Source organism: Sphingobacterium suaedae (assembly GCF_042684625.1).
In the GTDB taxonomy this organism is placed as follows: Bacteria; Bacteroidota; Bacteroidia; order Sphingobacteriales; family Sphingobacteriaceae; genus Sphingobacterium; species Sphingobacterium suaedae.
This window is the reverse complement of record NZ_JBHULR010000004.1, coordinates 484,152-599,494: the sequence shown is the minus strand read 5'-3', so window position 1 is coordinate 599,494 and position 115,343 is coordinate 484,152. Positions and strand designations below refer to the sequence as shown.

General features: G+C 44.7%; 89 protein-coding genes (1 of these 89 only partly in view). 41 read left to right on the top strand and 48 right to left on the bottom strand.

The window, feature by feature from the left end:
- The 13 genes from ftsZ to mraZ all read right to left on the bottom strand — a co-directional run.
- Window positions 1-680: the 5' portion of a cell division protein FtsZ gene (ftsZ, locus tag ACFSR5_RS12070; RefSeq protein ID WP_380904077.1), read on the bottom strand. 1,039 nt of this gene lie to the left of the window's left edge; only the first 680 of its 1,719 coding nucleotides appear in the window; its start codon is at window positions 678-680; the stop codon falls past the left edge of the window.
- A 140-nt stretch (window positions 681-820) separates the two neighbouring features.
- Window positions 821-2,185: a cell division protein FtsA gene (gene ftsA / locus ACFSR5_RS12065; RefSeq protein ID WP_380904075.1), complete on the bottom strand. Its 1,365-nt coding sequence runs from the start codon at window positions 2,183-2,185 to the stop codon at window positions 821-823.
- Window positions 2,186-2,239: 54 nt separating this feature from the next.
- Entirely contained in the window at window positions 2,240-3,067 is an 828-nt protein-coding gene (locus ACFSR5_RS12060; protein ID WP_380904073.1) for a cell division protein FtsQ/DivIB, read from the bottom strand.
- Complete coding sequence (gene murC, locus ACFSR5_RS12055; RefSeq protein WP_380904363.1) at window positions 3,060-4,415, bottom strand: UDP-N-acetylmuramate--L-alanine ligase; 1,356 nt, start codon at window positions 4,413-4,415, stop codon at window positions 3,060-3,062. The genes ACFSR5_RS12060 and murC overlap by 8 nt, the downstream gene beginning before the upstream one ends.
- Window positions 4,415-5,515 (bottom strand): undecaprenyldiphospho-muramoylpentapeptide beta-N-acetylglucosaminyltransferase, encoded by a 1,101-nt coding sequence (gene murG / locus ACFSR5_RS12050; protein WP_380904071.1) that lies wholly within the window; start codon window positions 5,513-5,515, stop codon window positions 4,415-4,417. Before murG ends, murC begins: the two co-directional genes overlap by 1 nt.
- A 6-nt stretch (window positions 5,516-5,521) precedes the next feature.
- A complete protein-coding gene (locus tag ACFSR5_RS12045; protein ID WP_380904361.1) occupies window positions 5,522-6,718 on the bottom strand; it encodes an FtsW/RodA/SpoVE family cell cycle protein in 1,197 nt (398 codons plus the stop codon).
- A 13-nt stretch (window positions 6,719-6,731) separates the two neighbouring features.
- Window positions 6,732-8,105 carry a UDP-N-acetylmuramoyl-L-alanine--D-glutamate ligase gene (gene murD, locus ACFSR5_RS12040; protein WP_380904069.1) on the bottom strand — a complete coding sequence of 458 codons (1,374 nt, stop codon included), beginning with the start codon at window positions 8,103-8,105 and terminating at the stop codon, window positions 6,732-6,734.
- A 1-nt stretch (window position 8,106) separates the two neighbouring features.
- Window positions 8,107-9,351 carry a phospho-N-acetylmuramoyl-pentapeptide-transferase gene (mraY, locus tag ACFSR5_RS12035; protein ID WP_380904067.1) on the bottom strand — a complete coding sequence of 415 codons (1,245 nt, stop codon included), beginning with the start codon at window positions 9,349-9,351 and terminating at the stop codon, window positions 8,107-8,109.
- Between the two features lie 10 nt (window positions 9,352-9,361).
- Window positions 9,362-10,816 carry a UDP-N-acetylmuramoyl-L-alanyl-D-glutamate--2,6-diaminopimelate ligase gene (locus ACFSR5_RS12030; RefSeq protein WP_380904065.1) on the bottom strand — a complete coding sequence of 485 codons (1,455 nt, stop codon included), beginning with the start codon at window positions 10,814-10,816 and terminating at the stop codon, window positions 9,362-9,364.
- Window positions 10,817-10,820: 4 nt separating this feature from the next.
- Window positions 10,821-12,941 carry a penicillin-binding protein gene (locus tag ACFSR5_RS12025; protein ID WP_380904063.1) on the bottom strand — a complete coding sequence of 707 codons (2,121 nt, stop codon included), beginning with the start codon at window positions 12,939-12,941 and terminating at the stop codon, window positions 10,821-10,823.
- Window positions 12,942-12,960: 19 nt separating this feature from the next.
- Window positions 12,961-13,368: an FtsL-like putative cell division protein gene (locus tag ACFSR5_RS12020; RefSeq protein ID WP_380904061.1), complete on the bottom strand. Its 408-nt coding sequence runs from the start codon at window positions 13,366-13,368 to the stop codon at window positions 12,961-12,963.
- Between the two features lie 10 nt (window positions 13,369-13,378).
- Window positions 13,379-14,293, bottom strand: coding sequence for a 16S rRNA (cytosine(1402)-N(4))-methyltransferase RsmH (gene rsmH / locus ACFSR5_RS12015; protein ID WP_380904059.1), 915 nt, complete (start codon window positions 14,291-14,293; stop codon window positions 13,379-13,381).
- The gene (mraZ, locus tag ACFSR5_RS12010; protein ID WP_380904057.1) at window positions 14,286-14,759 is read right to left on the bottom strand and encodes a division/cell wall cluster transcriptional repressor MraZ; all 474 of its coding nucleotides are present in this window, start codon (window positions 14,757-14,759) and stop codon (window positions 14,286-14,288) included. Before mraZ ends, rsmH begins: the two co-directional genes overlap by 8 nt.
- A gap of 573 nt (window positions 14,760-15,332) precedes the next feature.
- Here mraZ and aspS point away from each other — a divergent pair.
- Both aspS and ACFSR5_RS12000 read left to right on the top strand, forming a co-directional pair.
- Window positions 15,333-17,087: an aspartate--tRNA ligase gene (gene aspS, locus ACFSR5_RS12005; protein WP_380904055.1), complete on the top strand. Its 1,755-nt coding sequence runs from the start codon at window positions 15,333-15,335 to the stop codon at window positions 17,085-17,087.
- 318 nt (window positions 17,088-17,405) lie between these two features.
- Window positions 17,406-18,788 (top strand): LutB/LldF family L-lactate oxidation iron-sulfur protein, encoded by a 1,383-nt coding sequence (locus ACFSR5_RS12000; protein ID WP_380904053.1) that lies wholly within the window; start codon window positions 17,406-17,408, stop codon window positions 18,786-18,788.
- A 41-nt stretch (window positions 18,789-18,829) separates the two neighbouring features.
- On the opposite strand, the gene priA is transcribed toward ACFSR5_RS12000, so the two are convergent.
- Entirely contained in the window at window positions 18,830-21,310 is a 2,481-nt protein-coding gene (priA, locus tag ACFSR5_RS11995; RefSeq protein WP_380904051.1) for a replication restart helicase PriA, read from the bottom strand.
- A gap of 110 nt (window positions 21,311-21,420) precedes the next feature.
- Window positions 21,421-21,810, bottom strand: coding sequence for a DUF423 domain-containing protein (locus ACFSR5_RS11990; protein ID WP_380904049.1), 390 nt, complete (start codon window positions 21,808-21,810; stop codon window positions 21,421-21,423).
- Between the two features lie 217 nt (window positions 21,811-22,027).
- Between ACFSR5_RS11990 and ACFSR5_RS11985 the strand changes: the two genes are divergently transcribed.
- From ACFSR5_RS11985 to ACFSR5_RS11960, 6 genes are all read left to right on the top strand, one after another.
- The gene (locus ACFSR5_RS11985) at window positions 22,028-24,649 is read left to right on the top strand and encodes a hypothetical protein (RefSeq protein WP_380904047.1); all 2,622 of its coding nucleotides are present in this window, start codon (window positions 22,028-22,030) and stop codon (window positions 24,647-24,649) included.
- A 159-nt stretch (window positions 24,650-24,808) separates the two neighbouring features.
- Window positions 24,809-25,819, top strand: a complete 1,011-nt coding sequence (locus ACFSR5_RS11980; RefSeq protein WP_380904045.1) for a DHH family phosphoesterase — start codon at window positions 24,809-24,811, stop codon at window positions 25,817-25,819.
- Between the two features lie 21 nt (window positions 25,820-25,840).
- Window positions 25,841-26,812 (top strand): FKBP-type peptidyl-prolyl cis-trans isomerase, encoded by a 972-nt coding sequence (locus ACFSR5_RS11975; protein WP_380904043.1) that lies wholly within the window; start codon window positions 25,841-25,843, stop codon window positions 26,810-26,812.
- Window positions 26,813-26,928: 116 nt separating this feature from the next.
- Window positions 26,929-27,711, top strand: a complete 783-nt coding sequence (locus tag ACFSR5_RS11970; protein ID WP_380904041.1) for a TatD family hydrolase — start codon at window positions 26,929-26,931, stop codon at window positions 27,709-27,711.
- A gap of 9 nt (window positions 27,712-27,720) precedes the next feature.
- Complete coding sequence (locus ACFSR5_RS11965) at window positions 27,721-28,743, top strand: asparaginase (protein WP_380904039.1); 1,023 nt, start codon at window positions 27,721-27,723, stop codon at window positions 28,741-28,743.
- On the top strand, window positions 28,736-29,881 hold the full coding sequence (locus ACFSR5_RS11960) for an SH3 domain-containing protein (protein WP_380904037.1): 1,146 nt from the start codon (window positions 28,736-28,738) through the stop codon (window positions 29,879-29,881). Before ACFSR5_RS11965 ends, ACFSR5_RS11960 begins: the two co-directional genes overlap by 8 nt.
- A 26-nt stretch (window positions 29,882-29,907) precedes the next feature.
- Here ACFSR5_RS11960 and ACFSR5_RS11955 read toward each other — a convergent pair whose 3' ends face one another.
- From ACFSR5_RS11955 to ACFSR5_RS11915, 9 genes are all read right to left on the bottom strand, one after another.
- A complete protein-coding gene (locus ACFSR5_RS11955; RefSeq protein ID WP_380904035.1) occupies window positions 29,908-30,657 on the bottom strand; it encodes a YoaK family protein in 750 nt (249 codons plus the stop codon).
- Complete coding sequence (locus ACFSR5_RS11950) at window positions 30,641-31,138, bottom strand: hypothetical protein (protein WP_380904033.1); 498 nt, start codon at window positions 31,136-31,138, stop codon at window positions 30,641-30,643. The genes ACFSR5_RS11955 and ACFSR5_RS11950 overlap by 17 nt, the downstream gene beginning before the upstream one ends.
- Complete coding sequence (locus ACFSR5_RS11945) at window positions 31,131-31,652, bottom strand: hypothetical protein (RefSeq protein WP_380904031.1); 522 nt, start codon at window positions 31,650-31,652, stop codon at window positions 31,131-31,133. Before ACFSR5_RS11945 ends, ACFSR5_RS11950 begins: the two co-directional genes overlap by 8 nt.
- A 127-nt stretch (window positions 31,653-31,779) precedes the next feature.
- Window positions 31,780-33,132, bottom strand: coding sequence for a HAMP domain-containing sensor histidine kinase (locus ACFSR5_RS11940; protein WP_380904029.1), 1,353 nt, complete (start codon window positions 33,130-33,132; stop codon window positions 31,780-31,782).
- A gap of 1 nt (window position 33,133) precedes the next feature.
- On the bottom strand, window positions 33,134-33,841 hold the full coding sequence (locus tag ACFSR5_RS11935; protein ID WP_380904027.1) for a response regulator transcription factor: 708 nt from the start codon (window positions 33,839-33,841) through the stop codon (window positions 33,134-33,136).
- Between the two features lie 196 nt (window positions 33,842-34,037).
- Window positions 34,038-34,334, bottom strand: coding sequence for a hypothetical protein (locus tag ACFSR5_RS11930; RefSeq protein ID WP_380904025.1), 297 nt, complete (start codon window positions 34,332-34,334; stop codon window positions 34,038-34,040).
- Window positions 34,335-34,579: 245 nt separating this feature from the next.
- Window positions 34,580-35,131: an NADPH-dependent FMN reductase gene (locus ACFSR5_RS11925; RefSeq protein WP_380904023.1), complete on the bottom strand. Its 552-nt coding sequence runs from the start codon at window positions 35,129-35,131 to the stop codon at window positions 34,580-34,582.
- A 67-nt stretch (window positions 35,132-35,198) separates the two neighbouring features.
- Window positions 35,199-35,543, bottom strand: coding sequence for a DUF2480 family protein (locus ACFSR5_RS11920; RefSeq protein ID WP_380904021.1), 345 nt, complete (start codon window positions 35,541-35,543; stop codon window positions 35,199-35,201).
- Window positions 35,533-35,694, bottom strand: coding sequence for a DUF2480 family protein (locus ACFSR5_RS11915; RefSeq protein WP_380904019.1), 162 nt, complete (start codon window positions 35,692-35,694; stop codon window positions 35,533-35,535). The genes ACFSR5_RS11920 and ACFSR5_RS11915 overlap by 11 nt, the downstream gene beginning before the upstream one ends.
- Window positions 35,695-35,884: 190 nt before the next feature.
- Between ACFSR5_RS11915 and ACFSR5_RS11910 the strand changes: the two genes are divergently transcribed.
- Window positions 35,885-36,538 (top strand): helix-turn-helix transcriptional regulator, encoded by a 654-nt coding sequence (locus ACFSR5_RS11910; protein WP_380904017.1) that lies wholly within the window; start codon window positions 35,885-35,887, stop codon window positions 36,536-36,538.
- Window positions 36,539-36,559: 21 nt separating this feature from the next.
- Here the strand turns inward: ACFSR5_RS11910 and ACFSR5_RS11905 are convergent, their stop codons facing one another.
- Together ACFSR5_RS11905 and ACFSR5_RS11900 are read right to left on the bottom strand one after the other, a co-directional pair.
- A complete protein-coding gene (locus ACFSR5_RS11905; RefSeq protein WP_380904015.1) occupies window positions 36,560-38,923 on the bottom strand; it encodes a M1 family metallopeptidase in 2,364 nt (787 codons plus the stop codon).
- Window positions 38,920-39,498 carry a HupE/UreJ family protein gene (locus ACFSR5_RS11900; protein ID WP_380904013.1) on the bottom strand — a complete coding sequence of 193 codons (579 nt, stop codon included), beginning with the start codon at window positions 39,496-39,498 and terminating at the stop codon, window positions 38,920-38,922. The genes ACFSR5_RS11905 and ACFSR5_RS11900 overlap by 4 nt, the downstream gene beginning before the upstream one ends.
- 135 nt (window positions 39,499-39,633) lie before the next feature.
- On the opposite strand from ACFSR5_RS11900, the gene ACFSR5_RS11895 reads away from it, so the two are divergent.
- Together ACFSR5_RS11895 and ACFSR5_RS11890 are read left to right on the top strand one after the other, a co-directional pair.
- Window positions 39,634-40,143: a DUF6702 family protein gene (locus ACFSR5_RS11895; protein ID WP_380904011.1), complete on the top strand. Its 510-nt coding sequence runs from the start codon at window positions 39,634-39,636 to the stop codon at window positions 40,141-40,143.
- A 25-nt stretch (window positions 40,144-40,168) separates the two neighbouring features.
- A complete protein-coding gene (locus tag ACFSR5_RS11890; protein ID WP_380904009.1) occupies window positions 40,169-40,543 on the top strand; it encodes a bleomycin resistance protein in 375 nt (124 codons plus the stop codon).
- On the opposite strand, the gene ACFSR5_RS11885 is transcribed toward ACFSR5_RS11890, so the two are convergent.
- Window positions 40,528-41,538 (bottom strand): alpha/beta fold hydrolase, encoded by a 1,011-nt coding sequence (locus ACFSR5_RS11885; RefSeq protein WP_380904007.1) that lies wholly within the window; start codon window positions 41,536-41,538, stop codon window positions 40,528-40,530. The genes ACFSR5_RS11890 and ACFSR5_RS11885 overlap by 16 nt on opposite strands.
- 416 nt (window positions 41,539-41,954) lie before the next feature.
- Between ACFSR5_RS11885 and ACFSR5_RS11880 the strand changes: the two genes are divergently transcribed.
- Window positions 41,955-42,623, top strand: coding sequence for a DinB family protein (locus ACFSR5_RS11880; RefSeq protein ID WP_380904005.1), 669 nt, complete (start codon window positions 41,955-41,957; stop codon window positions 42,621-42,623).
- Window positions 42,624-42,627: 4 nt separating this feature from the next.
- Window positions 42,628-43,083 carry an SRPBCC family protein gene (locus ACFSR5_RS11875; RefSeq protein ID WP_380904003.1) on the top strand — a complete coding sequence of 152 codons (456 nt, stop codon included), beginning with the start codon at window positions 42,628-42,630 and terminating at the stop codon, window positions 43,081-43,083.
- A 50-nt stretch (window positions 43,084-43,133) separates the two neighbouring features.
- On the opposite strand, the gene ACFSR5_RS11870 is transcribed toward ACFSR5_RS11875, so the two are convergent.
- Both ACFSR5_RS11870 and ACFSR5_RS11865 read right to left on the bottom strand, forming a co-directional pair.
- On the bottom strand, window positions 43,134-44,687 hold the full coding sequence (locus ACFSR5_RS11870) for a SusD/RagB family nutrient-binding outer membrane lipoprotein (protein ID WP_380904001.1): 1,554 nt from the start codon (window positions 44,685-44,687) through the stop codon (window positions 43,134-43,136).
- 6 nt (window positions 44,688-44,693) lie between these two features.
- Window positions 44,694-47,876 (bottom strand): SusC/RagA family TonB-linked outer membrane protein, encoded by a 3,183-nt coding sequence (locus tag ACFSR5_RS11865; protein ID WP_380903999.1) that lies wholly within the window; start codon window positions 47,874-47,876, stop codon window positions 44,694-44,696.
- A 284-nt stretch (window positions 47,877-48,160) separates the two neighbouring features.
- Between ACFSR5_RS11865 and ACFSR5_RS11860 the strand changes: the two genes are divergently transcribed.
- The 5 genes from ACFSR5_RS11860 (at window position 48,161) to ACFSR5_RS11840 (ending at window position 52,248) form a co-directional block, all read left to right on the top strand.
- On the top strand, window positions 48,161-48,763 hold the full coding sequence (locus tag ACFSR5_RS11860; protein WP_380903997.1) for a hypothetical protein: 603 nt from the start codon (window positions 48,161-48,163) through the stop codon (window positions 48,761-48,763).
- A gap of 70 nt (window positions 48,764-48,833) precedes the next feature.
- Window positions 48,834-49,907, top strand: a complete 1,074-nt coding sequence (locus ACFSR5_RS11855) for an AI-2E family transporter (RefSeq protein WP_380903995.1) — start codon at window positions 48,834-48,836, stop codon at window positions 49,905-49,907.
- A gap of 94 nt (window positions 49,908-50,001) precedes the next feature.
- Window positions 50,002-51,045 (top strand): sensor histidine kinase, encoded by a 1,044-nt coding sequence (locus ACFSR5_RS11850; RefSeq protein ID WP_380903993.1) that lies wholly within the window; start codon window positions 50,002-50,004, stop codon window positions 51,043-51,045.
- Window positions 51,042-51,800, top strand: coding sequence for a LytR/AlgR family response regulator transcription factor (locus tag ACFSR5_RS11845; RefSeq protein WP_380903991.1), 759 nt, complete (start codon window positions 51,042-51,044; stop codon window positions 51,798-51,800). The genes ACFSR5_RS11850 and ACFSR5_RS11845 overlap by 4 nt, the downstream gene beginning before the upstream one ends.
- 175 nt (window positions 51,801-51,975) lie before the next feature.
- A complete protein-coding gene (locus ACFSR5_RS11840) occupies window positions 51,976-52,248 on the top strand; it encodes a hypothetical protein (RefSeq protein WP_380903989.1) in 273 nt (90 codons plus the stop codon).
- A gap of 67 nt (window positions 52,249-52,315) precedes the next feature.
- Here the strand turns inward: ACFSR5_RS11840 and ACFSR5_RS11835 are convergent, their stop codons facing one another.
- Complete coding sequence (locus ACFSR5_RS11835; protein WP_380903987.1) at window positions 52,316-53,662, bottom strand: PQQ-dependent sugar dehydrogenase; 1,347 nt, start codon at window positions 53,660-53,662, stop codon at window positions 52,316-52,318.
- A 731-nt stretch (window positions 53,663-54,393) separates the two neighbouring features.
- Here ACFSR5_RS11835 and ACFSR5_RS11830 point away from each other — a divergent pair.
- Window positions 54,394-54,726, top strand: coding sequence for a cupin domain-containing protein (locus ACFSR5_RS11830; protein WP_380903985.1), 333 nt, complete (start codon window positions 54,394-54,396; stop codon window positions 54,724-54,726).
- Here the strand turns inward: ACFSR5_RS11830 and ACFSR5_RS11825 are convergent.
- A complete protein-coding gene (locus ACFSR5_RS11825) occupies window positions 54,723-55,013 on the bottom strand; it encodes a hypothetical protein (protein ID WP_380903983.1) in 291 nt (96 codons plus the stop codon). The genes ACFSR5_RS11830 and ACFSR5_RS11825 overlap by 4 nt on opposite strands.
- 37 nt (window positions 55,014-55,050) lie before the next feature.
- Complete coding sequence (locus tag ACFSR5_RS11820; RefSeq protein WP_380903981.1) at window positions 55,051-55,251, bottom strand: hypothetical protein; 201 nt, start codon at window positions 55,249-55,251, stop codon at window positions 55,051-55,053.
- Window positions 55,252-55,541: 290 nt separating this feature from the next.
- On the opposite strand from ACFSR5_RS11820, the gene ACFSR5_RS11815 reads away from it, so the two are divergent.
- The 5 genes from ACFSR5_RS11815 to ACFSR5_RS11795 all read left to right on the top strand — a co-directional run bounded on the left by ACFSR5_RS11815 (window position 55,542) and on the right by ACFSR5_RS11795 (window position 61,644).
- Window positions 55,542-56,876 (top strand): cytochrome ubiquinol oxidase subunit I, encoded by a 1,335-nt coding sequence (locus ACFSR5_RS11815; protein WP_380903979.1) that lies wholly within the window; start codon window positions 55,542-55,544, stop codon window positions 56,874-56,876.
- Window positions 56,877-56,888: 12 nt separating this feature from the next.
- Window positions 56,889-57,965: a cytochrome d ubiquinol oxidase subunit II gene (gene cydB / locus ACFSR5_RS11810; RefSeq protein WP_380903977.1), complete on the top strand. Its 1,077-nt coding sequence runs from the start codon at window positions 56,889-56,891 to the stop codon at window positions 57,963-57,965.
- Between the two features lie 43 nt (window positions 57,966-58,008).
- A complete protein-coding gene (locus ACFSR5_RS11805; RefSeq protein WP_380903975.1) occupies window positions 58,009-59,160 on the top strand; it encodes a DmpA family aminopeptidase in 1,152 nt (383 codons plus the stop codon).
- 8 nt (window positions 59,161-59,168) lie between these two features.
- Window positions 59,169-60,026 (top strand): aminotransferase class IV, encoded by an 858-nt coding sequence (locus tag ACFSR5_RS11800; protein WP_380903973.1) that lies wholly within the window; start codon window positions 59,169-59,171, stop codon window positions 60,024-60,026.
- A gap of 160 nt (window positions 60,027-60,186) precedes the next feature.
- Window positions 60,187-61,644: a sulfatase-like hydrolase/transferase gene (locus ACFSR5_RS11795; RefSeq protein WP_380903971.1), complete on the top strand. Its 1,458-nt coding sequence runs from the start codon at window positions 60,187-60,189 to the stop codon at window positions 61,642-61,644.
- Between the two features lie 600 nt (window positions 61,645-62,244).
- Here ACFSR5_RS11795 and ACFSR5_RS11790 read toward each other — a convergent pair.
- Window positions 62,245-62,616: a DoxX family protein gene (locus ACFSR5_RS11790; RefSeq protein WP_380903969.1), complete on the bottom strand. Its 372-nt coding sequence runs from the start codon at window positions 62,614-62,616 to the stop codon at window positions 62,245-62,247.
- A gap of 94 nt (window positions 62,617-62,710) precedes the next feature.
- Here ACFSR5_RS11790 and ACFSR5_RS11785 point away from each other — a divergent pair, with 94 nt between their 5' ends.
- Window positions 62,711-63,076: a winged helix-turn-helix transcriptional regulator gene (locus ACFSR5_RS11785; RefSeq protein ID WP_380903967.1), complete on the top strand. Its 366-nt coding sequence runs from the start codon at window positions 62,711-62,713 to the stop codon at window positions 63,074-63,076.
- A gap of 20 nt (window positions 63,077-63,096) precedes the next feature.
- On the opposite strand, the gene ACFSR5_RS11780 is transcribed toward ACFSR5_RS11785, so the two are convergent.
- Complete coding sequence (locus tag ACFSR5_RS11780; protein ID WP_380903965.1) at window positions 63,097-63,816, bottom strand: DNA alkylation repair protein; 720 nt, start codon at window positions 63,814-63,816, stop codon at window positions 63,097-63,099.
- Window positions 63,817-63,853: 37 nt separating this feature from the next.
- Window positions 63,854-64,309: a MepB family protein gene (locus ACFSR5_RS11775; RefSeq protein ID WP_380903963.1), complete on the bottom strand. Its 456-nt coding sequence runs from the start codon at window positions 64,307-64,309 to the stop codon at window positions 63,854-63,856.
- Between the two features lie 292 nt (window positions 64,310-64,601).
- Between ACFSR5_RS11775 and ACFSR5_RS11770 the strand changes: the two genes are divergently transcribed.
- From ACFSR5_RS11770 to ACFSR5_RS11745, 6 genes are all read left to right on the top strand, one after another.
- Window positions 64,602-65,144 carry an RNA polymerase sigma factor gene (locus tag ACFSR5_RS11770; RefSeq protein WP_380903961.1) on the top strand — a complete coding sequence of 181 codons (543 nt, stop codon included), beginning with the start codon at window positions 64,602-64,604 and terminating at the stop codon, window positions 65,142-65,144.
- 72 nt (window positions 65,145-65,216) lie between these two features.
- Window positions 65,217-66,329: a FecR domain-containing protein gene (locus ACFSR5_RS11765; protein ID WP_380903959.1), complete on the top strand. Its 1,113-nt coding sequence runs from the start codon at window positions 65,217-65,219 to the stop codon at window positions 66,327-66,329.
- 246 nt (window positions 66,330-66,575) lie between these two features.
- Window positions 66,576-69,938: a TonB-dependent receptor gene (locus tag ACFSR5_RS11760; protein WP_380903957.1), complete on the top strand. Its 3,363-nt coding sequence runs from the start codon at window positions 66,576-66,578 to the stop codon at window positions 69,936-69,938.
- A gap of 12 nt (window positions 69,939-69,950) precedes the next feature.
- Window positions 69,951-71,762 (top strand): RagB/SusD family nutrient uptake outer membrane protein, encoded by a 1,812-nt coding sequence (locus tag ACFSR5_RS11755; RefSeq protein WP_380903955.1) that lies wholly within the window; start codon window positions 69,951-69,953, stop codon window positions 71,760-71,762.
- A 78-nt stretch (window positions 71,763-71,840) separates the two neighbouring features.
- Window positions 71,841-74,210 (top strand): outer membrane protein assembly factor BamB family protein, encoded by a 2,370-nt coding sequence (locus ACFSR5_RS11750; RefSeq protein ID WP_380903953.1) that lies wholly within the window; start codon window positions 71,841-71,843, stop codon window positions 74,208-74,210.
- A gap of 163 nt (window positions 74,211-74,373) precedes the next feature.
- Complete coding sequence (locus ACFSR5_RS11745) at window positions 74,374-74,940, top strand: pentapeptide repeat-containing protein (RefSeq protein WP_380903951.1); 567 nt, start codon at window positions 74,374-74,376, stop codon at window positions 74,938-74,940.
- 8 nt (window positions 74,941-74,948) lie between these two features.
- On the opposite strand, the gene ACFSR5_RS11740 is transcribed toward ACFSR5_RS11745, so the two are convergent.
- Entirely contained in the window at window positions 74,949-75,524 is a 576-nt protein-coding gene (locus tag ACFSR5_RS11740) for a helix-turn-helix domain-containing protein (RefSeq protein WP_380903949.1), read from the bottom strand.
- 181 nt (window positions 75,525-75,705) lie between these two features.
- Between ACFSR5_RS11740 and ACFSR5_RS11735 the strand changes: the two genes are divergently transcribed.
- Genes ACFSR5_RS11735 through ACFSR5_RS11725 form a run of 3 tightly spaced genes read left to right on the top strand, consistent with a single transcriptional unit; the run spans window position 75,706 to window position 79,064 of the window.
- Entirely contained in the window at window positions 75,706-76,794 is a 1,089-nt protein-coding gene (locus ACFSR5_RS11735) for a zinc-binding dehydrogenase (protein ID WP_380903947.1), read from the top strand.
- On the top strand, window positions 76,788-78,050 hold the full coding sequence (locus tag ACFSR5_RS11730) for an MFS transporter (protein ID WP_380903945.1): 1,263 nt from the start codon (window positions 76,788-76,790) through the stop codon (window positions 78,048-78,050). The genes ACFSR5_RS11735 and ACFSR5_RS11730 overlap by 7 nt, the downstream gene beginning before the upstream one ends.
- Window positions 78,051-78,071: 21 nt before the next feature.
- Window positions 78,072-79,064 (top strand): metallophosphoesterase family protein, encoded by a 993-nt coding sequence (locus ACFSR5_RS11725; RefSeq protein WP_380903943.1) that lies wholly within the window; start codon window positions 78,072-78,074, stop codon window positions 79,062-79,064.
- 137 nt (window positions 79,065-79,201) lie between these two features.
- On the opposite strand, the gene ACFSR5_RS11720 is transcribed toward ACFSR5_RS11725, so the two are convergent.
- A complete protein-coding gene (locus tag ACFSR5_RS11720) occupies window positions 79,202-80,722 on the bottom strand; it encodes an arylsulfatase (protein WP_380903941.1) in 1,521 nt (506 codons plus the stop codon).
- A gap of 275 nt (window positions 80,723-80,997) precedes the next feature.
- On the opposite strand from ACFSR5_RS11720, the gene ACFSR5_RS11715 reads away from it, so the two are divergent.
- Window positions 80,998-83,244, top strand: a complete 2,247-nt coding sequence (locus ACFSR5_RS11715; protein WP_380903939.1) for a glycosyl hydrolase family 95 catalytic domain-containing protein — start codon at window positions 80,998-81,000, stop codon at window positions 83,242-83,244.
- A gap of 329 nt (window positions 83,245-83,573) precedes the next feature.
- On the opposite strand, the gene ACFSR5_RS11710 is transcribed toward ACFSR5_RS11715, so the two are convergent.
- The 10 genes from ACFSR5_RS11710 to ACFSR5_RS11665 form a co-directional block, all read right to left on the bottom strand.
- Entirely contained in the window at window positions 83,574-85,292 is a 1,719-nt protein-coding gene (locus ACFSR5_RS11710; RefSeq protein WP_380903937.1) for a RagB/SusD family nutrient uptake outer membrane protein, read from the bottom strand.
- A 19-nt stretch (window positions 85,293-85,311) separates the two neighbouring features.
- On the bottom strand, window positions 85,312-88,299 hold the full coding sequence (locus tag ACFSR5_RS11705; RefSeq protein WP_380903935.1) for a SusC/RagA family TonB-linked outer membrane protein: 2,988 nt from the start codon (window positions 88,297-88,299) through the stop codon (window positions 85,312-85,314).
- Between the two features lie 944 nt (window positions 88,300-89,243).
- Window positions 89,244-90,020 (bottom strand): porin family protein, encoded by a 777-nt coding sequence (locus ACFSR5_RS11700; RefSeq protein ID WP_380903933.1) that lies wholly within the window; start codon window positions 90,018-90,020, stop codon window positions 89,244-89,246.
- Window positions 90,017-91,093 (bottom strand): PCMD domain-containing protein, encoded by a 1,077-nt coding sequence (locus tag ACFSR5_RS11695; protein WP_380903931.1) that lies wholly within the window; start codon window positions 91,091-91,093, stop codon window positions 90,017-90,019. Before ACFSR5_RS11695 ends, ACFSR5_RS11700 begins: the two co-directional genes overlap by 4 nt.
- 7 nt (window positions 91,094-91,100) lie before the next feature.
- Window positions 91,101-93,617: a mechanosensitive ion channel family protein gene (locus tag ACFSR5_RS11690; protein WP_380903929.1), complete on the bottom strand. Its 2,517-nt coding sequence runs from the start codon at window positions 93,615-93,617 to the stop codon at window positions 91,101-91,103.
- Between the two features lie 161 nt (window positions 93,618-93,778).
- Entirely contained in the window at window positions 93,779-95,206 is a 1,428-nt protein-coding gene (locus ACFSR5_RS11685) for a c-type cytochrome domain-containing protein (RefSeq protein ID WP_380903927.1), read from the bottom strand.
- Window positions 95,206-96,090: a sugar phosphate isomerase/epimerase family protein gene (locus tag ACFSR5_RS11680; protein ID WP_380903925.1), complete on the bottom strand. Its 885-nt coding sequence runs from the start codon at window positions 96,088-96,090 to the stop codon at window positions 95,206-95,208. The genes ACFSR5_RS11685 and ACFSR5_RS11680 overlap by 1 nt, the downstream gene beginning before the upstream one ends.
- 10 nt (window positions 96,091-96,100) lie before the next feature.
- Window positions 96,101-97,597: a DUF1501 domain-containing protein gene (locus ACFSR5_RS11675; RefSeq protein ID WP_380903923.1), complete on the bottom strand. Its 1,497-nt coding sequence runs from the start codon at window positions 97,595-97,597 to the stop codon at window positions 96,101-96,103.
- A 4-nt stretch (window positions 97,598-97,601) separates the two neighbouring features.
- Window positions 97,602-100,361, bottom strand: a complete 2,760-nt coding sequence (locus tag ACFSR5_RS11670) for a DUF1553 domain-containing protein (RefSeq protein ID WP_380903921.1) — start codon at window positions 100,359-100,361, stop codon at window positions 97,602-97,604.
- Between the two features lie 138 nt (window positions 100,362-100,499).
- Complete coding sequence (locus tag ACFSR5_RS11665; RefSeq protein ID WP_380903919.1) at window positions 100,500-103,394, bottom strand: triple tyrosine motif-containing protein; 2,895 nt, start codon at window positions 103,392-103,394, stop codon at window positions 100,500-100,502.
- Window positions 103,395-103,570: 176 nt separating this feature from the next.
- On the opposite strand from ACFSR5_RS11665, the gene ACFSR5_RS11660 reads away from it, so the two are divergent.
- The 3 genes from ACFSR5_RS11660 (at window position 103,571) to ACFSR5_RS11650 (ending at window position 110,451) form a co-directional block, all read left to right on the top strand.
- Window positions 103,571-106,627, top strand: a complete 3,057-nt coding sequence (locus ACFSR5_RS11660; RefSeq protein WP_380903917.1) for a SusC/RagA family TonB-linked outer membrane protein — start codon at window positions 103,571-103,573, stop codon at window positions 106,625-106,627.
- A gap of 23 nt (window positions 106,628-106,650) precedes the next feature.
- Window positions 106,651-108,201, top strand: a complete 1,551-nt coding sequence (locus ACFSR5_RS11655) for a RagB/SusD family nutrient uptake outer membrane protein (RefSeq protein WP_380903915.1) — start codon at window positions 106,651-106,653, stop codon at window positions 108,199-108,201.
- 228 nt (window positions 108,202-108,429) lie between these two features.
- Window positions 108,430-110,451 carry a family 16 glycosylhydrolase gene (locus ACFSR5_RS11650; protein ID WP_380903913.1) on the top strand — a complete coding sequence of 674 codons (2,022 nt, stop codon included), beginning with the start codon at window positions 108,430-108,432 and terminating at the stop codon, window positions 110,449-110,451.
- A 109-nt stretch (window positions 110,452-110,560) separates the two neighbouring features.
- Here ACFSR5_RS11650 and ACFSR5_RS11645 read toward each other — a convergent pair whose 3' ends face one another.
- Window positions 110,561-111,229, bottom strand: coding sequence for an ATP-binding cassette domain-containing protein (locus tag ACFSR5_RS11645; RefSeq protein ID WP_380903911.1), 669 nt, complete (start codon window positions 111,227-111,229; stop codon window positions 110,561-110,563).
- A gap of 775 nt (window positions 111,230-112,004) precedes the next feature.
- Here ACFSR5_RS11645 and ACFSR5_RS11640 point away from each other — a divergent pair.
- The 3 genes from ACFSR5_RS11640 to ACFSR5_RS11630 all read left to right on the top strand — a co-directional run.
- Window positions 112,005-112,703, top strand: a complete 699-nt coding sequence (locus tag ACFSR5_RS11640) for a phosphonatase-like hydrolase (RefSeq protein WP_380903909.1) — start codon at window positions 112,005-112,007, stop codon at window positions 112,701-112,703.
- 166 nt (window positions 112,704-112,869) lie between these two features.
- Complete coding sequence (locus tag ACFSR5_RS11635; protein WP_380903907.1) at window positions 112,870-114,216, top strand: DUF5690 family protein; 1,347 nt, start codon at window positions 112,870-112,872, stop codon at window positions 114,214-114,216.
- Between the two features lie 3 nt (window positions 114,217-114,219).
- Window positions 114,220-115,343, top strand: a 1,124-nt coding sequence (locus ACFSR5_RS11630; RefSeq protein WP_380903905.1) for a TIGR03364 family FAD-dependent oxidoreductase, incomplete at its 3' end; no start/stop codon positions are given.

Sequence of the window (115,343 nt, the reverse complement as noted above, 5' to 3'; positions counted from 1 at the left end):
ATAATGGCTACACCGCTATCGTTCATCACGGTTCGAACATCTTTGAAATCCACATTCACGTATCCAGGAATTGTGATGATTTCCGCGATACCTTTCGCTGCTGTCGTCAAAATATCATCTGCCTTAGCAAAAGCTGCAGTCATGGTCAGATTTCCGAATATCTCCCGCAACCGGTCGTTCGAAATTACCAAGTACGAATCTACATACTTACGTAACTCTCCTAAACCTTCCTCAGCTTGCGAACGACGTCGTTTACCTTCGAATGTAAAGGGTGTTGTAACAATAGCGACAGTCAAAATACCCAGTTCTTTAGCTGCTTTCGCCAATACGGGACTTGCACCAGTTCCGGTACCACCACCCATACCAGCAGTAATAAACAACATCTTCGTATTGGTACCTAACATACGTTTGATATCTTCAATACTTTCGATAGCAGAGTTTTCCCCTACATCTGGATCAGCGCCTGCACCCATACCCTCTGTCAAGCTCACACCCAACTGTACTTTATTCGGAATAGGACTCAATTCCAACGCCTGTGCATCGGTGTTACAAACGATGAAATCCACCCCACTAATACCTTGCTTGTACATGTGGTTAACGGCATTGCCACCGCCACCACCAACCCCAATAACCTTAATTATTGATGATTGTTCCTTTAACATTTCAAATTGTATCGACATAAAAATACCCTATTTAACTCTTGTTAAACCACTTAGAAAAACCTCAATAGGTTCAACAATTCAAATGTAATAATACCAAAATCCTCACAAGAGTTTTCCACATTTGTTAAATTGTGGAAAACTTAAACGTTGTGGAAAACTTACTTTTTTCCAATAAATGTGTCATCGTCGATTCCGGCATCATCTTTAATAAAATCCGATAAAATTTTGGTGAACCAACTCTCTTTTTTCCGCTTTTCCTCCGCAATCTCCGTTACTTTCTCTTTCGATACTTTTTTAGAGACAGCCTCCTGCTGTGTCGCTTCATCATCTTCAATAGCCTGCACACCCTTGATCAATAAACCAATTGACGTCGCATACATCGGACTCTTCAATTCCTCCAAAGCCTGACGATTCAACATTTCTGTTTTTGCTAAGTACTCATTTGGATATCCGATACGGCACCCAATCCCCGTGATATATTCGACCAGTTGCACCAAGTGCTTCAGTTGCGCTCCACCACCAGTGATTACAATTCCTGCAATCAGCTTATCCTCATAACCGGACGACTTGATTTCATAATAGACATGCTCGATGATTTCCTCCATCCGTGCTTGGATGATGTACGCTAGGTTTTTCACAGAAATTTCCTTGGCTTCCCGGCCGCGGATACCTGGAACGCAAATCACCTCGTTGTCCTTATTTTCATCAGCTAAAGCTGAACCATAACGTACTTTCAATTGCTCAGCTTGATTACGCAACACAGAACAGCCTTGTTTGATATCTTCGGTTACAATATTTCCTCCCAATGGGATAACAGCCGTATGACGAATGATACCCTCGTGGAAAATCGCCACGTCCGTCGTACCTCCACCAATATCCACTAAAACAACACCAGCAGTTTTTTCCTCTTCATCCAACACAGCCTCAGATGATGCTAGAGGTTCCAAAACCAAAGAAGACACCTCCAGATCGGAATTATCTACACAACGCTTTATGTTGCGAATATCCGTCACACGTCCGGAAATAATATGAAAATTAGCTTCAACGCGACGGCCTGCCATCCCAATCGGTTCCTTAATCCCCGGTTCATTATCGATCGTAAACTCCTGAGGCAAAACATGAATGATCTCCTCTCCCGGAGGAAGAACCAATTTATACATATCCGAAATAAGCTGTTCCACATCAAGGCGGCCGACCTCATCATAATCACGTTTTGTCAAAATTCCCCGGTGTTGAATACTTTTGATATGTTGACCCGCAATACCCACATTGACCACTTTAATATCCACGTTGGATTGCGACTCGGCGATCGAAACAGCCTCCCGAATGCTGCTCACAGTTTTTTGGATATTGGCCACCACGCCGCGGTTCACCCCCGAAGATTCCGCCTTACCCACACCCAACAATTCGATCTTATTCGTGCCGCTGCGACGACCGACTGTCACACAAATTTTCGTTGTGCCGATATCCAATCCGACGATGATTGGATTCTCCTTTTCGTTTTCTGCTAATCTTGGTTTCATATGCTGTGTATTTGTTGCTGTATATATTGTATATATTCTTGTTCTTGTGTTTTTCTAATTCATTTTCATCTTCAGCTGCAAGCTATCTAACACCCATCCTTCCTTTCGCTCGCAGATAATCTGGTCGTCGTATTTCACATTTACCGTGCGGTACGCGTCTGCCCCCACCTTCGGCAAGATCTTTTTGTAAAACACAACCAATCTGTCTAACTTTCTATCCAACTGCTCTGCATTTCCCAGAACAAGCTGTTGTGTCCCTACACGCGGTACAATTTCTATATCCTGGTGCTCATTTACATAGAGCTGAACAATCTGGTTGCTCCATAAAGGGTCTTCTTTTACGTGATCAACAATAGTTAACAAATCCTTCACTAGGTTCGTTTGCACCGTATCTAACGCCCGTTTATACCCCTCTCGGATATTCCCGTTAGCCACCAACACATGTGGAACATATTTTAAGGTCACAGGCACCTTTGCTCCCTTCGTGTCGATATAATACTCTTGTCCAACCTTATTCACGATCCGCAGCACAACTTCACGTTGTTGAACCGAAACCTGCAAAACCCCGTCCATGTCTACAAAAATTTCTGCGGCCGAAACATAAGGCAATTCCAGCAGTGCCTTTTCTATTTTTTCTACCGGAATCTGGTTCAACGGCCGACCGACCACACGACCAAATTTGGACTTTACCAAATCTGATATATCATGTTGGTCGATAAAGGTTTCTTTTCCTTCAACCATTACACGCATCGATGTACAGGTTTGCGTTACGTCCTTTTTTTTCACCAAGCTCATCAACATACCCACCCCTACCAAGGCTATTAGAGCCAGGCAAGCATACCCAAGCAACTTCCACGGTATGTTACGTATCGCTCTAAACATGCTCCAAAATTTCTTTTAATGGTCTTACCAATCTATCAATATCTCCAGCCCCGACAGTCACTACCAATTCCGGTTTTTCGGCACTTATAATACCCAATACCTCCGAAGGCGATGCCAGGCGCTTGTTCTCCAACGCAACCTTTTCCAGCAGCCAGGCCGAAGTTACGCCGTCGATCGGTAGCTCCCTCGCCGGATAAATATCCATTAACAACAACTCGTCAGCCAACGCCAATACTTCCGCAAATCCCGCTGCGAAATCCCGTGTCCGGCTAAATAGATGGGGCTGAAAAACTACCGTTAACTGCTTGTTTGGGTACAATCGCTTCATGGATGTCAGAAATGCCCGTAACTCTTCTGGATGATGTGCATAATCGTCAATATAGATTGCATTCGGTTTCCTAACAATATATTCAAACCGCCGCTTGGCCCCACGAAAAGAAGACAGGGCGCGTTTGATCTTTTCAGCCGCTATTCCAAGTTTCAACGCTACGGTGACAGAAGCCACCGCATTCTCTACATTATGTAAGCCAGGAATACCCAAGTGTATATCTGCGATCGTTCCCCACACAGACACATAATCGAAATAAAATTCACCTTGCTCAACCCGGATATCCGTTGCGTACGCATCACAAACATCCTCTTTCGCATAGCTTATTGAACCCTCGAAAGGCAATCCTTTTTTGACGATCGATGTACCGCCATCGACCACGCGCTGGAGAAAAAGCCGAAAAGAATCCACAAGGTGCTCTTCATCCCCGTAAATATCCAAATGGTCTGGATCAGCCGATGTAACGACCGCAATATTCGGATGTAATGTCAGAAAAGACCGGTCATATTCATCCGCCTCGACAACGACCACGTTATTTTGTCCGTATAATACGTTTGTATTGTAATTCGAACTGATTCCACCCAAAAACGCAGAACAATCATAACCTGAATCTTTCAGAATGTGAGCAATCATAGTGGATGTCGTTGTTTTACCATGTGTACCAGCAACAGCAATTGTGAAACGACTTCCACTAATGATTCCCAGCACCTCGGAACGTTTGTACAGCGTACATCCCTCCGCCAATAAATGGTTTTTCAAACGCAGATCCTTCGGAATAGCTGGCGTATAGATAAGCAAGGTTTCCTCCGACGGCACCCGATAAATAAGAGGCAACTCCTCTAAGCTGTCATTATACGTCACCGGAATACCTTCATGAATTAGAGCCTGCGTCAGTTCGGTCTCCGTCTTGTCGTACCCGCGAACCTCGCAACCCAAATGTTTAAAATATCGCGCTAGTCCACTCATGCCGATACCGCCAATCCCAAGCAAGTAAACCCGTTTTATATGATCCAGATTCATCATCTATTAATTAACTTCAATACTTCTTTTGCAATAACCTCATCCGCATTCAGCATCGCCAGCGTTTTAATACGTTCGCCCAATTCAAAACACCGAGATTCGTCAGCGAGAAGCGTTAAGACGGTGTCCACCAAATTTATACGCGCGCTAATATCCGATACCAATACGGCAGCTTGTTTACCAACCAATGCCTGCGCGTTCTTCGTCTGATGATCCTCTGCTACGTTGGGGGACGGCACCAGCACAGCCGGCTTGCCCACCGCACATAACTCAGAAATTGTCCCGGCTCCAGCGCGCGACACGACCAAATCAGCCGCTGCATACGCATAGTCCATTCGCTGTAAAAAAGGAAGTAGCACAATGTTCTTGGGCAACTTGTCTTGAAGCGTATTTTGTAACGCTTCGGCATAATAGCTTCCGCATTGCCAGATCACCTGCACATCCGCCCCTACAAATTTATCCAAACCAGCCAACACACAATCATTCAACGTTTTGGCCCCCAAACTGCCTCCCGTTATTAAAATGGTCTTTTTGCCCTCTTGAAGACCAAAAGATGCCAACGCTTCCCGTTCTCTTCCCCTAATTTCAACGGATGAGCGACGAATCGGGTTGCCTGTTAGCTGTATCTTTTCGGCCGGAAAAAATTGGTCCATACCTTCATAAGCCACACAAATCCGGCTCGCTTTGCGCCCAAGCCGTTTGTTCGTCACTCCCGCGTACGAGTTTTGCTCCTGAATCAACGTCGGAAGCCCCATACGATTGGCCATCATCAACAAGGGACCAGAAGCAAATCCACCAACACCAACAGCAACTTCTGCTTTAAAGTCGCGGAGAATACGTCTCGCCTTTAACAAGCTGCCCATCATCTTAAACGGCAACGATAGATTTTTAACCAACGACTTACGGTCTATCCCACGGATATCGAGCCCCACAATTTCATACCCCGCTGCAGGAACACGTTCCATCTCCATCCGACCAAGAGCACCGACAAACAAAATCTCAATATCTGGCTCTAGGCGACGCAATGCATTTGCAATCGCAATAGCCGGGAAAATATGTCCTCCCGTCCCTCCTCCACTTATTATCACACGATGAGCCATAGTTATTTATATCGTTCCAACGACCACTTTCTTCGTTTTTGGAACTTCGTTTAATTCTTCTTTACCTTTTAATTCCTCAATATTTCTACTCACGCTTAATATGATCCCCAACGCTACGCTCGTAAACAATATTGATGTCCCACCCATACTGACCAAGGGCAAGGGAACCCCCGTTACGGGGCCTAAACCTACAGCAACAGCCATATTGGCCAACGCTTGGATAGTGAGGCTAAAACCCAAACCTGCCGCTAGAAAAGCCCCAAACGCCCGAGGACTTAACGTAACAATTCGAATACACCGATACATCAAAGCCATATATAAAAACAACAGAATTGCACCACCTATAGTCCCATATTCTTCGACAATAATGGCAAAGATGAAATCCGAGTACGGATGGGGCAATAGATTTCGTCCAACACTATTTCCTGCTCCTTTCCCGAAAAATTCCCCCGACGCGATGGTCATCTTCGCCAAATTCGCTTGATAGTTTTTATCTTCCTGAAACGGCACATTGTTTGAAGCGGCCGCCTCTTCTGTCCGAAAAAAGCCTTCAATACGACTTAAATAGGTCGCTCGGCGCGGTCCAATCAATATCACCAACGCCAACAAAAATCCTCCACCCACGCATACGATCGCGATCTGCTTGAAACTGATACGTCCAATAAGCAACAGCAAAACACACGTGCCAAACAACATCAAAGCCGTCGACAAATTGGCCCAAGCAATTAATATGAAAACCGCGCAAACTGCCCCCATAATGGGTACGAACGATTTTTTCACATCTTTGATATCTTCCTGCTTTCGCGACAACATCCGCGCGAGAAACGTGATTAACGCCAATTTCGCCAAATCCGAAGTTTGAAACGTTTGATTGATAACCGGAATGGTAACCCAACGACTTGCATCATTCACCTTATTCCCTCCGATCAAGGTAAACAGCAACAATGGTATCGTGATCAGCATTAATAACTTGGAAATACCAGCATAATAACGGTAATCCAATTTGTGCGACAGGTACATCAAAACAATTCCTATTGCAATAATAGAGAAATGCTTAAACAGATACAGTTCCGTACCTTTTCCTTCTTTATAAGCTAAGGTACCCACAGAGCTGTATACGGCAAGCAAGGACCAACCGGATAATACAATTACGATTATCCATATCCATTTATCACCTTTCAGCTTACTAAAGATCTGATCCATCATCCTTTTAGGTTTATAATGCCATTACCGCTTCTTTAAACTTATCGCCACGCTCTTCATAGTTCTTGAACCAATCAAAACTTGCACAAGCCGGAGATAATAGTACGGTATCTCCTTTTTTTGCTAAGTGAGAAGCCATTTCTACAGCATCCAGCATCGATGAGCTGTTCACAATAATAGCGGTATCTTCTTCGAACGATTCATGTATACGCACAGTATCCTTGCCAATGCATACAATCGCTTTCACCTTACTTTTAACCAAGTCACGCAACATTTCATAATCGTTCCCTTTGTCAACTCCGCCCATGATTAGGATAATCTCAGGCGAAAAGCTTTCTAAAGCGTACCACACCGAGTTCACGTTCGTTGCTTTCGAATCATTGATGTAATTGACACCTCCGATACAAGCCACATGCTCCAAACGGTGGGCAATATTTACATAAGAACCCATGCTTTCCTTCATCGTCTGATTACGCAACTCCTGCACCTTTGCTATCAGCCCCGAAGCCATATTATTGTACACATTGTGTTTCCCCTGTAACGACAGCTCTTCAATATTCATCGCAAATGTTTCTTTATTAGGTATGTTAATTACAATATTCTGATCCTTATCTAAATAGGCGCCGGGCACCATCTCCTGTTGTTGACTGAACGGCAGATATTGTGCACTGGTCTTATAGATTGCTAACCCTTTAACCGTCTCGGCATCATCAGCGCAATACAAGAAATAATCACGTTCAGTCTGGTTTCTGATCATCCTGAATTTCGATGCCACATAGTTTTCCATACGGTGATCATACCGATCCAAATGATCCGGCGTTATATTCAAAATCACGGCTATATCCGCCCGAAAATGATACATATCATCCAGCATAAAACTGGAGATCTCCAGTACATACACGTCGTAGTCTGAGCGCGCCACTTGCCATGCAAAGCTCTTCCCAATGTTACCCGCCAAACCTACGCGTAAGTCTCCGTGTTGCAGCATGTAGTACGTGAGCATTGTCGTGGTCGATTTTCCATTCGAACCTGTTATACAATACAACTTAGCATCGGTGTACTGCGCCGCAAATTCAATTTCCGACACTACGGGAACACCAGCCTTCTTCAGCATCTGTACTAAAGGTGCCTGATCTGGAATACCCGGACTCTTAACCACGAGAGAAGCTCCTAGGATCTTTTCCTCCGAATGCTGTAGTTCCTCATACAAAATACCTTCATCTTCCAGCACGTGTTTGTACGATGCCCCGATAGTTCCCTTATCCGAAACAAACACGTCAAATCCTTTATCCTTGCCTAAGATAGCAGCACCTACTCCGCTTTCTCCTGCTCCAAGGACGACGAGTGAGCCCTGCTGTGGATAATATGTATGTGCAATATTCGGCATCTTATCTTGTTTTTAATGTGACTATGGTTACGATTGCCAAGATGATAGAAACAATAAAAAAACGCATCACGATTTTCGATTCATGGTACCCTTTTTTTTGGTAATGATGGTGCAATGGAGACATTAAAAATATCCGCCTCCCTTCGCCATATTTCTTCTTGGTATATTTGAAATATGAAACCTGCATGATCACCGAGACATTTTCCAATAAGAAAACACCACACAGCACCGGAATCAACAGTTCTTTACGGATCAAAATGGCAAAAGCGGCGATAATACCCCCGATAGCCAAACTGCCTGTATCTCCCATAAAAACCTGAGCAGGGAATGCATTATACCACAAAAACCCGGTACAAGCCCCTACAAACGCACCCGCAAAAATCACGAGTTCACCCGAGTTGGGGATATACATAATATTGAGGTAATCCGAAAAGATCACGTTACCCGAGACATAGGCCAAAATAGCCAGCGTGATCCCGATAATGGCCGATGTGCCCGTAGCCAATCCATCTATTCCATCCGTAATATTGGCTCCATTCGAAACCGCCGTGACAATAAAAACAACGACGACCAGAAAAACAAAAAAGGTAACCAGTCCCCCATTTAGGCCAAACATGCTCAATACTTTAGCATAGTCAAACTCGTTATTCTTATAGAATGGAATATTGGTCTTTGTCGATTTAACATTCTCCGCATAATACCGTTCGCCCGTTTGAGTATCTGTCATGATTTGCACGGCTTTGGTCGACGTCGGATTTTTCACCTCCTGCCGTACGACAATATCTGGATGGAAATACATCGTAATAGCAATCAATGTACCAAGCCCCACTTGACCGATCACCTTAAAGCGTCCGGCAAGCCCTTCTTTATTTTTTCTAAAAACTTTAATATAATCATCTAAGAAACCAATCGCGCCCATCCATACCGTGGTCACGATCATAATGATGACGTAAATATTATCAAGTTTCGCAAACAACAACGTCGGAATCAGAATACCCGCTATAATAATCAATCCCCCCATCGTCGGTGTTCCCGCCTTTTGTTTCTCTCCCTCCAGTCCTAGATCACGGATGGTCTCTCCTACTTGCTTATTGTGCAGCGCTCGAATCAATCGACTTCCGTATACAGTAGTAATAATTAACGAAACAATAACAGCCATTGCTGTCCGGAAGGAGATGTACTGAAACAACCCCGCTCCGGGAATATGCATATGCTCTTGTAACCAGCCAAATAAGTAGTATAACATTCGCTTTTTTTTACTGTTCGTTAAAAGTTTGTTCTAAAATTTCCTTGTCGTCGAAATGATGTTTCACCCCATTGATATCTTGGTATTTCTCGTGTCCCTTACCTGCCACCAAAATAATATCGCCGGGTTGCGCCAGATGACACGCCGCTCGGATAGCTTCTTTACGATCGGCAATGGTAAATACATTTTTTTTGTCCTTCGCGTCTATTCCAGCCTCCATATCGGCAATAATAGTCATAGGATCTTCCGTACGCGGATTATCCGAGGTCACAATCACTTTATCACTCAACCGCACCGCCACCGCAGCCATTTCCGGACGTTTCGTCTTGTCGCGATCGCCACCACAGCCCAACACCGTGATAATTTGCTGCCCAGCATTTCGCAGTTCCCGAACCGTCGTTAATACATTCTCCACGGCATCGGGCGTATGCGCATAATCGACAATTCCAACGGCACCTGTCGACGAACGAATCACTTCAAATCGTCCCTCAGCCCCCTCAATAGCGCTCATCGCTGTCAAGACCTTCAGCGTTTCCTGTTCCAACAGAATGGCGGCTCCATATACAGCTAATAAATTGTAAGCATTAAAGCCGCCAACTAACTTCACCCAAACATCATGACCATCCATATGCAACAGCATACCATCGAAATGGCTCTCCACAATACGCGCTTTAAAGTCTGCCATATTCTTAAGCCCGTAAGTCTTTTTATGAGCAAACGTGTTCTGTAACATCACCGCCCCATTCCGGTCGTCCGCATTGGTTAGCGCAAAAGCAAAACGGTCTAAATCATCAAAGAATTTTTTCTTAGCCTTGATGTAATGATCAAACGTTCCGTGAAAATCAAGATGATCATGTGTGATATTCGAAAAAATCCCGCCTGCAAAGCGCAAGCCAGCAATACGTTGTTGCACAACAGCATGTGAGCTGACCTCCATAAAACAATAATCGCAACCGTCATCCACCATCTCCCGAAGCAATTCATTCAACGCAATAGGATCCGGCGTTGTATGTGTTGCCGGGATAATCCGTTCTCCGATTCTGTTTTGCACAGTAGACAGTAATCCTACGTGATAGCCCAAATTGCCAAATAGATTAAATAACAAGGTTGCAATGGTTGTTTTTCCATTCGTTCCCGTTACACCGACCAACTTCAGCCCTTTGGAAGGATCACCATAAAAATTGGTTGCCAACAACCCAAGCACGTAGGCCGTATCATCCACAACAATGTACGTCACCTCGTCGGACAATTGCTCGGGCAAAGTTTCTACAACAAGAACCTTAGCGCCCAGTTCCACCGCCTTTTCAAGATAAAGGTGCCCGTCGGTGTGCACTCCACGAACCGCAACAAACATCCCCCCTTCGATCACTTGCCTCGAATCGAAACAAATCGATGGCACCTCCAGCTCTAATTTTCCTTCGAGCTGTTGTACGGGAACGGCGTGTAATAGTTCTTTTAATTTCATATACTTAGTTCAGCGCCAAAATAATTGGCGTTCCTACTTTCAATTTCGTGCCGGCAACCAGCGATTGATTAATCACTTTACCGCGTCCGGATACTTTCGTTTTAAATCCAGCATTCTCCATGGTGAAAATCGCATCTGACAGGCCCATCCCCATCACATTCGGCACCAACCCTTCTTTCACCTGAACCTCTACAAAAGGGACACCTTTTCCCGAAGAATCTGCAGACTGCGCAACCGTATTCCAGCTGGACGGATTAAAACCTAAAGCTTGATAAACAGCCGTTGAAGCTTCTTTAGAGCCGTTCAGCGTCAGCGGCGTTTTACCGCCGGCCATGTTTACTTTCCGGCTAGCAAGCGTTCCATGCAACGACAAGTCATTCGCATAAACCATATCGGCCAACTCCTTGAAAACCGGACCGGCTATCGCCCCACCGTAATACCCCTTTCTCGGATTCCGAATGACTACGATCATCGAGTACTTCGGGTTTTGAGCCGGGAAGTACCCCGCAAATGAGGATTGGTAACGACGAGCTCCATAACCACGAGCGCCATCATTCATTTGTGCTGTTCCGGTTTTTCCAGCCGATGTATATAACGGAGAACTCAATCGTTTACCTGTACCTTCGATCATAACCCCCTCCAACATCTTTTGCACTTTCTCAATTGCTTCTTTTGAAGCAATATGTTCGTTGATAACCCGCGCCTCAAAACGTTCTACCGTATTTCCTAAGTGGCGTATTTCCTTGACAAACAAAGGTGCCACCATCCGGCCATTGTTCGCTACCGCGTTGTAAAAGGCCAACATCTGTAAAGGCGTCAACCGCAATTCATATCCATACGCCATTTGCACCAACGAAAGCTTACTCCATGTTCTACTGTCGGGCGTTTTCACCCAAGGCTTCACTTCCCCCGGAATCTGCAGTCCTAACGGCTGCCCTAGTCCAAAATGATGCAATTTTGAAGTATATTTCGCTGGACTGCTTCCATAATGGGTATTCACCAATTTAGCCACCCCTACATTGGACGACTCCTCAAACGCTTCTTTAACAGTTACTACCGATTTCTTCGGTGCATGAGAGTCCTTTATTGTATGCGACGGCACTTTATACGTTCCATTTCCAATATCTACAGTGGTTGATGTATCCACCAATTTGTCATCCAACAAAGCTAAATAGCTCGCCAACTTAAACGTTGATCCTGGGTCGGCCCCTTGGGCAATGGCATAGTTATACTTCTCTCGAAATACACCCTCACTATCCCTTGTAAAATTGGCAATTGCGCGCACCTCACCAGTCTCCACCTCCATCAGAATAACACAACCATTATCGGCATCACTCGCTATCAATTGCTTTTCTAACGCTCGCTGAGCCATATCTTGTATATTGACATCCAACGTCGAAATAATATCCGATCCATCCACCGGCGCCACTTCCACCTCCCTATTCACAGGTACCCAAACTCCTCCTGCGATACGCTGCATTAATTGAGAGCCGCTCTTTCCGTCAATATAGGATCCATACGCCCCTTCAAGTCCCACCAAAACAGTATCCCCTTTCGTATTTTTATAACCAATAGTACGCGCCGCGAGATTCGTAAACGGCAAAATACGCTTGTTTTCGCGCACGGTTACCAAACTCGTCGAATACCGTTTCTTCCCCTCCCTAAAGGTATGCAACAACGGAAAAGTCTTCACCACCTTCAAATCCTGATGCGACACATTTCGTTTGATCAACATATAACGCGCACGTTTTGCGCGTGCATTTTTTAATAGCACTAAATACTGACGTGCCGACTTATCTCGGAAGTAGGCCGACAGACGATAAGCCAACGAATCCACTTTAGAATTGAACACATCATTCGCTTCCGCCGGAATAGACATCGCATCGAACCGCAATTCATATTCAGGCACAGACGTAGCCAATAAGCTTCCGTCGTTTGAATAGATATTGCCACGCGCAGCTTCAATTACGCGCTCCCGAATTGTCAGGCTATCCACCATGGCGCGCCACTCGCCCCCATCGACATACTGTAAGTGCAGCAGCTTCCCAAAAACCAGCAACGCTCCAAACACCATCAGCCCGAACGCCAGGTATACCCGAATAAGTATAGATTTCCTAATATTCATACGACTACGTGTCTATGTGTCACTTCGTTTCTTTAATCACTTCGATTTTGATCGGCGGCTCCGTACGTTCCTTCAATCCCAACGTATCCGCACGCTTCGCAATCTCGGTTTGCGTAGTCAGCTTCATCAACTCGGCCGACAACGATTTATAATCCCAACTCAACTCTTTCACATCTCGCCCCAATCTGTCAATAGCCCTCACCGTTCGCTCAGCAAGATGCCTATTAGAGATGTATAGAAGCCCTAATAAGGCGATAAATGCAGCAAAAGGAAGGTTCCTCGCCACCAAATAACTGGACAAACGTTTAGGCGAAAATATAGACCGAAGAAAATCTTGCGTTTCCTCCACTTTCTCCTCAACGGATTCGTTCATTTTTTCCTGAACCTCTTCACTCAACTCTTTATTTTTAATCGTATTTCTCGACATCTCTAAAAAATTAAGCTATCCGTTCAGCGACCCGCAACTTCGCACTCCGGGCCCGATTATTTATTTTCAACTCTTCCGCACCAGCCGTAATTGCCTTTCGACTAATGACATGAAAAGGCTTGATTTCATTACCAAAAAAATCCTTCTCCACTTCCCCCTTAAACTTGCCCTTCTGCATGAAGTTCTTCACCAGGCGATCCTCCAATGAGTGATACGACATAATAACCAATCGCCCTCCCGGCTTCAGAACAGAAACCGTCTGCTCCAAACATTCCTGAAGCGCTTCCAACTCTCGGTTTACCTCAATACGCAAAGCCTGAAAAACCTGCGCATGATACTTATGTTCCTTACCACGCGGCACCAAACGTTTAATTACCTCTTTCAAATCAACCACCGTCTCAATCACACCATTCAAACGCGCTGTAACTATAGTCTTAGCCAATGATCGCGCATTTTGGATCTCACCATACATTCCAAAAATACGATGCAAGTCTTCTTCACTATACGTATCCAAGACACGCTTCGCATCTAATTCAGAAACCTGATCCATTCGCATATCCAATCCCGCATCGTACCGAATAGAAAAACCTCGCTCCGGAGAATCAAATTGATGCGACGACACCCCCAAATCTCCAAGCACACCGTCTACCTCACGAATTCCCAACAAACGAAGATGATTTTTTAAGAACCTAAAATTTTGATGCACCAACGTAAAACGAGGATCATCCAACGCATTCCGGGCAGCGTCTGGATCCTGATCGAATGCAATAAGCCGCCCCTCAGATCCTAATTGCCGCAAGATCTCCCTCGAGTGTCCACCGCCACCAAATGTCAGATCCACATACACACCATCCCGACGAATAGCCAAGGCCTCCATACACTCGTACAACATCACCGGCACATGATAAGTCGTCGGATTAACCATCTAAACCTCCTTCCAGATCAAAACCTCCCATCACTTGCTCCGCCAAACCAGAAAAATCTTCTTCAGACAATGCCTCCATCTGCTCCTCATATTTCACCTTAGACCACACTTCAATTTTTTCCAGATTACAGGCCAACACCAAATCCGACCCAACTTCCGCATACTCCAACAGACTTTTTGGAAGCAACACCCGACCCGCCGAATCCAACATCAATTCCGTCGCTCCACTCATAAACTTTCGGACAAACTCCCTATTCTTCGTTTGAAACTGATTAAGCCGTGAAAGCTGTTTCAAAATCTTATTCCACTCCGCCCTTGTATAAATGACCAAATTTTTCTCGAAACCACGATTCACAACAAGCCCCTCACGCTCAACATCAGGCAGTTGCCTCTTGAGCCCGGCAGGAACAACCATTCTTCCTTTGGCGTCCAACTTGCATTCGTATTCTCCGATCAAATAGTTCATTAGCCTATAAGCCTAACCTAAATTCAATGTAAAAGTATACACTTTCTCCCACTTTCCCCCACAATATAACACAAAAAAGTTTTCCACATCGAAAAAAGCAGAAAAACCGCATAACAGGACTGACTAAAAAAGCAAGGAAAAACCTTAAAACAAGAGCCTTACGGCACTACATTCGGGAAATTAATTTTCTAGCCGGTCTTCAGATTACTCAAGGCAACGTGTGATCAAACACAAATAAAACCGATAAACAGTGTGTTATTTTTTTCTTTTTTTTCTACTTTGTACAGCGAAGGTGGGAGAAAGTGGAGCAAGCCGGCTATAGATATAAAAAACTTCGGGCTTCTTACCAACGATGCGCATCATTCACCGCGCTTTTTCGGGGTGCACCTGCTTATGGACGATGCAGCCACCATATTCCATCGATTACTTTCGTTATTGTCCTCGAAATCCGATATTTTTGCTTTGGACTTTTTCCATGTCAGATGGGAAGAAACCAACGTTCCTTGATCCGGTAGTATACGGATGCAAACAAGGTCACGTTCTATTTTTCACTTTTTTAATTTTTACGAAGTAATGTACAGAAGTCATAATTGCGGAGAACTACGTGCTGCCGATGCAAACAAAGAAGTCAAATTGGCCGGATGGGTACAAAAATCCAGAGACAAAGGTTTCATGATATGGGTAGATTTACGCGATCGTTACGGTATCACGCAATTAATTTTTGATGAAGCACGTACAGATGCCACCATCATGCAGCAAGCGAAATCGCTCGGTCGTGAGTTCGTCATTCAGGTGACCGGAACAGTCATCGAGCGCGAATCGAAGAACGCCAACATCCCAACGGGCGACATCGAAGTACTAGTTACGGAGCTCAGCATACTCAATGAAGCGCAAGTGCCTCCATTCACTATAGAAGACGAAACCGACGGCGGAGAGGATATTCGTATGAAATATCGTTATCTCGATATCAGGCGTAACCCCGTCAAAAACAACTTACTTTTCCGGCACAACGTTACACAGGAAGTACGCAACTACTTGTCCAGCCTAGATTTTTGTGAAGTTGAAACACCGTATTTAATTAAGTCGACGCCCGAAGGTGCGCGCGACTTTGTTGTCCCCTCCCGCATGAATCCGGGACAATTTTATGCCCTGCCTCAATCCCCCCAAACGTTCAAACAACTGCTAATGGTTGCGGGCATGGACCGTTATTTTCAAATTGTTAAGTGTTTCCGTGATGAAGACTTGCGCGCCGACCGGCAGCCGGAGTTCACACAGATCGACTGTGAGATGTCTTTTATTGAGCAGGAAGACATTCTTCAAGTATTCGAAGGCCTGACGCGACATCTCTTAAAGAAAATACACGACATTGATATCGACGCCTTTCCGCGTATGACATTTGATGAAGCGATGCGTCGGTTCGGCAACGACAAACCAGATATCCGGTTTGGAATGGAATTTGGCGAACTGAACCGTGTCGCGCAACATAAAGACTTCGGTATTTTTAATACCGCAGAACTCGTGGTCGGGATAGCTGTCCCGGGCGCCGCTTCCTACACGCGTAAACAAATCGATGAGCTCATCGATTGGGTGAAACGCCCGCAAATCGGCGCTTCCGGCATGGTGTATTGCAAATGTGAAAGCGATGGTTCATTCAAATCATCTGTCGATAAATTCTTCGACCAGGAGGATTTAAAAAAATGGGCCTCCGCGACCGGCGCACAAACGGGAGACCTCATCCTTGTGTTGTCTGGCCCTGCTTTTAAAACGCGAACACAGCTCAGCGCCTTACGTATGGAACTGGCAAACAGACTCGGCTTACGCAAACCGAACGAGTTTTCCCCTCTTTGGGTGATCGATTTTCCCTTACTGGAGTGGGACGAAGAGACCGGACGCTACCACGCGATGCACCATCCCTTTACATCGCCAAAGAAAGAAGACATACACCTATTGGACACTGATCCGGGAAAAGTACGTGCCAATGCTTACGATTTGGTGCTAAATGGTAATGAAATCGGAGGCGGATCTATCCGTATCCACGATAAAGAAACGCAAGCCTTGATGTTTAAACACCTTGGGTTCACCGAAGAACAAGCCCAGGAACAATTTGGTTTCTTAATGAATGCTTTTCAATACGGCGCGCCGCCACATGGCGGACTGGCGTTCGGGTTAGACCGCTTAACGGCCATCCTAGGAGGACAAGAAACAATCCGCGACTTCATCGCCTTTCCGAAAAACAATGCAGGGCGTGATGTCATGATTGATGCACCGGCCGCTATTGACTCGGCACAACTGGAAGAATTAAACATCGATTTACGGGCAAGTAAATAAAGCTCCGTAAAGTACACGACAGCGATTTCCCAAGCTGATGACGAACCGCAGGATTATTGTCAGCTTGGGAGTCTTTTTTAATGTCTTCCGCTTAGCATATGATCCGACATATTTTCAACTAACCTGCGCGAACTATAAAGGACTTCTTTACGTATTCGAAGAAAAATAATAGGAACCATTAACCACCTGTTGGACAGCAGTTACCTAAAAGCAACAGGTTTTGATCTAAAAAAACCGTCGTTTGGTAAGAAACCTCCTTTTTTTTGTTTGTCACCCTTCCGTATTGCGGATCAGCGCAAAAAAGAGTAGTTTTACCACATGGCGCAACAATTGGCAGATAAATTTTTAGCAGAAAGTGCAGTCAAATCCTTTGACCAGCATCATCGCGATATTATCAACTCCAGCATCGACAAATACACCACCGCTTTCAATAGAAGTGTCGATAAGTTTTTCGATCTGGAGAATTCGAAAAAGAAAGCCAATTTAATCAAATGGAAGACCATCGAGCACTTGGACCGGTACTTGCTCGACTTCGAAGCAAATTTCACGAAACGGGGAGGAAAAATTATTTGGGCCAACGATGCTGCGGAAGCACAAGCGGAGATTGACCGCATCTTACAACTTCATCAAGCCAAATTGATTATCAAGTCGAAATCTATGGCGACGGAAGAGATCGAACTGAATCACTTTCTGAAAGAGAAGCAGATCGAAACAGTAGAAAGCGACTTGGGCGAATTCATCATCCAGCTGTTGAATCAAAAACCCTACCATTTTGTAACGCCCGCCATGCACTTAAACCGTGAAGAAATAGCCCGGCTTTTTCACGAAAAATTTAAGACACCACTCGACGCGACGGCCGAACAATTGACTGCTAAGGCGCGTGAACTGCTCCGTGAAAAATACACACAGGCCGACGTCGGGATTTCGGGGGCAAATTTCCTAATCGCCGATACAGGGAGTATTGCCATCACGGAGAACGAAGGTAACGCCCGATTAACAACGACGTTTCCCAACGTACATATTGCCGTCGTCGGGATCGAAAAAATAATACCGAGCATGCAGGATCTCGATCTATTCTGGCCCCTGTTAGCTTCACACGGAACAGGCCAGAACCTGACAGTATATAACACGATACTCACCGGACCTCGGCAGCCACAGGATACCGACGGCCCCCAAGAGATGTATGTCATTTTACTTGACAACGGCCGTACCAATCTTCTCGCTGAAAAGGAACAACGGCAAGGACTATACTGCATCCGATGTGGAGCATGTCTAAACGTTTGTCCAATCTATCAGAACATTGGCGGCCATACCTACGAGACAACCTATCAAGGACCTATCGGGTCGCTGATCTCACCACATTTCCACGGCATGAAGGAATTTAAACACCTAAGCTACGCATCATCATTATGTGGCAAATGTACCGAAGTATGTCCAGTCGGAATTGATATCCAAAAAATGCTGCTATTAAACCGAAAGGCTGCGGTTGAACAACAACTGACCACTGGCACGGAAGCGAAAGCCTGGAAGGGTTTTACCTACGTAATACAACGCAGAAAGTTGATCGACTTCTTCGGTGGCAAATGGAAGAACTTCTTTTTACGGAATTTCTTTAAAAAAGCATGGGGACAGCACCGAGAATTACCTAAAATAGCTGACAAATCCTTTTCACGGCAATGGAAGGAGCACGATAAATCGTAAAAAGCCAGCCCGAAACCACACCGTTTTGCAGTCTACTCAAATCAATACGGATCGACATCGATGGAGATGCGGATACCTTTGTTATTTTTATCCAACTCAAACTCTAGGATCGCTTGCAGGATCAATTCCTTCACCTTAGCCACACTCACATTGTTCCGTTCTATTTTTAAAGTAATCGTCTGAATAAAATGATTTCGGATACGGGAGATCAAGGGTGGTTCAGGTCCTAACACCCGGCTTCCCAAATGCGTACGGAGAAGGCCGGCCAAGCGAACGGAACCGTCGTGCACCACTTGCATATCGGTATGTTTAAGGTCTATTTTAATCAATCGGTAGAATGGCGGATACTGATAGTTTTTGCGTTCGGTTACCTCGGTCATAAACATCCCTTCGTAGTTGTGCTGAATGACCTGTTCGAGCACCCGATGATTGGGGGTATGCGTCTGTATGATCACCCTCCCTTCTTTCTCCCGGCGGCCGGCACGCCCTGCAACCTGCGAGAATAATGAGAAGGCGCGCTCGTAAGCCCTAAAGTCTGGAAAATTAATCATAGCGTCCGCATTGATAATCCCGATCAGGCTTACCCGGCCAAAGTCAAGTCCCTTAGCGACCATTTGTGTACCTATAAGAATGTCAAATTCGTGATCGTCAAAGGCGGTAATAATTTTATCAAAACCATATTTCCCCCTCGTTGAATCCAGGTCTAAACGTCCGATACGCGCGTGAGGAATCAACAACTCCAGTTCTTCCTCTACACGCTCTGTACCAAACCCCTTACTTTCGATATGCGGCATCCCACATGCCGGACAAACCTGCACTGGAGGTTCGGCATGTCCACAATAATGACAATGCAAATGGTTCGTCGACTTGTGGTACGTCAAACTCACATCGCAGTTGACACATTTGGCGACCCACCCGCACGTATTGCATTGTACAAAAGGCGTGTGCCCACGTCTGTTCTGGAATAAGATAACTTGCTCTTTACGCGCAAGCACATCGGTTATCGCCTGTAATATTACACCGCTAAAGTACGAGAACATCTGCTCCTTCCTTCCCTCTTCTGCAATATTAATCACGTGAATATCTGGCAATTTAGATTCGCCAAAACGTTCTTTCAGTGTGACCAAGCCATATTTGCCGGCTTTTGCATTGTAATAACTCTCAATAGACGGTGTCGCCGAACCCAACAGCACCTGAGCACCTTGTACATGTGCCAAGTAGATGGCCGTATCGCGGGCATGATAACGGGGCGCCGGATCATACTGCTTGTACGAACTTTCATGTTCTTCATCGACCACGATCAACCCAAGATCCCGAAAAGGCAAGAATATAGAAGACCGAGCGCCGATAATCACCTTATATTGCCCTTTTAAGACTTTATGCCAAACTTCTGCCCGTTCGTTATCATTGAATTTAGAATGATACACGCCAAGTTTATCGCCAAAGTGCAGCTTCAGCCGATCTGTTATTTGCGTTGTCAGTGCAATTTCAGGCAGCAGATATAACGCATTTTTGCCCTGCTGTAGCATCTGCTCGATCAGTCGGATATACAGTTGTGTCTTTCCAGAGGCTGTAACGCCGTGCAAAAGCACCACGTCTTTTTCCGCTAACGACGCGTTAATCTGATCAAATGCAATTTGTTGTTGCTCATTCAACTCAAATTCGGACGTAATCTCCACGTCCTCGCCACCCAAACGCGAAACCACCTTCTCCTTTACTTCGAAAACCCCCTTCTCAATAAGTGAGGCGACGATGCCTGCACTAACCCCGGTTGCCTCCATAATATCTTGGCGTGTTACCTCCGGCTTCGTTTTCCGAAGCTGTATAAGGGCCAAAACAGCATCTTGTTGCCTCGGCGCCCGATTGAGGGAATCGAGCAGCACACGTATTGCTTCACTGTCAGCAAAGTCGGGAGCGAATACAATGTGTGCCTTCCTTTTCGGCTTAAATCGATCCTTTATCTCTTCGGAGATGAGTATGTATCCTCGGTCAAACAATGATTTTAACAAAGGAAAAACGGTTTTCTGCCCCAGAAGCTTGACAATATCATTGACAGTTAGTTCTCCCGCCACATCCAGAGCTTCCATAACCATAAAGCCCTTATCGGAAAGCAACGACCGGTCCAAATCCTCTCTCTCCGCGGCTACAATCTTAGTTTCGCTGGCCATTTTCATTGCTGCGGGCAGAGCAGCTTGCATAACCTCGCCCAAATAACACATATAATAAGCAGATATCCATTCCCATAGCCTTAGCTGTTTCGTATCCACTACCGGTTCATCATCAATAATGCTTAGGATATACTTGGCCTCGTAATGCAAAGGAGCTTCTTGCGACACCCTATAGACAATCGCCGAATAGATCTTATTTCGTCCAAATTGAACGATCACGCGCTTACCGATGGCAACGGATGCATTCCATTCGACCGGAACCCGGTATGTATAAGTTTTCGCAATATACAGGGGCAGAATGACCTCGACAAACAAAGTCTCGCGTTCCCTTTGGAATAATGTGATATCCGACATATAGCACAAATTTAGCAAAACCTACAGGGAGTAGTGTGTAATTTCCGATTAAAAAAGCATAAAAAAGCCTCCCTAGGGCATAGTGAGGCTTCTGTTATGATGTATGTCGTTTACGATCGGTTACGCAGTGCGGCAACAAACAGCCCCAACCAGCCGATCATAAAACAAAGCCCGCCCAATGGCGTAATAGGGCCCAAAAGCCGAAGTCCGTCCCACCCCAACCACTCGCGGATACTTAACACGTACAATGAACCGGAAAACAATAGGATGCCTACTGTAAACGCGATGTACGATATCCGGATGGAGGCGTTCTTAGCCCGCGAAAATGTCGATAAAAATAGCAGTGCTAATGTATGGTAAAAATGATACTGATTTCCTGTCTTCCACGTTCCTAAATGATAATCACTGATTTTCCCTTCTAATCCATGTGCACCAAACGCCCCCAATATCACAGCGGTGAGCCCAAAAAAGGACGCTGTTAATATAATTTGTTTATTCATAAAAGAGATTAAGTTCTATTCATGTATGTTTTTGCGCTTATAAATGTATAAAATATAAGGCATATTGTGTTTCAAATTTCGTAAAATTTGAAATTTAAACAAGAAATTCATGTAATGGCTCGGGATCGATAAATACGCAATGTCGGTATCTGTCGGTGTGGGTAGGCCATAAATACACTTTTATTTTTTATTTTTGAGATGTTACAGGCACAGTGCGATGAGAAACACGATTATCACCAGTATTTTATTATTTGTAGCCGTTATTGGGGCTTCGATATATTATTTTGCCAATTTGGAGGGCGACAAAAAAGAAACCGTCCGCCCACTCACCTACCTACCAAAAGAGACATTTCTTATCGCTACCTTCCATAATGACGCCACCACCGACAATATCTTCAAAGATTTTGAGATTTTCGAGGCGTTGATAGGCAGGCAAGAAATGGAACAATGGCAGCTTTTGAAAACAAAAATGCTCCGCAATACGGTATTGCAGCCTTATGTCGAAGGCGTGGAAATCTACGCTTCGCTACACCCAGAGCAAGATGGTATAAGCACCCTATTTACCATTCCTACCCTCGAGCACGTCGAACCCGAAGCCTTGGCAGCCATTGTTGATCAAACTGGTAAATCCTATTCCGTCTCGCAGAAAGATACGTTGGGCGCACGCTTGTTCAATTTTGATAACGGTGTAAAAGATTCCATATTTCACGTACTGTATCATAAAAACATTTTCTTTGTCACCTATTCAGACAGCTTGTTATATAAGATCCTGGATGAAGGGGTTCCTAAGCTCGACAAGAGCAACATTGATTACTTTGTAGACAATAACAGTCGAAATTCACCATTAAGTGTCTATTTCGTACATGATCAGGTCAACGCAATAGCAAAGCATGTGCTACGTAGAAAGCCTGGAAAGACCCTAAATCTATTTGAAAACCTAGGTGGTAAGTCGGCTTGGAATTTGAACTTTAAAAACGACGCGCTGATTTTGAGTGGCGAAAGTGAAACTGCCGGAAACAAGGAAAATTACCTAGAGATATTCAGTCATCAAAACAAAACGACGCAGGGGCTTTACCAGTTCTTCCCGGAAAACACCGCGTCCTACCTATCCTTTGCGGTGAGTGACAGGAACCGGTTTCAACAGGATCTCGCCCAATTATTTGTTTTACGGAAAGAACACGAACAGCTGAACCGCCAATTCAACGAACTGCAAAAAGATAAAGGCGTGTCTTTCGACAAACAGATCGTACCTTTGTTCGGGGATGAGTTTGCCGTCGTCGAACAAAGCAACCAAACTGAACTGGCTTTCCTCGCCTTGCGGGATACCTCCGGTTGGAAGCAATTAGCCAGCAACCTCGTTTCAGAGATCGAAGGATCACTCTACCGCTTCGATTATGCCAACATACCGTATGCCTTATTTGGAGATCCGCTAAAGTTGTTTTCCCGCCCGTACTTCTTTCGCATCGGGCAGACATTGGTTTTAGCCAACAATCAAAGTGTATTACAAGGGTATCGACGAGATTGGGAACAAGTCAACCTGCTGATCAATACGATCGGTTTCAAAAATTTTGAACGCATTCAGGGCAATGAAGCCAACGTGACTTACTTTCTTCGTACACGGACCGCTTCCAATCTCATCAGCAACTTGCTAAAAAGGGAGTATAGCATCGGCTTCAGGGATAAAGCGGATTTTGGTTACCAAGATTTTTATTCGTGGTCTGTACAGATTTCGGGCAACAGCGGCAAGTTTCTATCTAGTCTATACGGAATCTACAAAAGTAAAAATGCACTAGGCGCATCGCCGGAATGGACATACGAGTTTGAAAACAGGCCCATTACAGCTCCGTGGGTGTTCGAACATTCGGACACCAGCCAGTTTATTCTGATACAAGAACAAGATCATACGGTGCACGGAATCCATCCTACAGGCAAAAAAATGTGGTCGGCGGTCTTGCATGGACGTATTGTTGGCGATGCTCAACAGCTTGCCGATCGCTCCATTGTGTTGGTGACCGACCGGAACCAATTGTATCGATTTGATACAGAAGGCAATTCCATTTCTGGCTTCCCTGTACGGATGGACGGCGAACCTTCACACGCGCCGACCATAGCGGAGGCTGACGGACAACAGCTCATTTTTGTTCCGCTCGGCCGCTCGATCTCAGTCTACACATTAGCGGGCAAGAGAGCCAACGGCTGGGAACAAAAGAATGTGCGCGGCAAGATTCTTTTCGACGTGAAGGTGCGAAATAATACCATATATGTGGGTACTTCCGAGGCACATTTTTATCAGTTCAATGCCACTGGCGAATTGATCAAGGAGGAACAGCTGGAAAATAGTCAATTCGCAAACCCGATTGCTCTAGGCAGCAACAGTGCAAAAGAAACCGTAGTCCATGCCCTTGACTCGGCTGGTTATCTCGTGACCATCGACTTCCTACAAGAGCCAACCAAGCGGAAAATGGATACATGGCCGACTGACGCAATGGTCGTTTTTGAACCGCTGGGACAAGAAGATGCCCGTACGGCCTATATTATTGACGCAAAACGGCTTATCCAACAAGGTCTACAGGATAGCGGTACCACGTACGAGTTTACATTCACGCAAGAGATAACTGATCGTCCTCAATTATTCCGAAACGGTGGTACAGGCCGGCTACTCGGCATTTCTTCTCGCGGAAATAACTTGATCTACCTTTTCGACGAAAAGGGCGGAATATACGATGGATTTCCGATCGAGGCTTTACCAAACTTCTATTTCGGTAAAATCGATTACAACAGTGCCACATACCTTCTTTGCGTACGTCGGGATCGCAAATTATATGCTTTTAAAAATTGAAATCCGTAAAGAGAAGCGCATACGGACCAGCATGTATTTCCCCCTCGAAGCTTGCTCGACGCTGCACCTTTTTGTCTTAACATTTTTTAAGGTACACTTATCATGAAAAAATTTCCGCAACCAACAAAATAATGTTAGGTTTGCAAACTTAGAATACTTATGCTGACAGGAGAAAATAATTTACAGTTACTCGCCGCACCTAAAAAAATCGTTGTCACCACTCATCATAAACCCGATGGAGATGCTCTTGGTTCTTCGTTGGGCTTATATCATTGGTTAAAAACGAAAGGACATCACGTCGAAGTCGTTCTTTCGTCCGACTTCCCTGTTTTTTTGAATTGGATGCCCGGATGCGAAGATGTACTTATTTATCCACTAGCCGAACATCGTGCCGAACTACTGCTGAAAGAGGCGGATATTATTTTCTGCTTAGACTACAGCGCCCTCAGCAGGACCAATATCCTCGAGCCGTTAATCCGCGCCGCGCAGGGACAAAAATGGATGATTGATCATCATTTAGATCCCGAAGATTTCGCAGACCTCACGTACTGGAATCCGGAGGCCGCTGCGACCGCGCAGTTGATCTATACCTTTATTTGTGATGTTAATGGAGATCATCAGGCACTAACTTCCGACATAGCCACCTGCCTGTATGCAGGTATTATGACCGACACAGGATCCTTTCGTTTCCGATCGACAACCGCTGCCGTACACCATATCATCGCCAGTCTTATTGAGGCCGGAGCAAAAAACTGGGAGATCCATGAACAGGTATACAACAGTTCCACGGAAAACCGTCTCAAATTTTTGGGTTATTGCCTATTAAATTGTTTAGAGGTGATTCCAGAGTACAATACAGCGCTCTTCGCCATAACGAAAGATGATCTGGAAAAATTTCAGGTGACAACAGGTGATACAGAGGGGCTTGTCAATTATGCTCTCTCCGTAAAAGGCATTCGATTAGCCGCATTATTTATTGACAGAACTGAATTAATTAAATTATCTTTGCGGTCAATTGGAGAAATTCCATGCAATGAAATTTGTAAAAAATACTTTAATGGAGGCGGGCATCTGAATGCTTCTGGCGGAAGTTCGCATGAAGAACTCAGTCAGGTCGTAAACAAATTCAAATCCATTTTACCATCTTACAAAGAAATATTAACAAAATAACTTAGTGATTATATCAGAACAATGAAGAAATCAATTTTATTCCTTTCGGCGGCTGTCACCTTACTAGCGACTGCGGCTTGCCAAAATTTCAAAAAGGGCGACGGTGGTCTTGAATATAAGATCGTGAAAGATGCAGGAGCTGAAAAGGCTAAGGCAGGCGACTTGTTGTCGGTAGACATGATTGTTAAATCTGACCGCAAAGATTCCCTATTACAAAGTACCTATGATATTGGCTTACCACAAATCGTAAATATTGCCCCGGATTCTATTCCAGGCCTATACGCAGGAGATTATAACTCCATGTTCAAGTTTTTAGGAGAAGGCGATAGCGCTGTATTCCGCTTGAATTTAGACACCATGGCAGCTAAATCTGGTCAACCTAAACCAGAGTTCGCAGATAAGTTCGTTACATTCACGATCAAGGTTAGAAAACATTTCAAAAAAGGAAATTTAACAGACTCAGCTTTGTACGCGCAGATCGACACGTATTTTAAAGGTGAAATCGAAGGATTGAAAAAAGCGGAAGAAGGCAAATTAGCGAATTATATTTCCGATAAAAAATTAGAACCTAAGAAAACGGCGTCGGGTCTACAGTATGTCATCGCACAGGAAGGTAAAGGCAATAAGCCCGCTGTTGGTGATACGGTTGTCGTAAACTACACGGGCACGCTTGTTTCTGGAACAGTATTCGACACCAACAATGCCGACGTTGCGAAGAAAAATAATAAATTCAACCCGATGCGCCAATACGAGCCTATTCGTTTTCGCGTAGGACATGACCCTGTTATCCAAGGCTGGACAGAAGGTCTACAATTGTTGACAAAAGGTTCGAAAGCCACTTTGCTTGTGCCTTCCAACTTAGGATACGGTGAACGTGGCGGGGGTGCAATCCCTCCATATGCACCTTTGGTATTTGATGTGGAACTTGTGGATATCATTCCCGGTCCAAAAACACCAGCTACGCCCGTCGACTCTGCAGCAATAAAAAAATAAGAACATTAATAAATTCACAAAAAAAACGCAAGATCCTTAAAAGTCTTGCGTTTTTTTTGTGTGTGTTAGGTGTTCTACTACGAAAACGCTAAATTTAGCCCCATTATCGCAGAACTATGTCCACGGAACCCTATATACTTACAGACACTCACACACACATCTATTATCATGCACATACGGATAAGCTAGCCGAGCAATTGCAACGTTGCAGAGATAAACATATCGACCGGCTATTTCTGCCAAACGTAGATATGGACTCGCTTCCATTGATTTTGGATACTATACGCAATTATCCGGACAACTGTTTTCCCATGCTCGGACTCCATCCTTGTTCCGTAAAGGAGAACTTTCGTACAGAATTGCGTACACTCGAGCAGGCCCTGGCCGATCTCCGGGTGTTTGCCATTGGCGAAATCGGGTTAGACCTTTATTGGGATACAAGCACTTTTGACTTCCAACGGGAAGCGTTTCGTATACAGGTGGGATGGGCAAAATCATTAGGACTACCTATAGACATTCATTGTCGAGAAGCTTTTGACGAATTGTTTGAGCTACTCGACGAACTGAAAGACGACAAGCTGTTCGGTATACTTCATTGTTTCACAGGATCGCTTGAGCAGGCTAAACGTGCCATCGACCTGGGATTTACGTTGGGCATAGGAGGTGTGGTCACTTATAAGAAAGCTGGCCTAGACCTTGTGGTCAAGGCGCTTGACCTCGCCCATATCGTCTTGGAAACCGATGCCCCTTATTTGGCCCCGGTTCCCTTCCGTGGCAAAGAAAATGAAAGCAGCTATCTACAGTATGTAGCGGAAAAAGTGGCCGATCTACACGAGACAACCATCGAAAACGTAGCAGCTATTACCACTGCAAATTCAAAACGAATATTCGGGATTTAAGCGTTAACCATGCACAACATATTTATCATTTACACAGGCGGAACCATCGGAATGGTGAAGAATCCAGACACGGGTACCTTCGTTCCCTTCGACTTTGAATTAATCGCCAGAAATTTACCGGACCTCGCACGACTTAACTACAAACTCACGGTGCATTCATTTACACCGATCATTGATTCGTCGAATATGAAACCTTCCATCTGGGTAGAAATGGCACAGATTATTAAGGATAATTACGAACATTACGATGGCTTCGTTATTTTGCATGGTTCCGATACGATGTCCTTCTCCGCGTCCATTCTCAGCTTCATGCTGGAAGGGTTGCAGAAACCGGTAATCCTCTCTGGATCGCAACTGCCGATTGGGGAGATTCGGACCGATGCGCGGGAAAACATGATGACAGCACTTGAAATAGCATCCGCCAAGGAAAACGGTAAATCCATCATCCAAGAAGTATGTATTTTGTTCGACAACAAACTGTTTCGTGGCAACCGTTCCTTCAAGTATAATTCGGCCAAGTTCGAAGCATTCCGTTCTCCAAACTATCCCGTGCTGGCTGAAGCAGGAATACATATCAACTACAACCGCGAGGCTTTGTTAGATAATACCGATAAAGAATTTATCATGCACACTAAACTGGATAATCATGTCGGTGTACTTAAGCTCTTTCCCGGCATCAGCCCAACATTCATACAGGCAATCTTAGCATCAGATGTCCGCAGTATCGTCATGGAAACCTTTGGTTCTGGCAACACGATGACAGATGAATGGTTTCTGGATATGTTGGCACAAGCGGTAAAGCGTGGAAAAAACATTCTGGATATCTCCCAATGTAAGGTAGGCTCTGTTGAACTTGGCCGGTATGAAACCTCGCAAGGATTGAAAGCGATTGGCATTTTAAACGGTTACGATATGACTTTTGAAGCCGCAGTGACAAAATTAATGTATTTGCAAGGCCATTTTCCGGATCAGGAGTCAGTGGCTTATTGGATTGAAAAAGATATCCGGGGCGAATTGACGATCAATGACTAAAAATCTAATGGACTATAGCGACCTAAAACCACGACAATGCTGCTCTTTATCGATTTTGCTGCTCCTGTGCCTTTTGTTCAACGCATGCTCGGCACCTACCGGAACAACGCCCGTAAGCTCGGGCGAAGATTCCCTTTCGACTCATGACCAGGTAAACCAAACGGAAAAGACGACCTCTTATCCGCCAATATTGTTAGACTTTGACAGTACTCCGGTGTTAAAAACCGCAATGGTCACTTCCCGTTCGGGAGCTATATTCCGGCAAGGTTGCTCAGAAAAAGCGGTTCCACTCGGAACATACGATTACGGTACAAAACTCGATATTGTAGAAGATGCGGGCGATTGGTGGGGTGTTCGGGAGCGAATAGGCCGAACGTTCGTAGAAAACGATGTAGAGATAGAACGCTCCGCCTGGGAAAAAGTATATGTAAAGAAAGGAGAAACCGGTAGCTCTTCGGAAATAGCACTTTCGGCGGCAGACCTTTATCACTATACCTATTTGGAACTAGCGGACAAAAGTAAGCAGAACGAACAGAAGAAACGATTGCAAGATTACCTGGATTTAGCGTTGATAGACAAAGCGACGTTCGATCAGCAAAAAAAAGAAAGTGTCCGTTTCTTTCATGCTGACTCTACTCGATTTCAGCAAAGGTCGGGTACCTTATGGTTGCCGACGACACAGGGCGATGGTATTAGTTTGCATGATAGGATCACGGACGGTGATGATCAAGTCGAATACGGTTATCTGGGACACATAGACATACTCGACGCATTTGTTGTTTCTGGATCATTCTACGAAATGTATCGCGTTTTCTTATTTAACCGGACGACGGGTGAACAAATGGGTGCTTTCGACGAATTTCCACACCTGTCCGCGGATAAAAACCATATCTTAACACTTGCCGCAAATCCATATGAAACGACAGGAGATCTCGCCTTATACCGCGTGGAAGGAACAAGCATTCAATTGCTGTTTACTATTGGTTTCACCCATTGGATGCCAGAATCAGGCGACCGAGGATTTTGGGGGAAAGACGGAAATTTCTACACCCCAGTAAACCATAAGGACGTTTTTTGGAAAGAGAATGGCATGCTAAATGATCACTTCCAGTATCTGCGCATACACCCCGTCCGGTAAGAAGCGGCAGTTCAACCCCGTATCTGCTACGCCGGACAAGTTTCCCTATGCCTTCGTTCAAATAACCTTTTCACCCGTGCCAGTTTGTAAAAATCATATAAAGCGATGATCAATAGGATGGCACATGTCAAGTAGAAGGTCCCGTTTCCAAGATACAGATAGCCAATACCGCCAAATAGCCCCCCAAACACGTAAGCAATCATGATAGTCAATAATAAATGAAATTTATCCACAAGCCCTTTGTTTTGTCGATTTTCACGTTTACTAAACATGGACACCAAGATTGCTAGATCGGTCGTCAGCCCAGTCAGGTGGGTCGTCTTAACCACGGAGTTGGAAATACTCGCAGTCAGCCCATTCTGCAAACCCATGGCAAACAGGAGCGCAGCGACCAAAAACTCGGTTTCTTGCAACGAATTGCCGTAGAAGAAATCTAGATAAATACCGACAAACAAGATACTTAAAAACTCCAGCAATACCGGTATTGCATGTGATATATATTGGCTCCAACGACCTTTACCTTGGATGATCACAAAGTTCGACAGAAAACTACCGATAAAAAACAAGAGAATCCACAATAATACGACCGCCCCTTGATACCAGTTTCCTTTGCTCAATTCCTGTGCAAAAACCGCATAATAGCCCGTTACGTTGGAAGTAAATGCGAAAAAAACGGTCACAGAAGCAACATTGACCATGCCGGCAGAAAAAGCCGTCAGCGCCCCAAGCTTCATGTTATCGCCTAATGTCCTATGATTACTATATTTCCGCAGCATATTGATCGACCTGTTCCTTTCTTTCTAAAACTATTTCTATAATACCTTTCACCTGTAAGTCAAAGTTTAAATGCAACACAAGTTTGTCTTTACTGATCTGCTGTATTTGAAAGCTTTCAACCTGCCTACCATCTTTGCGAAGTTCCAGGACATGCCCCCTCCCTTTGATGATCCATTCCATCCCACTGTGGTCGCTCGGCTCTTCGGCTGATAGCAAAGTCCCATCCTGCTCAAATTTCCATACGCCCAAATGCAGGTCTTCGATATTACGAAGAATCTCCTTGCGCAGTTCATCTTGTAGATGAAAAGTGGATGCTATTTTTTTGCTCGCGTTGTCTTTTTCCAAACGCCAGTTTTTTTCTACCCATTCGCCTTGTATCAACCGCTCTGGACTTTCGTGATACATTACGATCAGCGAAGCGCCGATCAACAGGAGAGCCACAAAGGCGTAATTTATTTTTATTAATACGTCTCTACTCATAACTGATCCTCCAATCTTTACGAAAGAAAATACCGTCCATGGTATCCGCGCTTTCAAGGTCCACCGATCCTACGCCTATGCCTACCATGGTCACACGCCCCTCTCCTTTCATAGTTTTCAATAACTTCGCTACATCGAAACACTGTTTGTTTGAAAAGCGAAACATAAAATTCTCGGGGAGAACAACATGTGTTACCTTCCCACCTTTAATACAGTTACGTAGATAGCGTGGATTCTTGGAAATAAAGAGATCGGAATACAATTCGACAACTTTATGCTCGAAGCGGGATTTAATCATCTGACATCCTTTGACAAAATCTTCTCCTTGTAACCTGTTCAACTGATCGTCCTTGGTGAAACCTAAGAGACTTGTTATGGAGTCGCCTAGGTTGTAACCACAGACAAACACAAGTTCCACGGGCTGCTCTCCGTTATCTTCTAAATACGCTAGCGCAATGCGGAGGGAATTAACCGTGAAATCTGTTGGAATGAGAACGCGCTGTATACCTGCCATAACTTCTTTTGATTACAAAGTTAGGAGTCGCACATAGGAGTAGCATGAAACCGCTGTTAGATTTCTATTAGACTTTCTGGATAGAAATTAAAAGGAGATTAAAAAAATTGACCGCATTAAAATAGCATTAAAAAGCCGTGATGGTAGGCAGCTCAATGCGTACGGTCGTTCCCTTTCCTAAGACGGAGGAAACAGAAAGCTGTCCGTCATGCATTTTGATAATATTGCGTGCCAAGGGTAGACCAATACCGTATCCCGAGAAGTTTGCCGTATTCGACGCCCGGAAATATGGGTCATAAATATAGGAAAGTTCTGATTCTGGAATACCAATTCCCTCGTCCTTTATCAAGATCAGAACCCCGTTGTCGAAGGCGCCCAACGCAACATACGCCGTGTGGTTTGGCGAATATTTGCAGGCATTGGATACGACATTTGAAATGGCCAATTGCAGCAATGGAGCCGATCCTTTCACTTTCAGTTTCATGCTATCGTCCGGCAGCATACTGAAATCGGTCTTGATATGAAAATGTTCGTTAATGGCTTTAACGGTCATCTCAGCGTCCATCACAATCTGATCAATCCGAACGGGTTTAAAATGTTGGTTGTTGTTTTCAAATCCAGTCCGCGCAAGAAGCAACAAAGCACTGGTCTTTTTTTCTAAATTCTCCGCAGCATCCACGATTTTCTGTATCGCCTGCTTGTATTCTTCAACGCTGCGATCCTTGGACAAAGCAAGGTCGGCAATGCCGATGATGGACGTCAACGGCGTATTCAGCTCGTGCGAAGCATTGCTGATAAAATTCTTTTGCGTCTCAAAGGAAGTTTCTATCCGATTTAGCATCCGGTTAAATGTATTGGCTAGCTTATTTAATACGCCTTTATCTTTCTCTTCGCTCAATCGCAAATATAGATTTTCCGATCCAATGGTCTTTACCTCATTAATCAACTCGTGAATAGGTTTGATGAAGGAACGTTTCACGAATAGAGACACCACGATCACGAACAGGACGCCCAGCACGAGGGCAATAAACAAGAGGTTACGCAAATAATGAATATGGTGCGTATAAAAATAATTCTCAGCGGATACGCCAACAATATAAGCTTTTCCTTTCTCCGGATAGTAATTGGTCGAATAAAACGTGTTGCCTACCTTAAAATTGGATACCCCTTTCTTGTTGACTCGATTCCATAGACGGGGGTCAAAACCACTTTGGTGAATAATCTGCTCATTTTTATCGAATTCAACGACGAACTCCCGTTGATTATTCAGTTCTTCGACATACGACAACGACCATCCGGTTTGACTACTTTTACCGTTGAACATCCGTTCTGCAGCCAGATTTCGCCTAAGATCCAGTCGCTTATAAAAGTCGGAGAACGCAAAATTGGTGATGGAATACATAATAAACACAACAAACGAAACAGTATAAATCACCAAAATCGTAATGAGCGTATAAAGCGTCTTGTTGTAGTTGCGCATGCTAGTCTTCTATTTTCAATACATACCCCATACCAATAACAGTATGTATGGCCTTTACTGGTGTAGCTTTTTCTATTTTTTTTCGGAGATAATTGACGTAGACATCGACCACGTTAGAACCGATATCGAAATTAATGCCCCAGACCTTGTCCAAGAGTTCGCTGCGCTCAAATACTTTTTGCGGCGACTGAATAAATAACATGAGCAGTCGGTATTCGGTGGATGTTAAATTTAGCTCCTGACCATTGGCGTAAGCGATCTTTTTATAATCGTCAATCTCTATAAATTTATACGTGTAGAGTCGCTTTTCCACCGCTTGCACTTGCTTGGCGATTTCGACCTTTCGACGGATGAGGGTACGCACGCGTGCTTTCAATTCGATCAATTTAAACGGCTTTGAGAGATAATCGTCGGCACCACTATCCAAGCCCAATACGACGTTTTCCGGACTACCTAATGCCGTCACCATTAATATCGGTAAGTCGGTATAGCCCAGCGATCGGATATTTTTGCAGATATCCAATCCATTCATTTCCGGAAGCAGGACGTCCAAGATTACTAAATCTATCGTTTGCTGCCGTAAGTAAGGAAGTGCTTCGTCATACCGTGTTGCGTGCACGACAACGTAGCCGTCTTCCTCCAGGCCTTGAATGATAACATCGGCCACGTTCCGTTCGTCCTCCACCAACAATATTTTTTTTCCTTCCATACGCTCAACTGTTCGTGTACATCTTTATATACAGCTAAAATATAAATTTTGAAAGGAATCTGGCCATCGTATGCGAAATTCCCCGAACATGTACATGCTGCCCCGGAACGAAAGGATATGCAAAGATGTGCCTGAGTAGTGACGACTGTCTCCAAAAGATGGATAATGCCCACCGCTAATGCGCGGAATCACTGCACTACCGGCAGCTATCCCAAGTGGCAAAAGCCTTATAAAATTCCGGCGTACTACGCGGTTTAACAACCTTATACGTGACCTCATCAACGGGCTGACATTCAAACGCGCAACGTAAAATCCGAAACCACTCCATATCCTGCTTTCCCAATCGATATGTCGGAAACGACAACCGAAACGCTTTCACTTGCCGGATATAATCAACTTTTTCTCCCCGTGAGCCATCTTGAAAGAGCTTTTTGGCCAAAGCTAGGCTCAATTGCGAATCCAATATTCCGCTGAACATATTTTCTTTGTGCATTATGAACTTGTTTGCTAGGTATTACATACTCTTTGCAATAAAACAGCAAACTGTGGAATTGGTTTTCGGCGCACTCTACTTTGCATCCTGTACTGTCGAAAGAAATTGAATCGGACGTATGCTCCATATTCTATATCATCATCCTATCAGCGCACATACCGTATAAAAAAAAGCAACAACAGGGATTGGAATTCCATCAATTCCAATCTCTGATAACCGTGTGGATTTGTATTATGCATAATCTTTTATTTCGTAGCACCGTCTGGCCCTTCAAGTAAGATACGAACTAAGAGATTAAATCGTTCGGCATACGGTGCCGTCACATACCCATCAGATTCAAACAGGTCTTTCTTTTGAATGGGTACGCTATAGGGTAAAGTCCAGGCCCGCAACGATTTCGCTACGACATCCATCCCGTTAATCCCTTGCATAGCCTGCACACCGTCCGCCCAGCATATTAGTCCGACCCGTTTACCGGCCAAATAGGGTTTGGGGGCCTTCGAGCTACATTCTAACCAATCGAGGCAATTTTTCATGACCCCAGTCATGCTACCGTGGTATAAAGGAGTTAACCAAATGTGCGCATCCGCATGAGCAAACCGTAAATTCATTAATTCCACCGCATTCGGAATTTTGGTCAGTTGCATATCAAACAGCGGAATCCCGGATTCGGCAATATTGAATATATCAACGTGCACATCCTGTGCGTTCAAAAGCTCTTTCAAATAATTGGAGATGCGTTCCGCCGTCGAGGCCGGCCGACGATCGAGCGCCCCATTAAATACAAGTACATTCATTTGCTTTTATGATTTATCAGGCCTGTCGCCGGTCTTGTTTAGAAACAATGCCGCACGCACAGACCAATTATTTTCTTTTATAGATAACCTTAGGTAACCCCGCCTCGCCATAGAGCAGGGTGTGAACGACAGGCATCAACCTGTTGGTTACAGCAGTAAAAACGGCTGCTGAAATGTCTGGATGCGCCCGCACAGTCACCTTTTTGTCCCGGTATGGCTCCACATCCGACAACAGTATCGCATCCAACCACGGCCGTAGCACGTCTATCTTGTCCATGAAATAAACGCCCTTAGCCACGCCTGAAAGACGGCTGGCTAATTGCATATATACCCACGATGGGACAATAGCATCAACAGAGCATCCAATAAATACGATAGTTGCGTGATAAGCTGCCCAATCCCTAGCCCGCAATGGCGTGCTTTAATTCGCGCTCCCTGATGATCATACCCATAAACAGGAAGTCCTTGATGTCGATAAAAACCGATGCTTCCTTCGGCTGAAGATCGCGTGGATCGTAGGTGATTATGCCTGTAGCTTCTACTTTGTTGTACCATTCGCCCATAACGACTGCCGTGTTTTGTTACTACGCAAATGTAACAACAAAATATATAAAACAATAAAAAACTTGTTTTATTTTAATAAACACGAATCTGTTCATTCGGCAAGGTCGCCGAAAAAATGGGCAATAATGATTAAACAAATATTAATCGTATCTTTGTATACAACAAATAAAACAAGTTTAACATTGTGAAATGAAGCAAGCCGCAGCGGATCGTATATTGATGTTAGTAAAAATGCATGGCGAGGTAACAAGCACGTTGGTTGCCGAAGCATTGCAGATAACCAAAGAAGGTGCGCGGTTACATTTGTTGAAGCTCATGAATGATGCGCTAATTTTGGCCATGCAGAGAAAGGAAGGTGTTGGACGTCCCCACACGTATTACCGATTAACGGAAAAAGGGCTTCTTCGATTTCCCGATACGCACGCACAGGTTACCGTACAGCTCTTGCGTTCTGTCAAAAACTTATTGGGAGACAACGCATTGGATTTACTTATTGGTGAACGGGAAAAGGAAGCGTTCTTACGGTATGATCAATTGCTGCAAGGAACCCACGATCTGGAAACGAAACTGACATTGTTGACCAAGGCGCGTTCGGATGAGGGCTACATGGCCGACTGGGTAAAAGAAAACGACCACTACCTGCTCATAGAAAATCACTGCCCCATATGCGCTGCGGCGACGGAATGCCAAGGTTTTTGCCGGGCTGAGCTCCGAAATTTCAAACAACTGATTGGAGCGGGTTATGCTGTAGAACGGATAAAGCACGTGCTTACGGGTGGAGAGCGCTGCGTCTATCGCATCGCTCCCTTAGCCGACGTAAACGCCCAAAGCAACAACCGTTAATGCGTCACCATATTGGTTTGTCTATCGGCCCTGGCGCGCCGCTTTCATAGGGTTTTGGCCTGACGATTGACCACGAGCTTCCGGATTACCATTTTTGAATAATTCGAATTTTGACGGCTGTGTTTTTCTAGGCCAGCTATTATTTCCTTCATCGATATCTGCTGTTTCACGAAAAGGATCTATTTGCACCGACGCGACTTCCTTTGATTTAGCGAAAACTTTTGTCACGTATTGCTCATTTAATCGCCAAATATATGCCGGAATATAATCTATCTCCGTGGATCCATCCACATAATTCCATTGCACAATGATTGGCATAACTAGACCACCCTTATTCGAAAATGCCAATTCGTAAAAGGTGATTTTACCGTCATAGATATCCTTTTCCTGACGGTTTAGCTGTTGATAAAACGACTGAAAAGCGGCTTCGTCCCGGGCGCTATAAGAAAACCGATCCCATTTATTATAGAAATCCTGCAACGCCGTGTCTTGATCCACTAAAAAAGATCTGTTTTCTTCGAGGTTACGTTGCCGGGAAATAGTCTGCAAGTTAGCTTCATAGGCCTTTTTCTCATCAGCTTTGGCAGAACTGGGACGGGCCGTCTGCATCCGGTATGGCGTTACACTGTCCAAGGAAATATCAACCGGTTCAATTCCGAAAAACCAACCGCGCCAAAACCAATCCAGATCTACCGCAGAAGCATCTTCCATTGTACGGAAAAAATCCGCCGGTGTAGGATGTTTAAAAGCCCAACGGCGGGCATATTCTTTAAAGGCGTAATCGAACAACGTGCGTCCCATTACAGTCTCCCGCAAAATGTTTAATGCAGTGGCTGGCTTCGCGTAGGCGTTTGGTCCAAACTGTACAATATTTTCGGAGTTCGTCATGATGGGTTCGAGCTGTTCTTTGGGCAATTTCATATAGTCCGCTATCTTATGAGCCGGTCCTCGTTGGGAAGGATAATTTTTATCCCATTCCTGTTCGGCCAAGAATTGGCAAAACGTGTTCAACCCTTCATCCATCCACGTCCATTGACGTTCATCCGAGTTGACAATCATCGGAAAAAAGTTGTGGCCCACTTCATGAATAATGACTGAGATCATACCGTATTTTGTAGCTTCTGAATAGGTGCCGTCTTCGTCAGCTCGCCCGTAGTTAAAACAAATCATCGGATATTCCATTCCGTTCGCTGCCTCGACAGATATCGCAACGGGATAGGGGTATGGGATGGTATGCTTGGAATATACCTTGAGCGTATGAGCGACAGCTTTGGTCGAATAGCGATTATACAGTGGGTACGCCTCTTCCCCATAATACGACATAGCCATAGGCTGGTTCCCTTCAATCCCGTCCTTCACGCGCATGGCATCCCAAACGAGTCTCCGCGAACTGACAAATGCGAAATCCCGTACATTTTTGGCTTCGTAGGTCCACGTTTTCTTTTTTGTTGACTTCTGTTGCATGGCTGTTTTTGCCTCCTGCAACGTAACCACCTCAATAGGTTCCGCTGATAGTTGCGCCGTTTTCCAACGTTGCAATTGTGCTGCTGTTAATACGGAAGGATAGTTCATACATTCTCCAGTCGCACCGACAATGTGATCCGCAGGGACAGTGATGTTTACTTTAAAATCACCAAACGCAAGGGCGAATTCGCCCCTTCCAGTAAATTGCTTGTTCTGCCAGCCCTGAAAATCGGAATACACAGCCATTCTAGGATACCATTGTGCAATCGTGTACAAGTAATTGCCATCTTTCGCAAAATATTCATAACCTCCCCGCCCTCCCTCTTCGTTGCGATCGGTAATTTTGTATTCCCATTTAATTCGGAATACGTAACGTGCCCCCGGCTTCAGTGCACCGGGCAAATCAATCCGCATCATGGTGTAGTTCACAGTATGCGCCAGTGGATTACCGTTGACGTCGGTCACCTCGTGAATACGGACGCCAAAACCTTTCTCCAGGGGCATAAACTTATGCAGCTCACGTGGCGACATATCATCCCGCATGGAGCTACTGGCGAATCGTTTATTTTCTGCATCGACGGCATGTTCGTTCTCATCCAATTGAACCCATAAATAAGACAACGGGTCCGGCGAATTGTTGGTATAGGTAATGGTTTCCGAACCTCGGAGAACCTGCTGTTCATCGTCAATTTCAACGTCGATAACGTAATCGGCTTTCTGTTGCCAATACTGTGCGCCCGGCGCGCCTGATGCCGTCCGGAAAATATTCGGGTCAGACAGCAAAGTGCCCAGCTGTTCAAATCTGTTCCCATGGTTCGAAGCGGCATTCGATAGTTGTTGTGCGGCCAAACGACCCGTCATGAGACCATACCATATAACAGATACACAAACATACGTCATTAATACACTTATTCTTTTCATAGTGGATACCTTTCTAACATCAAATAAAATGAAACACCAATGACAGCTATCGACAAATACAATGCGATCTGCTGTTGCCGAATAGTTGTCATACGCAGCAGCAAGGTAGTCAACACCATCGTCAATAAGACAACAAGGATCTGTCCGCACTCTACGCCAAGGTTAAACGCCAACAACGGTACCACCACATTTTCTTCTTTTCCCAATAAAGACTGTAGATAGTTTGAAAAGCCAAGGCCATGTATCAATCCGAAAAACAACGTCGCGCTATACAGTCCTATCGATGCGTTGGAGGATCGTTTTGGCAATAAATTAAAGATCGCCGTCAAAAAAATAGTCAGTGGTATCAAAAACTCTACCCAAGAGACATTGACGCGCACGACCTTAAAAACGGCTAAGGCTAATGTAGCACAGTGGCCCAAGGTGAATGCAGTAATCAACCCCAGCACTTTCTTCCAGTCGCGCAACGTATAGGCGCAACACAGCACCAAGATAAACAGAATATGATCGTAACCATTTAAGTCCAAAATATGCTCCCAGCCCAGCGGAAAATATAAAGAAAAGTCATTCATCATTAAGGTCACCTACATCTATGCAATGATACAATATTTTCCGCGATACGTCTAATTTTTGTCCTTTTTGTAACGCATTTGTTGTTGACCTTCTTTCCGCCTACTTTTGTTTTACATTTGTGTAGAGAGTATAATGCGATGAATAGACGATTTTTCATTTTCGTAGTTCTAAATATCCTGAGTCTTTCCCTTCAGGCTAAATGGCGCACGCATCCGTTTTACGTCAGCGTGTGCACCTTGGAGTGGAACGCCAAAACACGTGCGTTGGAGATTAGTTGTCGGATATTCTATGATGATTTAGAAGAGGCATTGCGCAAAGAAGGATACGCACATGACGACATTCTGCAACCCCGAAATAAGGCAAAACTGCATCAAGGCCTCGCTGCGTATCTCCAGCAAAACTTTCGCATAAAAGTGGACAACCAAATACGGGAGGTACAATTTTTAGGTTACCAAATTGAGGAGGACGCCGCATGGTGTTATATGGAAGTGAACGATGTAGAAAAAGTGACGTCTTTAGGAATTCTGAACTCCATTTTGTATCAACAGCATACGGGGCAGACGAACATTATCCACGCTACGGTCTTGGGAAAACGGCAGAGCACCAAACTACAAGCCCCTAAGAATACGGCCGTATTCCAATACTAGTACCGTGATTTTTAACACGAAATCAATGAAACTATTAACCGTGCATCCCAAGCTTCCCATGCGACATAAAGCTACCTCGTTAGCCTTCTACGAACGCTTGGGATTTCAAAACATCGCACAGACCGACTACCCGGACTACCTGATGCTACAATTGGATCAGGTGGAAATCCATTTCTTTTTATTCCCGGAAATCACGCCAGCCGAAAACTATGGACAAATATATATACGGGTCTCCGATATAGCAGCCCTCTATGCATCATGGTTGGCAAAACAGATCCCCATCCACCCTGCCGCCCCACTGCAACGTAAACCATGGGGACAATATGAATTTGCGTTATTGGATCCCGACAATAACTTACTCACGTTTGGGGAAGCCTGCCCCACTCAATTGGCTAAATAATTTAATAATGGGCTTATAAACCGTTCGAATGATTCGATATGAGGCAAATGTCCAACCCCTTCTAATTCGATGAGTTTTGCATTCGGAATAACGCGTTGCACCTGCTTACCCAACACCTGATATTGACCCATCCGCGCCCGGATTTTAGGATCTTGTACCTTGTCTCTACCTATCGCCGTCCGGTCCCGTGTTCCGATAATCAACAGTGTAGGCATGCTTACGTCCTTAAATTCATAGACGACTGGCTGCGTAAAAATCATGTCCGATGTCTGTGCATTGTTCATCGCTACACGCGGATAATCTGGGGACTTCACCCATCCGGTCAATAAATACACCCATTCATCGTATGCCGCCTTCCATTGCTTGTCGTAATAGGCATTCAGCTGGTACGTTTTGGTCGTTTCGTAATCAGCTTGTAATTCCTTTTGGTAGTTGGTATCCACAGATGTATATGGTGCCACAACCTTCCAGTCTTCTAAACCAATCGGATTCTCGAGAATAAGTTTTTTCACAGTATTGGGATACATCAACGCAAAACGGGTAGCCAACATACCTCCCATAGAATGTCCAAGCAGATAAACCTCGAACAATTGAAGCGAATCGAGTAAAATTTTCGTATTCAGCGCAAGTTGTTGAAAACTGAATTGGTAGCCTATCGGCTTCGAGGATTTTCCGAAACCGATCTGATCAGGAACCACGACACGATAGCCTTCCGCTGTCAACGCTTCGACGGTTGTCTTCCAATATGCGCCGTTGAAATTTTTGCCGTGCAGCAAGACTACCGTCTTTCCGTTCGGGCGCGACGCATGGATATCCATATACGCCATAATTAACGTCTGTTGTTGACTTTGCAACGTCAGGGTATCTACCTGAAACGGGTACGCATAATCGCTCAACATCACGTCCAATACCGGACGCATGGCTTGTGCCCAAAGTGCTGGGCTGCATAACAAGCAGAACAATCCTAGGAAACTTATTTTTTTTATTGCATGCATACATCTTATTTTTGTCCATATTACGCCGTTCGATTGAAACGTTCGGCTTCCGCAGCTGAAACGACCAGTTAATCCTTCGCCTTCATGAATCTATCTAAAAAAAACGATGGACTGCGTCAACGTTTTTTCCATACACCAAACGGAATTATGTCACACGGTCTAAAATACAACAGATTTCCGATAAGATCGTTTTGTACTGGCAGAAAATATTCATGTTTTACGAGCAGGAAACGGTTAGCTCCCTTATTTACCGACCTTGCGACGCCGATCGAATCATGTCGCGCATCGTCAAGTCCGTGCTTTTCTTGTCCTATGCAAAGCGCAGTAAAACAAAAATGCGCTAAAATTGTAAAAAGAAAGTGACATCTACTTGTCGAAGTTTTTCACCATTTAATAAAAAACGTATGCACCCATTTATGAACATGATAGTGATCGCCGGCTTAACCGCAGCTCTTCTATCACCCACCCGATTTAAAGAAACAACAGCGGTTAGCAGCGACGCAAGACCATACACCGCACCGGTCACCGTCCAACCGTCCGTTGCCCAATTGGCAGGAACAGACTCTTTGCTACTCTACTTCGATGAGACGACCAAAGCTTTGGAAGCACAGGTACAAGGCCTTAGCGAAGCTCAGCTTCAATTTAAACCTGCCCCAGATAAATGGTCAATCAGCCAGTGCTTAGAACACATTATCCTGTCAGAGGGTATGTTGTTCGGTATGGCCAAAACAGAACTGGCCAAGGCGCCACAACCAGAAAAAAGAAACGAAGTGAAAGTTTCGGATACTGATCTAAAAAGCATGCTGACAAATCGGAGTCAAAAATTTCAAGCGCCAAAAGAATTGCAACCAAGTGGAAAGTATACCGATGTACAAAAGGCCCTTGCCGATTTTCGCACCGCTCGCCAACCGATCTTGGATTTTATAAAACAGGCAGACGCCGAAGATCTCCGGAATCATATCACGGAATATCCAACAGGAACAGTGGATGGATACCAAGGCTTGATGTTCATCGCTGCACACGGCGCGCGCCACACAAAGCAAATTGAAGAGATTAAAGCTAGTCCTAATTTTCCAAAAAAGTAAAGCAATGATTAAAAAAACGTATCAGGTCACAATCGATGCTCCTGTCGATCATGTGTTTAAAACGATGCTCGACAAGCAGACTTACAAACAGTGGACTGCTTTGTTCAATCCCTCTTCTGATTTTGAAGGAAGTTGGGAAAAGGGGGAGAAGATCTACTTCATAGGTATCAATGAACAAGGAGAAAAGGAAGGAATGGTTGCCGAAATAGCGGAGCACATTCCGAATAAATATATTTCCATCCGCCACAAAGGGATTTTGGACCAGGGCAAAGAGGTCCTAGAAGGACCTGCCGTAGAAGGATGGGCCGGTGCGCTGGAAAACTACACTTTTGAAGAGATTTCAGGAGGCACTACCGTAACGGTGGATGTCGATACCAATGAGGAATACATAGACTACTTTGATGATGCATGGCCGAAAGCTTTGCAGAAACTAAAAGAGCTATGTGAGACGAGGTCTTAACAAAAGAGGAGGCACTTGATGATAGAGTGCCTCCTTTTTTTCTACAGTAATTAATCTTTATTCCACCAGACCTTCGTAGGCAGCACATCATCTCCCTGCGCGGCCAATGCACGTTGGTAATTCTCTCGGTTGGTACTTTGTTCTTTCAACGGATAAATAAAACGACTGGGAAGACCGTCGATTCCTTCCGGAGAAAATCGGTAGGTGCGTGACTCTCCATCGACAACTCCCGACCACACGATATCATTCTTTTTTACGAGAAATAGCGGATAACCTGTACGCCGGATTTCGGACCAACCTTCTACCCCTTGGTTAAATAATGCGAGGTATTTCTGGGTAAGGACGTTTTCCTTAGTTGCAGGCGGAAGTTGATCGAGATAACTCGCTACGTCAGTCGATGCTACCCCCCATTTTTCCAAGGATGCCCGCACACCCTTTTCATAGGCATCTTGTTCCCACGATTTATATTCCGAAATTAAAAATTCTACCTCTGCGTATTCTTGGAGCATTTCTGCATAGTTCGCGGCATTGATGATATCTCCGGGTAGTGAAACAGCCGCTATCGGCAGAACGGTAGAAGCTTCCAGCGGTAGACCATAAGGATGTCCGACATAGGTACCACTGGCATTCGTTTTTGCATATTTGGGCAGTCGAGGATCGGCGAAAGTAAATGGCCCTCGTTTTCCTTGCAATGCCTCAACAATCACATGCGACACGGCAAAATCTTTCCGGTTGGCTGTTACGGTGGCGCGATACAAAGGCGCTTCGTTCGGAGAGGTCACCGAATACGTAAAGGCAGCATTATCTGCATTCGATGTAAATACGCCTTTAGCTAAAGCGTCGTCAATATGTTGCTTAGCTAAGGCGGCTTCCTTTTTAGCAATACGGGTTGCCAATCGCAAGCGTAATGAATTCGCGAACTTAGCCCATTTCAGATTGTTACCTTTGTAAATGATATCAGCAGCGCCGAAGGTAGTTGCTTCATCATATTTTAATAGCGTATCCGCGGCTTGTTGCAATTCGTGAAGCATGTCTTTGTAAATCTTTTCCTGACTCGCATAGGCAGGCGTTAAGTTTTCCGGCTCTTGCTGCAATGCCTGAAAATCAGGATCGGCATTCCCATACGACTGATACGGGATATCGCCAAACACATCGCTTAGAGAGTGAAACGCAAAGGCTTTTAATACACGAACGATAGCGATTTGGTTGGCGTTTGTACCGGCTGTACCGGCCGCCGCGACGGCTTTGGTACGCTCATCTGTATTCAATTTAATGATTTCGTTGAAGTTGTTCAGGGCTTTATACATCCCTGTCCAATAATTATCGGCATAACCCGACGTGATACTGTACCTGGATTGGTCGGTATAGATATGCTGACTGAAGTACTGTGCATACAGCTGTGCGCCACGTAAATTGATTTCTTCGCTGCGCAGTGCATTCATCAACTGTTTTTCTGCGCTGACTAAAATATAAGGAGTAGATACCGCATCAGGGCGGTTGGGATCCGTATTTATCTCTTCAAATAAGCCTTTCGAACAACTGTGAAGGGCAATCATCGCCAATCCCAATAAACTTATTTTGTATATCGTTTTTAAACCTTTCATGACTGATTAAAATTTGACGTTGACATTAAAACCATACGTAAGTGGTGTCGGGATATTCCCTCCCTCAATACCTTGCACATTGCCTCCGCTGGATGTAAATTCCGGGTCAATATATTTGCTTTTGGTGTAGATATTCCACAAATTTCGCCCGTACAACGACACGCCTAGGTTCTTTACCGTTTTGGCGTTGTTTAATTTGAACGTGTATCCCAACGTAACTTCACGTAGCTTGACAAACGTAGCATCAAATATAGAAAATGTGGTCGGGCCATTGTACTCATTACGAGCCCATTGCTGTGCCGTAATCTGCGTGTCGTTTGGTGTCGTATTCTGCACGGAATATGTTCCGTCGGCGTTAAACACGACATCCCCTTTCACCCCATCCAGCACAACCCCCGTTTCCCGAACGTTGTTAGCGGCAGTTTTGTCCAAGATCCCGGCATACATTCCCACTTTGTAGGTTTGGGAAAAGAATTTACCGCCCACCCTTCCATCTATTAAAAAACCTAAATTAACGTTCTTGTAAGAGAAATTATTTTGGAAGCCAAACAAAAACTTTGGCAGAATGGAGCCGAGCGGAACCATTTGGGACGTACGCATATATGTTCCATCTGCCTGTACGACACGGTTTCCATCGGCTGCATACACAAAATCATACCCGAGAAGCTGCCCATAAGATTGTCCTTCCCGCGCGATTAGGTTGACCAATGTACTACTTAAGGTATACGTATCTGCCTGTTCATGTAATTTAACGATCTTATTCACATTTTTAGACCAATTAAGGGTGGTATTCCACTGGAATTGTTCTTTTCTTATCGGCGTCGCGTTTACCATTACCTCTATCCCTTTGTTGGTGATCTTTCCAGCATTTAGGACTTTTGATTCATATCCAAAAGCCGAGGATACCGGCACAGAAAGAATTTGGTTTCTCGAAATATTATCATAATACGTTACATCAAATCCAAGCCGATTATGGAAAAACTGCATATTCAATCCTGCTTCCCAAGAACTGGTTATTTCCGGCTTTAAATTCGCATTATTTAATACGTTAGGCAAACTATAAGATGGAACACCCGAAAAAGCTTGTTCGGCTTCGTAAACTTTGTAGAGTTGATAAGGCTCCGTATCGTTCCCGACTTGTGCCCAGCCTATTCTCAACTTACCAAACGATAGCCAGTCCAACTGTCGAATAGCTTCTAGCTGACTAAACACAAAGCTTGTTGTAAAAGACGGATATATGAAAGAATTGTTGTTCACCGGTAACGTGGAACTCCAATCGTTTCTCACTGTGCCATCTAAAAATAAATAATCATTATATCCGAACGAGACACTTCCATAAAGGGAACCAATCCGCCGATGCCATCTCTTGTTGTCATTAAGAACAGAAGATGCATTTTTCAAATTATAGAAATTCGGAATAGTTAACCCTCCCTGTGTGACGGCGTAGTCAGTCCACCGTCTCTGATCCCTCAAATTTGCACCTACATTGGCTATAATTGAAATCCTATCCCAGTTTTTTTTCGCAGTAGCTAGAAATTCATAATTGTATTCGTTTAACATATTACCCGTCTCTTCATATTGCGATTGACTTCGAGAATAAGCCGCAATACGATCCTCCGATTTAAAGCTGTAGATATCGCCATGTGCTTTGGCATCCAACGTTAGCCAATCCGTCGCTTGGTATTGAATGCCTACATTTCCATAGAAACGATCTCTTCGCTCCTCCATATAGCTTTCGTAAGCCGACCAATACGGGTTATCGATAAAACGGGTCGCTTCTGCTGCAGGTGTGTTTTCCCACCCCGTTCTATTCCAGGCAAGCGGCGTGCCATCTGCCCGTTTATAATTTTCCAAGAGCTTATAATCTACTTGCACCGCTCCCCATTGAAAAGCTTCCAACATGATATTACGGTTAGAGGCACCCGCCCAAGGGCGTCCCATGGACGAATTACGGATATAGTTTACATGTGAAGAAATTTTTACTTTTCCAAGTTGTGTGCTTCCTGAAAAGTTTATTCCATTGCGGGAGAGAGACGAATTTGGCGTGGTTCCGCCCACATTTTTATTGGTATACGAAAAACGGTATGTGGTTTTATCTGCACTCCCAGTGATCGCTATGTTGTTGGTATTAGCCAAACCCGTCCTAAAAAAGTAATGGACATCGTGCTTTGGATACAACCATGGCGTAGGTTTTAGATATGTAGACTGATCTTCAGGGTTTAAGCTATACCATTGTAAGACATCTGTACCGTCCAGTCGCGGTCCCCAACTTTCATCCGATGCATAGTCCACAATCTTGTAATCCGTACCACCGATGTTGACCGTTTGAAATGATGTGGCATATCCTTGTCCATACAGCTTTTGACGTTTCGGTAGTCGAACGATTTGTTCCAGATCCAATCCTGTATTAATGGATATATTTACCCGTCCTCCAGCAGCCGCTTTTTTTGTGGTAATCAAAATCACTCCATTTGCAGCCCTAGACCCGTACAACGCAGCGGCCGATGGTCCTTTCAAAACCGATATATTTTCGATATCGTCTGGATTAATATCTTGTATCAGGTTGCCCACATCTTTTCCGGCACTCCCATTGATGGTAGAGAGGCTGTTCAGATCCGTATTATCAATCGGCGTTCCATCAACGACATACAATGGCTGATTATTCCCGGAAATGGAATTGATGCCCCGCAATGTCACACGAGACGAACCTCCCATATTACCTCCGGAAGTCACAACCTGCATCCCCGCCACTTTTCCAGACAATGCACTCAACGCATTGGTTGGCCGCGTCTGCAATTCGACCCCTTTCACCTCCTGCACCGCGTAACCCAGTGCCTTTTTCTCGCGCGATATACCGAGGGCAGTAACCACGACCTCGGTTAACGCTGACGGTGCGGGTGTAAGTTGGACCGTCAGATTGCCGCTGCTAATATCCGTGATGATTGCCTCTTCGAAACCAATAAAATTCACGGAAATAGAAGGCTGATCTGCATTAACCTGTAATCGAAATTCGCCATTTGCATCGGTTTGGGCCTGTACTTTGGTGGTGTTGTCTGTGACGGTGGCGCCTTGTACAGGTTGATTATTCTGGTCGACGACCTTTCCTCGTATAATCGTTTGTGCATAGAGCTGCCCTGTCCCGAGAGCAATAAACGCCCCCGCTAAACCTACATAGTGTAACGTGTTCATCTAAAACATGATTTGGTTGAAAAATTTAGTTGTGTATTTTACGCTGTAATTATCGGAGATGCGTTCTCATTAAACCATCTCCTATACACATTCGTCTGAAAGCAATATCCCACATATTCGCAAAAGTTAACGTAGTTCGAAGCGCAAAAATACATTTATTCTATTTAGTTAGTAGACTTTATTTTCATAAAAGCGTCATTTTCTATAGAAATACCTGTATATTATTGATAACAAGACCATTGACTCGAACCATACTTTGGCACAATTATCGTCGTTCTTATCGAATGAAAACACACCACGCACCCACCCTATTCTTTATCTTATTTTGTTTCTTGGTCACGGCCTGTCAATCGCCTCGGGGCACCGATAATCAACCACAAGACTCCGTGACGAGCGACACTGGAGACCCAGCCTCACAACAACGAATGTACGACATCATCACAGCTACGCACGAAACTCCGGGAGCCGTTCAGGACTCGATAATTCGTCAGCTTCCGCCTCATTTAAGGGCATTGGCAGCGTTTTATGCTGCCATGGGCGGAACGTCGTGTGATGGGGAGCATTGCTTATTGACGACAGCACTTGGATTAGGAAAACAGGGATCAAGCGCCCACAAAGAACTGATTCAACAGTTTTTCCCTACCGACTCCGTCGCCAAAACCGTCATTGGGCAAGATTGTTATCTTCGCCCCAGCGGAGCCTCCTCTTTTTCAGACTACGTCTATTTATCGATCGTGGATCTAGGCGATACCGTAAAAGTCGACTATAAATTGCTTCAATACCAACAAGGCAAAAAAAACTGGACAGAAGGGCCAGACAAGTATATCTTTGTTCAAGGAAAGTTTACGAAGATACAACGAAATCTATGGACATTTGTAAACGAGTAGTTGTCGTTGCGCACAACGAAATACAGTTTCATTTGTTCTATGGACACAACGAGTTTCTAACAACGCGCCCATGAGAAAAACGACGACCATCCTAAAGGTCTTATTGATCTTTACCCTTATAGTCTGTATCCTATTGTACGCCAAAAGTGTGTTAGCCCCATTGGCTATTGCTGCTATTCTGGCCATGCTGTTTGTAGGTTTGTCTAAAAAACTAGAAAAAAGAGGATGGCCACGTTGGGCTAGCGCCCTACTTTCAGTAGGGATTTTATTCGCCAGCACGACAGGGTTATTGCTGCTTCTAAGCTGGCAAATGCAAAGTTTTGCCAGTAACATAGATTCTATGAAAGAAAATATCTTGCAACTGATCGCCCGGTTGCAAAATTGGATCGACGCACAGTTTGGGCTTGACCAAGAACAACAGAAGAGCCTGGCTAAAGAACAGGTTGCTACAGGTAAATCAAACAGTGGAATGGCGAGCAGTTTCGCCAGCGGTTTCTTTAGCTTATTGGTAGACATGATCCTTGTTTTCGTATACACATACTTACTATTATTTTACCGCACTCGGATCAAAAAATTCTTAATCCGTGTTTCGGCGCCAAACGATCAGGAGCAAGCCTTAGAGATCGCCCATCGGTCTACCGAAGTAGCGACTAGCTATATGAGTGGACTTGCGAAAATGATTGTGGTACTCTGGCTCCTGTACGGTTCCGCGTTTAGTCTCATTGGCGTTGAGAATGCGTTATTCTTCGCCGTACTCTGTGGCGTTTTAGAACTTGTCCCCTTTATCGGAAATCTAACCGGAACCGGTCTAACAATCTTGGGCGTTATCGCTCAGGGCGGAAAGAGCGATCTGATTATTGGCGTATTGGTCGTATATGCCGTTGTGCAATTCGTACAAACTTATCTTTTGGAACCACTGATTGTAGGAACGGAGGTGAACATCAACCCCTTATTCACTATTATCAGTCTGGTTGCGGCCGAGGCCATTTGGGGAATTTCCGGGATGGTTTTGGCTATCCCGGTCGCCGGTATTATAAAAATAGTTTGCGATACGGTCCCGTCCCTCCAACCTTACGGATACCTGATTGGAAGCGATAAGAAACGACGGCAAGCACCCTGGCAACGAAAGGGAGCAGAAAAGTAATACGACCTGGGTACACATTTCCAGTTGGTTTACGCGTGCAGTTCCACCTAAATCAAAGAATCCCCTATCTTTGCAAACAAACAGCAACTTCAATATGGGATTTTTTCGAAATAAACACCGTTATCCGCTTAAGTATTGGATCAAGCGAAGCGCGGTCTTTTCTTTGTGCATTGTTTCAATTTTAGTCATCGATTCCTTATATAAAGATCAGGCACGCTTTTGGCTCAATACAGCAATCGGATTTCTAGGGTTTTTCAGTATTATTATTTTCAATCTGATTCTGCACATACATTTTGAGGTAAAAGATCCGGTAAAGTCGCCAATCAAGGTAAAAGTCATAGGCTTTGTGCTTACATTTAGCATATCACTAGCCATGTTGGCCTTGTCTGCTTATTTAGGCATGCTTACCCATGAAGAATGCCGCATAATCCGCGGTTCCTCCCTGAACTTTCTCTTGCTTTCTGGTTTCCGGGCCGCGATCCTCAATTTCATCGTTCTGCTTTGGCTGTACTTTTTGATGACAGACTATTTTAAAAATCAACTGGAGTTGGAACGTTCTAAACTCGACAAACTGAAAGAAAGAGCTGTCAACCAAATGTTGCGCCAACAGGTACAGCCTCATTTCCTGTTCAATGCACTCTCTAGCCTAAAATCTTTGATAAAAAAAGATAGTGCGATGGCAGAATCCTATCTGCTGCAGCTATCGGATTACCTACGCGGAAGCTTCATGACATCTGAAGATGGTTTGGCCACGGTAAAACAAGAGTTGGACCTTTGCGAAGGTTATTTGTCTATGCAAAAAATAAGGTTTAAGGAGGCCATTCGCTACGACATTCAGGTGTCGGAGGCTGTTTACAACAATCTTCTCCCCATTTTTTCGTTACAGCCATTAGTAGACAATGCGTTAAAACATAATCTCTATACAACGGAGAAACCGCTACATATTTGTATTCGGGAAGAATCAGGATGGATCATCGTAAGCAATAATGTCTGCCTACGCAAGACATCAGTAGAAGACAACAACAACTATGGCCTAAATAATCTGAAGGAACGATTCAGCTACTACCTAAAAGATAGTGTGATTATACGCGAAGACGGTCCAGCCTTTGAAGTACGTGTAAAAATAATATCGGCATGAGAACAATCATTATAGAAGATGAAGACCTTACCGCCGAAGATCTTTGTCTAACACTAAAACGGTTAGAACCCACTGCGGAAATCTGCGCCAGATTATCTAGCGTAAATGAAGCGATCGGTTATTTTAAGAAAGAACCAGAAATCGATCTTATTTTCAGCGACATACAACTCGGCGACGGAGAATCTTTCGATATATTCAAAGTCGTACAACCTAAAGCGCCCATTGTCTTTTGTACAGCATATAACCAATATATGTTGGAAGCTTTCCAGCATTTCGGATTGGATTACATTTTAAAGCCTTTTTCGGATGAAAGTATACAGCGAACGTTAGAAAAGTATCGGATGTTGCGACAGACATTCAACAAATCATCCCTAGAAATGGTGCAAGCTGTCGGTGCTGATAGCAAGATGCCTGATATACGAAAAAAATCGTTAATCGTCATTCATGGGGATAAGATTATACCTATTCAACTACAAGACATTGCCTTATGCTATATTGAATATGAAAATGTGTTTGTAAAAACAGGTCATGGTAAAGAGTATATCGTCAATAAGACGCTTGAAGAGATGGAGCACCTGCTTGGCGACGACTTCTTCCGCGTAAACCGACAGCACATCTTAAAGCGGGACACAATTGCCTTCGCCAACTTGGGGTTATCCCGTAAATTGGTATTGACGTTACGTATAGATCATCCTATAAAAATTTCCGTCAGCAAAGAGAAATACCATGTGTTTATGGAGTGGTTGGAGGGGTAATGCATGCGCAAATAAAAAATCACGAATCGTTTTACCGATCGTTTTGACGTTTCAGCCGAAATTTTGTCCGCTTCGGCCGATTTACTGTGATAAAATACGTACAAACCCAGCATATTTGTTCCATCGGTTGATACAACATCACCTATTAAACGATCTAAACAAAAATAGTATGCTCATGAAAAAGTATGTACTGATTTTTAAAACCTCTATCCGAACCATTTTAGAGCGCTCTCATCTCATTGCAAAACTTTACCAGGTATCTAAAGATGTAAAATTTGCAACGGTCGATTTGGACGATGAGGACTTTATTCTTCGCATCGAATCCACACAACGTAATGAGGATTTTATCTCGCGTTTCCTACATTTGGAAGGTCACCAAGTGGCTTTTTTGGCTGCCTTTGAAAAGGATGAGCAAGGCCGGCCTTTATTGCAACCGGCTTATTACTAAATAGCGAATAGCTATCGGCAGCCTGCTGATAGCTATCGCCTGTCTCCATCCTGCACCATGATTCACCCTACCGCTCCTTATAATCTTCCACCTTTACCGTCCAAATAACATTGGCGGCATCGTCCGTAACCAACATATAGGTTTTGGTGAAGGCGACCGCTACAGGCCGCCCGTACACCGTACTAACCCGTTCATCTGCAATGAATCCTGTCAAAAAATCCTGCGGCTCTCCAACCGGACGCCCCTTTTCAAAAGGTACAAAAACAACCTTATATCCCGAAAAAGTAGATCTATTCCACGATCCATGCTGCCCCACGTAAGCCCCCTCGGGAAAGCCAGGCGCACCATTAAAGGCAAGTCCTAATGATGCCGTATGCGCGCCCACCGCGTAGTCAGGCGTTATAGATTGTTCCACCAACGTTTGTGGCAACCTATTTTTCCAACGCGGATCCGGAAAATGCCCCCAGTAAGCATACGGCCAACCATAAAATCCGTTCTCTTTAACCGACGTGATATAGTCAGGAACAAGCTCATCGCCCAGCTCGTCGCGCTCATTGACCGCTGTCCACAACGACAACGTATTGGGTTCGATAGCCATGCCAACAGGATTACGTATGCCAGAAGCGAACACGCGCTCTTCCGTGCCATCCAAACTGACCTCCAGTATATTAGCGCGACGCCTTTCATGCTCCATACCGTTTTCACCAACATTACTCCCTGAGCCAACTGAAACGAAAATTTTGGTGCTATCAGCATTCAGCATAATATTGCGTGTCCAATGATTATTATATCCGCCTGCCGGCAAATCAATCAACTTTTCTGCTTCTCCCGACGGCTTTCCATCCCGATATCGATACCGCAACAGTGCATTCGTATTTGCTACATAAAACCAGTCCTTATGAATAAGCATACCATATGGCTGCTCCAAATCCTCGATCACAACTTCTTTCTTTTCCGCGATACCGTCGCCATTTTCATCGCTAAACCGGAGGATGTTATTGATGCTTTCGCTGCGAAAGGTGTTTCTAGCGTCGACTTTTTCTTCTTTTTCTCCCTTTTTCTCTGTTCTGGATTGTGCGACAAATACATCGCCATTTGGAGCTACGTAAATATTACGCGGGCTATTGAGGCTATCGGCAAAGCGGACAACCTTAAATCCCTTAGCAGCGGTGGGAGATTGCGTCGATTTCCAGCCCAAGACTTTCGCAAACTTATTTTGCGATGGTGTAGCTAACGGTGACTGTGGAACAATCTGTAACCCATATTCGATTTCATGGACCAAAGAATCCACTCCCCCATTGGCGCGTTTATTCTGTTCCCTTCGTGTGTGGCCACAGGACGCCAAGCCGAGCAAGCTGCCAGCCAGCACAACGCACCACACCTTCTGATAAAAATAGCGTTTATACATACTCATTTTCTTTTTTGATCGTTGCTTGCCATATATGATTAACGGAACAATTCCATAAATGTTTACAACTGGTTGTTCGTTTACGTATGCACACGGCTGACGTACACATCTTTATTTATTGCCCGTCCTTGTGCCCACTAATCTATAACAGATCATCGTTCAAAAAACACGTTTCGTAAACATGCCGCTTGACGGTTTGTCAGCATAAAGATGGAAGATCATGCGTTCGCTGCTTTTTCAATCGTCGATTTACATGGTATTAACCGAATTTCGAAACGATGACCAACGGCAGGCATGCTCCTATCTACAAAAAGTCTATTGAAACTGGCGTCGTGCCAACCAAGTTATATGTGGATAATAAGCGAACACAAATGTCGTACCTTATTGGCCAACATACGTATCCTTGACATTTTTCTTCTTCGTTGTAAATTTAGGAAGAGCCACAAAAGCCCGGTTCTCGTCTAGAAGGTCTATTTTTTTAAATGTGAAGATTTGAGGCAGTTTCATGTAAAAATTACGTGCTTCGTCGCTAAATAGGGCTTTTTTTTCTTAAGTTTGCTCCTGTTTAATAGTGAATACTTTCCAAGTGCCAACGCCAATTGCATACTTGTTTCATTATTAACAAAACAGGGAGAGTGTAAACTTTCCCTGTTGTCGTTCAAATTTTTCAGCAATCCCTACAATATTTATTACCTTTGACCAAATCCTTTTTTTAACGGTCATCTACGCTCTTGATTATGGACAACACAATATTTGGCAATGACAACGACATTCCATGGACGGATTTAGGACAGGGTGTTCAACGCAAGGTTATGGTGTATAACGACGAGTTAATGGTGGTAAAAGTGCGATTTGAAGCCGGTTCTGTTGGAGAACTCCACCAACATCCACATGTACAAACTTCGTACGTGAGCAAGGGAAAATTTAGTTACATTATTGATGGAGAAGAACGGATTTTAGAGCGGGGCGATGTGTGTATAGTTCCATCAGGCCGATTACACGGGTGTACCTGCATAGAAGCAGGTGAGCTAATCGACTCCTTCACCCCTTATCGGCAGGACTTCGTTTAATCCTGCACAATAAAACGAACTTCCTGCTGCGAACGTAGGTCGCGGAAACTGATGGAAAGCCGTTCGCGAATACCATGCAACAATTCAAAATTCGGATCGGCCGAATAATGTCGTTCAATATCCTTCAGCGTGAGAAGGACATCCGTATCGTCATCGCATTCTTTAAACACTTCTTCCGTAAAGGTTCCAAGATGTCGATCTTCGACACTTTTTATAATTTTGATCCGTCGTTCCGGCACGAATAGTTCCATATGCTTATAATCGCGTTTGCTTAAAAAAGTTTTCATCGCTACGATTTTCTTTTTGCTATCTCCAAAAAACTATTTAGTTTTTTCGCGGCAAAGCCTGATTTTCTTGGTTCACACTATCAGGACGTGCGTTTGATGTGGAATCTGTAGTCTGATCATCCTGTACCGTAGGTGCGGCGGATTCGGGCAAATCGTCATTTTTGGTTCCTTCCCGACATCCTCCCAATAACCACAACCATCCTGCTAATCCCAATACATATATTACTTGCTTATTCATATATCCTCCTTTTGAAGATAACGAAGTTCTGATAAAGGAGTTGAAGAAAAATACAATATCCGTATATACCCTGAACGGCCCGTGTTTATTGTTCCAAAACACTATAAACACGGGTACGAATTTGAGATCATATCCAAGAACGTGCTATTGCTTTCACGCTAATTTAGAATGAACCTAATTTAAGATTACCATGGACGGATCGTAAAATATTAGATATATTTATATGCCACCAATATTCTCCTTCAGCGGCTTTTTGGTGTACTCAAACGTATAATTTAACCTTTTCTTCTATGGAAGACATGATTCTTTACAATAGGCTACAATTTGCCTTTACGATCACGTTCCATTACCTTTTCCCACAATTGACAATGGGGCTTTCGTTGATGATCGTTTATTTTAAATGGATATTTTTGCGGTCTGGTAACGCAGATTATAATCACGCTGCCAAATTTTGGATGAAGATTTTTGCATTAAACTTTGCCATGGGTGTTGTCACAGGAATCCCGATGGAGTTTCAATTTGGCACCAATTGGGCTAAGTTTTCGGAGTTGACGGGCGGAATCATCGGGCAAACACTCGCTATGGAAGGTATGTTTTCGTTTTTTCTTGAATCCTCTTTTCTGGGTATGTTCTTATTCGGCGAAAAGCTCCTTGGACATAAACTGCATTTCGTGGCTGGGTTTATGGTTTTTTTAGGATCGTGGGCTAGCGGTTTCTTAATCATTGCTACGCATTCCTGGATGCAACATCCCGTGGGGTATGAAATTGTTGCAAACGGAAAATTTGTACTCAACAACTTTGGTGCCTTGTTCAACAACCCCTGGCTGTGGCCCTCTTACTTGCATAATCAGGCAGGCTCGCTAATTACCAGTTCCTTTTTCGTCGCTGCTGTAGGTGCCTTTTACGTATTGAGCGACCGCAACAGCCGTTTCGGAAAACTGTTTCTGAGAAGCAGTGTGGTATTCGGACTAATATCTTCGGTAATTGTGGCCTTTCCGACGGGAGACCTGGCCGCCAAAAATGTGGTCAACTACCAACCCGCAACATTTGCAGCAATGGAGGGCATCTTCCATACGGAAGATGGCGGAGCAGAAATCGTGTTGATTGGCCAGCCAGATATGGAAAACAAAAAATTGGACAATAAAATTGCCGTTCCTAATATCTTAAGCTTTTTGACGTATCAACGTTGGGATGCTCAAATTAAAGGCCTCAATGAATTTCCCGAAAACGTACATCCAACAAATGTCCCCGGCCTTTATTACGCCTATCATATCATGGCCGGTTTAGGAACGATCTTCATTGCGGTTATGTCCGTATCCGCATTTCTGCTTTGGCGAAAACGTTTATTTGACAACCATTGGATCCTTTGGATCCTGATGTTTATGATACCCTTCCCTTACATTGCGAATACAGCAGGTTGGTATACGGCTGAATTGGGCCGGCAACCTTGGCTTGTGTATAACCTCCTGCGTATGGTAGACGGGGTCTCTCCCACGGTCTCTTCGGGTAACACACTATTTACCCTCCTCGGATTTGTGGGTCTTTATATCCTCCTCGGATTACTGTTCTTATTACTCGTTATAAAAATTATCCGTAAAGGTCCCGAACCCATTCTTGCCCACTAAACACGATTACATATGGAAACATTCTGGTTTATTGTACTAGTCATCATGCTCGCCACGTATATCATCCTCGACGGCTACGATTTTGGAGCAGGCATCATCCATCTGCTCTTCGCAAAAAATGAAGAAGAGCGAAAGGCCATTACAAATGCGATTGGACCTTTCTGGGATGCCAACGAGGTGTGGCTCATTGCTGCCGGAGGCGTGTTGTTTTTCGCATTTCCAACATTATACGCGTCTTCATTTAGCGGGTTTTACCTCCCACTCATGCTGGTCTTGTGGTTACTCATTTTCCGTGCAGTCGGGCTAGAACTTCGGGGACAAGTTCATAATAGGTTGTGGGAAAAACTTTGGGACAAGGCCTTTGGAATGGCTAGCTTGTTGTTGGCTTTATTTTTTGGAGCCGCATTGGGAAATGTTGTACGCGGTGTCAATCTCGGCATGGTAGAAAACGGCATATCCACTCAGGAACCTCATTACTTCTTCCTTGCCCTGTGGAATCCCACATTTGATCCCCTCGCCCAACATCAAGGCATCATCGATTGGTTTACCATTGTCCTGGGACTTGTTTCTGTCGTATCGTTGACAATACACGGGGCAAACTGGATTATTTTTAAGACAAACTCGACGATCAATTCCCGACTACGTATGATCATCTACCGTCTGAACTTCGTATTGTTGATTTTGGTTCTCATCTCTGCGGGTTTATGGCACTACGTCAAACCCATTGCTTTTACGAATCTACAGGAACATTACTGGTTGTGGATCTTTCCGATTATCGGATCGGCAGGGCTATTGGGTCAATTCAAGATCCGGAAGTTCCGAAACGACGGCACAGGCTTTTTATGTTCTTCTCTTTTTATATTTGGTAGCTTCGGGACAACCGTCGCCTCTATGTTCCCCAATCTTCTGCCCTCTACAAATACGGTCAATCCTTCGTTGACCATTCACAACGCGGCAGCACACGAGTATGGACTTTCTGTAGGACTCTATTGGTTTATTGCCGCGGCCTTGCTGGTTGTTCTCTATTTCATTATTCAATTCCGGGTGTTTAGAGGGAAGTTAGATCAGGTCGGGTATGGAGAACATTAGAAAATAGAGTGGCAAATTCGACAATATCGCTAACTTTGGGACTATGATCAAAGCCTCTATTCTAGTAATCTTCTGCTTACAATCGACGATATTATCGGCTCAGCAGCCAAAAAATAACGGACGTGCACGTGACTATGGTATACACATTGGCGTGATGCAGACCGGAAATTCGAACGCTATTACGGACGTCGCAGGCGTAAAAGTAGGCCACACCACCCTTATACAAGGGGATTCCGTACATACAGGCGTCACCGCCATTCTGCCTCACGATGGTAATCTGTTCCAAGCGAAGGTTCCGGCGGCCATTTTTATCGGCAACGGATTCGGCAAACTCGCAGGGTATACGCAAGTCGAGGAACTCGGAAATATAGAGACGCCTATTATCTTGACGAACACATTGAGTGTTGGGACTGCCATAGAGGCCGTCGTGAAATACACACTTGCCTTGCCTGGAAATGAAAACATCCAATCGGTCAACGCCATTGTAGGAGAAACCAACGATGGCACCCTTAACGATATCCGTGGCCTACATATCACAGAAACAGACGTGCTTGCTGCTATTCGAAAAGCTGATTCCCAGGTCGTAAGTGAAGGAAACGTCGGCGCAGGTACGGGGACGGTTTGTTTCGGATTTAAAGGAGGTATAGGCACGGCGTCGCGTAAACTCTCTGCTTCATTAGGTGGATACACCATTGGCGTGCTTGTCCAAAGCAACTACGGCGGTGTATTAGAAATCAATGGAGCACCCGTAGGACAGCAACTCCAGCAATTTTCATTCCGGGACAAGCTTCTAAACAATGTAGACGGCTCTTGCATGGTTGTCATCGCTACCGATGCTCCATTGGATGCGCGCAATCTAAAGCGACTGGCGCATCGAGCTTTCCTCGGTCTGGGAAGGACGGGCGGAATCGCTTCTAACGGAAGTGGCGAATATTTTATAGCCTTTTCTACTCATCCGCTGCTACGCATTCCACATACAGGAGGCTCATCAGTTTTGACAGCTCCTTCTCTGCAAAACGATTATATGTCACCTCTCTTCATGGCGGTCATCGAGGCTACCGAAGAGGCGGTCATCAACTCCCTCTTTGCGGCCGAAACAACTAAGGGATACCGGTCTACTATACCAGCACTCCCCAAAGAAAAAGTGTTGCCCATTTTGAAAAAACACCAAGCAATTCAGGCATTCTCCAAATAAAACGAATTATGCAGCCACCTTTACAAGCAATAATCAATGGTCGACTTCTGTACGAAAACGAAGCAGCATTGAGTATTCATGATCTTTCCATTGTCCGCGGGTATGGTATATTTGATTATTTTAAAACGGTTAACCACGATCCTGTATTTTGGGAAGACAATTTGGATCGTTTTTATCATTCTGCTTGCCTCATGGATTTGCCTGTACCCTATACCAGGGACGAACTAAAAAGCCAGATCCGGTTGTTGATGGGTGCAAACAACATCGCCGATTCAGGGATCAAATTATTGCTGACCGGCGGAATCAGCCCAGATGGATATAGTATCGCCAGGCCCAATTTAGTTATTACACAGCACCCTTTAAAACGGCACCTAGAAAAAGAACGAGCGGGGATCAAATTGATTACGTACGATTATCACCGTCCGTTCGGTACCGTGAAAAGTATCGATTATGTTATGGGCATACACGCGTTGAAAAAGGCGAAAGCAGTTGGAGCCGAAGATGTAGTTTATGCACAACACGGCGTTCTTTCAGAATGCCCCCGGGCAAACATTTTCTTCATTGATCAAAATGGAACACTCTTGACGCCACAGGACGAGGTACTCCCCGGCATCACAAGAAAATACGTATTAGAGGTCGCCAGAGGTCATATGAACGTGGAGACGCGAGCCGTCACACTGGGCGATATGTACGATGCGCAGGAAGCATTTATTACCAGTACGACAAAAAATATAACGCCTGTGCTGCGCATTGACAATGTAGAATATGGCAAGGAGCCAGGACCGGTGACCCGACTCCTGCAACGGCTTCTTGAACCTTTGGTATATACCGGGCCTCACGGATCCGCAAACAGTTATAACCCTTGAGGTCGTTGACATCAAGCGTTCAAATACATCGTTCACATGGACGATCTTCGCCGTGACAGTTTAGCGATTCGTGCATAATCCGGGAAAGCCGGTGCGGCTTCGTTCAGCCGTAAAAAAGTAAGTATCTTCGTGTACCCATTCAGATAAATACATTAACCCTATGGGAATTCAGCAAAGCTATCAGAAATTTATTGTCGGTATGCTCCTTTTTCTTGGAATAACCGTGCATCATGTAAGTGCTCAACAAAGAAAAAATGTGGTGATTATTTACAGCGACGACCAAAGTTACCATACTATACGAGCCTGGGGCAATCCAGAAATTCAAACGCCCAACCTAGACCTATTAGTCGCGGAAGGGCTTAGTTTCAAACAAGCACATGTCATGGGAGGCCATCAGGGGGCGGTATGCATTCCCAGTCGCGTCATGATGTTGACTGGTCGATACCTTAATCGACTTCCACAGGATGGTTCCACAATCCCCGACAGTATTATTGGTCTTCCGGAGATACTGCGGACTCGTGGATATACCACGTTCCATTCCGGAAAATGGCATAGTGACAAAAATTCGCACGATCGCTTCTTCAGCGCTGGCGACCATATTTTTTTTGGCGGCATGCATTTCGAAGGAGATGGTGGTCAATTTAATCCATTCGTATATCATTACGATGGAGGCGGACGTTATCCAAAAGACAACGGGTGGAAAAGCGAGACCTACAGTTCCCAACTATATGCCGATGCGGCCATAAAGTTTTTGGGAAGTGCCACCGCGAAGGAGAAACCTTTTCTATGCTATGTCGCTTTCACCTCTCCGCATGATCCACGTACGCCGCCGTCTGGATTCCGAGGAAAACACCATCCTACTGACATGACCTTACCTCCCAATTTCCTCCCTCAACATCCTTTTGATAATGGTGACTTACGCGTCCGAGACGAAATGCTCCTGCCACACCCTAGGACACCGGAGGCTATCCAACAACAAATAGCATTATATTATGACATGGTCAGTGAAATGGACGCTCAAGTAGGACGTATACTGGCCGTGCTTGATAGCAGCGGTCTCCGAGAAAACACGTTAATAATATTCGCGGGAGATAATGGCCTTGCTGTGGGTCAGCACGGACTGTTAGGCAAACAGAATTTATACGAACATAGCATCCGGGTTCCGATGGTTTTCTCGGGACCGGGCATTCCGAAAAACCAGAGCAGCAATGCCTTCGTTTACCTCAGTGATATTACACCAACCATCTACGACTGGTTGGAGATCCCGGTTCCAAGCTCGGTGGAGGCATCCAGCTTACTCCCGATCATCAAAGATTCCCGCGCAACGGTGAGAGACAGGATGTATAACATATATGGCCACTGGAGCAGAAGTCTAAAAACGAGGGACGGTTATAAATTAATTGCCTACAATGTGAATGGCGTGCAGACCGTACAGCTCTTTAACTTACGCAAAGATCCTTGGGAAATGACAAATCTCTACCGTGATCCAACACAACAACGCCGAATAAAACGTATGTGGCAACAATTACAAGAGGAGATGCAAACGAAACACGATGACCTTGATTTGGAGCTACCCAATTGGGGACGCAAAGTAGGACAAAAGGGTTCCGGTAGTTGATCCATTCGACGAAAAAATGGATGGAGGCAAAGCAAGCTGCAAAAAGAAAGATCTCCTTCCGGGCGAAAGGAGATCTTCGTAAAACCAATTATAACTTGCCGCCATGCTCTAGCGGTCTGAATTATGAATCGTTAAGCTAACGCTATATTTTCGCATTTCCAAATTAAAAATCGTTTGGAACCTCCATTTTCGTACCCGCTCAGTCGATCATATCGCGTATCGAAAAACACTGAAAAACACCCTTTTCGCCGTCTACACCCCGAAAATAGAGACCGGTCGTGGACTTCTATTCCACGGGGCATTTCCAGCCATCGCTTCGGCATTTTCAGGTTGTGTAACAGCAGTTCCGACCAAACTGATTCAACTTTGTGGTAGGCGCGAATGGTTTTCTTCCCGTCAAATTGCAGCTTCAACATGATGTGTGCCAGTTCCACGGACAAATCAATGCCTGCTACGATTTGAAAGACGGCTGTATGAGGTCGTACCAAGTGATGACAAAGTAAGGTATTACAAAACTATTATCCATTACATTATCAACCATTCAAAGATATAACGACACGTGTCTCCATGCTCAAACCGAAGTGGCATAGGCGGGTATTGCTATAGCGATAGATGAAACCTTTTGTCGGTTGCCAACAGGAAGACAGAAAGTAGGCATACCGCCAACGAATTATAGTAGTGGACATACTCTGAATGAGCCATATGTGCGGTAAAAGCGCCTATAGCGAACGGCGCAAGCACAAGGACGCCCAGGTTTTTCCATCGCGGCCATACAAAACCCAACAACAAAAAGATGACTCCGATACACTCCCCTACTCCAATCCATAGGGTCCACATTCTATCGAATCCTAGCGACGACATACTTACCATCATGGATTCTTTTTGAAACAATTTGAATAAGGAGGCATACCCAAAAATATACACATAGTAAATGTAAGCAATCCAATGTAAGGCCATTTTCAGTTTTTTCATTCGCTGTTCTTTTAAAATTATGCTCAAAAATATTTATTACCTTACAGGTATAAAAGAACGCACTTTATTGTAGGGAACGAACGAAAAAGTAAGTATGGCTCAACGCAAAGAAAACTCAACAAACTACGTAAACGAAATCTATTGGAAACAGCACTGCGGCATCAGTCATATCCTCGCTATGATTGGCGGCCGTTGGAAAATCAACATTTTATTGTATTTGTTGCACGAACATACCTTGCGATACCATGCATTACGAACACGGCTGGTTGGCATCTCGGAGAAAATGCTGAACGCCCAACTCAAAGAACTGGAGAAAGATGGCTTAGTCGACCGAATCATGTATGCGGCAGTTCCGCCCAAAGTAGAATATCGGTTGACGGAACTTGGAAGGTCATTGGAAGAAATCTTAACAAAAATGGACGAATGGGGTGAACAGCATATTGAACAACGTAATAAATGACACATTACTTTTGTGACACATTATTTTTGCATGGCCTCCTTTTTCCAATCGGCAGGCATTTTTTCTATGGCGTACCGCAGCGCAGTGCGTGGCATGTTCCTTTTTTTTGACAACACATAGTGGAAGACCGCATCGGGATAAGCTTGGCTGGCCGCTTTTAGCATCCATCCATATCCTTTTTGTACCATATCGTCTTTGTCGAGCAATAAGGAATCTGCAATTTCAAAGATGTCATCGAGAAAAAGCCCCTTCTTTGCTGGAATAATTAACGACACAGCTGCAGCCCTTCTTACCCATCGATTGGACGCTTGCGCCCATTTTTTTAATTCCGTTAGGTAATCTGGATACTTCATCATAAAATTACCGATTGGATGATTGCATAAGGTGTCGCAAATAGCCCAATTGTCTACATATGTATTTACCCATCGCTGTAAAACGTTAAAGTCTGTTCTTTCGTATTGTTTACTAAATTTCTCCGAACAATAACAAGCGATCGCTTTTTCTTCGAAAAAACGAGATTGCATTAACCATTCACAGAGTTGCATGTGATCTTGCTTTTGTAGTCCTTTTATGTGTTCATACAACAATGTACTAATTTTACGCACCTCCGCCGCCCTTATCCCATAAAAGTGTACGGTCTCCTTGTTTTTAAAGAACCGTGCCGCCGCTGCTGCCGCCACAGGATCGGCATGTTGCTCCAATGTTTCGCGAATATCCGTCACATACGATTTTAGTTCCATATTTTGATACCTTATTTATAAATAATCAGGAAGTTTGTCAAACCGAAACAAACAACGAGGCGCACCCGCACACACTCATGTCTCTAAAATATTCCGATTGCCATTTTTTGGTTGCTTGTGCCTGCTTGCTCTCGGGAAAATCCCAAGGCGCATATAGTCGGAATCCGCGTTTCCCTTCCCGGGTAGCTGTCGACAAAACTTGATACTTTACAAGGGCTTGCTTCGGAAAGACAAAGGCGCCTATGTTAGTATCCCATTCCACGACGATGATATATTCGACAGGCTGATCCACTTCATGATAGGGTACCGGCTTCCCAAACGCATCCCGCTTCCACAACGTAACGAAATATCCCGCCTTCTTAGGGGTCGCTTTCGCCTTTCTATAAAGCAATACATTATTTTTATACAAGAATGTGCAGCCGAAATAATCCGCACATTCGTTATCGAATCCTAAAAATTCTACCACTTCATGTCCAAATAGGACTGCTTTCATATGGCGTATCATTTCGGGTTCGTTTATGTTTTTCTTGCGCAAAGCATTTTTCGTTGACATGTTTTCGAGATGATCCTTGCAAGTTAAAAAAAGAAAGGACATGAGGAGCTAGTTCTTGTATAATTCTCCCCGCGCTGAATGAACCTTTCAGGTTTACAACGCCTAAGCACATCCATATGCAATCGTTTGTGTTAAAAATTTTTAGGAAAATTACAGGTATTAATATTAACTTAATATCACAATTATAAATTTGATGCAGCTTCTATAAAGCACCTCAAAGATTGACGCAGTAATGATGGGTATAAACGATGTTCAATTGTTCGCTCGGATACGAGACGACGACAGGTCGGCTTTTGCTGAACTGGTAGATCGCTATTCGGGTATCCTCTATCGATTTATCCTAAAGCGGACGGGCAGCAAGGAAGACACTCAAGACATCCTACAAGACATCTTTGCCTCATTTTGGAAACGTCGTCATCAACTCATCGTTACCGAATCGCTATATCCTTACTTGTTTAAGTCGGCACGTTACGCTGTAATCGATTGGATGATAAAAAAACAAAAGGACATTGTATATGCGTCCTCACTCCTTGCCCCAGATGGATTGCAGCCCTTGGCGGAGAGTTTTGAAGACACGTTACTGGCTAAAGAGCTCCGCGAACTCATCAATACGGAAGTGGATAAAATGCCAAAAACCATGAAAAATATTTTTAGGATGAGTCGTCAAGATGCCATGTCCAATAAAGAAATAGCGGTTAAACTGGCACTTTCTGAACAAACAGTAAAAAACAATATTTCGCTCGCTATCAACAAGTTGAAGATAATATTCAAGTAATAAACCGGCTTCTCTAAAAAAAAATCACTTTTTTCGGTACTTCTATGTCTTTCGCCAGATTATATAAGCTGTATGAAGGAACAAGAACCATCCGACCAAGCGAGGAAATTACTCCAACGATATGTCAACGGTAACTGTACGCCCGCGGAGGAGCAACAGGTCTTACGGTGGTTTTATTCACTTGGGGAAACCGATCCCGAAACATTAACACATCAAGAGGAAGAAGCACTTACCAGACTTCTACACGCCCGTCTGGAATACGAACTATTCGAGATATCGGAGCAACCAACCTCGCCTATGTTTAAAATTCGCCGATGGCTTATCGCAGCGAGTGTGCTCGCTATCTGCGCCTTGTCCTTTTGGATGTATACGCATCGGCAGACATCAATCGAAATCAAACGCGAATTGGCCGCAGAAGTTCCTTCAGATTTAGCAAAGTACAAAAATGACATTCTCCCTGGAAGCCACTATGCAAAGCTTACCTATGCGGATGGCAAAACGTACGTCCGTAGAGATTCAATGTTTTACAAACATGTGCCCCAAACCACAAATGAAGTACAGGGTAATGTCCTAGTTGATGTACCCAAAGCAGGCACCTATCAACTTGTCCTTGAAGATGGCACAAAAGTCTGGTTAAACGCTTCCACACAATTTTCCTATCCGGAACAATTTACGTCCGATCATAGAACGGTTACATTACATGGAGAGGCATATTTCGAGGTGGCAAAGGACACCAATAGGCCTTTCCGTATTACGACCAACGGCACGACAATAGAGGTACTCGGGACCAGCTTCAACGTGGCATCCTATCATGATCAGGTTTCTACGACTCTGGTAGAAGGAAGTGTAAAAGTTCGTAAAGGAATTCGTCAAGATATCCTTCTGCCGGGGCAGGAAGCGCGTGTCATCGGAGATCGGATAGCCGTCAAGGAAACGAATGTTCCGAAAAACATCGCGTGGCAGCGCGGTGAGTTTTATTTCGACGGGACAAATCTGCCTGAAATCATAGAACAAATCAGCAGGTGGTACGATGTAGATTTTGCAAATACGGCTAACATACAAAACCTATCCACGTACAAGGGATCGATCAGCCGGCAGGCGAAGCTTTCAAGCGTGCTTAATATACTAGAAATTGTCACCGGAAGGTCGTTCTCGATCCAAGGCAGGAAAATATATGTATCCTAAACAAGTTCTTAACCCAATAAAACTGAACCCATATGAAATAAACTGAGACAACAGCAATAAGTCGACAAAAAATAAAGGGGATGTTGGCGCATCCCCTGTTTGTATAAGGCTTACTTTTCCAACTGACTATTCATTGAAATTTTTACCTCAAAACAATTCAAAGTTATGAATTTTTTTTCTCCATTTTTAAGACGGAAGAAATATCAGGGGCATGTCTACCTTCCCGTCTTTAAAATCCTCTGCATCATGAAATTTACTATTTTATTGCTATTGGGTTTCACGTTCGGCGCACACGCTTCCGGAACCGCACAAACCGTCAATCTGCACATGAAAAATGCAAAATTGGAACAGGTTCTTGAAGAAATAGCAAAACAGACCAAACTCCGTTTTTTTTATGACCAGCAACTTCTTGCGCTGATGCGGCCAGTAAATGTGACGTTCAACAATAGCCAAGTAGACCATGCGTTGACCAAGGCTCTAAAAGGACAAAACTTAACCTTCCAGATCCTCGATGGAACCATCCTCATTACAGAAAAATCTCAAACTGACCGGGAGGTCACAGGGACAGTCCGGGATTCAACGACCTTATTGCCCGGGGTTACCGTCTCTGTCGTCGGCCAACCTGGAATATCCACGAAAACTGACGCGAATGGTCAATATACGCTACGCGTTCCAGATAATGCTACGCTTCTCTTCCGATACATGGGATACCGGCCCGAGCAAATAGAGATTGGTCAGCGACAGGTTATCCATATCACGTTGCAGGCCGAACAATCGCATTTAGATGAGGTTGTGGTGGTTGGATATGGTACTCAAAAACGGCTTAATCTTTCTGGGGCTGTTGATCAAATAGATCAAAAATTTCTAGAGAGTCGGCCTATTACAAATGTAGGTAGTGGTTTGCAAGGCGCCATGGCAAATCTAAATATCACGCCAACAAGTGGTAGAGCAAATAGTGCGCCTGGGATTAATGTTCGAGGCTTTACCTCCCTATCCGGCGGCGGCCCGTTGATCGTCGTTGATGGCGTACCGGCAACCAACGAGGAGTTAAACCGCATGAACCCCATGGATATAGCTAGTGTCACCGTGCTCAAAGATGCCGCCTCCGCAGCAATCTATGGCAGCAGGGCAGCATTTGGCGTCGTGTTGGTGACAACGAAATCTGGAACGAGCGATAAAATTAAAGTATCCGCTAACTCCTTATTGGCCATAAAGGGGATAACACGAACAGTGGATATCGTCGACGATCCCTATCAAGTTATGACGTATCGAAATATTATGTCTAGCCCGTGGTACAATTTATACGATGAAAAAATGTTGGAATATGGCAAACAACTTAGCGAAAACCCAAACTTACCTCGCGTCATTGTTGATCCCCAAAACCCAAACAAATACATTTACCTTGGTTCCACCGATTGGTTTCGTGAGGTGTACAAAGATGCTCAACCTGCCTATACAAATAATCTTAGTATTTCACAAAAAACCGAGCGGGCTTCGTATTATCTATCCGGCGAATATTATCGCCAAAATGGAATGTTGAGAATCAGTCCAGACACGTATGACCGATACAATTTTAGGATAAAAGGCGATTACGATTTGACCGACTGGCTAAATTTGAGCACAAATACTTCGTACACAAATGATAAATATGACCAGCCTACTGCTATTGATCAAGGCTACCTCTATTGGCACAATGTCAACAGGCAAGCGAGCTTGAACACCATCTATAATCCCGACGGGAGTTATACGCAAGAAGGTGTAAACATGATTGGTTCCGTTGCCGAAGGAGGACGAAGCATTCGTCGAATCGGTGATTTGCAACTTAATTTTGCTACCCGACTCGATTTAATCAAAGATCTATGGACATTAAACGCCGATGCAACCTTTCGCCGGATTGCCGAAACGGGTCACCGTTTTGATTTTCCATTAGAATATAGTACTGGCCCAGGAGTGACAAACAGACAAAGTTTTAATTCCTTCGCATCTAATAGTAGCGGCGAGACGCGCTACAACGTCTACAACGTTTATTCTCAGTTCCAAAAGACCATAAACAACCATCACCTCTCGGTGATGCTGGGATTTAACCAAGAAGAACGTATTTATGAAGGTTTTAATACCACTCGAGACATGCTGATTTCCAACACCTTACCAACCATTCAGCTGGCCACCGGCGAAACACCATCCGTGGGTGCCAATAACTACGATTGGGCCGTACGGGGTGCATTCGCGAGGCTAAACTACATTTTTAAAGACAAGTATATTTTGGAGTCCAATTTGAGGTATGATGGGACGTCCCGCTTTCCCAAAGAAGATCGCTTCGCCTTCAATCCATCAGTTTCGGGAGCATGGGTCGTATCGAATGAAAATTTCTTTCAATCGATGCAGCCAATAGTTAGCAATGCTAAAATACGGGCTTCATATGGATCATTGGCAAATCAGGATCTTCGAGACAATTACTACCCTTACATTGCAACAATGAACAAAGGGACGGGAATAGTATTAGACGGAAAACGTCCTCCCACGGTGTTTAGCCCCGGATTAGTCTCTCATTCATTAACATGGGAAACAATCACATCCACCAACGTTGGACTCGATCTCGGTCTTCTCGCGAACAAAGTATCCATTAGCGGAGATGTTTATTGGCGATACACACGTAATATGTTAACAGCAGGACAAACGCTTCCCATCACATTAGGTACTAGCGTACCTTTGGAGAATGCTGCAGACTTAAAAACACGTGGGTGGGAACTGACCATTGGATACCACGATACCTATCAGATCGCCGAAAAATCAGGACAATTTTCCGTCCGGTTCAATCTATCCGATAGCCGCGCATTTATAGAAAAATTCGATAACCCCAAAAACAATCTCAACGACTACTACGTGGGTAGTGAAATTGGGGACATTTGGGGATTAACGACCTTAGGTTTTTTCCAATCCGCCGATGAAATTAAAAATCATGCTGACCAAACGGCAGTTACTTCATATCCCGGGACACGGTCGCTTGAGCCTGGCGACTTAAAATTTGCCGATCTAAACGGAGATGGAAAAGTAGATCGAGGTGACTGGACTTTGGCTAACCCCGGAGATTATAAAATTATTGGAAACAGCAGACAGCGTTACAACTTCGGACTGGACTTAAGTTCCTCGTGGAATGGTCTTGATTTTCGTGTGTTCCTTCAAGGTGTAGGGAAACGCCATTATTACCCCGGTGGTGGTGATCATTACTTTTGGGGTATTTACGCGCAACCCTGGGCAAGTTTAACACAATTCAATCTGGACCATTGGACGACAGAAAATCCAAACGCATACTTACCCCGTCCAAAATCGTACGTGGCGGAACAAGGAGGAGTCGAACTTGCAGCTGCTCAAACTAAGTATCTCCAAAATGCAGGTTATTTACGTGTTAAAAATATAACAATCGGATATAGTCTACCAAATTCGCTCACGGATCGCTGGGGAATCGAGCGCATAAGACTGTTCGCCAGCGGGGAAAATCTGATGGAATTTACACGCCTAATGGATTATCTTGACCCTGAAATTGTTGGCGATAGAACCGCCTATCCATTCCAACGCACGTACTCTATGGGTTTGAATTTTAACTTTTAACTGCGCGGACTTATGAAAACTTATATAAACGATTTACTAAAAAGACTGCCGCTACTTTCGGTTATCTTCTTATTTTTGGGATGCAATGATGATTTCATGGATCGCGTTCCCACCACATCGATTTCTTCCGAGAGCTTTTTCAATAGCGTTTCGGACCTGAAGACTTATACAGACGGTTTCTATTCCTACCTGTCTTCTCCAATTCTCGACGGAGGATCAGATAACATTGCACATCACAATTCGGGCAGCACAATCGATCAGATGATGCGTGGCGGGATAACGCCTCAAAACGCGGCTGTATGGAGTTGGACTCAGCTCAGAAATATCAACTTCTTTTTGGAGAACTACAATAGAGTGACGGGAAACAAAGCGGATATTGATCATTATGCTGGTATTGCTCGTTTTTTTCGTGCGCGATTCTACATTGAAAAGGTACGAACTTATGGCGACGTGCCGTGGTATAGTCATTCGTTAAAAACCCTCGATACAGAGCTCTTACACAAAAAACAAGATCCACGCACTTTAATTGTTGACTCCATCTTTGCCGACCTGGATTTTGCGGTTGAACACATTCAACCTAAAGGGCATAAATCCACCATCACAAAATGGGCTGCGTTAGCGCAAATGGCACAGTTCGCTTTGTATGAGGGTACTTTTCGAAAGTACCATACCTATTTGGGTTTGGATCAAACAGCCGCTTCCTTCTTAGAAAAAGCAGCAAATGCTGCGGACGAGATCATGACGAAGGGCGAATTCAGTATAAGCAAAACTGGTGGTGTCGACCGTGCTTATCGGGAGTTGTTTATCAGCGAGAATTTACAAGCAAATCCGGAGACCATCCTGTATCTAGATTACGACAAAAGCCTGAATGTGAGAAGAAATGCACATACAGTTTTAGACTACGAGTGGGCGTTAAGCCAGTCCCTGATGGAAACCTACCTGATGAAAGATGGAACTAGGTTTACGGAACAACATAACTATAAAACCAAAGATATCCATTCCATTTTTGAAAACCGTGATCCTCGTCTCTCACAGACATTCATGGTACCCGGTTTTCAATCAGTCAATGCCGAATCCCCTCACCGGTTAAAACCGACTTTGGGCGGGTACAACCAAATTAAATTCTATCCAGAAGTCGTCGATATGATCAGCTGGGAAGCAGCATATACAGATGCCTTTGTCTTTCGTTACGCCGAAATCCTTCTCATTTACGCAGAAGCAAAAGCCGAATTGGGTAAGTTAACATCGCAATCAGATCTCGATCGATCGGTCAATTTATTGCGCGAACGCGTGAATATGCCTAAAATGCTACTTAGCCAAGTACAATCCGATATTGACCCGGTTTTAAAATCATATTTTAGAAACGTGTCAGGAGAACAAGCAGGGGTCATTTTAGAAATTCGACGGGAACGACGCATTGAGCTCGCTTGTGAGGGTTTTAGACAAACTGATTTATTCCGATGGGAAAGTGGAGCTCTGCTAGAGGATCAACAACAAGGGATGTATGTAAAAGGCCTTGGGGCCATGGATGTAACTGGTGATGGCAAAGTAGATATTGCTATTTTGGCATCCTCTGCTGAAACAGGTCCTATCTCCTCCTTACCAGAGGATGTGAAAAAAGGCTTAACATTATACTATTTAAAGGACGACAATGGGAACAACACGAGCTTTTATCTTGAGAACGGTACGAACGGACATATTATGTTTACAGTCGCCCGTGATAATAAGAAAGACTTTGTAGCTCCAAAGCACTACTATTACCCTATCGCAAATAGTGAAATGGTGTTAAATGGCAGTAACCTAGTTCAATCTTATGGATGGTAATACGGCCATAAACCAAAATAAATAATTGGATACTCTTAAGTTAACCGCTGGTCAGCGGTTAACTTCTTTCTTAAACATATGAAACGATTTACCAGCATATTACTAGTTATTTTTTCGGCGCTTTCGTCTTTTTCGCAAGAGATCCACGGATCGGTTTTCGAAGATTTAAACCAAAACAGCCTGTTCGATCCTGACGAAGAAGGAGTGGAAAACATCCGCGTATCTGACGGATATCAGATCGTCAAAACGCGGAAAAACGGAGATTATCGTTTGACGCCGCACCCCGCAGCCCGTTTTCTTTTCGTCACGACCCCAAGCGGGTATAAGAACTCGCAAAAACACTACATACCACTAGAAGAAGCACGTAAAAATGCTGCTTTTTCTTTGGTGAAAGACACAGTACAACAGCCAGACTATCTACGCTTTGTTCAAGTTACGGATACCGAAACGCCTTTATACGGCCCCTGGATTGATAACGTACGCAATTTTGCCAAAAAACAGCAGGTGTCTTTTGTTATGCACACGGGCGACATTTGTTACGAAACAGGAATGCGATTCCATGCCCAACAAGTCAATTCGCGTCTTATCGGTAAGCCTGTTTACTACACCGTCGGCAATCACGATTTGGTTAAAGGAGAATACGGAGAGAAGTTGTTTGAAGATCTTTTTGGCCCGACCTATTACTCCTTCGAAGCCGGTCCGGCACATTTCGTTGTGACACCAATGCCACATGGAGATTATAAACCCAGTTATACGGCAGATCAAATTATACGTTGGCTAAAAAAAGACCTCGCACTAAAAGATCCAGACAAACCCTTAATTTTTATCAACCACGACTTTTTTACCGGTGTTAATTTTGTACTACGCGGCGAACATGAAGAAATCGACCTTCAAGCATTTAATCTCCAAGCATGGCTTTACGGGCATTGGCACAACAATTATGTCTTCAAACAAAACGGTGTTTATGTGGTCTGCTCCGGTGCGCCAAATAAGGGTGGAATAGATAACTCCGCGGGACAGTTTCTCGCTATTGACATCAACAAGGATGGTGTAAAAGATATCAGGTCGATTTACACGAACCTACAGAGCCATATTCAAATTCTCCCAATACCGATGGACAGAACCGATATATTGCCGATCGACGTCATTGCTTATGACAGCGAACGGCAAATAACCAACGTTGTGGCAGACATCTACGATAAACGAGGACACAGGATAAGCTCCACAGCACTTTCTCCAGTCGGTGCTTGGCATTGGCAACAAGCGATCCCCGCAAGACCTGAACTACAGGTTCAAGAAATTTGCGTGACTATCTCCTATGCCGACGGACAATACGATATTCGTAAACACCGTGTTGAAGACGATTCGGGCCCTGCAGCATCGCCGTTGAAAATTATTTGGCGCAAAACACTAGGAGGAAATATTTGGAAGACTCGCCCATTAGTCGTTGATAATCAGTTATTCATAGGGACAATGGATGATGGGCTAGGTAGACAACAAGCGTTATATGCACTGTCGAAAGAGGACGGCAAACAGTTGTGGAAAGCTCCGACCACCAATTCCATTAAACACACGCTACATTACGTCGATGGAATCTTGTTAGCGACAGATGTGGCCGGTCGCGTATATGCGCTAAACGGCAGAGACGGCGATATAAAATGGACAAAAGCATTAACAGAGACATCCAGGATACCAACCTTTGTATCAGGTCCTGCCCTACTCGATCACACCTATTACACGGGACTAGGCGATCGGCTATCTGCCTTCGATATCTTTACGGGAGAAACACGATGGAGAGCGACTGAGAAAGTCGGTGGAGAAGCTACACCTGCCGCTTTCGAAGTCACGGATAAGATGTTGTATACGGGCATAAATTGGAACGCACTGTTTGCCTACGATAGAGAAACAGGACAATTTCGATGGAAAAGGAACGACGATGGGCTTCGTTTCCGTAGTGGCGGGGTTACTGTTCACCGCGACACGCTATATACCACCGGCCTGAACGGATTATTCAAGCTGGATCCAAGAACAGGAAAAACGCTTTTCCAACGCACTACGACGGACGATTTTAAAGTAATGGCCTCTCCTTTGATTACCGAGAACTTACTCATCATGCCAACTTCTACGGCAGGAATAAAAGCTTTCGATCGGGCCACGCTGACCGAAAAGTGGCAATTTCAAACAGGTGAAGCTCTCGTTTATACCGCTCCTTATAGTACACCTGATCAGCGGCAAATCGTGGCCACCGTAGAATCAAACGTAATTGAATCGGAAGGAAATCTCTATTTCGGTGCATCGGATGGCTATTTTTACATCTTGGATATGGACGGTAACCTCCAACAAAAAGTCAAAATCGGAGCGCCAATTTTCGCAGATCCATTTATTGACAATGATCGTATTTATGTGGCCGATTTTTCAGGAACGGTGACCTGCCTAGAACGACGATAGCATCAGACCAAAGCCAAGATAAAACTGGCTTTGGCTGCTCTAGACTATTTTCCATCAATTCCTCTTTCTTCGACATGAATTGCTTAATTTCGAGCGTCAAAACATGTAATCGTTAATAACAATGCATAGACGCTTATGCATTCCAATAAAAAACATATCGTCCATGTATTATCAAGATCAAAAATTCCGGAAAGTAGATTTTTCACAGCATAAACTTGCAGGCGGAGAGTTCGACGGATGCCAGTTCGAATCATGTAACTTAAGTCAAGCCGATTTATCCGGTTGCAAATTTATAGACAGCGTATTCCGTCATTGTGATCTGAGTTTGGCTCAATTATCCCATACATCTTTCCAAGATGTACAGTTCGTCCATTGCAAATTAATGGGGCTGTCGTTTAACCAATGTGACGCCTTCGGTTTTGCGTGCAACTTCGACAATTGTCTTTTACAGCATACATCGTTTGCCCGCATGAAACTCAAACGCACACATTTCAATCAAGGGCAATTGCATGAAGCCGACTTCACCGAGAGTGACCTCACGGAATGCGTCTTCGATCATTGTAATCTAGAGCGTACCCTATTTCGTCAGACTATTTTGGAAAAGGCCGATCTTCGGACAGCATTTAACTATAGTATCGATCCAGAAAATAACCGTCTTCGAAAAGCCCGATTTTCGGCCGCGGGCTTATATGGGTTATTGGACAAATATGACCTTCGGATTGAGAAGTAACCATACATCTACTTGGCATCAAAAAAATAGACAATCAGCATCACAGCGGGTTCCGTTCCTACATTTTTCGGAGTATGTGCGATTCGACCATCAAAGAAGATAGAATCCCCAGCTTCTAATTCAACAGTGCTGTCTGAAAACACATACTGCACTTTTCCGGATACAATGTATTTGTATTCAAAGGCCTCCGTCTCTACCATAGGCCTTACGGAGTCTACCGCAAGCTCCAGAAGCACGATGTCTAATGTAGAACTGTCCATGGACGTCGCAATGATGCGCTTATATAAAAAGCCGATAGCTTGTTCTTTCTCAAAAGCCTCGTAATCGCTCTTTTTACGCACAATAATAGGTCCCGCTTCTTCGTTCGATTTGAAATCTTGAAAAAATTCATTTAGATCTACCTCTAAAGCACTCACGATATTGATCAGTACAAGGAGAGAAGGTACCGTACGGTTGTTCTCGATCTGCGAAATGAGACCTTTGCTGACCCCCGCTTTATCGGCTAATTCTTGAATAGTTATACCCTTTTCCTTGCGAATCTCTTTGATTTTCGCGCTAATCTTGAATATCGTGTTATTTTCCATAGTTGTTAGTTCGTTAAAAATACTAAAAATAATCTTTGTTTTAATCCTTCTTCCGGGCGATCTTGTCCGGAAATGCGGCTATCCGACGAAAGTAAAGAAATATAACAATTACTTAATACGGAAACAAGCTACAATACTAAACTTTTGTTTAGTATTGTAAAACATTTGTATATTTATAACAATGGAAAAACGGACAGGCACCTACTACATCTTTAATAAACCGCATGCCCCACTAACCGAGCATTCGGAGAGCATCCCCATGTTAATGCATGGTGAACTATTGGTAAAGATCACGTACGCGACATTATGCGGTAGTGATTTACATACCTATGCTGGCTTAAGACAAGAGCCTTGTCCGACGATCCTAGGTCATGAAATCGTGGGAATTGTGGAAGAAATCGAAGCATCACACACGGGACTCGACGGAGCAGGCGTTCCTATCAACCTCGGCGATACCATCACATGGACTGTTTTCGCCAGCGATCCAACGACCGGCAGCTATTCCGCAGAGACACCACAGAAGAATACCGATTTGTACAAATACGGACATCGACAATTAACCGAAACCGACACATTCCACGGTGGACTGGCGACACACATCATCTTGCGGGCACATACACATATCCGTGTTCTTCCCAAACATATACCCCTGGCTGTCGCAGCGACGATCAATTGTGCTATAGCAACGGCTGCGGGAGCCATACGCCTAGCAGGAGATATGACGGGTAAAAATGTGCTCATTTCGGGCATGGGCCTTTTGGGGCTGACCGCTGTCGCCATGTGTAACGAATTGGGCGCAGCACATATTGTTGTAACAGACATAGATGAACAAAGATTGACACTCGCAAAGGAATTTGGAGCATCGATCCGCATCATTCAAGGCATGACTAAATCGAACGATCTTCCCACAAAAATTGATCGTTTTATTGACATGAGCGGCTCGCCGGATGCTATGGAATTAGGCATAGAGCAATTGCATATCAATGGATGTGCAGTTTTTGTAGGCGCGGTTTTTAAGCAACGAAAAACCCAAATCGATGCGGAACAGGTTATTCGTAAACTACTCACAATTAAGGGACTGCACAACTACAATTATACAGACTTTTCCTTTGCCGTCGATTTTATGATCGCGCATGGACATAAATACCCCTTTGCACGGCTCATTGAAAAGGAATATACGTTGCAACAAATTAACGACGCATTTTCATTCGCATTACATAAAAAACCCATTCGCGCTGGCATTAAAATTAATAATAATGAATCATGGTGAGGTCAAGCACTAAGAAATTCAGACAGGATCAGTGGCGAATGCTATGGGTTACTATGTTTTGCTACTTATTTTTTTACACAGGGCGCCATAATTTTGGTTGGGCAGCAAAGGGTATGGCCAATGATTTGCAAATTACGTTTACACAAATCGGTTGGATCAGCTTCGCCATGTTAATGGGATATGCCATCGGACAATTGATCAATGGCAATTTAGCTGATCGGTGGAGCCCGAAGATCATGATCATTACGGGAGGTTTTCTTTCCATCCTGTGTAACCTTTGCATTAGTTTCGCACAGTCTTACGTTTCCGTTTTCCTATTGTGGACGTTAAACGGCTATTTCCAATCCATGGCTTGGGGCTCGGGCAGTAAACTAATCGCGAATTGGTGGGGCAGCGAAGAGCGCGGCAAAGCTTTTGGTTTTTATACCATGGCTGCAGGAAGTTCTTCTGTGCTCACTTTTTTGATGGCCCTCATATTAGTCCAACAAGAACAAAGTTGGCGAACCTTATTCCGCTATCCCATACTTTTTCTGCTCGGTGCACTTGTTTTGTTTCTTTTGTTCGCATACAGTCATCCTGCACGAAAAGGCTATACGTCATTGTCTGAAGAAGAGAGGCAACCGGACAAAGCTGAACCCAAACTGCATTGGAAAAAAGCGTATCTACACGTTTTTAAAAATAAAAACTTCATGATAGCCTCTCTAGCCATCGGTTTTCAAAGTATGGCGCGCTATGGCTTGATATTTTGGGTTCCAATTCATTTTTTAGGCGACCACTATAAAGACAGTAATGGCAACCTCTGGCTCACATTGCTGATTCCTATTGGCATGGCTGTTGGCGCCGTGTCGTTCGGTTATATCTCGGACGGATTGTTTGAAAAGAATCGGGCGCGATCGATACGGGCGGGTATGCTGTGTAGTTCGGCCGTCGCATTACTTATTTACTTCGTTCCTATTCCAAACCATTTCGTGGCAGCCTTGTTAATGTTTGCTGCAGGATTCTTCGTGTACGGCCCGCAAGCGAATTTCTGGACGTTAAGCCCAGATCTCCTGGGTACCAAACTGGTAGGAACGGGCGTAGGCGTCATGAATATGTCTGCGTATGTTTTCGCCGCAACAGGAGAACCCATTTTTGGTAAAATTATCGATTTAACACATAATACGGGACACATTTTTGTAATCGTCGCGATTATTTGCGCACTCTGCGCGTTCATTATTTCATTTGTTAAACAACCACGAATGGACGATTATCCCTAATTATAGTTAAAAATCTAAACCATGATAAACAGAAAAAAATTCATCAGATTGGGAGCTTGGGGAGTTTCCAGCCTTTTCGTCACCGCCACCCTTAGCAACTCCATAGTGGCAACTAATAGATCCAACAAGAAAACCAAGGTACGCTTTGGTATTATTAGCGATCTCCATTACGACTTGATGCATGATGGCGAGCAGCGTGCTCAACAATTTATTACGACCATGAAAAATGAGCTGCCTGATTTTATCATTCAGCTTGGTGACTTTTGTGTTCCTAAACCAGAAAACAAGAAATTACTGGAAATTTGGAATCAATTTCGTGGAGATGCCTTTCATGTTTTGGGAAATCACGATACAGATGGTGGATATAGCGCAGAACAAACCTTAACCTTTTGGCAAATGCCTGCCCGTTACTACTCCTTTGACAAGAATGGTTTTCATTTCGTAGTACTGGATGGAAACGAAAAGTCTGAAACGAACAAGATAAGCGGTTACCCCCGAACAATCGCATCCGAGCAACGTCAATGGTTAAAAACAGATTTACAGAAAACGAATTTGCCCTGCGTTATCTTCTGCCACCAAGGTTTGGATAATACAGACAATGGTTTAGATAATGGTATGGAAATCCGCTATCTACTAGAACAGATCAATCGGAACGCAGGGTTTAAGAAAGTACTATTGGTATGCAGCGGGCATCACCACCTGAATTATCACAATGAAATAAACGGCATACATTATGTACAGATCAATAGCGCTTCTTACTACTGGGCCGGAGAAGATTACACCGGAAGTGGCCTTCCGGATTCCGTATATCGAACGCACCCCATACTCAAACATACCTTAATCTATAAAGATCCTATTTGGGCAGTCATCACTATCGACATGGAAAAGAACATCGAGATAGATGGTTCCGAAAGCTCATTAGCAGGACCTGACCTTGCTCACTCTGGAATCGACCAGCAGAAAAGCGTATATCCTATCACGGCAAAAATCGATTCGAGAAAATTACGCTATTAAATAGGACGGCACGCATACATAACCAAATAAAGCTAAATCGAAATTGGAAACGACAGTAAACAATACTACTGAACGGTCTGCCACGTTTTTATAATACGAACAAGGCAGACCAGTTAAGCGTATTTCGAGTCCGAAAACTAAAATTTCGGATCAACAAATTCCCATTCCCTGATAGGTGCTTGCTGGTGCTCCTTTTGTACAATACGATCAAATTGTCTTAGCAGTTCTGGATGCCTATGAGCAACATCATTACGTTCTGCACGATCGTCTTCTAAGTTATACAACTGCCAAGGACTATGCGCATAACCTTTTTTTCGAACATTCAGCTTTATTGCCTTCCATGGCCCCATCCGGATCGCTATTTGTCCGCCTTTTTCCGGATATTCAAAGTAGAGGTATCGATGTAGCTCTTGTTCATCTTTATGCCCCAATAAAGTCGGAAGCAAGGAAATTCCATCACTATCTATATCCTTTTGGCCAGTGAGCTCCGCAAAAGTTGCCATCATATCATATTGTACAGAGATGTGATCACTTACGGTTCCCGGCTGGATATGGCCAGGCCAACGTGCTATAAGCGGCACGCGAATCCCTCCCTCAAAAACATCCATTTTCAGTCCACGGAGTCCGCCAGCACTATTAAAAAATTCAGGTTGCACACCTCCATTAAATGTCGCACCATTGTCGCTAGAAAACAAAACAAGGGTATTTTTGTCCAATCCAAGTTCTTTTAACCGGGCAAGAAGTATTCCAACTTGATCGTCCAGATAAGTGATCATAGCCGCATAGGTGGACAATGGATAACGAGACGGGTTATATCCGTTCTCGCCATAATACGGTTCTTCCTGGGGAAATTGTCCGACATATCTGTCTACATACGTTTTAGGAACTTGAAGGCCAACATGGGGAATGGTATAAGGCAGATATAAAAAGAAAGAGTGCGTCGTATTATCTGTTATAAACTGAAGCGCTTTTTGCGTCATCTTTGCTGGTGCGTAGTCATTTCCATGAAATTGTTCAAAGGCTTCGTCGCGTGCATCCTCCGGTTTGATTGACTGATGTACAAATACATACGGATTGTCTAACGTAACCCACTGTCCATTTTCCCACAAATGGGTCGGATAATAATTATGCGCTTGTTTTTGATCCAAAAACCCGTATGCATAATCGAATCCCTGTTTTTGCGGATCTCCTGTCGTAAAAGACATACCTAAACCCCACTTACCAACAATAGCGGTCTTATATCCCTTGTTTTTTAGCATGTTCGGGATAGTCATTATCCCTTCAGGTAACGGCATCTGTCCTCCCTCTGTGGAATCCTGAAAACCTCCCATTTCATAATTTCCACGAATGTAAGCATGCCCCGCATGCCTGCCGGTTAATAACATGGCACGCGACGGCGCGCATACCGGAGCAGAACTGTAATGTTGCGTGAATCGAATCCCCTCCTCAGCCATATTGTCAAGATGAGGGGTTTTAATCTGTGTTTGTCCATAGACACCTAATTCACCATACCCCATGTCATCTGCATAAATATAAATGATATTGGGATGTTTTTGTTGTGCAAAAACGGAGACTTCTACCCCTAGCATAAGCAACAATAAGAACCTGCTTTTTGTGAAGAATCGTGTCCCCATGTCTTTCCATATTATAGTTTTCATCTGGTAGTCCATGCCAATAAAGGTTTTTAAATGTTTAGTATTTATAAATATAAGCAAGAATTCTTACTTTACAGATATTTTTCCTGAGCACGTCAATTTACGGAGCCCCTTTGTAAAATTAGAACCGGTCGCCCGAGAACAGCCTAAAAACCAGAACATACTCTATAGCACGCATCTATACAATTAAATGACCAAAATAACACGACATTACCAGCAAATTGTTTAGCATAAATTAATCCAAAGAATTATCTTCGTATCATAAACCTAGCAAAAAAATGATAACTCGGTCCGTATTTTTCGTTTATATGGTATTACTTTCCGTAACCGTTCATGCGCAACCAACTCCTGCACACCAGCTCCGTTTTGACCATCTTGCCAAACAGTGGGACGAAGCGATTCCGCTCGGCAATGGCATAATTGGGGCATTGATTTGGCAAAAAGAGCAAACCATGCGCATCTCCTTAGATCGTGCGGACCTTTGGGATGAACGAACCGCGTTTCCTATACAGGATCACAACTTTGAGTGGGTAAGACAACAAGTCGTTGAGAAGAATTATAGTGTTGCACAGGCTTGGGGAGACGGTCCCTACGACGCCTTCCCGTATCCAACGAAGTTACCCGCTGCCGCCATATCATTTCATCTCGAACAACTAGGAACAGTTAAAAGCAATGTCTTGGATATCGCTACCGCTACACACTGCATCACTTTTGATAACGGAACTACCTTTACCTCTTTTGTTCACGCTTCGAAACCTGTGGGTTATTTTGAGATCGCAAACTTCGATGGACCAGACCCTATTCCCCAGCTTATACCTCATCAATATGGAAAAGATCAGGAGAACGGCACCACCGTATCGGTGGTAGAAGGACAACGCCTGTCGCGATTAGGATATAGGCAAGGTACCGTGAAACACAACGACAAAAAACAACGCATTCATCAAACGACATACGGAAATGAGTATTTTGAGGTATTGTTACAGTGGAAAAAAATATCGCCATCGAGGCTCGTCGGTTTATGGACAATAGTAAACAACCGGAAAGCGGATTTAACGCAAGATCTAGAAGGTCTCCACAGCGGAAATTTTAAGCAGACACATGTAAACTGGTGGCGGGATTTTTGGTCAAAATCAATGGTTTCGATACCCGACAAAACGCTGGAGCGCCAATATTTTTTCGAAATCTACAAACTGGGCTGCGTGTCCCGTAGAGGAGCTCCTGCCATTACTCTTCAGGCCATTTGGACAGCCGACAACAACGGATTACCCCCTTGGAAAGGTGATTTCCACAATGACCTTAACACGCAGTTAAGTTATTGGCCAACCTATACAAGCAACCATCTGACGGAAGCAAAAACATTTGTCGATTGGCTATGGAATATCCGACGGAAAAACAAAGCCTATACCAAACAGTATTTTGGCGTTGACGGACTGAATGTTCCTGGCGTGGCGACACTTAGTGGTGATCCAATGGGTGGATGGATACAATATGCTCTATCTCCTACGGTGAGCGCGTGGACGGCGCAGCACGTTTATTGGCAATGGAAATATAATCCCGACGAGCGCTTTCTCAAAGACACGGCTTACATCTATATATCGGAAGCAGCTACTTATCTAAAAAACATAACACACATCTGCAATGGAAAACGTTACCTACCTTTAAGTTCTAGCCCAGAATATAACGACAATAAGCCAGAAGCATGGTTTACGGATTGGACAAATTTCGATCTGTCACTGGCGCACTACCTCTTCGAGATCGCTGCCGAAACTAGCTACGCCGCCGGTAAATCGAAGAATGCGGCAATGTGGCTTGACATCAAGGCAGAACTTCCGGAATTAGCATCTGATGAAAGCGGACTCCTCGTCGCCACCAATCAGGCTTTACAACATTCGCATCGCCATATGTCTCCATACATGGCTATCTATCCTTTAGGATTACTCGACGCGAATAACCCCTCAGATCGATCGTTAATAACCCAGTCTCTGCGTCACTTGGAAAAGCTGGGTACCCGATCTTGGGTTGGCTACTCGTTTGCGTGGATGGCTTGCTTGTATGCACGCGCAGGCGAAGGCGACAACGCTCTTCAGCAGTTACAAAAATTCGCAAACAACTTTTGTTCAGTCAACTCTTTTCATTTGAACGGCGATCAACGCGGCGGCCAGTACTCTGCTTTCACATACCGCCCCTTCACCTTAGAGGGGAACTTCGCATTCGCACAAGGTATCCACGAAATATTGTTACAAAGCAAAGGCAATTATGTGGAACTTTTTCCGGCAGTTCCAACAAGTTGGAAAAATTTCTCCTTTCATAATTTTAGAACAATCGGAGGATTCCTGATCAGTGCCGAACAAAAAAACGATAGGCTCCAGTCACTAAAGATCCGCGCGGAGCGAACAGGGAAACTAGTCCTGCTTTTCAACAAGAAGCTGACCCATGCCGACGGTCGTTCAATAAAACAAGAACACGGCCGATACGTAATCCCATTAGCTAAAGGAGAACAAGTAGAGCTCAAACAAGCGGTCTAATCCATTCGACAGAATAAGTGCGAATAGGCAATGCTTCGGATCCATGGTTGAGGCGGGAATTCTTCAGGATCAACCAACGAAGATTTACCGCATCGCTATGCGCTGTTGGCAAAGATGCTTCCATCTTAATTGAGGTTGAACGAACTCCACCGTCCCAAAATTGAGCGAGACAAAGATGGCGTACAGCAATCGAACATTGCTGTTGGCGGTGTGGCCGCCCGTAATGCAAAAGGAGGGTGTTTCGCAACAGCCTCCTAACCTACTTCATAAACAGTGTCCTCCATCATTTTTTTGAAACAACGTGCTGTTTCTGGCCATGCTATGCTATATTATTCATAACCTGGATTCTGTTTAAACTCGTCCTTATTCGTCACAGCCCCCAATTGCGCAAGCGGGATAGGACGTAAAAGGTGATACGGCCGTATATTAGCCGCAATATCCGGATTCGTCATTTTAACCCGCTGCTCCAGTTGGCCGAGCCGCTTAAGATCAAACCATCGAGTCTGTTCTCCACCGAGTTCACGCGCACGCTCATCCAGAATAAAATCTGTCGTCACCATCGCTCCCGTTATTTCCATAGCATCCGCATGCCCAGGAAGTGCCGCGCGACGTCGTACACTATTGATAAAACGTGCTGCCGAATCCAATTTACCCAGTCGGAATTGAGCTTCCGCAGCGTTGAGGTAAACCTCTGCTAACCGAATAATCGGTGCATTACGTGCACTGTTGGTTTCCGCGGCGGTCGCACGGGTGGGATCATCAAACTTCTTTAGGGAAAAATATTGCCTAATATTCTTCACTGTACCATTGCTATTGTACAAATCATCCCGGTCATAGGTTTTGTAACGATAACGATGTGTATACAGCTGATCTGCATTGGGGAGTACTTTTTTGGTTATCCATATTGCGGTATCACCGACGGTATACTTTGGTTGGCCCACACGCGCGGCTAAAGCTGGATTATGTGAGACCTCTTCTACCGTCCACACTGGAATAGTAGATGCGTTATTCGCAAGCCACGCCTGTTTAAATGTAGCATCAAAACGACTGTCTATCGCCTCATTGAACAAATCCAGGTAATGCAGTGTTGGTATCCATCTACCTTCCGGAAAACCATTAACAACATCTTGCTTCATTCCTGGCAAATCGCTATATTCCATCAAGAAAAGGCTATGTCCACGATGCCCGCTATTGCCCGACGGGGCATTCAAGTTAAGGTTCGTTGCATAATTTACGGCCCATAGGACTTCGTTATTTGTTTCATTGGCCATCTGCCATAAATCAGCGTATCTTGGCAATAAGCCTTGTCCGGATTCGTCGATCACCACTTTGGCCAAATTACTGGCCGCTTGATAATCGCCTTTCGTCAAGAGAACCTTGGATAGAATAGCCAGAGCGCCGGTCTTGGTTATCCGGCCGTAGTCCGCCGTTGTCACCGGAAGGTTTCCCGCCGCAAATTGCATATCGTTTACAATCTGTTCGTATACCGTCACAACCGACGTGCGGTTAGCTACCGTTACCATTCCTTTTGTTGGTTCAAGTGTAAAATGCACATCGCCAAATGCCTGTACCAACAGAAAATAATACCAAGCTCGCATAAAGCGCAATTCCGCCTCAGCTGATTGCCGACGCGCAGGTGTCAGCCCCGCTTCGTCAATACGGCCCAAAGCAGTATTACAAAGATTAATCGCCGCATAGCAAGGCGTCCAGAGATTGGTATTTACCCAATAGTTATCCGCTAACAGTCCGCTGTACGTCGTAATCGCGGGATTTGGGGAAGACCCAAAGACAGTGGAATTTCCATTTTTCGCCGAAGGCGCCCATAAATCGGTCCCGGCTTCCAATAAGGCAAACCCTTCCTCCTTCCCGTACAAATTCCTGTTGTAGGTATATGCCCCATTGACCGCTGTCTCAAAACCTTCAGCAGTCTTGAACAACGATTCTTCCGTCGCATTAGACGGATTATATTCTTCTAACTTCTTATTGCACGCTGACAGCGTAACCATGCCGGCTAGTATGGCCAATCCGATATATGAATTTTGTTTCATTTGATAAGCTCGTTAAAAATTAAAACGTAATGTTGAGTCCCATAACCACCATCTTATTCAGTGGTTGATCCACCACTCCCTCACTTTCCGGATCGAAATCTGGATTATTTTTGGAGTAGAACCAAAGGTTTTTACCGGATACATAAAGGCGTGCCTTCGCAATTTTCAGATGGTCTAGTAACTGATTTGAGAGGCTATAACCCAACGTAATATTGCGTAATTTGACATACGAATTTTCTTTTTCGGTAAGCGTTGTGATATAATTCATAGGCCGCGTAACGTTTGGTCTTGGATAGTCATTGGACGGATTCTCTGGCGTCCAATAATTAAACGGCGCTCCGTTTTGCGAAGCGTTTCTATAATACTTCGCGTAATAATCCGAACTCATCCATTGGCCGACGCGGGCTATCAAAAGGATATTTAAATCAAAGCCTTTATACCGAAAATCATTATTCAAACCTCCTGTCCAATCAGGAACCGCCGAGCCAATAATTGTCCGATCATCTGTCGTAATTTTCCCATCTCCATTTAGGTCTGCCACCTTGATATCGCCTGGCAAGGCTCCAAACGTCGCCGCCAACTCCTCTTCGTTCTGCTGCCAAATACCGGTTTTTACGTAATCGTAAAATATAGTGGGAGACTGCCCAACCAAAAGACTTTTGCGATAATCCGCATCAATTACGTTTCCATTTGGCAATTCCACAATCTTCTCCCGGTTTCGCGCAAAGGTGATGGTAGACTCCCATGTGAATTCGCTGTCGCGCAAAATCTGGCCCGTCATACTCAGTTCAAAACCACGATTACGAGTTTTACCAAAATTGCGGTTAATCGTACTCACACCTGTAGAAGACGGCAGGACATAGGACGAAATCAAGTCGTATGTCAATGCGTCATAATAGCCTAGACTACCCGTCAATCGACTGTTCAACAAGGAAAAATCCACGCCAATGTCTACTGTTTTCGTCTTTTCCCACCGTAGATCCGGATTCCCGATCAGTGGATTAATTGTATACGTTATTGCCTGTACATTTCCATAAGCAAAATTTGTCGAGGTAAGACCACTTTGGGTGCCATAAGGTGCAATCACGTCATTTCCTGAAATCCCAAATCCCGCACGCAATTTCAGGTCGTTAAAAAGCGTTTGATCAGCCATAAATGCTTCGTCTGATATACGCCATGCTCCAGCAATGGACGGAAAAAATCCCCACTTATTGCCCGGCCCCAATTTCGAAGAACCGTCTCCACGTCCGGTCATCGTCAACAAATATTTTCCTTTGTAGCTGTAATTAACTCGTCCAGCGAAAGACAGCAGATTCCACTTCACATAGCTACTGGCTACCGTTGGATTGATGCCCGACCTCAAATTAAAGACTAATTGACTAGGAAACGTTTGGTTATCACTTGTCAAGCTACTGGTAGTCGTTATCGCTTGCTGATACGCCGTAATCCCGGTCAGTGTCAAATCGTGATCGCCCAGGGTTTTTCGGTAAGTCAATACATTTTCCCAACTGATCGTATTGTTTTGCGCATTGGCGATCGCGCCGCGTGCCGTGCTGCCGTTTCCATTAATCGAATTTTTACCATAATAGGTGCCACCGGCATAACTTTCCTGTACAGTAGAAAAGGTGGACCGCCAGGTAATATCTTTCCCTAACGTAAAATTCAGGTAAAAGGCTCCACTAAAGCGATTTGTCTTCCGGTTACTATACCACTCCCCCGGCTGATCATCTAAAAGCGGACTACGTTCTGTTCCCCCAACGGGATAAATAACCACATTGCCCTGCTCATCATAAGGTACACCCAACGGGATAGCTTTGAAAGCTAAATTAAACGGATCCCTCCGCATGTTATTATTCGTAAAAGCATACGAAACATTCGCTCCCGCGCTTAACCAGTCATTCAGCGTTTGCTCTAGATTGAGCCGTGTAGAATAGCGCTTGAAGCGATCGTTTTTTAAAATCCCTTTCTCATCGAAATAGCCACCAGCAAAATACAACTTCGTTTTCTCATTGCCCGCCGATATGTTTATATTATAATCTTGTTGCAAACCCTTGTGCATAATCAAATCCGGCCAATTGATATATTGTTTGTTCTCGATGGCTTTTAATTCCTGAGCATTAAAGACTTGGCCATCGTCGGCAATACTGCTCCATTTTCCGGCAGCTCGGTAAGCCTCCCGTTTAAAAGCAATGTATTGTTCGCCACTTTGGACCTTCCCGTATTTAGAGCTTTCCGTTATACCGGTATATCCGTTGAACGATAGTGCAGTACGCCCTGCACTCCCTTTCTTGGTCGTGATAATAATTACGCCATTAGCTCCACGAGAACCGTAAATTGCCGTGGATGATGCATCCTTTAAGACTTCGAACGATTGGATATCATTTGGATTAACATCCGCCATGTTGGCATATTGAATGCCGTCAATGATATACAATACATTGTTCGAAGATGCTGGATTGGCGATGGAGCGCGTTCCTCGGATACGTATATTCGGTGTTGCCCCTGCGTAGCCGTTCGTCCTCGCGATATCTGCACCAGCGATCTTTCCTTGCAAGGCTTCCACCGGATTCGAAGCGGGCACCTTGGTTGTCTCTGCTCCCTTGATCGAAACCACGCTTCCTGTTAAATCTCTTTTCTTAACAGTGCCATACCCGACCACAACCACATCCTCTAAATTTGTAGATGATGTTTGAAGCAAAATACGTACGTGACGATCGGTCGGAATAGCCACACGTTTAGATTCGTATCCGACAGCGGTCACTGTCAATTCGGTGTTTGTCCCCATGTCACTGATCTCGAATTCACCTTCCGCAGATGCCAGAATGGAAGTTCCGGATTCGCCTAATTGTACGGTGGCCCCTTCAATAGGCTTACCTGTCTGAGCGTCCACAACCTGACCCGTTATTTTTTTTTCTTGCGCCAGCACCGATGTCGAAAAGAGTGAAACGGTCAGGCAGAGAACGACTGTGCGCCAAACGCAATAATTAAAAACCTGTAGTTGTTTCATGGCTGTGTTTTAAAGTGATAAAAAAGTCCGTTTGTTCGTCGCTGTCTTTTGCCTCCGAAAGAATGAAAGGCGTCCGCATTCCCTTTTTGACGTGCATCCCGAAGGCTCATTCCAATAGAAATTGTCATATTCATTGTCTCTTAAGTTTATATTCATGGATGGATATTTCATTTTTTTTTAGGCAGCCTGCCGCAAGTTTCTGGGCACAAAAAAGCGCCGTCGTATTTCTAGAAGAAAGACAATATAATACACTAAATATATTTTATAGGATCTATTCGATTTATAAAAATTAAACAAAAACTTATAAAGAGGCGATGCTCTTCATTATTTTAAAACCTATAAAATAAATAATTACAACTAATATTTTTGGGTTTAAATCATAACACGTTTATAAGAACTAAACAAATTAACAGAAAAAGAAACGAGCGTTTCTATGGAAGATTAGCAACTAAATATACGATATTAACATAAACAAACCGGCTACATAAGGGTGGCGTTGATTTCTGCTTCCAAAAGGTTACGCCGATAGTATAGAAGTTGCCTCTCACATACGATCTTCACATCGCCTCCGTGAATTGAGGATCAGCAAACCCGCCGACCTCAAAATTCTTTAAAGATCTTCAATGGCGCATTTCCCATCCGGGCATACGGTGGTTTTATTCAGGTAACCTTCACTATGTCGTTGATGCCATATTTACGATATGATCAAGAAGTTGAACCTTATCCTCTTTATGCCTGCCACCATGACGCCATACCCTATATTTACAAGCTGACATCCGTTAATATCTCGAAAAAAAGACCGATGTTCACATCGTTGATGGCAATCGACTGGATATACGCCGCTAACACTCCCACTCTTGGTATGGCGGCTAAAAAACGGCAAAAAGAAGGAGCCTGATGCATGCATATACACCAGGCTCCTTCTCTACAGCGCTGTTTGTGGATTACCAGAAGCGATAGGTTCCGCCCAAGTTGACGTACATATGATGCAATTTATACCCTACACCCCGGAAGTCGTCTGGAAACAGGGGTTGTAAGCCCAACTGTGCCAAGGCAGAAACTTCCCAACGATCGTCGATTTTACGTGTTCCTCCCACGAGTAAGCCCCAATCCCATTTTCGAACTTGATCAGCAAAATCAAATGTCGCCCTGTCTATCCATACTTTCTCTCCTAATGAATTTCCTTTCCGTATGTAACCATCCGAAACCGATCCTTCGAACGAAGAAGACAGTAGCCGAGATGCATAAGCTCCTACTTTAATATCCCATTTGTGGAACCGATACGACGCAAATACGGGTAGCGTGAGATAAGTTTGCAGAGATTTGGTCTCATTCGTTCCCGTGAAGTCTCCCTCGAACGATCCTCCATCGTCGCCTCCACCATTATTCACAGATATGATGGTATGAAAATACTGTACACTATCCGTAACCCGCATTCCTTTGCTTTCAATCCGCAACCCCGTACCGACACGCCATGCATTTGAAAGCTCGTAGGTAGCTTCATATCCGAGGGAGGGTGTAAAGAGCGGAGAATAGCTTTTGATTTTACGGATCGTATTGGGCAGCGAAAAGGGTGCCGTGGCACCGATATTATAACCAATGGAGACTTTGTGCTGTATATTTCGCCAGCTAAACTTACTGCTGGATTCCTGCGCAAACAGAACGTTAGTATGCGTTAAAAAGACCGCAACTACGATAACCTGATTAAAAAAACATCTCATAACTTGGGAACAATGCGTAAACTATCCACCACCAATTTCGATCCGACAGCACCTCTGTACTGATTGCCTTCAGCACTGGACGACGCGACGATCGCCATCATCAAATTCTCGCCAATCACCACGCCGGGCTCATAAACAAAAGGAATATCAAACTTCGTAAAACTTGCCCGGTCGCTCCCGTCAGGAAGCTGTGCACGTGCGATTACTTTATCCGATGTCATGATATTTGTTGCATTCAACCGGTCCGGGCCGTTGAACAGTACGGCATAAATATCACATTTATCCTTCACTCCAGCTTGAACCTGACCCTCCCGGTTGATAAATTCCGAACCGGAGGTATAGTGATAGTACCCCGTAAAACGATCCGGTAAGCCAACATAGGGTTGTCCAAATTCCGTTGCTGCCAGAGGATTTTGAAGAGCTTGTGCGGGATTGAAATCGCCTAAAAACAAAGAACCAGCGAATAGACGGATACCGATCAACTCCGACAGGAAAGTCCCTTTTATCGTGACTAGCTCGGCCCCACGAGTACCCTGAAGTCCTTCTCCTGAGCGCGTTGGATATGCATCTGGACGTTTAGCGACACCGGACAAGGCTACGCCTGGATTTCCGGATGACCACAATTGTACATCATCTTCTTCAACGGGATATTCGTATCCGTCTGTTGCGTGACGAAGCCAGGTTTCAAAGTTAAAATCCCATTTACCTACATGGAGCACTTTCACGGTATACTGCTTCTTATTCTGACCGGATGCGGAAGTGACTTCGTAAACTACCCCCTCCCCATCGAAGGTAATGGCGGTTCCAGATGCAGGTTGTACGGTCGCGCCAGCAGATACAGTTATCGTCGGACGGACACCCTTTTCGAAAGCGTCTTTTGTCAGATTTAGCGTGATGGTTCTATTGATCTGATCGATAAATACATTGCCAGTCAATTGACTGCGGTCAATTTCGAAAGTTTCAATGTCCGCTTCCGGATTCAACGGGGCATCTTTGATGCATCCATACAGCAGAACGACCATCAGTATGCACCCGCTGATCGCACTTCCTATACGGTTCTTTTTGTGTATCATATATTGTTTAGTCATTTCGTTTCTGAGCGGTTACATCCGGCTTAATGAATTGGTCTATGATGACCTTTTGAAGAGGCAACGAAAAGGACAGCCCTTCGCGCTGGAAAATAGTATGAATTTTGGAAACCAAATCGCTTTTTACCTGCCCTGCGTCTTTTAGGGTCCGCACCCAAAAAAATAAGTCGACAGACACGGCATGCGCCGTAACTTCACCAAATTGCACCACCGGAAGTGGCGATCCTAAAATCTGTTCATCTTCATCTATAATATGCAACAGCAACGTTTTTACACGATCGAGATCAGTTCCATACTGCACATTCAACCGGACATGCAAGCGTTTACGATATCCACCCAATGTCCAATTGACAACATGGGCATTCAATAGATCGCCATTTGGCATGATCAAATCAGCGCCATCTGCCGTTGCAATTACGCTGCTACGAAAGCCAATGGATTTCACTTTTCCCGACTGTCCGCCAATATCGATCTGATCATCAACGTTCACCGGCTTTTCGAATGCAATGATTAGTCCACTCACTAAGTTGTTGACAAGGGTTTGCAAACCAAAACCAATCCCAACTCCCAAAGCACCGACCACAATACTGAGCTGTTCAATAGGTATACCCACAGCAGAGAATGCCAAAAACAATCCCAAGGTAATAATGCTTATCCGAATCAACAAAATCCAGCTTCCCAAGTGAAACTTCCGGCGCTGTTGTTCATCGCGCGTATTCCATTGTGGATCTGACGCAAAAAAAGAAACGATTTTCGATAACACCGTGGCACCGACCATAATCACAAAAAAAATAGACAAGTTATATACAGAAAAGCTATAACTGCCCAATTGGTGCTGGGTTTGAAAAAAATCTTTTAAAGGATCTGCTAATAATCGAAATTCGTAAAAATTACGGCCAAAAAGCACAAACCATCCGACAATCAACAACACATAGAAAAACATCGGTGCTCGTTGACCAACGCGGTTATAGTTGATGTAGAATAGTCTACGCTCTTGCTGCTTATGCAGCAGCGAAGCAAACTTCAGCCCTTCATTAACCAATCGCAACACCCATAGAAAAACGACGGCCGCCACCACGTTCGTCAATCCGGCAATAAGCAATACTTTACTGAGGTTAAAGCGCCCGAAGATATTGAGTAATACGGATCCCAGTTCCATAAGTACCATCGCACCAATGGGATATAATATCCACCGTTCCTTCAGCCCCTCGTGTTGCCTCCGGTGAAGTAGGGCAAGGAGTCCTATACCAACAGCAAAGACCGAGATTCCTAGCATAATCCAGCGTTCCCAACGGGAGGGCTGCAGCAATAAATTGTCCAAACCCGCACAAATAAAGGCCATGCTTATCGATATCCACACGAACATCCAATAACCGGTAATCGCATTTTTTAAAATAAAACTTACCAGTATCGCGCAAGCGATCAACACGATTATGGTCAACACGAACGGAGGTGCCGGAAAAATAAATTGCATCACACTAAACCCAATAGTCAGGCCAGAGCAAAATGGATAACGCAACAGGAGACTATTTTCCGCAGTAAGGTTACCGTTCTGACGCACACCTTTACGCAATGTGAACCCGTAAGCGACAGCCATTGCGGTGATTAGTAAAAACAGCACAAGTTTACCCCAATGTGCCCTAAGGTAATAAAGGAATACTAGCTTTGCTTTTGCCATGGAGAAGAAAAGGATGTCTTGCCAAGGACGGTCGAACGAACTAGGTTCCCAAATATTAACAAATTCACGTTGCCACGCTCGATCAGAAAGACGTCCTTGGAAGAACTGTATTTCTTCCATCTCGGCACGTAACTTCATCAGCTCCAGATTGATTCTATTTTGTAGTTCCTGAACGCTATTGATCTGCTGCTTCAGCTTACGGTTCACGGGCGAAACCTCTACCGCCAATACGCGCAGCCGTTGCACATAATTTGCTAAATCCACGGAGTCCCGGGGGAACACAAAAAATGCCCGGTCGTTCATGAGCGAATCGATATGAAAACGGAATCCGGATAATTGCTCTTGATATTTATCAATGCGATTTTTCGATCGCAGAACTTCGAGAGATAACGCATCAAGCACATGGTAAGTGGCGGTCAGGTTCCTCGACGATTGAGCTGTTCCAATATGCACAAAAACACCATCTTTAGCAATGTCGTGCCATCGGTTAATCTGATCTATGCGCCGTACGAGTTGAACAGAGTCGTATCCCTTTTTGAGAAAAGATTGTGACTGTGCTCCCAACGCTTTAACCTCCTCCATAAGTTGGTTCTGACGAATGGAGGCCCGTTCCTCCTCCAGCTCTCGGCTGCTCGTTTTGGACGACTCTCGAAAAAAAGATTCCATACGGGACACATAAGCTGACTTCAGAGAATCTTGCGCATGCACCCCACAGGTCATTCCGCACATGAGTAGAACAAAACCTACGAAAAAAACCGCTATCGCCTTATGCATGTATTCATCAAATGGATTGGCAGTTAGAGCAACACCGTACCAGACAACTGTCTTCATAGGTATCTATCTTTTCATCTATAAAAGTACATATAAGATTCACAAAACTTCATAACAATTCGAAAAAAAAATCGCTACCCGATATCCGTCGACAGCGCTACATGGTTACTTATAAACGTCCAATTGCATATTATTAAAAAGCTAAATTGTCTGTTGGATTTTTAGTAAGTAATCGTATCAGATGCCAAAAACGGCAAGATATAGTTTCCCGTATCAACGGTTGTTTCCCTTCTTTCCTGTCTACCTCCAATATGTCGTAACCCCGTATGAAATGCGTATACATGCTTCAACTTCGGAATCTTCCGAAGATGGATCAGCGCGTTATCCGTGACCTTTGTGCCTACAAGATTGATGTAGGCTAGATTTTTCAGCCGATGCAAATACGCTAAGCCTGCGTCTGTTATGCCCGTATATTCCAAATGCAGACGACACAATACAGGGAATTGGGCGACGGCTTTCATGCCTTCGTCCGTAATTGCGGTGCGTCCAATTTTCAGTTGGACAATATTATCCTTTATTTGCAACAGGTCGTGTAGATCTGCATCGCTGAATTCCGGATAGTTGACCGTATTGATAACAACCATATTATTATCGGCCGCCACGGGCATAATCTTAATACCTTTTGCTTGCCACACGTTAACCTTGTCCTCCGGAAGTGGGGGCGCAACAGATAAGTCCGCATATAAAATACCGGTCTCCACTTGTTGACCGGCCTCCAATTTGTTCAGTATGGCTAAAATTTCCTTGGGTTGCTCCAGTTCCTTTGCTTTCTTCGCAAAGTCTGCTCCAGAACTCACCCACCAAGAAATAAGCTTAATCTGATCTGGTGTAATAGGAGTACGTCCCTTCGGTGGCATACGTTTTTCATGACCTTCTGGCAATATCAAACGGCTATACAACACGCTGTTTGCAGTGTCTCCCGCTGCGAGCACAGCTCCGCCATCACCGCCTCTTAGCAGCATCTGTTGGTTGTGCAGTGCCAAACCACCCTCTTGCTTTTTCTCGCCATGACAGCTTTGGCAACGCTGTTTTAAAATAGGCTGTATTATATCCTGGTAAACCACCGCTTCTTGCGCATTGGGCAAGGAGACTATTTCGTCAGTAGGCTGAGCGATGCCTAACGTATGCTTTATCACCGTAGGCAAAGCATCCTTCAGGTACCCCTCTCCATGTGTCAGTGTCCCGCCGAAATGTCCGGTAAGACCAAGAAGCACAAGCATGGTCAACATAAACCCGAACCGTTGTTTCTGAAGCCGTCTCCACCATTGGCTAGAGCCCAGCGTTTCCCGATATAACAGGAGAGTGACTAGGCTGACCACAGCAACGGCAATCCCCAACCATTGGTGAAATCCCAGAACATCCACCTCATACCCTCCGTTGCGCGACAAAAAATAACCAGTAATAGCGGCTACAACCGCAGCAACAGCACCGCATAGCAAGGTAAAACGAATGGCACTCAGATACTGTTGTCGTCTACGAAACAGGTCCACGGTAGCCATAGCAAAGGCCAAAACCAACATACCAATAGGCAAATGCACCAATAAGGGATGCCATCGCCCAATAAATGTCATTAATTCTTCCAAAAACATTATTCGTTGTTATAGCGGGCTCTCAAAAGGTTCAACATATAAACGTTCAGCTGCCATTGATCCGCAACAGGTTGTTGTGTGTACGGCAAAGTTGGCAAATACCCAGCAGGCCCAAATTCGGTCGTGATGGATAATGTCCGGTTCTGCATTTTATGAATCCGAACCACCTCATCCCACCATGCGAGGTGCTGATCAACAGTACGCTTCCACTCAGGAGCAGCGGGATCATTCACCTGTGGCCCCTGCGGATGCCCTATCCGAGCATGGATATGGCCTGTCCGCATCAAGGCCAGCGCAACAGCTTCCTGTTGATCCCCGAGCAACGACTCATGCACGTTGCACCAATGCGAAATATCCAAAGCCAATGTCAAATCCGGGATTGCCGTTAAATAACTTTTCGTCACGTGCGCGGCGAAGCTGAAGCGTCCCCGGTGCGTTTCATGGTATACAGGAAGATGGTGACGCTCACTAACTTTTGCACCGATTTCGATTAACTGTTGATTTTGCTCGAACGTATAATAATCTTTGCCTGTATGGCAATTGATATAATCCGGTCGGAATTTCGCGGCAGTCTCCAAATTGGACGAGAAGCTTCGGACATACTGTTCAAAATTACCACCGCCTCCGCCGGCAAGAAGTCCCAAAGACAAACCATGTTTTTTTAACGCTTCGGTCATCTCCTGTTGTTCCTCCGGTGTACCCGGCAGCCAGGTTTCTACACCGTCATATCCGGCCTTTTTCACATGGGCGCAAAACGTGTCCCACGATTCCTGCATGCCCCAGTTTGTACAATAAAACCGGATCGGCGCAGTTGACGATACTTGTGCATTTAGCGACATGATATGTCCAAAAACGCAACACACTATTAAATAGATATACTTCATGAGCTAAGCGTTATACAACAGCTTGAATAAGATTTCCTTCCACATCGGTCAAACGAAATGGGCGCCCCTGAAATTCATACGTGAATTTTTCATGATCAAAACCAAGGAGATGTAGCATCGTAGCATGCACATCGTGCACCGAGGCACGCCCACTCACTCCTGCGAATCCAATTTCGTCAGTTTCGCCGTAACTGATACCATTCCGGATTCCGCCTCCAGCCATCCATATGGTATAGGCGTCGGTATGATGATCACGTCCCAAGAACGGCATGTCGCTATTATCTCGATTCTCTTGCATCGGTGTACGGCCAAATTCCCCTCCCCAAACGACCAGGGTTTCCTCCAACAATCCCCGTTGTTTTAGGTCCATGATCAAGGCGGTCATTGGTCGATCAATTTCGCGGCACTTGTTCCGGAATCCGAGGTCAATGGAATCTGCAGGGTTTGTCCCATGGCTATCCCATCCCCAATCGAAAAGCTGCACGAAACGCACACCTTGTTCGACCAGTTTGCGCGCCAGCAGACAGTTGTTTGCAAAAGATTCTTTGCCGGGCTCTGTACCATATAATTCATGAATATATTCGGGTTCTTTAGCGATGTCCATCACCTCTGGCACCGCAACCTGCATCTTATAAGCCATCTCGTATTGCGCAATACGGGACAACGTTTCCGGATCTTTAAATGTGTCATATTCTTCTTTGTTAACCGCGTTAATGGCATCGATAGCGCTTCTTTTCAGATCGCGTCCCATTCCTTCCGGATCTGCAATATACAGGACAGGGTCTCCTTTCGACCGGCACTGCACCCCTTGATAGACAGAGGGAAGAAATCCGCTTCCCCAAACACTCTTCCCGGCATCTGGAGTTTTTCCACCGGACGTCAGCACAACAAAGCCCGGCAGGTTGCTATTCTCCGAACCGAGGCCATACGTTACCCAAGAACCAATACTCGGACGCCCTAACCGAGCGCTTCCTGTATGCATGAAGAGCTGAGCAGGTCCGTGATTGAATTGATCTGTATGCACCGCTTTTAAGAAGCTAACTTCGTCGACCACCTTACTGAAATGTGGTAGGTGATCGGACACCCACGCGCCGCTCTGTCCATATTGCGCAAAGGTCGCTTGTGGCCCTAGCATCTTAGGCACCCCGCGTATGAAGGCAAATTTTTTGCCCGCTAACAACGATTCTGGACAAGGCTGGTTGTGCAGCTTATGTAACGCCGGCTTGTAATCAAAGAGCTCCAGCTGCGACGGTGCGCCTGCCATATGCAAATAGATGACACTCTTGGCCTTACCGGGAAAATGAGGTGATTTTGGGATCAAAGGGTTCAACGCATTTAAATCAAAAGCGCCGTCATTTCCTTGTCTGCCATCCCCGCAATTCGCTAACAACCCGCCTAAAGCTATCCCCCCTATTCCCGCCACACACTCTTTCAAGAAATGACGCCTAGTGACCGCCTGCAGCTGTTTTTGCTGCGCCTCTTTTATCAGTTTATTTATGTCTTTCATGCGGTTACGATTTCGTTAGAAATTCATCTAGATTTAACAGGGCATTTGCCACAACCATATAAGCAGCCTTCGAAACCAAGTCATCCCGTTTTAGTGCGGTCGCATCTATGCCCATGAATTGAGCCGCTTCGTGTGGTTTTTTAGAAAAGTTATCGACGGCTTCAGCATACAGTTTTTGCAGGGCCAGTGTTTTGGCCGGTGCAGGATCCTTGAGCATAACGTGTCTATAGCCGGCTTCTATCGTGGACATTACGTGACCTCTCCCCTCTTTCTGCATCTTAGCAGCTAGATATTTTGCCGCTTCCAGATACACCGGATCGTTCAATGTGGTTAAAGCTTGCAAAGGCGTATTTGTCCGTATCCTATCCACAAGACAAACCTCTCGACTGGATGCATCAAATGAAATAAAAGACGGATAAGGGCTGGTACGCTTTAAGAAAGTATAAATTCCTCGGCGATATTGATCTTCACCCGCACTGGTAGCCCAAGATTCGCCGCTGTACACCGTCATCCACACGCCGTCGGGTTGATGGGGCATCACGCTCGGACCAAACATCTTTTCACTCAACAACCCACTGACGGTCAACGCTTGATCCCGGATCTGTTCGGCAGACAAACGGAATCTAGGACCACGTGCCAGGTAATAATTTTCAGGATCCTTCGCCACGTCCTCGCTGTTTAAGCTCGACGACTGCCTATACGTCGACGACAAAACGACTTTTCGTATCAAGCTTTTCAAACGCCACTTATCCGCATGCATCAAGTTAAGGGCCAAGTAATCCAGTAGTTCACGATGAACAGGCGGTGTGCTCTGTGTGCCCATATCACCCAATGGTTCCACCAAACCACGACCGAATAACTGCGCCCATACCCGGTTTACGACCGTACGTGCTGTCAATGGATTATCTTTACTCACGACCCACTGGGCAAATCCCAAACGGTTTTTAGGGGCATCCTTGGGAAAATCGTTCAGAGACTCCGGTACCATGGGTTGTACTTCGGATCCTGGAGTCAACCTATTTCCACGCTCAAACACGAACGTCTTTCTCCGCATCTCGGTTGGATTCTCAATCATAATCGGCACACTCGCAGGTTGACTATTGACAAGCTGCAGGAAGGTGGCTTGCATTTTTTCCCCTTCCGCCCCTGCGCCCGATGTAGGAAATCCGTCTCGAAAAGCAAACCATTCGATCATGCAAACCGGTTGGTCAGCAGGCAACGAAGAATTTTTAAAAATCAGGTATACATCGTGCTTCCCCGTTTGTTCTGCCAAAGGCGATACGAGGACTTGTCTGCCCTTGGTCACCGGAATATCCACCGTTGCCAACAGCTCCCCGTCGCGCCTGCCTTTCCTGATCTCTAACGTTCCTCCGCCAGCACCTGTCCAAAAGTTCATGTAGAATTGCTTTTTGTTTGCTAGACTCACGTCGCGCAAACGGGCACTTCCGCCATGGCGCACTCCCAACCACTTGGTATCATACAATGCGCCATTTATAAGCTGATCGCTATAATGGGCATGGATTTTCGGTTCCAATGTATGGAGAAAGAGATCTGTCGATTTCACTAGGCTGGCGCCGCCATTGTTGGATAACCAATATTTGATACTATCGATACGTTGTTCGTCTTGCACATTGTAAAACCGCAACTTAGGATGGTCACCCTGCGTATCTTCATCGCGCGTATTATTAAAAAAAGCTACCGACTTGTAATATTCCTCAAATTTGAACGGATCGTATGTATGGCTATGGCATTGCACACATTCAAAGGTCGTACTCAGCCAAACTTGATACGTAGTATTAACTCGGTCCAACACGGCGGCTACGCGAAACTCCTCACTATCCGTCCCCCCCTCGTCATTATTCATCGTATTCCGGTGAAACGCCGTGGCAATCAACTGATCTTTCGTTGGGTCTGGAAGCAGATCCCCAGCCAGTTGTTCGATAGTAAACTGATCAAAGGGCATGTCCGCATTGAACGCTTTAATCACCCAATCTCTATATGCCCAGATCTCACGCGACCCGTCCTTTTCATAACCTTTGGTGTCTGCATAGCGTGCCATATCTAACCACCAGGAGGCCCATTTTTCGCCATATTGCGGCTGTGACAACAAGCTATCTACGCGTCGTTGATAGGCGTCGTCCCGCCTGTCGTGCAAAAAAGCCGCGGTCTCGTCCAAACTCGGAGGCACACCGATCAGATCAAGGTAAACCCGACGTAACAGTGTCTCTTTGTCAGCCTCTTCCGAAAAGGAGAGACCCTTTTCCGCAAATTTATCTTGTACAAAATAGTCGATGTCATTCGAGATTCCCTTCGGTGCCAATCCCAAAAGCCGTGCAAAAGAAAATGGCTTGGGCACCTCTACAGCTGCAGGTAGAGTATACGCCCAGTGTTCTCCCCACTTCGCTCCCTCGTTGATCCAACGTTTCAGGATATCGATTTCCGCATCGCTGAGCATCGGGGCGTTATAAGGCATTCGCAATTCGGGATCGTCCGACGTTAACCGACGAATAAATTCGCTATGGTCTGCATCGCCGCGGATAATCGCTGGTTTGCCCGATTCCGCCTTTGCAAAGGCCTCGTTTTCAAAAAGCAGACTAAATCCGCCACTTTTTTTCACGCCGCCATGACACGTAATGCAGTGTTTATTTAGGATAGGCTTCACGTCTGCGCTGAAGTCTACCGGCTCTTCCTTTCCGAAGGCAAAGACCCCGACAACGGCGACGATTACGGTCAATACAGCAATGACCCATAGTTTTCTTTTCATTCCTTAATGATGGTCTATAAATATCTCTGCTCGTAGGTTTACTATACAAAGTTAAGTAGTAGGCCGCGTGCTTACCTGCACAATACGATTAAAATGCTGTATTTTTTGGTTACAGGATCCGCGCGGGCAACGCCTGCGTCAAACCGTCAGTAAATAATCGTGTGTAGACATCTCAGTTTTTATAGCAAGCTTCTTTCGGATCCGGTATCGATGGATTTCGACACCGCGAACCGAAATACTCTGCAATTGCGCAATCTGCTTGGTGGTGAAATTTAGCCGTAAATAAGCACATACCTTTAAATCGTTCCTAGAAAGGGCGGGATGTTTTAATTTTAACCGGTGAAGAAAACCGTCGTTTAATTCGTCGAAATGCGAGGCAAATTGATCCCAATGCGTCGTATTTTTCTCCACATCCTTCAACAAGGACGTAATTCTTTTCACGTCGTCGCTATCCCGATCGCCGATATCCAACTTGGTCAATTCGATGCGTAATTTACTGAGCGCGCCGGAATTCTCCATCAACTGCATACTAGCATTAGCTAACTCCTTTGTCTTCGACTGTACTTCACTCTCCAATTTTTCGTTTTGCAACTTCATAATTTCCTTTTCATTCTTCTCAATCTCCAATTGGTGAATGTACCGGAGCTGCTTCATTTCTTTATCGAACTCTTCTTGCTTCGCTTGCCACGCTTGCTGTTGCCACCGAAAAACGAAATATATCATGGCTAGGATCAACAGTAAATACCCCAATAATGCCCAAACGGTTTTATACCAAGGAGGCCGGATAACGAACGTAAACGTTTCAACAGGGGATTCTTCAAGTAAATTGTTTCTGGATTTCACTTTAAAGGTGTAGGTTCCACTTGGAAGGTTGGTATATGCCTTCTCGGTGTTCGATGTCCACACCGACCAATCGGTATCGTATCCTTCTAGCCAGTAACAGTAGTCCAGCTGTCCGTGTATACCGTAGCTAGGCCCGGCGAAGGTAAACACAAACGAATCGAAATTTGCGTCCAATTCGTTCACCTCCGGATCAAACAATGCCGACACTGTATCCGTTTTCAAAGGGCTATACCCATCAAAGATAATGCTGTCTTTTTTTGCCGTCGCAACAACAGAAGTCAACAAAACAGCAGGCTTCACCGTCCTATTCCTATATTTTTGATAATTTACATGGATCACCCCTTTCTCGGAGCCGATGTAAACATTTTGCGTGTTAAATGGATAAATATTTTCAAACCCAGAGGTATTAAGCCCTTCTATTTCGGGAAAATAAGTCAACGCATACACACCTCTATCTGTTTTATAGCTTGCGACACCTATTCGACTGCCACTACAAAACCAAATATTACCTTCCGTATCATCTCTCAAGAATTTAATCGACATGCCCTTAAAAACCGAGAATCGGCGGGACGGCACAAACCGCTTCCCTTCAGGGTCGAACTCGTATAGGCCATTTGTTGTCGCGAAAACGATCCTTCCTTTAATTTTAAACACATAATTTTGATACGACGAAGGTAAACCATCTTCTTCGGTAAACAACCGTGCTTGATAAGCCGTTCTATCTGCATTCAAGTGCAATTGATAGATCCCGCGATACGGATGGGATGCCCAAATTTGTTCTCCATCCAATTCCAAAAACCGATACGAATCTTGGAGACCAGTCAATGTGCGCACTTGCCAAAATCGACCTGGAGCATAGTGCAACAGATTAATCCCCCCGTAGGTACCTACGAGCGTTTGTGTAATCGGATACACCGATGCCAGCGGAAGCACCAGCCAGGATCCAGTACCTTCAGCAATAGGTGTCACCGTATGATCCACAATTCGAAATAAACCACGATTGTGACCGAGCAGTAATTCTCCGTTCAGTTCTTCCAATCGCCAAGCTTCTCCTCGATCACTACCGGAAACCAACGTAAATTGTCCCGGAGAAAGGCTATGATCCAAATAGTTGGGTTGCAAAGGCGTAACATATACACCGTTCGAGGAAGAGAGATAGAGTTCATTGTTAAACACGCGCACCGAATAGCCCGTAACATCATGGGTCGCATTGGGCCGAAAATAGCGCACTGCACTACCGTAGTTGATCACCGAAATAGCATTGTCCACACCGGCCCATATATTTTTATCCCGATCCACGAATACCACCGAGACATTTTTGTTCTGCAAACCCTCCACCACACCGATCCGACGAACCACTTTCCCCTGTTGATCCCGAACAACGCAACCTTCCGTAGCTGTAGCGACCACATACTCTGTATCGTCTATTTTGGCGAGGGACGGTGTGTATAAGTCTGTCCAACCGTCCATATACAGCTTTGTTATCTTGTTTCCGTGCAGGAGAAAACTTCGGTTGGTCAAGGTTGTAAAAAGTAAGCTATCACGCCCCATCTCCACCAAAGAAGCTATCTTTGCCCCGTCAAAATGCCTATTGTCCGCTAAGGACGTCCAATGCCCATCCTTATACTCCAATAGACCATTCGCTTGATCTTGGGCAAACAGCCGTCCACCTGCCCCCCCTAGGAAATCCCACACACGTTTAGCAGCATGGCTACGTACTTGATCATCGCGAAATTCAAAAATCATCGTAGTGGCTTGAAACATCACTGAGCGTCCGAATCCCACCGTATGCCAAATGTCGGCGAAATTCTGCTGGTCTGCCGGAAGCAGAGATTTTAAGGAAACATATTTCAGCCGCGGTTCAGCCGACGCCTCGAAATAGCCGAATTCGCCTTGTCCGCCTACATAGATCCGATCATGGTCATCAATAAAAATGGACCGGACGACGGTATGGTTTGGTAATACGTACTTTTTCCAATACTTCCCGTTAAAAGAAAACAAACCTTCATTATTAGCAAAATACATAATACCACGACTATCTTGCTTAATGTCCCACGTACGGCTGCCACCCTGAAAGTGCATTTTGTTGTAATTCTGCACCAGCGGAATTCCTAACGGATTTTGTCCTATTGCCGCATAATGCAGCAGGAGAAAGACCGATAATAAACAAAGGTGTATATATTTTATCATTTGGTTTATAAAGTACGTGATGTAACACTGATGTATCACAAATATAGCAAAATGCGGAAAATAGACCATTTTGATGTATAAATGATGTACCCCTATGCACGCGGATTCTGATCAGCACACCTAATTTTGACAGACTGATTTATAAACAAAAATTTCCAATGTTAATTTGAGTGTACATGAAAAACAAATTACTCTTGTTTGCTATGATCACCTCTTTCTTTTGTTTTTTGGGACGAGCCCATGCGCAAAACAGAACGGTGACAGGCAAAGTAACGAACGATCTAGCTGCCCCCGTGGTTGCTTCCATTACAGTAAAGAATGCGTCAACTATTGGCACGAGCAGTGACGAGGCCGGACAATTCAGCCTGCGCATTCCAGCTTCTGCAGATTCCTTGGTCATATCCGCTCTAGGATACCGGCCCATTACAGTGTCTGCTAGCACCAACATTATTCATATACAACTTCAGCCCGATGCCGATTTGCATTTGGATGAGGTCGTCATCGTGGGATACGGTACGCAGCGGAAAGGAGATTTAACCGCTCCAGTAGCCACCGTAAATATGGATAATGCTATAAAACGGACAGTATCGTCGCCAATGGACGCCTTACAAGGAGCCGTCACCGGTGTACAGGTTGTCAGCTCGGGTGCACCGGGATCTACACCAACCGTACGGGTCCGCGGTGTTGGCTCTTTCAACAACGAGAATCCGCTATATGTGGTCGATGGTATGTTTATGGACAACATTGACTTCCTTAACCCAAATGATATTGCCGACATGTCCGTCTTAAAAGATGCATCCGGTGCCGCAATCTATGGAGTACGGGCGGCAAATGGCGTTATCATCGTCACCACGAAAAAAGGGCGTTTGCAGATGAAACCGCAAGTAACATACCATGGTTACACAGGTTTCCAGATTCCTACGAACATCTTAAAAATGGCCAATGGATCACAATTTGCAGCCTATTCCCTGGCAAAGGGGGACGACTACATTGTCAACAATGCGGTCACCAAATTTGGAGGAGATGCAACAAATCCCGCTGTCAGTACAGATTGGTATAAAGAGCTCCTTCGTTCGAAAGCTGTATTAACCAACCATAATTTAGACATACAAGGTGGAAGCGAGCACATCTCGTATTCGTTTGGAATAAACTATTTGGATCAGAAGGGAATTATGGATGCTGAGAATTTTCACAGGAAGTATAATCTTCGCATGCAAACAGAAGCAAAAGTTACCTCTTGGCTGAAGATTGGATTTACCGCTCATGTAAACAATTTTAAGGAATTTCTACCCAACAACGCTGCCTTCCGACAAGCTTACTTTGCTTCCCCGCTCTATCCAGCTTATGACCCCGCGCTGGAGCTCGCCGAGCCGGTAAAATTTGGGAGTAGCGCAGCCATAGGAATACCCACCGGTTTTTGGTTTAATAACCCAATCGCCACGGCCTACTATAATAACAACCAACGAAAAGGAATACAGGTATTGCCTAGTTTCTATGTAGATCTTGCACTCTGGAAAGATAAACTAACGTTTCGGTCTCAGCTTAGCAACCGCTATCAATCGACGCACAATACCAGCTATACACCGGTGTATTATATAGACAATGACCAGCGTAGTGATCGTTCGTATTTGAGATCGGCACAAGCGCAGAACACGAACTATATACTTGACAACCTCTTAACGTATCGTGATGCGTCTGCCGATCATCATTGGAGCGTTTTATTGGGACAGTCCACCCGTGAAGAACGCTGGCGGGAAACTTGGGTATCTGCGAATGATGTGCCCGAATCACCGGAATTTTGGTACGCCGGACAAGGTGCTCAGGGAATCGGCTCAGCAACTGGGTATGGCGAGAATGGATTCCGGAATTCTGGTATCTCGTTTTTTGCACGCGGAACCTACGATTATAATAACACCTACCTACTAACGGCAACCTTCCGCGCGGATGGGAGCTCAAAATATCAAACCAAATGGGGGTACTTTCCGTCCGTGGGCCTGGGTTGGGTGCTGAGTCGGGAGAAATTTATGGAGAGACAGTCGCTCTTCGATCTGCTAAAAATCCGCGGTAGCTGGGGATTGCTTGGAAATGATGGCATCCAGCCTAATGCAGGTTATGCTATTGTCAATTCTGGGAACAACAATTCAGCCATATTTGGCAGTATCGGCCAAACCTACGGAAGCCGTGTACCCGGATACCGTGTCAATCGCTTCTTCACGCAAGTACGATGGGAAGTCGTGGAAGAATGGGATGGCGGTATCGACTTCGCCTTACTCCGTAATAGGTTGAGCGGCACAGTAGACTATTACCACCGTAAAACAAAAGATCTCGCGTTCAGCAGACCGATACCTTTTATGTGGGACCGTGTATATGGCAACTGGGGGACGGTTGCAAATAGCGGATGGGAAATAAGTATAGACTGGAAAGACAAGGTCGGCTCACTCGGTTATAACATCGGCGCCAATATGACCACCTTAAAAAATCGCGTTCTTGACCTGGGCGGACTGGATAACATCATGAATGGCTTTCCGGAGTGGTCTGCAGAATTCCCCGCCCGAATCGAAGAAAATCAACCGATTAATTATTACTATGGGTATGAAGTAGCCGGTGTATATCAAAATCAAAAAGAGATAGAAGCTGATCCAATCGCGCGCCGCTATAATGAACTCAATCCCGGAGCTCCCATCCAACCCGGTTATTTAAAATATAAAGATCAAAATAACAATGGCGAACTCGACGAAGCAGATCGCATCAATCTTGGAAACTATCTTCCGAAATTAACATATGGTTTTCAAATCGGACTCGACTACAAAGGGTTTGATATGAGCATCGCGCTCCAGGGTGTCACCGGCAATACGATACACAACTTAAATCGAGCCATGCGTCGTAAATATCCCCAAATGAATGCCGACGCTGCCTTTGTTGAAGGATTATGGACTGGCGAAGGATCCTCAAACACCTACCCATCCGCAAAGGGAAGTGTAGCGTCGTGGAACCTGCAGGCGAGCTCTTTCTTTGTGGAAAGCGGTGCCTATATACGGATTCAGAATATACAAGCCGGATATAGCTTTAAAGTAAGGGAATCCATCCCAGTACGCATTTTTGCTACAGCGGATCGTCCGGCTATTTTTACGAAGTATAACGGCTTTACGCCAGAAGTATCGGGCATGGGCTATGACGCGAACGTATACCCCATATCGGCAACCTACAGTTTAGGATTCCGCGCAAGTTTCTAATCATCAATTAAATAGAAGATATCATGAAATTATATACGTATATCGTACTTGGAGGATGCATTGCCTTCGGTATATTATGGAGTGGCTGTGAAAAGTTTCTAGACCAACCTTTAGAAAATCAGCAACGATCAGAGGAAATAGATTACACCAACATGGAATTGATGTATGCTCCGGTGTCGGGGGTGTACCGTGCCGCTTCCGACGACAACCTCGTCCATTGGATAGATCTCTCTATTCGCTGTATGCGTGACGATGACTATCAACAGGCGGCACCAAACCCGAACGACAATCCTGAACTCATGGGAATAAAAAATTTCCAACGAGACGTGACGATCCAGTCCTACTGGGGGCTGAATCAATCCTGGATCAGTTATTATAGTCTTGCCATAACTGCGAATAATGCCTTGATGGAGCTTGACCTCTTCGCCCAGCACATCCCTTCCGGCGATGCCGCAGCGCAGGCGTTAAATAGACAATATAAAGCGGAAATACGTTTCTTGCGCGCCTATGCGCATTTAATGGCGTCCCGCCTATTCGGTGATGTTCCCATCTTATCGGATAGCGGCGATATCGCGCGTCTTACGACCATCGAAAAGAGTACCGCAACTGCGGTCCGGCAATTTATCATCGACGAGATGAACGCTTCTATCCCCGATCTGGAAGATGCCCGACCAAACCAATCAAAACATATAGGCGCGGTCACACGTTATTCAGCGCTTCTTTTGAAGGCTAAAGCGGCCGCCGACCTAGCCGGAGCAGACAATAGCAGCCCGTTTTGGAATGATGTCCTGGAGGCGACAAACCAGATTATCGGTAGCAATAAATTTTCGCTGTTTGCGGATTTCTATCAGCTTTTTAAAATCGAAGGCAAACTGAGCAATGAGTCGTTGTTTGAACTACAATACTCTGATTTTGGCCTGCCCACCGGCGATATCGTGCGTCCTGGAGTGGATTGGGGAACATTCTTCAAATGGCAAGGGCCAGCAGGCGACCAACGAGGCAGTGCGATCTCCGGCGCCGGATGGATCCCCCCATCCCAGAATATTGTAGATTTTCTCACAGAGCGTGGCGACCTCACCCGGTTAAAAACGACAATATTACATTGCGGTGTGAATGGCGACCCGGCTACTTTTGCTGTTACGCCTAGTGGCGACCGTGTATACGGCAACCCCTTCGGCACTAAATACTTTAATGGAAAAGCCTATCTTCCCACATCGCAGATGACGGAGGGACGACTTGAATATGGAGCGAACAACAACGTACGGATTTTACGTTATGCGGATGTATTGCTTTTGAACGCGGAAGCGAAAGTACGCAAGGGCCAAAACGGAGACGAACCCTTCGGAATCGTGCGTAAACGTGCGCAGCTTCCGCCAATCACTGGTGTTACGCTAGACCAAATCCTGGAAGAACGTCGGGCAGAATTTGCCTGTGAATGGTGGGGAGAACGATTCAACGATCTCGTACGCACGGGCCGGGCACAACAGGTATTTGGCGCCAAGTTTGTACCAGGACAAAGCGAATATTTGCCCATTCCACAAACACAGATTGATGCGAATGCTAATTTTAAATAAGTGATCGGCCGTGGCTAAAACGTATAAAATCGTTTTTGACCACAACTTAGGGAACAGGACGAGGTAACTGGATGCGCTAAAAACGTGTAGTTGCTTCGCCGTGTCCTCTCCCCGGCCACTTCGTACACAGCGATGCCTTACACGGACTTCGTATTTTTAAATTGTTCATCTATTTTCACAACTATGTTTACCAAGATATTTCCCCTAATTACCCTTCTCTTTTTTTTTATGAGCTACCTGTCTAACGGTTTAGTTGCCCAACCGCATGGAGCTGTGAAAACACAAATTGTTCAAACCGATGATGGATTTCGAATACAACGGGGCGCCAACCCTTATTTCATTAAAGGTGCTGGCGGTACCGGACAATTGGAAAAGCTACGCGACTACGGAGGAAATTCTGTACGCACGTGGAGCACCAAGGATGCTGGAACAATACTGGACGAAGCCCATCGCTTAGGATTAACGGTCACACTCGGTCTTCAAATGGGCGTGGAACGGCATGGTTTCGATTACAACGACACCAAGGCTGTCGCAGAACAATTGCAGCGTGTGCGCCGAGAGGTTGAGCAATACAAAGATCATCCCGCTCTGCTGGCATGGGGTATTGGTAATGAATTGAACTTACACTATAGCAATCCGAAGGTATGGGATGCCGTTAATGAGGTGGCAATCATGATCAAGCAATTGGATAACAATCACCTCGTGACCACGATGCTGGCAGGCATCAATAAAAAAGAAATCGACCTCATCAAGACAAAATGTTCTGCACTGGATCTAATCGCTGTACAAGTTTACGGTGGGTTAGCGTCCGTTCCACAGCAACTAAAAACAGCGGGGTGGGATAAAGCCTATATGGTCACCGAATGGGGCCCTACTGGTCACTGGGAAAGCCTACAAACTCCCTGGAAAGCATCTATCGAAGAAAGCAGTAGCGAAAAGGCTGCTGTGTACAAGGCGCGATACGAAGCCTCTATCGCCAAGGACAATCATTGTGTCGGATCTTATGTTTTTTTATGGGGACAGAAACAGGAACGAACCCCAACCTGGTATGGACTTTTCACGGAGAAAGGCGAGGAAAGTGAGGTTATCGACGTCATGCAGTATCTGTGGAAAGGAACATGGCCTAAAAACAGAGCTCCCCATCTAGACGCTGCACTGCTCGATAACAAAAAAGCCACGGATTTTATCTACTTACAGCCTGACCAAAAATATCCACTCAGTCTCGTTGTTAACGATCCCGACAATGACGACCTGCAAACGCGTTGGGAATTATTGCCGGAAAGCACAGACCTAAAAGAAGGCGGTGATCGGGAGAGCCGCCCGAAGGCATTGCAGGGTCATGTGCAAGCCCTATCCCATCAACAAGCCGAATTGACCACACCGCATACAGGGGGCGCCTACCGATTGTTCGTTTACGTTTCCGACGGACATAACCATGTTGCAACGGCGAACATTCCATTCTTTGTACAAAACGATCACCCCACCGATCAATCACCTACCCCCACCAACTATGCATTTAGCAACACACCCTCTTGGGCAGACGAATTTAACTATAATGGCTTACCCGACCAAAGCAAGTGGTCGTATGATGTCGGGTCAAAACACCAAGGATGGGGAAATAATGAACTCCAATATTACACCGAGGCTAATACCGCGAATGTACTGGTTAAGAACGGAGTCTTACAGATTACGGCCCGGAAAGAACAGAAAGGTGGAATGAATTATACTTCCGCAAGACTTGTCAGCAAAGGAAAGGGTGATTTTCTTTATGGACGATTTGAAGCACGTGCCAAACTACCTACCGGGCGAGGAACCTGGCCGGCGATCTGGATGTTACCGACAACGTGGACATATGGTGGCTGGCCCAGCTCTGGAGAGATAGACATTATGGAGCACGTAGGTTACGACCAAGACGTAGTTCATGTCTCCGTGCACACCAAAGCGTATCATCATTCCATTAACACCCAAAAAACAGCAACTAAAAAGATAGCGCATGCCTCCCAGGAGTTTCACACGTATCGCGTCGACTGGACGCCGGAATATATCAAAGGTTTTATCGATGACCTGGAAATTTTCCACTTTACCAATGAGAAGACTGGATTCGAAGTATGGCCTTTCGATCAAAAATTTCATTGGCTGATCAATTTGGCGATTGGTGGAAACTGGGGAGGAAGCCAAGGGGTAAGCGACGATATTTTTCCTGCTAAACTAGAAGTAGATTACGTCCGTGTATACGATCTTCTTCCCTAGCCCACAGTCCCATCCACCGGATTATACGCCCCTGCATAGTGCACAGGACGTGCGCTATGCGGGTAAACGTGTTCCTACAGTTACCACCCGCAAGAGCTCCGTCCACGTCTCAAAGCTTACAATACTGATGAAACACAAGATCGTCCCGACTACGGATCGGTATCGCATTTCCGTGTTTTAATAGGATAGTGCGATCACTAACCTCCATTACATCTTGATATCGATGATCCGTTAAGAGGATCCCCTTATTTCTTTTTGTTATCAACAGCTGTTCGCGCAACCACTCCACCTGAACGGGGCTTAATCCGGCAAATGGTTCGTCCAATAATAGAACCGGCTTTGTACTACACAGTAGTAGCATCGTTTCCAGCAGCCGCCGCTCCCCCACCGAAAATTCGCCCAAATATGTGTTTGCGCTTCGGATAAAAGGTATTCGAAAAAAACGGGGCACATCCATATCAAAAAACGAAACAAGTTTTTTCAACCGGAAATCAAGCGGCAAATATCCGCATTGTGGCAACAGCCCTATGACAGCTGTTCGATAGCCTTGCTTAAACCGTGTCCCTTTGAACCGCAAGTAGGCATCAGGCGCGCGTAAGCTTCCAAAAATGATGTTCAGCAGCGTTGATTTCCCGGAACCATTGCGTCCCAACAAACCTACAATTTCTCCTTCTTGCACAGACAGGTATATAGCATTCAATACTTTATTGCCTCGACGGTAAAATACCGGGCTTTCTACAAATAGTAACTCCGCATCACGCATAACATATAAAAGCATAATAAGTCGGTCAAAAATAATGTCGTATATACTTGTCGATAACTAAATCCGATATTCTTTATAAAGTAGCTCCTTTTCTGCCTATAAAAGAAATACTCAACAAGAATAGATAGTCCATATCCTGTTAGCTTCATCCACAAAAAAAAATGCAAATAGTTCCAGTCCCATGCCAAACGAAGCTGTAACGACAAGACGACAATCAACACCGAAATCGCCAAATTACTGATCCACAATTGCGGAAAAAAAACAAAAATGAGCTTATTTAATTTCAAAAATTTAGAGAGTTGCATCAGGGAAATTACCCATTTATTTCAACATAAAACGATGTGTCCCGTTCGGAATTCAACGATTTAACATTTTTTATCCTTTCCAACAGAAACCAGCAATCGCCTTCTAGATTAAGATTACGCGAAGAAATTGTTACCATTCTCTTTCTCGTATAATCGTGGCATAGAAACACGTACATTTGCAGCAGTTTCGTGGAGAAACATGAGCAGAGCATACCATAGCATATGGGGTGTCAGAAGGTTCGAGTCCTTCCTCTGCAACAACAAGACCCTATCCAAACCCTATTAACCTAAAAGCGGCTAAAAGCCGCTTTTTTTAACACTACCATGTTTAGTAAACATAAACAAAAACAAATACAGGTTATTCATTGAGCCATTTTAACGCACTTCAAAATTAAAAATCGTCTATTATTTTATAAATACTAAACAATTACTTACTTTTGTAGCTCTATTCGTTTACTGTGAACGCATACAATAACGCATACAATATGGAATCCAAGAAAAATAAAACGGACATTAATTTGGTGGTCTGCGATATGGCCGGAACGACAATCGAAGAGGATAATCTGGTGTATAAGACACTTCAGCGAGCAATCCATAAAGCAGGTTACGACTTCAGTCTGGAACAGGTGCTAGCCCAAGGCGCAGGAAAAGAAAAGAAACAGGCGATCGAATCGATCATCTCTGCTTATGCCGGACCAACTCCGCAAGAACGTATCGAAGCAATTTTTGACGATTTTCTGGCGTCATTAGATGATACGTACCGCACCGCAGTTATCCGTCCCCAACCATACGCCGAAGAGTTTTTTGCCCGTCTAAGGCAGCGGGGAATACGCGTGGTTTTAAACACGGGCTACAATCGTTCCACGGCAGAAGCGCTCCTCACGAAGTTAGGATGGACAATTGGCAATACGATTGATGCCTTGGTGACCGCCGATGATGTAGCCAACAACCGCCCCCACCCAGACATGATCCTACACGCCATGCATCTCTTTGGAATTCCATCGGGTGCAACCGTAGCGAAAATAGGAGATTCCACCATCGACATACAAGAAGGTAAAAATGCCGGATGTAGCCTAAACATAGGCGTCACCACTGGCGCGCATACCTGGGAACAATTAGCAACGGCTCAACCCGAATTAATAGCGAACAGTTTACGGGAGGTTCTACCCATACTTACAAATTAATCGGCACAAATACCAAAAGAGACTACCTACATGGTGGTCCTTTTTTTTATTCGGGAGCAACGCTTATAAAAGTTTATAAATACTTAACAATTGTTTAGTATATAGGTAATGTACGATTTTTACTTTTGATTGGTAACGCACGAGTGCGGCAGAATTAACAAGTAATATGCCATATACAAAAAAGTTAAGCTGGGGACTATCCGAATGGAATGGAAAGCTCATCGTAGTAATCACAGCGTTTGCAGCGTTTATGTGCTATACAAGCATGTACGCCTTTCGAAAATCATTCACAGCAGCAGAATTTGAAGACCAGAGGTTGTTCGGAATGGATTATAAGGTCTGTCTAGTCATTATACAAATGTTGGGATATATGTTGAGCAAATTTTATGGCATCCGGTTCATCGCCGAAAGCAAAGCATCCGGGCGTGGCCGATCACTTGTTATGCTCATCCTCCTCTCCTGGCTTGGTCTATTTGGTTTTGCTGTCAGTCCACACCCTTGGAATGCTTTTTTTCTTTTTTTGAACGGATTTCCGTTAGGAATGATATGGGGGTTGGTATTCAGCTACCTTGAGGGAAGAAAATATACGGAATTTATGGGAGCGGTCATGGCCGTCAGTCTGGTTTTTGCTTCGGGGTTAGTAAAAAGTGTCGGCCGCTGGCTAATGGATGTATTTCCCGTGAACGAGTATTGGATGCCTTTTTGTACGGGACTTTTATTTTTTATACCTTTTATCGGCTGTGTCGCCTTACTGGAAAAGTTACCTCCTCCAACGACGGAAGACAAATTATTTCGAACAGAACGCGTCCAGATGGATAAAGCGATGCGCAAACAATTTCTCCGCACCTTTTTTCCAGGCATTGCATTGACCGTTGTCCTCTATACGTTGCTGACGATAATAAGGGATATCCGAGACAACTTTGAAGTCGAAATCTGGGAGAAGTTGCACGTCAACGGATCAAGTATCTACGCCAAAGTCGATGGAATAATTTCGTTCATCATCTTAGTTTTTATGAGCCTGCTTATTCTCGTAAAGGATAATCAAAAGGCATTTAAAATTATCCATATCAAAATACTTTTCGGATTTCTGATCGCCGGTTTCTCCACTTATTTATTTCATCTGGAAAAAATAGATGGGACGACGTGGATGCTTTTGGTTGGCCTAGGACTATACATGGCCTACATTCCCTACAATGCAATCTTTTTCGAACGCCTCATCGCCACATTTCAGATCCGCGGCAATATAGGTTTTATTATGTACATCGCAGATTCCATCGGTTACCTAGGAAGTTTTATGATCCTGCTCAATAAAGAATTGCTTCCTGATTCCGTGAGCTGGGGAGACTACTTTATCCAGCTTGTATTTTGGGCGTCTATTGGTGGAACCATACTTTCCGCACTGTCGTATCGCTATTTTGGTCGGAAAAAAAAACATACTATTTTAGCTGAAACGGTGCAGTGGTCGGCAAACGAGGATCAACTAAAAACAGGTTTATTAAAAAATACATACTAACACATGCACACAAAGACATATGACTTGATCGTGGTGGGTGGCGGGATCCTAGGGACGTTCCACGCATACCATGCCTTAAAAAAAGGGTTGACCGTATTACATCTGGAGAAAGATAGTGTTCCAGCAGGATCAACCGTTCGTAATTTTGGACAGGTCGTTCCTTCTGGGATGGCGGGAGAATGGTTTGATTATGGCGTGCGCGGACTCGAAATCTATCAAACGATCCAAACGGAGTTGGATATTTCGGTTCGGAATAACGGCAGTTATTACCTAGCTTCCGATGATGACGAAGTTCAGATCATCCATGAACTCTCTGCCCATTACCACACAAAGGGTTATGCACATGAGCTATGGCATAAAGAACAGGTTCTGTCAAGGTTCCCCCAGCTGAAAAAAGATTATGTACGAGAAGCACTTGTGTTTGGACAGGAACTTAGTGTGGAACCGGACGTCATGATACAACGCCTGCACCGTTATCTTGAACAGAAATTTGAGACCTATACACTACGCTATCAGACAACGGTTCTCGGATGCGACTCGTCCTCGCAAGGTGTTACGGTCACGGCTACCGATAAACAAACCTTTCAAGCAGACCACGTAATTATCTGTAACGGCTACGAATTCAAAATCCTTTTTCGCGAACTGTTCAACGACAGCAACCTCGAGATCAGTAAGCTACAGATGCTACGTACCATTCCCTTAAAAGACATTCTTTTAGCCGGAAATATACTAACCGGCCTAACAATACGACGGTATGAGAGCTTTGAAACATACTGCCCGTCGTTTCATAACGTCTCTGCACCGGCACATTATCAAGAACTGCAACAATGGGGTATTCATATCTTATTTAAACAAGCGCCCGACGGCAGTATCATCATTGGAGACTCGCATGAATACGCTCCGGCAGATCAACTCGAAGAGTTGGGATTCACTTCCAAGCAATTTATCAATGACTTGATGCTGACGGAAGCCAATCGGATTCTGCCGTTACCTATCCACAGTATCGCCACGACGTGGTCTGGATTCTATGCGCAACACAAAAACCACATCGTGGAACATGATATCGATCACCGCATACATATTCGGACGGGTATCGGTGGCAAAGGCATGACAGCTAGCGCCGGATA

What these genes read in the sequence shown, in the direction of transcription:
- ftsA (WP_380904075.1), bottom strand. Translation starts at nt 2,185, where the DNA reads ATGAAACCAAGATTAGCAGAAAACGAAAAGGAGAATCCAATCATCGTC.
- ACFSR5_RS12060 (WP_380904073.1), bottom strand. Translation starts at nt 3,067, where the DNA reads ATGTTTAGAGCGATACGTAACATACCGTGGAAGTTGCTTGGGTATGCT.
- murC (WP_380904363.1), bottom strand. Translation starts at nt 4,415, where the DNA reads ATGAATCTGGATCATATAAAACGGGTTTACTTGCTTGGGATTGGCGGT.
- murG (WP_380904071.1), bottom strand. Translation starts at nt 5,515, where the DNA reads ATGGCTCATCGTGTGATAATAAGTGGAGGAGGGACGGGAGGACATATT.
- ACFSR5_RS12045 (WP_380904361.1), bottom strand. Translation starts at nt 6,718, where the DNA reads ATGGATCAGATCTTTAGTAAGCTGAAAGGTGATAAATGGATATGGATA.
- murD (WP_380904069.1), bottom strand. Translation starts at nt 8,105, where the DNA reads ATGCCGAATATTGCACATACATATTATCCACAGCAGGGCTCACTCGTC.
- mraY (WP_380904067.1), bottom strand. Translation starts at nt 9,351, where the DNA reads ATGTTATACTACTTATTTGGCTGGTTACAAGAGCATATGCATATTCCC.
- ACFSR5_RS12030 (WP_380904065.1), bottom strand. Translation starts at nt 10,816, where the DNA reads ATGAAATTAAAAGAACTATTACACGCCGTTCCCGTACAACAGCTCGAA.
- ACFSR5_RS12025 (WP_380904063.1), bottom strand. Translation starts at nt 12,941, where the DNA reads ATGAATATTAGGAAATCTATACTTATTCGGGTATACCTGGCGTTCGGG.
- ACFSR5_RS12020 (WP_380904061.1), bottom strand. Translation starts at nt 13,368, where the DNA reads ATGTCGAGAAATACGATTAAAAATAAAGAGTTGAGTGAAGAGGTTCAG.
- rsmH (WP_380904059.1), bottom strand. Translation starts at nt 14,293, where the DNA reads ATGGTTAATCCGACGACTTATCATGTGCCGGTGATGTTGTACGAGTGT.
- mraZ (WP_380904057.1), bottom strand. Translation starts at nt 14,759, where the DNA reads ATGAACTATTTGATCGGAGAATACGAATGCAAGTTGGACGCCAAAGGA.
- aspS (WP_380904055.1), top strand. Translation starts at nt 15,333, where the DNA reads ATGTACAGAAGTCATAATTGCGGAGAACTACGTGCTGCCGATGCAAAC.
- ACFSR5_RS12000 (WP_380904053.1), top strand. Translation starts at nt 17,406, where the DNA reads ATGGCGCAACAATTGGCAGATAAATTTTTAGCAGAAAGTGCAGTCAAA.
- priA (WP_380904051.1), bottom strand. Translation starts at nt 21,310, where the DNA reads ATGTCGGATATCACATTATTCCAAAGGGAACGCGAGACTTTGTTTGTC.
- ACFSR5_RS11990 (WP_380904049.1), bottom strand. Translation starts at nt 21,810, where the DNA reads ATGAATAAACAAATTATATTAACAGCGTCCTTTTTTGGGCTCACCGCT.
- ACFSR5_RS11985 (WP_380904047.1), top strand. Translation starts at nt 22,028, where the DNA reads ATGAGAAACACGATTATCACCAGTATTTTATTATTTGTAGCCGTTATT.
- ACFSR5_RS11980 (WP_380904045.1), top strand. Translation starts at nt 24,809, where the DNA reads ATGCTGACAGGAGAAAATAATTTACAGTTACTCGCCGCACCTAAAAAA.
- ACFSR5_RS11975 (WP_380904043.1), top strand. Translation starts at nt 25,841, where the DNA reads ATGAAGAAATCAATTTTATTCCTTTCGGCGGCTGTCACCTTACTAGCG.
- ACFSR5_RS11970 (WP_380904041.1), top strand. Translation starts at nt 26,929, where the DNA reads ATGTCCACGGAACCCTATATACTTACAGACACTCACACACACATCTAT.
- ACFSR5_RS11965 (WP_380904039.1), top strand. Translation starts at nt 27,721, where the DNA reads ATGCACAACATATTTATCATTTACACAGGCGGAACCATCGGAATGGTG.
- ACFSR5_RS11960 (WP_380904037.1), top strand. Translation starts at nt 28,736, where the DNA reads ATGACTAAAAATCTAATGGACTATAGCGACCTAAAACCACGACAATGC.
- ACFSR5_RS11955 (WP_380904035.1), bottom strand. Translation starts at nt 30,657, where the DNA reads ATGCTGCGGAAATATAGTAATCATAGGACATTAGGCGATAACATGAAG.
- ACFSR5_RS11950 (WP_380904033.1), bottom strand. Translation starts at nt 31,138, where the DNA reads ATGAGTAGAGACGTATTAATAAAAATAAATTACGCCTTTGTGGCTCTC.
- ACFSR5_RS11945 (WP_380904031.1), bottom strand. Translation starts at nt 31,652, where the DNA reads ATGGCAGGTATACAGCGCGTTCTCATTCCAACAGATTTCACGGTTAAT.
- ACFSR5_RS11940 (WP_380904029.1), bottom strand. Translation starts at nt 33,132, where the DNA reads ATGCGCAACTACAACAAGACGCTTTATACGCTCATTACGATTTTGGTG.
- ACFSR5_RS11935 (WP_380904027.1), bottom strand. Translation starts at nt 33,841, where the DNA reads ATGGAAGGAAAAAAAATATTGTTGGTGGAGGACGAACGGAACGTGGCC.
- ACFSR5_RS11930 (WP_380904025.1), bottom strand. Translation starts at nt 34,334, where the DNA reads ATGCACAAAGAAAATATGTTCAGCGGAATATTGGATTCGCAATTGAGC.
- ACFSR5_RS11925 (WP_380904023.1), bottom strand. Translation starts at nt 35,131, where the DNA reads ATGAATGTACTTGTATTTAATGGGGCGCTCGATCGTCGGCCGGCCTCG.
- ACFSR5_RS11915 (WP_380904019.1), bottom strand. Translation starts at nt 35,694, where the DNA reads ATGGGCGAATGGTACAACAAAGTAGAAGCTACAGGCATAATCACCTAC.
- ACFSR5_RS11910 (WP_380904017.1), top strand. Translation starts at nt 35,885, where the DNA reads ATGAAGCAAGCCGCAGCGGATCGTATATTGATGTTAGTAAAAATGCAT.
- ACFSR5_RS11905 (WP_380904015.1), bottom strand. Translation starts at nt 38,923, where the DNA reads ATGAAAAGAATAAGTGTATTAATGACGTATGTTTGTGTATCTGTTATA.
- ACFSR5_RS11900 (WP_380904013.1), bottom strand. Translation starts at nt 39,498, where the DNA reads ATGATGAATGACTTTTCTTTATATTTTCCGCTGGGCTGGGAGCATATT.
- ACFSR5_RS11895 (WP_380904011.1), top strand. Translation starts at nt 39,634, where the DNA reads ATGAATAGACGATTTTTCATTTTCGTAGTTCTAAATATCCTGAGTCTT.
- ACFSR5_RS11890 (WP_380904009.1), top strand. Translation starts at nt 40,169, where the DNA reads ATGAAACTATTAACCGTGCATCCCAAGCTTCCCATGCGACATAAAGCT.
- ACFSR5_RS11885 (WP_380904007.1), bottom strand. Translation starts at nt 41,538, where the DNA reads ATGCATGCAATAAAAAAAATAAGTTTCCTAGGATTGTTCTGCTTGTTA.
- ACFSR5_RS11880 (WP_380904005.1), top strand. Translation starts at nt 41,955, where the DNA reads ATGAACATGATAGTGATCGCCGGCTTAACCGCAGCTCTTCTATCACCC.
- ACFSR5_RS11875 (WP_380904003.1), top strand. Translation starts at nt 42,628, where the DNA reads ATGATTAAAAAAACGTATCAGGTCACAATCGATGCTCCTGTCGATCAT.
- ACFSR5_RS11870 (WP_380904001.1), bottom strand. Translation starts at nt 44,687, where the DNA reads ATGAAAGGTTTAAAAACGATATACAAAATAAGTTTATTGGGATTGGCG.
- ACFSR5_RS11865 (WP_380903999.1), bottom strand. Translation starts at nt 47,876, where the DNA reads ATGAACACGTTACACTATGTAGGTTTAGCGGGGGCGTTTATTGCTCTC.
- ACFSR5_RS11860 (WP_380903997.1), top strand. Translation starts at nt 48,161, where the DNA reads ATGAAAACACACCACGCACCCACCCTATTCTTTATCTTATTTTGTTTC.
- ACFSR5_RS11855 (WP_380903995.1), top strand. Translation starts at nt 48,834, where the DNA reads ATGAGAAAAACGACGACCATCCTAAAGGTCTTATTGATCTTTACCCTT.
- ACFSR5_RS11850 (WP_380903993.1), top strand. Translation starts at nt 50,002, where the DNA reads ATGGGATTTTTTCGAAATAAACACCGTTATCCGCTTAAGTATTGGATC.
- ACFSR5_RS11845 (WP_380903991.1), top strand. Translation starts at nt 51,042, where the DNA reads ATGAGAACAATCATTATAGAAGATGAAGACCTTACCGCCGAAGATCTT.
- ACFSR5_RS11840 (WP_380903989.1), top strand. Translation starts at nt 51,976, where the DNA reads ATGAAAAAGTATGTACTGATTTTTAAAACCTCTATCCGAACCATTTTA.
- ACFSR5_RS11835 (WP_380903987.1), bottom strand. Translation starts at nt 53,662, where the DNA reads ATGAGTATGTATAAACGCTATTTTTATCAGAAGGTGTGGTGCGTTGTG.
- ACFSR5_RS11830 (WP_380903985.1), top strand. Translation starts at nt 54,394, where the DNA reads ATGGACAACACAATATTTGGCAATGACAACGACATTCCATGGACGGAT.
- ACFSR5_RS11825 (WP_380903983.1), bottom strand. Translation starts at nt 55,013, where the DNA reads ATGAAAACTTTTTTAAGCAAACGCGATTATAAGCATATGGAACTATTC.
- ACFSR5_RS11820 (WP_380903981.1), bottom strand. Translation starts at nt 55,251, where the DNA reads ATGAATAAGCAAGTAATATATGTATTGGGATTAGCAGGATGGTTGTGG.
- ACFSR5_RS11815 (WP_380903979.1), top strand. Translation starts at nt 55,542, where the DNA reads ATGGAAGACATGATTCTTTACAATAGGCTACAATTTGCCTTTACGATC.
- cydB (WP_380903977.1), top strand. Translation starts at nt 56,889, where the DNA reads ATGGAAACATTCTGGTTTATTGTACTAGTCATCATGCTCGCCACGTAT.
- ACFSR5_RS11805 (WP_380903975.1), top strand. Translation starts at nt 58,009, where the DNA reads ATGATCAAAGCCTCTATTCTAGTAATCTTCTGCTTACAATCGACGATA.
- ACFSR5_RS11800 (WP_380903973.1), top strand. Translation starts at nt 59,169, where the DNA reads ATGCAGCCACCTTTACAAGCAATAATCAATGGTCGACTTCTGTACGAA.
- ACFSR5_RS11795 (WP_380903971.1), top strand. Translation starts at nt 60,187, where the DNA reads ATGGGAATTCAGCAAAGCTATCAGAAATTTATTGTCGGTATGCTCCTT.
- ACFSR5_RS11790 (WP_380903969.1), bottom strand. Translation starts at nt 62,616, where the DNA reads ATGAAAAAACTGAAAATGGCCTTACATTGGATTGCTTACATTTACTAT.
- ACFSR5_RS11785 (WP_380903967.1), top strand. Translation starts at nt 62,711, where the DNA reads ATGGCTCAACGCAAAGAAAACTCAACAAACTACGTAAACGAAATCTAT.
- ACFSR5_RS11780 (WP_380903965.1), bottom strand. Translation starts at nt 63,816, where the DNA reads ATGGAACTAAAATCGTATGTGACGGATATTCGCGAAACATTGGAGCAA.
- ACFSR5_RS11775 (WP_380903963.1), bottom strand. Translation starts at nt 64,309, where the DNA reads ATGAAAGCAGTCCTATTTGGACATGAAGTGGTAGAATTTTTAGGATTC.
- ACFSR5_RS11770 (WP_380903961.1), top strand. Translation starts at nt 64,602, where the DNA reads ATGATGGGTATAAACGATGTTCAATTGTTCGCTCGGATACGAGACGAC.
- ACFSR5_RS11765 (WP_380903959.1), top strand. Translation starts at nt 65,217, where the DNA reads ATGAAGGAACAAGAACCATCCGACCAAGCGAGGAAATTACTCCAACGA.
- ACFSR5_RS11760 (WP_380903957.1), top strand. Translation starts at nt 66,576, where the DNA reads ATGAAATTTACTATTTTATTGCTATTGGGTTTCACGTTCGGCGCACAC.
- ACFSR5_RS11755 (WP_380903955.1), top strand. Translation starts at nt 69,951, where the DNA reads ATGAAAACTTATATAAACGATTTACTAAAAAGACTGCCGCTACTTTCG.
- ACFSR5_RS11750 (WP_380903953.1), top strand. Translation starts at nt 71,841, where the DNA reads ATGAAACGATTTACCAGCATATTACTAGTTATTTTTTCGGCGCTTTCG.
- ACFSR5_RS11745 (WP_380903951.1), top strand. Translation starts at nt 74,374, where the DNA reads ATGTATTATCAAGATCAAAAATTCCGGAAAGTAGATTTTTCACAGCAT.
- ACFSR5_RS11740 (WP_380903949.1), bottom strand. Translation starts at nt 75,524, where the DNA reads ATGGAAAATAACACGATATTCAAGATTAGCGCGAAAATCAAAGAGATT.
- ACFSR5_RS11735 (WP_380903947.1), top strand. Translation starts at nt 75,706, where the DNA reads ATGGAAAAACGGACAGGCACCTACTACATCTTTAATAAACCGCATGCC.
- ACFSR5_RS11730 (WP_380903945.1), top strand. Translation starts at nt 76,788, where the DNA reads ATGGTGAGGTCAAGCACTAAGAAATTCAGACAGGATCAGTGGCGAATG.
- ACFSR5_RS11725 (WP_380903943.1), top strand. Translation starts at nt 78,072, where the DNA reads ATGATAAACAGAAAAAAATTCATCAGATTGGGAGCTTGGGGAGTTTCC.
- ACFSR5_RS11720 (WP_380903941.1), bottom strand. Translation starts at nt 80,722, where the DNA reads ATGAAAACTATAATATGGAAAGACATGGGGACACGATTCTTCACAAAA.
- ACFSR5_RS11715 (WP_380903939.1), top strand. Translation starts at nt 80,998, where the DNA reads ATGATAACTCGGTCCGTATTTTTCGTTTATATGGTATTACTTTCCGTA.
- ACFSR5_RS11710 (WP_380903937.1), bottom strand. Translation starts at nt 85,292, where the DNA reads ATGAAACAAAATTCATATATCGGATTGGCCATACTAGCCGGCATGGTT.
- ACFSR5_RS11705 (WP_380903935.1), bottom strand. Translation starts at nt 88,299, where the DNA reads ATGAAACAACTACAGGTTTTTAATTATTGCGTTTGGCGCACAGTCGTT.
- ACFSR5_RS11700 (WP_380903933.1), bottom strand. Translation starts at nt 90,020, where the DNA reads ATGAGATGTTTTTTTAATCAGGTTATCGTAGTTGCGGTCTTTTTAACG.
- ACFSR5_RS11695 (WP_380903931.1), bottom strand. Translation starts at nt 91,093, where the DNA reads ATGATACACAAAAAGAACCGTATAGGAAGTGCGATCAGCGGGTGCATA.
- ACFSR5_RS11690 (WP_380903929.1), bottom strand. Translation starts at nt 93,617, where the DNA reads ATGAAGACAGTTGTCTGGTACGGTGTTGCTCTAACTGCCAATCCATTT.
- ACFSR5_RS11685 (WP_380903927.1), bottom strand. Translation starts at nt 95,206, where the DNA reads ATGTTTTTGGAAGAATTAATGACATTTATTGGGCGATGGCATCCCTTA.
- ACFSR5_RS11680 (WP_380903925.1), bottom strand. Translation starts at nt 96,090, where the DNA reads ATGAAGTATATCTATTTAATAGTGTGTTGCGTTTTTGGACATATCATG.
- ACFSR5_RS11675 (WP_380903923.1), bottom strand. Translation starts at nt 97,597, where the DNA reads ATGAAAGACATAAATAAACTGATAAAAGAGGCGCAGCAAAAACAGCTG.
- ACFSR5_RS11670 (WP_380903921.1), bottom strand. Translation starts at nt 100,361, where the DNA reads ATGAAAAGAAAACTATGGGTCATTGCTGTATTGACCGTAATCGTCGCC.
- ACFSR5_RS11665 (WP_380903919.1), bottom strand. Translation starts at nt 103,394, where the DNA reads ATGATAAAATATATACACCTTTGTTTATTATCGGTCTTTCTCCTGCTG.
- ACFSR5_RS11660 (WP_380903917.1), top strand. Translation starts at nt 103,571, where the DNA reads ATGAAAAACAAATTACTCTTGTTTGCTATGATCACCTCTTTCTTTTGT.
- ACFSR5_RS11655 (WP_380903915.1), top strand. Translation starts at nt 106,651, where the DNA reads ATGAAATTATATACGTATATCGTACTTGGAGGATGCATTGCCTTCGGT.
- ACFSR5_RS11650 (WP_380903913.1), top strand. Translation starts at nt 108,430, where the DNA reads ATGAGCTACCTGTCTAACGGTTTAGTTGCCCAACCGCATGGAGCTGTG.
- ACFSR5_RS11645 (WP_380903911.1), bottom strand. Translation starts at nt 111,229, where the DNA reads ATGCTTTTATATGTTATGCGTGATGCGGAGTTACTATTTGTAGAAAGC.
- ACFSR5_RS11640 (WP_380903909.1), top strand. Translation starts at nt 112,005, where the DNA reads ATGGAATCCAAGAAAAATAAAACGGACATTAATTTGGTGGTCTGCGAT.
- ACFSR5_RS11635 (WP_380903907.1), top strand. Translation starts at nt 112,870, where the DNA reads ATGCCATATACAAAAAAGTTAAGCTGGGGACTATCCGAATGGAATGGA.